The organism is Candidatus Pelagibacter sp. HIMB1636, assembly GCF_052047675.1.
GTDB lineage: Bacteria > Pseudomonadota > Alphaproteobacteria > Pelagibacterales > Pelagibacteraceae > Pelagibacter.
Map to the genome: position 1 here is coordinate 519,044 of NZ_JBNAJP010000001.1, position 115,343 is coordinate 634,386.

Genomic DNA, 115,343 nt, shown 5'->3' on the forward strand with positions numbered 1-115,343 from the left:
ACTGCATGTGCAAAAGAAATACCATCATTACCTACTACAATTTCAATAATTTCAGATACACCATTTTTTTCACATAATGCTTTTTCTTTTGGTTTAATCGCTCTTGATGCATTAGTTACATCTGGGTGATTAACACCCACACCAGCGCAAAACAATTTCATTCCACCACCAGTACCTGTACTTTCGATTACAGGGGTTTTAAACTTCCCACTTTTACCGAATTTTTCTGCAACTACTGTTGCGTAAGGATATACAGTCGAAGATCCTACAATTTTGATTTGATCTCTTGAGTAACTAGTTGTTGTAAAACTAAGTACTAAAAGAAATCCAAATATTACACCTATTACTTTTTTCATAATTCTCCTTTTTAGATTCATAATGCGAACTAAATAGATTTGATTCTTAAATATTTTATTAAAGAAAGGTTAAACTTTTGTTACAACCACTAACTTTTTAGTTGTATTATAGTGAGTTAAATTTGATATCTATAGTTGTCCCTTGATTTTCTACACTATTAATATCCATTTCAGCTCTATGTTGCGAAACTAAATGTTTAACAATAGCTAAACCAAGACCAGTTCCTCCAACACTACGACTTTTGCTAGGATCAACTGTAAAAAATCTCTCTGTGATTCTATGCAAAGATTCTTTTGGTATACCTATTCCCTGATCTGCTATTGAAACAATATTAAGTTCACCATCTTTTTTTGCTGAAATTGTAATTTCTTTATTTTTGTTACTATATTTAATTGAGTTATCAATAAGGTTTGTAAAAATTTCAATTAATTTATCTCTGTCACCAATTATTTTAAAATTTTCAATTTTATTAAATTTAATTTTAATATTATTTTTACTAATTATTTTTTCGTATGTTTTAATTACATAATCTAACAATTCTATTAAATCTATCTCATGAGTTGGCCTTATGTGCTCTTGCAGTTCTATTTTTGATAATGACAATAAATCTCTAATCAAATTTTCCATTCTTTCTGATTGAGATATCATTACTGGTAGGAAATTGTTTATTTCTGAATTTTTTTTTAATTCTGAATTGTCATCAAAGGTCTCAAGGCCCATTTTAATTGACTGTAATGGTGTTCTAAGTTCATGAGAAACATTAGCTACAAAATCTGATTTTAGCTGCTGAAATTTATGGAATTCAGTTAAATCTCTCATTAGCAGCACGCATGATTGTTCATCAAAAAAAATGTTATTGTGATCTAAATAAGCAGTTATATTTAATCTTTGAGTTGCTTGATTTCTGATTTCAATTTCTAAATCTGTAACATTTGTGCCTTGAAAAGCTTTATCAATAGAATTTAGAAGATCTGGATTACGTAAAAAGCCACTAATATTTTCATTTAGCTTTATTTGAAAAAGTTTATTTGAGGAATTGTTGCTAAAAATAATTTTTTTACTTTTATCTAATATGATTACTGCTTCTGGAATATAATTTAGTAAATCATACAAATTATTTCTGTAATCTTTGCTTTCAACAATTTTGACTGTTTCTTTTTCAGAGTTTTCTTCAGTATTAATTCCAAACACTCTTTCTTTTTTTAAGAGTAAGAAAGTTAATAATCCAATTATTATTAATAAAATTATTGTTAACAAGTCCACTACTTTACTCTGCCGTAAACGTCTTGAAATCTTACAATGTCAGTTTCTTTTAATATTGAGCCAACTTGAGCTTCAACAATCTTAACTGGTTTTTTTCCAGGATTTTGAACTCTGTGAATGGCTTCTAATGGAATAAATATATGCTCTCCAGGTTTTTTAGTAATTATATCTTTATTAAGCGTTATTTTGGCATTTCCTTGAGTAACCAACCAATGTTCAGCACGGTGATGATGTTTTTGTAAACTTAAAATGCCTTTTGGTTTTACATAAAGTTCTTTAATTAAAAACTCTTTACCTTCAAATAGGTTCGTGTATCTACCCCATGGTCTGTAATAAACATTTTTCTTCTTAATGTATTTGTTTTTATTTTTGTCATACATTTTTAAAATCTCTTTCCAACTTCCAAGATCTGACCAAGGTATGTCTAGTTTGATCGCATTAATTTCTTTTGTTTTTTCAAGAATTGCAAAATCAAAAGATTTAGCGGTTGCTTTTATAAATGAAGCTTTATTTAAATGATAAGTGTTTGATTTATATTTTGCCTTATTAACTGCTGCTACACAATTTCTATATATAGTTGGGTTATATTTTCTAAAGTTATTGATGATTGAATCTTTTCGAAGATAAAACATTCCTGAATTCCAATATCCATTTTTTCGAATGATTTCTTTTGCTTTTGCTTCTTTAGGTTTTTCAATAAATCTTGTTACTTTATTAATATTTCCTTTAATTTTTTTGGTTAAGAAATAACCATAATCACTTGTTGGAGATTTTGGTTTAATACCAAATACAAAAATATTATTTTCATTAAGATTGGACTTATTTTTATTGATAGCTTTGTTAAAAATGCTCATTTTCTCAATCAAATGATCTGCTGTAAAAAACATTAGTGGCTGATTATCAGGAATATCTTTTATTAAAGCTGTACTTAAAATAGCAGGAGCTGTATTTCTTTTAGCTGGCTCAACAACAATTTTATATTTATTAATTTTTTTTTTTCTTAAATGTTGTTTAACTTTACTTAGATATTTTTTGTTTGTGCTTATAATGGGTGCATCATAAATAGATGCTTTTGTTCTCTCTAAAGTTTTTCCAAGTAAAGTCCAATTACCAAAATCAATGAACTGTTTTGCTTGATGATTTTTAGAATTAGGCCAAAGTCGAGTACCAGCACCACCACATAAAATAACTGGTCTTATTTTCATTAAATCTCTGAGTAATCTTTAACTTCTTTTTTCTTACCTGGATGAGTTGGAGCACCTAAATATGCTGGTCCAACCGTTTGCGCATATTTCCACAAAGTTCCAGATCCAAAGTCAGATTTTTTAGCTTTCCATTTTCTTCTTCTTGAAGCTAATTCTTTTTTAGAAAGTCTTACATTGATAGTTCCTTTTTTAGCGTCAATATCAATGATATCTCCATTCTTTAAAAGGCCTATGGGACCCCCTAGAGCAGCCTCAGGGCCTACGTGACCCACACAAAAGCCTCTTGTAGCACCAGAGAACCTTCCATCAGTTATAAGGGCTACTTTCTCCCCTTTTCCCTGACCATAAATTGCACCAGTTGTAGACAACATTTCTCTCATACCTGGACCTCCAACTGGTCCTTCGTATCTAATAATAATTACGTCACCATCATTATACTTTCTGCTTTGAACAGCTTTCATAGCGCTTTCTTCATTATCAAAGCATCTTGCTTTTCCAGTAAATTGTAATTTTTTAAGTCCTGCAACTTTAACAATTGCTCCTTCTGGAGCTAAGTTTCCTTTTAATCCAACAACACCTCCTGTTGGAGATAATGGATCTTTATAAGATCTCATTACTTTTTGTTTAGGATTAAATTTAATATTTTTTAAATTTTCTTTCATGGTTTTACCTGTAACTGTCATACAATCACCATGGATATATCCACCTTCGTATAAAGTTTTTAAAAGCATTGGTACACCACCTGCTAACCACATATCTTTTGCAACATATTTTCCACCAGGTTTTAAATCTGCAAGATAAGGTGTTCTTTTAAATATTTTTGCAACATCCATTAAATCAAATTTAATTCCTGCTTCATTAGCAATAGCTGGTAAATGAAGGCCAGCATTAGTAGATCCTCCTGTTGCAGCAACAATTGTTGCAGCATTTTCTAAAGCTTTTCTTGTAACAATATCTCTTGGTTTAATTTTTTTCTGCAAAAGGTTCATAACCATTTTACCACTTTCTTTTGCGTACTTATCTCTTTCCTCATAAGGAGCAGGTGTTCCTGCTGAATAAGGTAAAGCTAAACCAATTGCTTCTGATACACATGCCATTGTATTAGCTGTAAACTGACCTCCACAAGCACCTGCACTTGGACAAGCTACTAATTCTAATTTTCTAAGTTCTGCTGCAGACATTTGGCCTGATGAATGTTTTCCAACTGCTTCAAATACATCAACAACTGTTACATTTTTTCCTTTGTACGTACCTGGAAGAATTGATCCTCCATAAATAAATACACTTGGTACATTAAGTCTAACCATTGACATCATTAAACCTGGTAACGATTTATCACAGCCAGCAATACCGACTAATGCATCATAACAATGTCCTCTAACAGTAAGTTCAGCAGAGTCTGCAATAACTTCTCTTGAAATTAAGGAAGATTTCATTCCTTCATGACCCATTGCAATTCCATCCGTAACAGTAATTGTACAAAATTCTCTTGGTGTTCCACCATTTGTTCTGACACCTTTTTTTACAGATTGTGCTTGTCTCATCAAAGCAATGTTGCAAGGTGCTGCTTCATTCCAAGTTGAAACTACTCCAACAAAAGGCTTTGCTACATCTTTTTCAGTTTCACCCATTGCATAGTAAAAAGATCTATGTGGAGCTCTATCTGGTCCTAATGATGTATGTCTACTTGGAAGTTTCTTTTTATTAAATTTTGCCATTATATACCCTTTATTGTTACTGATATTTTTTCAATATCATTCTTTAAATTATTATAATTAGTTTTTTCTTGTTCAACAATCTCTTTTGGTGCAAGATCTATAAAACTTTTATTCTCTAATCTTTGAGAAATTTTATTCATTTCCTGTTCTAATCTACTTTGTTTAGTTGTTAAGTTTTCTTTGATTAGTTTTAAATCCACATCTTTATCAAAATAAATTTTAAATAAGTCACCTGAGACAACCATTGTTGCAGCAGGTTTTTTTAAATCATCGTCAAATATATTATTTATTCTTCCAAGTTTTTTTAAAATTACTTCATTCTTATTAATAAATTCTTTTTGATTGTCATTAATACCTTTAACTGAAACATCAATAAATGATCCTGGGCTAACATTTAGCTCATTTTTAAAGGATCTAAGCTCTGAAATTATATTGATGATATTTTCTACCTGCTCAGTGCTATTATCTTTATTAACTTCTCCTGTTACCCAATTTTTATGCATCAAATAATCAGTACCATTCTTATCAAATTGGTCTTTGAGCCATATTTCCTCTGTTACAAAAGGAATAAATGGATGAAGTAAGATTAAAATTTGTTTGAATACGTAAGATGATACTTTTTTAACCTCAGCTTTTGCATCATTATCATCTGAAAATAAGATAGTTTTAGATAGCTCCAGATACCAATCACAATATGAGTGCCAAGCAAACTGATAAGCATTTTTTGCGGCTTCATCAAATCTATAATCTTCAAGATTTTTTTGAATTTTATTTTTTGCATCAATTAACTCTGAATATATCCATTTATTAATGTTTAAGTTTAAACTAGGTAGATCGTCAATTTCTTTAAAATCACATTCATTTGTTATTAAAAAGTTATTGGCATTCCACAATTTATTTAAAAAATTTCTATAACCTTTAACTCTATCTTCTGATAATTTTACATCTGTTCCAGGTGAAGCCATTGAAAGTAAAGTAAATCTCAAAGCATCAGCACTGTATTTTTCTATTAAATCTAAAGGGTCAATTACGTTTCCTTTTGATTTAGACATTTTCTGTCCTTTTTCGTCTCTTACAAGTGCGTGAACATATATATCTTTAAACGGTTCTTTATCTAGAAATTCTGTTCCAAACATAATCATTCTAGCAACCCAGAAAAAGATAATATCAAAACCAGTTACCAATACTGAAGTTGGATAAAATTTCTTTAAATAATCATCATCCTCTGGCCACCCTAAAGTAGCAAAAGGCCATAAACCAGATGAAAACCAAGTATCCAAAACATCAGGATCTCTAATTAGTTCTACTTCTTTTTTGTAAAACTCTTTTGCTTGAGACTTTGCTTCTTCTTCATTTATAGCTACAAAGATTTTATTGTCGGGTCCGTACCATGCAGGTATTTGATGTCCCCACCACAATTGTCTTGAAATACACCAAGGTTCAATATTGTTCATCCATTGAAAATATGTCTTTGACCAATTTTCAGGAAAGAAATTTGTTTTTTTTGAATTAACAACTTCTTTTGCTTTAACAGATAATTTACCAGCATCAGCAAACCATTGCTCTGTAAGAAAAGGTTCAATTATAGAATTAGATCTATCACCATATGGAACTTTATTTTTAATATTTTCTTCTTTTACAAAAAATTCTTTTTCTTTAAGTTCTTTTAAAATTCTTTTTCTAGCTTCAAATCTATCTAGACCTTTATAATGTTCAGGTGCATTTTCATTTATTTTACCTTCTTCAGTAAAAATATTTATTATTTCTAGATTGTTTCTTTGACCGACATCATAATCATTAAAATCATGAGCAGGAGTTATTTTTAATGCTCCAGTGCCTTGTTCAGGATCAGCATAATCATCTTCTATAATTTTTATTTTTCTACCAACAATTGGAATAGTTACTGTTTTGCCGACAAATGATTTAAACCGATCATCTTTTGGATTAACAGCTATAGCAGTATCACCCAACATTGTTTCAGGTCTTGTGGTTGCTATAGTTATAAATTCACTAGTTCCATCTATAGGATACTTAATATAGTAAATTTTTGAATTTACCTCTCTTTGATCTACCTCTAAATCTGAAATAGCTGTTTTAAGTACCGTGTCCCAGTTTACTAATTTCTTATCTTTGTAAATTAAACCTTTATTGTAAAGTTCTACAAAAACTTTAATAACTGATTTAGATAAGTTTTCATCCATTGTGAAAGCATTTCTTGACCAGTCACAAGAACAACCAAGTTTTTTTAATTGATTAATTATTATATCACCATATTGCTCTTTCCATTCCCAAACCTTTTCAATAAACTTAACTCTACCAATCTCATTCTTATCTATCTTTTCAGAAGTGAGTTTTTTCTCTACTAAGGCTTGCGTTGCAATACCAGCGTGGTCAGTTCCTGGTTGCCATAAAGTTTCATAATTGTTCATCCGATGATAACGAATTAATAAATCTTGAATAGAATTATTTAATGCGTGGCCCATATGAAGACTACCAGTTACATTTGGTGGAGGAATTACTATTGAAAATTTTTTAGAATTTTCTTTTGGTTTAAATAATTCGTTTTTTTCCCAATATGAATAAATCTTATTTTCAACTTCAGAATGGATATATTTATCGTTACTCATTGATTTTAAAGTTTATAATTTAATAATCTTATTTAACAATAATCAATTTGGATCGTTATTTAATAGACTAATATAAAAAATTTAATATAAAAAGGCCTGAAGCTATTCGTCTAAAACAAGAAGGCAACGTGGCGGAATGGTTACGCAGAGGATTGCAAATCCTTGTATCCCGGTTCGATTCCGGGCGTTGCCTCCAAAAAAAATCTTGTTTTAGTTTTAAAAAAAAGTAAGTTGTGATTTTTACATTCCTCGGTAGCTCAGTTGGTAGAGCAGTTGACTGTTAATCAATTGGTCGCAGGTTCGAGTCCTGCCCGAGGAGCCAAAAAAAAAATTAATCTTAAATATTTAAGAATAAACAAACAACCAAACGGGTTCCATTTTGGTTATGATTAAACTGCTTTAGAAATGTTAGATCCTGAAATTTGTAGTGTTTTGTTAAATTTTAATTTTTGATCAGCATTAAGTTCTGAATAAACTTTCGCTAAAAAATTATAATTAACATTCATATGTCCTTCTTGCGATTTTTCTAAGTTAACTAAATATTCTGAAAAATCTTCAAAGAAATAATTTATTGGTACTTTTAAATAATTTGAAAGCTGAAGTAATCTTATTGAACTTACTCCATTAGTCCCTTTTTCATATTTTTGAATTTGTTGAAATGTTACGTTTATCGCTTTTGCTACCTTTGTTTGGGTTAAACCTAAAGCCAATCTTCTTAACTTAAGTTTGTTCCCTAAGTGTTTGTTGAAATTATCTTCCATTAAGACCCCTCTTAATTAAATTTTAAAAGTCTATTGAACAAATTTATTTCAACTACTGCAATAGAAAAATTTATTTATTTTTTTAAAAAAACCTTAAAAACTAAAAACCTGTCAAGCAATTGTTAAGATCAAAATGTATATATATTTTACAAGATTTGGCTTAAGAAAAGCTTAGTACGATCACTCTTTGGATTAGCAAAAAACTCTTTTGTATCAGCTTTTTCTACTATCATACCCTCATCCATAAAGATCATTTTATCTGCAACTTCTTTAGCAAAACCCATTTCGTGTGTAACAACGATCATCGTCATACCTTGGTTAGCCAAATCGACCATTACATCAAGAACTTCCTTAATCATTTCAGGGTCAAGTGCAGATGTTGGTTCATCAAACAACATAATCTTCGGTTCCATGCATAGAGCTCTAGCGATTGCGACCCTTTGTTGCTGACCACCAGATAATTGACCTGGAAATTTCTGAGCTTGGTCAAGAATTTGAACTCTTTCTAAATGCTTTAGTGCTAATTCTTCAGCTTCTTTTTTAGGCATTTTCTTCACCCAAATAGGGGCCAGTGTGCAATTATCTACAATAGATAAGTGAGGAAATAGATTAAACTGTTGAAACACCATTCCAACTTCAGCTCTAATTTGTTCAATATTTTTTGTATCTTCTGTTAGAGTATTTCCATCAACAATGATATCTCCTTGTTGATGTTCTTCTAATCTGTTTATACATCTAATTAACGTTGATTTACCAGAACCTGACGGTCCACAAACTACAATTTTTTCTTTTGGTTTAACTTCTAAATTTATGTCTTTTAATACTTGAAAATCACCAAACCATTTATTCACATTTTTAATTTGAATAATACTATCAGACATAATTTTATCGCTCTGTTTTATATTTTTGTTCTAGATTATAGCTATACTTACTCATTGCATAACAAATAATCCAGAAAATTATTGCTGCAAATACGTAGCCTTCCATTGCAAATCCTAGCCATTCTGGATTAGTTTTTGCTAAATTTAACATTCCAACTATCTCTAATAATCCAACGACAAATATTAAAGGTGTATCTTTTACTAAAGCTAAGAAGGTATTAGCAATACCTGGAATTACTAATTTAAGTGCTTGAGGTAAAATTACAAATATATGCATCTTCCAATATCCCATACCTAGTGATTTTGCTGCCTCGTATTGGCCTCTTGGTAGAGCTTGTAATCCCCCTCTTATTACTTCTGCAACATATGCAGCTTCGAATAATGAAATTGCAATAATTGCTCTAACTAATTTATCTATGAAAAAATCTTCCGGTAAAAACATTGGAAACATTACAGCAGACATAAATAAGACTGTAATTAACGGCACTCCTCTCCAAAACTCAATAAATCCTACAGATATATATCTAATTAAAGGTAACTCAGATCTTCTTCCCAAAGCAAAAGCCATACCTATGGGAAAACAGAAAATTAAACAAAAGAACGAAATAATGAATGTTAGAGACAATCCACCCCAAGCTCCCGTTTCAACCCAGTTTAACCCATCAAGTTTACCAAGTTCAATTAACTCTTCATAAAAAACAAAGTATTTAAGAACTATATAAAGGGTTAACGGAACAATTAAAAAATAATAAAATTTAAATCTACTTGGAATAAAAAATCCAAGAATAATCGAAATAACTGCAGCAATTATACCATAAGAGAAATCAAAAAATACTGGTCCACCTGATATAAAAAAGAATATAAACAAAAACGCAATAAAGGGATAAATAACTACATAGTATAAAGTTAAATACTTTTTAAATCTTTCAGTTGCAAAATAACCAACAGAACCAAGTAACGTCAAAGAAATAAAAGATAAATTTATTCTCCATTGTTCAGCATTTGGATACATTCCATACATAAATCTGTTAAACCAAACTTTGATATATGTCCAACAAGCACCTGTTCCAGAACAAACATCTTTACTATCTCCTGCAAAACTAGCATCAACAAAAAACCAACTTAGAATTGGTGGTGTTGCTTTAATGATTACAAAAATAATTAATAAAGAAAGAACAGCATTAAAGCCATTGGTATTAATATTTTTGTTTAGACTGTCTAAAAATTTATACCCACTATGCTCTATTCTAATAAAGTGAAGACCTATAAATCCAATCACTAAAGGGATAACAAAACTTAACAACGTTGGTAGGAAACCTGTAATGTTAACATTAAAAAATGAATTCAAAAATACATCTAAAACACTAACAAAAAATAATAAAGAACCTAAATATAAAAAGGTATTCAAATTTTCTTTATCTGGTCTTAAAAAATTAATTTTTGACATTTATTTTTCCTTAATAGCAATTTTTTTATTATACCAATTCATCAATATAGAAATTGATATACTCAAACTTAAGTAAGTAAGCATTGTAATAGAAACGATCTCAATTGCCTTCCCTGTTTGCATTAACGCAGTACCTGCAAATACTAAAACTAAATCTGGATAAGCAATTGCAGCAGCTAATGATGAATTTTTAGTTAAATTTAAATATTGGTTAGTAGTTGGCGGTATAATAATTCTTAAAGCTTGAGGCATTACCACTAATTTTAAGACTTGATTTGGATTTAAACCGATAGATGCAGCAGCTTCTTTTTGTCCTTTTCCAACACCTTGAATTCCAGCTCTTACACACTCAGCAATAAAAGTTGCTGTATATAATGCTAAAGATAAAGTTAATGCAATTAATTCAGGTGGTAAATTTAATCCACCTTCATATTTATAAGAAGTTGCTGCTAATTGTTTTAATTTAGGTATTTCAAAAGAAAGATTAACACCTCCGATTAAAAAACTTAACAAAGGCAATATAAAAATTAATCCTAAAGATATCCATAAAACTGGCAATTGCTTACCATGAGTTTCTTGAACTTTTCTAGCATGAATTCTGATAACAACTATTGCAATTATTGCTGCAACTATTGAATAAAAGAAAACATTAAAATTTTCCCAAACAAAAGCTGGAACATACAGTCCTTTAATTGTTAAAAAGAAAACGCCAAACATTGCATCAGCATCTTGAGGTAAAGGTAAAGCTCTTAAAGCTGCAAAATACCAAAAAAATATTTGTAAAAGTAATGGAATATTTCTAAAAAATTCTACGTAAAAAGCTGCAAATTTATTAATTAAATAATTTGGCGAAAGTCTTGCAACACCAGCTATTATTCCAAGTATAGTTGCAATGATAATTCCAATTACAGAAACTAAAATAGTATTTAACAAACCGACAAGATAAGCTCTAAAATAAGAATGTGATCCGTCGTATTCAATTAAAGAAAATTGGACATCAAATGAAGATTCTTGAGATAAAAAACCATATCCAAAATCAATACCTCTATTTTCCATATTGACTTGGGCGTTATAACTAAAGAAACCAAAAACTAGAACTACTGCTAAAACTGTAATTAATTGAGGAACTATTTTTTGTAATTTGAAGTTCATTTAAGAGCTTATAAAAAAAAGGGCTAGAAAAATCTAGCCCTTTTTAATTAGTTAAATATGCAATTATCTTGCAGGTGGTACGTAAAGAATTCCACCTTTAGTCCATAATTCATTTGGACCTCTGTCTGGTAAAATTCCAGTGTCAGCTATATTTCTCTTATAGCTTTCACCATAGTTACCAACTTGCTTGATAATTCTTAAGCTCCACTCATTGTCTAGACCAAAAGCAGCACCTAATTCACCTTCAGCACCAACTAATCTTTTGACAGCTGGGTTGTCTGAAGTTTTCATAGAATCTGCATTAGCTGAAGTAATTCCATACTCCTCAGCTTCGATCATAGCATTTAAAGACCATCTAACGATATCTTCCCATACTGAGTCACCTTGTCTAACAACTGGTCCTAAAGGTTCTTTAGAAACAGTTTCAGGTAATACAATGTGATCATCTGGGTTAGTCATTTTAGTTCTTTGTGCAGCAAGACCTGATTTATCAGTAGTGTAAGTATCACATCTACCAGCATCATAAGCAGCTACGACTTCGTCAGCTTTTTCAAAAGCAACTGGCTCATAAGAAATTCCTTTAGAGTTAAAGAAGTCTCTCATGTTTAACTCAGTTGTTGTACCAATGTTTGTACAAGCTGAGATACCATCTTTGAATTGGCTTGTTGAAGTAATACCAGAACTTTTTCTAACCATGAAACCTTGACCATCGTAGAAGTTTACTCCAACGAAAGTTAGTCCGATATCAGCATCTCTAGAAAGAGTCCAAGTTGTGTTTCTTGATAAGATATCAATCTCACCAGAAGTTAAAGCTGTAAATCTTTCTTTAGCACTTAATGGTGTAAACTTAACTTTGTTTGCATCACCTAGTACTGCAGCAGCTACCGCTCTACATACATCAACATCGATACCAGTCCAATTTCCTGCTGCATCAGCATTAGAAAATCCTGGAAGACCTTGAGATACTCCACATCTTACAAAACCCTTCTTTTGAGTGTTTTTAAGTGTTTTAGATTTTTTAGCAGCCATAGTTTCTGTTGTAAAAGTGAACAACACTGCAACCATTGCTACTAAAGAAGTTAATTGTTTTAAGTATTTAAACATTATTCTTCCTTTTTAGTTATTTTTATTTGTTAACAAATAATTCAAAACTTAGTTTTGAATTCGCAGGATTAAAACATTTTAGAAAAACTACTTCAAGAAGAAATTATGCTCAAAAGACAAAGGAATGGCGCGCCCTGAAGGATTCGAACCTACGACCCTCGGTTTAGAAAACCGATGCTCTATCCAGCTGAGCTAAGGGCGCAATATTTGAAATACATATATATTACAAATTTAATATTTAAACAGAAATTTTTTAGCTATCAATAATAAAGATAATAATTCAATACGGCCGATAATCATAAAGAAAACAAGAAAAAATTTAGTAATAAAATGTAAATTTTGAAAATCAAAATCACCCATTCCATAAGCTGAAGAATTAACAGTATTCATTAATGTTAGAACTGCCAGTTTAAATGAATATTCAAAATTGATTTCACTCAAAGATAAAAAAATTGTTAATGAAAAAAGTGAGATTATAAAAATAACAATTGTAAGAAAATATTTATTTATATCTTGAGTTGCAAAGTTAATTTTAGAAAACACTAGCTTATTCATAAATACGTTTTTTGGTCTACTAAACGAAAGTATTTGGTTTAAAGAATATTTTGTTAAAGAGTAAACTTTTAAAAATCTTAATCCAGAACTTGTAGAAATAAATGACCCTCCAATTATCACTAAAAGTAAGTACAAGAATTGAAGGTTAGTTTGCTCAACATTCAATGAAATTCCAATGTTAGAAATACTACTCACTAAAGATAAAAAGCTATAAGAAAAAGTATTATCGTAACTAAAAAATATAAAAAATATTCCGACAGTTATCACAAAGTATAAAATTAAGTGAATATCCTCGTGAAAAAAATTAATATTTTTTCTTAAAAAAAATAAATTGTAAGCAAAGAAAATACTAAAGAAAGAAACTAACATTAATAATGAAAAAATTATTATCTGTGAATTTTGGACAAGTATAGTTGAAAGATCATTCACAGGTAAAAAACCACCAGATGAAATTATGGTCATTGCTAGATTTAAGGAATTAAATGATCTAATTCCAAGTATATTAAGAATTATAAAGATAGCTAATGTTAAGCATGAATATAAAATAAATATTTTAATTGTTTGTTTTAAAACTTCAGTTGTATTAAATGATAAAAAGTTTGTAAGGGATTTTTTTAAGTTTTCATCATAAATATCAATCAAAAAAATTATTGAAAATAAAAAGTATAATCCACCCATCCATTGAATTGATGATCTCCATATTATTAATCCTTGATCAATATGTTTTATGTTTTCAAAGATTGTGAAACCAGTTGAGGTAAAACCAGAAACTGCTTCAAATAAAGAATTTAAAAAAGTTAAGTTATAAATACTGAAATAAAATGGAATGCATAATACTAATGGCATAATAAAATATCCCAAAAGCACAGTTAGTATTTTTTCAAATATTGTAGGTTTTTTATCCGAAGTATCAATTTTATAAAATAATAAACCGACTAAAGCAGAAATTACTAAACTGAAGTAGTATGTATTTAAGTTTAAGTATAAATTGAAATAATAAGAGTAGATAATATTTAAAAATGAAAAAACTGAAATCAATATAAAGAAAAAACTTAAATATTTTACCCGAAGTTTTGGCATTTAATTAAATTGAGCTAATTCTAAAAATATTTTCAACGACTGAGATTGAGTCTTTTTTGGCTAAAAAAACAACTTTATCATCTTTTTGAAATACAAAATCTGATCTAGGTATAATTACTTTATCGTCTCTAAGAATAGCACCTATTCGAATTTCTTCTGGTAAGTTTGAATTTTTTAATTCTTTATTGATTAATTCAGATGTCTCAATGATTTCGGCTTCTATAACTTCATATTCACCATTCATAATTGTATAAGCTGTTTCTATAGTGCCTTTATGGATATGTTTTAAAATACTCGATACAGTATTCATTCTAGGATCAATCAAATCATCAATTTTAAGTGAATTTTGTAATAATGAATAGTTTGGTTTATTAATTAATGCCATTGTTCTTTTGTCGTCAATTTCTTTTTCATCTTTTGCAAATTTTTCGACTAAAACACTTACCATTAAGTTATCTTCATCATCGTTTGTAAGAGCTAGAACAGTCTCTGCTTCTTCTAAGTTTGCTTCAGCTAAAACTTCCTCATCTAACGCATCTCCATTGATAACTATTGTATTGTTTAGCTCACTTGCAAGAAATTCAGCCCTATCTTTATTTTTTTCAATAATTTTTACTCTTGCAGCATCTAAATTTTCTTCAATATTTTTGGCTAAATTAAAACCAATATTACCTCCACCAACTATAAGAATTTTTTTAGAAACTTTTTCGTTATGTCCAAATGCTTCCAGTGTTTCTGACATTTGAGTTGAATTTATAATTACATAAATTTTATCATTGGCTATTATTTCATCGGTTTTTTTTGGAATAAAAAACTTATCCTCTCTTATTACACCTATTACATTTGCTTTGAGATTAGGGTATTTTTTTGTAAGATCACTTAATTTAATATTGATCAAATTACAATTTTCATTAATTAATATTTCTAATAGCCTGATTTTATTGTCTGCAAAAGGAACACTGTCTAAAGCTCCAGGAGCTTCGAGTTTTCTTTGGATTGATTTTGCAATTTCAATTTCTGGTGAAATAATAACATCTATAGGTAAGTTTTCTTTGTTATAAACAGTTGTAAACTTGGGATTTAAATAATCCTGAGATCTTATTCTGGCAATCTTTTTTGGTATTTTAAAAATAGAAAATGCAATTTGGCATATAACCATATTAATTTCATCATTTCGAGTTACTGCTATAATCATATCAGCCTCTTGCGCATTAGCCTTTTCAAGAATTGATGGGTAACTTCCTTTTCCCACAATAGCTTTAACATCAAGTGCATCATCAATTTTTTGAATATCTTCACTCGACGGATCTATAACTGTAATAGAATGGCCTTGTTCACTAAGCTGTTTGGCAATAGTGAAGCCTACTCTTCCCGCACCACAAATGATTATGTTCATTTAATTAAATTCTTTAATTCCTAAGCCTTTTAACTTTCTATGTAAGGCACTTCTTTCCATTCCAACAAAATTAGCTGTTTTTGAAATATTTCCATTAAATTTTTTCAGTTGAATAGTTAAATACTCTTTTTCAAATTTTTCTCTAGCTTCTTTTAATGGCACAGATAGGCTGTTTTCAGCCAATTGTTCTTTGAAATTAATATTTTTTAAGGATTCTTTTATTATATTTGAAATTTTTTCCTTTGTGTCAGGCTGTAAAATCGCAATTCTTTCTATCAGATTTCTTAACTCTCTAACATTACCGTGCCAATCATGATTTAGGATATAAGTATTGTCTTCTTCTATTTCTAATTCATTAATATTGTAGTTTTCAGATATTTTTTTTGAAAAATATTTAATCAAAAGTGGAATATCTGAAATACGTTGACTCAATGGTTCAACATTTATTTCAAAAACATTAAGTCTATGAAATAAATCTTCTCTAAAATTTCCTATTTCAATTTCTTTCTTCAAATCCTTACTTGAGGAGCATATTAATCTAACATTTACACTTATGTCATTTGAACCATTAACTCTCTTAAATTTTTGATCAGTTAAAACTCTTAAAATTTTTGATTGTATATCTAAAGGTATTTCAGAAACTTGATCTATTAATAAGGTTCCTTTGTTAGCTTTTTCTAAAGCTCCATAAGATATAGAGCCATTATCCTTTTCTTCTCCGAACAATTCAAGTTCATATTTATTTGAGTCTAATAAAGCTCCATTCAAAACTACAAAGGGATTTTTATTTCTTATTGATAATTTATGAATTTTTCTTGCAATTAATTCTTTTCCAGATCCTGAAGGACCATTAATAAATACTCTACTTTCTGTAATAGAAATTTTGTTAATTTGATCATTTATATTTAGAATATTTTTGCTATTTCCAATTAATTCATATGATGAAAATAATTTTGTTTCATATTCTTTATTTTGTTTTTTAAGATTGTAGTTTTCAACTGCTCTTCTAACAAAATTAAGCAATCTCTCTTGATCAAAAGGTTTTTCAATAAATTCAAAAGCACCTTCATGAAGGGATTTTACTGCCATTTCAATGTTAGCGTGACCTGAAATTATAATAACAGGCACATCTTTATCTTTTGATTTAATATGTGACAACAATTCTATTCCATCATTATCACCTTTATCCAATTTAACATCAAGTATCGCAACATCTGGAAGTTTTTTATCTATTTCGGATAATGCTTGATTGTAATTAGCAGCAAGTCTTGTTTTGTAACCAGCATCCAAAATTAACTCATTAATGATATTCCTTATATCAGCGTTATCATCTACAATTAAAATTTCAGAACTCATTCTATTTAATAAAATCTATTTTAATTTTTGCACCTTCGTCTAAAGGTATAAATTCAATTTTTCCATTATGGTCATTTATAATTTTACTCACTATTGAAAGACCAAGTCCAGTTCCATTTTTTTTAGTAGTAAAGTATGGATTTAAAATATCTTTAATATTTGCTGCAAATATTCCAAAACCGATACCATTATCAATTAAGTTGATTGTTATATGGTTATTTTCTTCATTAACTTCAATCGTGATTATTTTCTCTAAATTACTGTCATTTTCTGCTCTTTGTTGGATACTTTCGATAGAATTTTTAATCAAATTAAAGAAAACTCTCGCAAGCTGTTCTTTATCACTATTTAAAAAAATTTCTTTTTGATTGCTGTTAACAGAAATACTAATCGAATTATCTAGCTCATTTAATAATTTAATGTTTTCCTGAATAATTTGAATTAAATTGTTTTCTTTTAAAATAGGCTTCGGCATACGTGCAAAATCTGAAAATTCATTAACTAAATTTCCAATTTGTTTAATTTGATTATTTATGATCTTAAGATTTTCATTAAAATTTTCTTTTTCATTTTCATTTACCTGATTGGAATATTTTATTTTCATTCTATCTATCGTTAATTGAATTGGAGTTAATGGGTTTTTAATTTCATGTGCAAGTTTTCTAGCTAAATTGCTCCATGCTTCATGTCTTTCATTAATAATTAATTTTTCTTGTTGATTTCTAAGTCTATCTATCATCAAGTTAAAATTTTTATTTAATACTTCCAAATCTTTGTCAGTTTTTACTTCTGGAACTTTTGTATCAAATTTTCCTTCACCAATAGATACAGAAGCGTTGATTAAATTATTAATAGACCTGAAAAATCTAGAAGAAAATCTAATAGCAATTGATATAGAGACAAATAATAATACACTTACAACTATTACATAAATAATTGCAAAAGAAATTTTAATACCTGTGCTCTTTTCTTCAACAGTGTAATAAAAATTAATAGCTTCTTGTGACTCGTTTAAGTATCTTGAAATATCTTTATCAAGATATTTTACAACGTACAAAAATCTATTATCAAAATTTTGCAATCTCATAATTGCTGCAGACATATTTTCTGGAGCATTAATAATTTTTAAAGGTCTATCATCGTCAAGAACTAATGCTAAAGCTCTATCAACAGGTGGTATGTATGGCTGATTGTCTTTAAGAGATGTAAACAATAGTTCTTTATTTACGTTGATAATATGGATCTCATCAACATCTCTGATTAATTTCTGTGTATCTAAAAATCTTTTATATTCTTTAGGATTATCGTTTAAAAAATTTTTACTTTTATTGGTATCAAAAGCAATCAGTACAATATCTGATTGAATTTTGTTTCTAATCTCTTCAACATAGTTTCTTGCAAGCTCATAAGAATTATTAACAACAGTGGTGACCTTTTTGTCAAAATATTTTTCTAAAGCAAAAGAAAATAAAAATAATGAAAAAATAGAAATTAAAACTGAAGGTATTAAAGTGAATAGAGCAAAAACAGTAATATATTTTTTATTAGATTTTAAACCATCTTTATCAACATCTGTTCTTATTGCACTTCTAATTTCAAAAAAAATAAAAACAAAAAGAGCGGCTAGTAAAAAAATATTTAGTATCAGCAGATATTGTAAATTTTTATCTGTTAGTTGAATAAAACCTTTATCAATAAAAGTTAAAAACGTTAAAAAACCTATCGATAATGTGATAATAAATAATATTATCAAATAAATATTTTTTTTAATAAAATCTGACATTTGGGTATAAAATTTCTATAAATATGAATAACTATTTTATAATACTAGCTTCAGGACAAAGCAAAAGGTTTAATTCAAAAAAACCCAAACAATACAACATTTATGAAGGCAAACCTTTATTCAAACACTCTGTTGATAAGGCTTTAAAGTCAAAACTTTTTAAAAAAATAATAATTGTAGTTAACAAAAAAAATGAAATTAAAGAAAAATTTCCAAAAAATGTCTCCATTATAATTGGTGGGAAAGAAAGATCTGATTCTTCGTTAATTGCTTTAAAGTTTATTAGGAAATACAAACCTAGCAATGTTCTTATACATGATGCTGCAAGACCAAATTTTACCATAAATCTGTTAAAAAAATTAATAACTTCACTAAAAAAAAATAAAGCAGCGATACCAGTAATTAAATCAAAAGACTCGATTAAATATAAAATAAAAAATCAAATATATAATTTAAATCGAGATAATTCTATTCTTACACAAACACCTCAAGCTTTTAAATTTCAAGATTTGTACAAATTATCAATTAAACACAAAAAAGTGATTACAGATGAAGCAACATTATTTATTGAAAACAATATTAAAGTAAAATTTATTCAAGGTGAAAATTTAAATAGTAAAATTACTTTCAAAGAAGATATTAAAGAAAAATTAACATACTTTGGTATTGGATTTGATATCCATAGATTAATCAAAGGTAAAAAACTATATTTAGGAGGTGTTAAAATACCTTATCATTCAGGTTTGAAAGGACATTCTGATGGGGATGTAATTATTCATTCTATAATTGACTCTATATTGGGAGCTATGAGAAAAAAGGATATTGGAACTTTTTTTCCAGATAACAGCAACAAGTTTAAAAATATTAGATCTCCAAAAATGCTAAAACCAATAATCAAATTATTAAATTCAAATACTTATCATATCAATAATTTAGATATTAATCTGATATGTGAAAAACCAAAAATATCAAAATATAGAGATAAAATATTAAATTCACTTTCAAATCTGTTAGATTTAAATAAAGATTTAATTAATTTAAAAGGTAAAACTGCGGAAAAACTTGGATTAATAGGAAAAGAAAAAGCAATTGCCTGTGAAGTAATTTGCTCGATATCAAAATGAAAAAAATTAATGTTTTAATCTCAACATTCTTTGGGTACGGATACTTAACAAAAATGCCTGGCACCGTTGCATCGCTTGTCACAACAGTCTTTATTTATATAGCTTATGAAATTCTTGATTATACGAGTTTAAAATTCTCAATAGTCTTTTTTATTATTTTGTTTTTTTACTCTTTTTATGCGGTTAAAGACACAGAGAGTGAATTTGAAAATAAAGATCCTAGACAAATTGTAATTGATGAAGTTTTGGGTCAATCAATGCCTTTGATACTTTTGCTATATTTAAATCAAACCAATCAAATTAATATTGCCATTGAATTTTATTATATTATTTCTTTATTATCTTTTAGATTTTTTGATATTTTAAAGCCATTTCCGGTAAGCTATTTCGATAAAAATCATAAGAATTATTTTGGTATAATTATGGATGATATAATGGCTGGTCTTTACTCAATGGTTGTAGTCTATTTAGTCAGTTTCATATTTTGATGAATTTAAAAAAACTACATAAAAAATTGATAGATAAAAAATTAACAATTTCTGTAGCTGAATCTTGCACGGGAGGTTTGTTGGCTAGCAATCTTACTAAATTAGCAAATTCATCCAAGTACTTTCAAATGGGTTTAATTACTTACTCTAATGAGGCTAAAACTAAAATCTTAAAAGTAGATAGAAATATCATTAAAAAATATGGCGCTGTAAGCAAAGAATGCTGTAAAGAAATGGTAAAGAATTTATCTAAAATTTCTAAAAGCAAAATTAATGTATCAATTACTGGTATAGCTGGGCCCGGAGGAGGATCAAAATTAAAACCAGTTGGTCTTGTCTATATTGGGATTAAAATAGGAAAATATTTATTAATTTTAGAAAATAAATTTAAATCTAGAAACAGATCAAGTATTCAAAAAAATACAGTAAGAGAAGTATTAAATAAAATTACAAAGATTATTTCTTAAAGATTTTCAGCTCTTTTTTGAAAAGCATCAGCTATTTTGTTTAAACCAAATTGAAATGATTTTTCCATTATTAAATTCAAAAACTTATTTTTAATTTCAAAATCAACATCAAATTGAACTTCTGTTAAATTATCTTTTTCTAAAAATTTCCAATTATTTTCAAGATGTTTTAAGGGACCATCAATATTGGTTACATGAATAGAGTCGTTTTTTTTATCATATCTAACATCGCTTTTATAAGTATCTATAAAGGGTCTTTTTCCAATGGTCAGATCAGCAATTATTTTTTTAACATCCCCCTCGTCATTTGTTTCATAAACTTTTGAATCTATGCAAAATGGAATGAATTCAGGATACTTTTCAATATCTAAAACAAAATCAATTAATGTTTTTTTATCACGTGCGATGTGACGTGTAACTGATGCTTTAGGCATTAATTACTTTTTATTCTGTTTTGTTGTAACTTAGCAAAATCTTCATCGGCATGATAAGAAGATCTTGTTAAGGGTGATGAGGAAACCAATATAAATCCCTTAGCTTTTGCTATAGTTCCTAAATCATCAAATTCTTTTGGGGTATAATATCTATCTAATGGAAAATGTTTTGTTGATGGCTGCAAGTACTGGCCGATAGTCATAAAATCTACATCAGCTGCTCTTAAATCATCCATAACTTGCAATATTTCATCTCTTGTTTCTCCTAACCCAACCATAATTCCAGATTTAGTAAAAATATTTTTATCAATTTTCTTTGCATTTTTTAAAAGTTCTAAGGATGCAAAATATCTGGATCCTGGTCTTACTTTTAAATAAAGGCTAGGGACAGTTTCAATATTATGATTAAAAACATCTGGTTTAGCCTCAATAACTTTTTTATATGCTTCCCCTTTTCTTAAAAAATCTGGTGTTAAAACTTCTATGGTTGTATTTGGATTTGATTTTCTTGTTTGGTTAATCACATTATAAAAATGTTCAGAACCTCCGTCGTCTAAATCATCTCTATCAACTGAAGTTATTACAACATGTTTTAAATTTAACTTCTTTACAGCTTCTGCAATTTTGACTGGTTCTAATAAATCTAAATTTCCTGGAACGCCAGTTTTAACATCACAAAAAGCACATGCTCTTGTACAAGTATCACCCATTATCATAAAAGTTGCGTGTCTCTTACTCCAGCACTCAGTGATATTTGGACAGTTTGCTTCCTGACAAACAGTTACAAGATTGTTGTTGTTAACTATTGTTTTTGTTAAAAAAAATTCTTTACTGTTTGTAAGCTTTGATCTGATCCAATCTGGTTTTTTTTTAATTGGATTTATCGGCTTATTTTCTTTTTCAGGATGTCTACTTTTCATCTTTTTTAATTAAATAAATTGTTTCACCTTTTTTACCAAATAAAAATCTTTCTCTGATTAATATTTCCACATAATCTAAATCTAGATTTGTACTTAATAGAGAATTTTTATGATCAATATCCTCTATTTTGTTAACTAATAATACCTCTTCTTTTTTCAAGTCAGACAAAAGTTCTTTTTTTTCAAAATATGAAAAAAGCCCTCTTTCTCCAGAAACTAAATTAAAAATAAAATAAAATATTAAAAAAATTGATATTAATAAAAAATAATTTTTTTTTATTAATCTCAACATTAATTGATTTTATTCATTCTTGCCTTATTTCCAAGTTCTTCTTCAATTCGAATTAATTGATTGTATTTAGCAACTCTTTCTGAACGTGCTAAAGATCCTGTTTTAATTTGGTTAGAATTTGTTCCAACTGCTAAATCAGCGATGAATGTGTCCTCACTATCTCCAGATCTATGAGAAATTATTGTTTTATAACCGATAGTTTGAGCAAATTTAATTACATCTAGAGTTTCAGAAACAGTGCCTATCTGATTAAGTTTAATTAATATCGAATTAGATGAGATATTTAAAAATCCTTTTTTTAATCTCTCAAGATTTGTAACATAAAGATCATCTCCCACAATCTGAACCTTTTTGACAGAACGCATTAATTTATTCCAAGCTAACCAATCATTTTCTGCAAAAGGATCTTCTATAGATTTAATTTTATATTTCTTAATAATTTTTTGGTATTCTTTTATTGATTTTTCAACAGAAACAAAACTTTTAGAATGGATTGAATATTTGTTTTTTTTTAATAGTTCATTTGCAGCTACATCCAAACAAATTGAAACATCTTTACCATTAACAAATCCAGATTTCTTAATTGCTGAAACAATCAAATCTAAAGCCTGGTTATTGCTACTAATCATAGGTGCAAAACCTCCCTCGTCACCAACTGATGTAGAATAACCTTTGTTTTTTATTAAATTACTTAGGTTTTTAATTACAACAAAACAAATCCTCATTGCTTCTGAGAAACTTTTTGCTCTATCTGGTCTTATCATAAATTCTTGAATTCTAAGTCCATTGTTAGCATGAGCTCCACCATTAATAATATTCATTAATGGATAAGGTAATTGAAAATTATTTTTTAAAAAAAATGTCTTATACAAAGGTAGTTTTTTTACTTTTGCAGAAAGTTTTTTTACAGCCATTGATACTGCAAGCATAGCATTTGCACCTAGATTAGTTTTTTGTCTGGTACCGTCTAAATTAATTAATAAGGTATCAATTCTCTCTTGATTATGAACGCTTTGACCTGTTAATTTTTTTGAAATTTTTGAATTTACTAATTCAACAGCTTTTAAAACACTTTTACCTAGATACTTCTTATTATTTTTATCTCGTTTTTCAAAAGCTTCATAAGTTCCAGTTGATGCACCTGATGGGCATATAGCAGATGCACTTAAATTATTTGTATAAACCTCTGCCTCTACAGTTGGATTTCCCCGACTATCAAAAACTTGCCGTGCTTTTACTTTTGTTATTTTACTCACTTAATAAGCTTATCAATTTCAGTTAACTGTTTTAGTAAATTTTCTAGTTTATCTAGAGGAACCATGTTAGGTCCATCAGATGGTGCATTATCAGGATCTTGATGAGTTTCTATAAATACACCAGCAACCCCAACAGCAACAGCAGCTCTTGCAAGATACTCAACAAATTCCCTTTGACCTCCAGAAGAATCTCCTTGTCCTCCAGGTTGTTGAACTGAATGCGTTGCATCAAAAATAACTGGATAACCATTCTTAGCCATAATAGGTAAAGATCTCATGTCAGAGACCAATGTGTTGTAACCAAAACTTGCACCTCTTTCAGTAACAAGAATATTAGTATTTCCTGAGTCTGAAATTTTTTTTGTAACATTTACCATGTCCCAAGGAGCTAAAAATTGACCCTTTTTAACATTTATAATTTTGTTTGTTTTTGCAGCAGCAATTAAAAGATCAGTTTGTCTGCAAAGAAAAGCTGGAATTTGCAAAACATCAACATGATTAGCAACTACTGAACATTGCTCTGAATTATGAATATCAGTTAAAATTGGAATATTTAATTCTTGTTTAATTTTGTCAAACACAGGTAATGAAGCTTCCAAACCAGCACCTCTTTTACCTTTTAAACTTGTTCGATTAGCTTTATCAAAAGAGGTTTTATAAATAAAACCTAAACCATATTTGGAAGTTATTTCTTTTATTTTTCCAGCCATGTCCATTGCATGCTGTTCTGTTTCAAGCTGACATGGACCAGCAATAATACAAATTTTTTTATCGTTTGAAATTTCTATGTTCCCACAATTGACTCTAATACTACTCATTTATGATTTTTTGCTGCTTTGATAAATGAAGAGAATAAAGGATGAGGAGATAAAGGTCTAGATTTAAATTCAGGATGGAACTGAACTCCAATAAACCAAGGATGATTTTTAAGTTCAATTATCTCAGGAAGTTTATTATCTGGTGATAAACCAGAAAATATTAGTCCATTTTTCTCAAATTTTTCCTTAAATGAAATATCCACTTCATATCTATGTCTGTGTCTTTCTTTGATTAATCTTGATTTATAGATATCTCTAATTTTAGACTTATCTTTTAAAATTGCATCATAAGAACCAAGTCTCATTGTACCACCTAAATTTTTATCAGTACCTTTAACTTTTTTTCCACTTTTTTCCCACTCATTCATTAAACCAATTATATGAACACCACCTCTATCAAACTCTGAAGAAGTTGCTTTTTTAATTTTTAATTTATTTCTAGCAAATTCTATTATTGCCATTTGCATACCGTAACAAATACCTAGAAATGGTATTTTATTAATTCTGGCATATTTAATTGCTTCGATTTTTCCCTCAGTCCCTCTTTTTCCAAAACCTCCTGGTATTAGAATACCTGAAACATTTTTAAGTTTACTTTTAATTTCATAAACTTTTAATTTTTCTGAATCAATTCTAACTAAATTTACCTTTAGATTATTTGTAATTCCTCCGTGAGTTAAAGCTTCATCTAATGATTTATATGCATCTTTTAATTCTACATATTTACCTATTATCGCAATATTAACTTGTTTTTTTGTATTAAGTGTAATTTTAGTAATTTTCTTCCAAGGATTTAGGTTATTTGATTTTTTTGATTTTATTTTAAAATAATCTAAAACTTGAACATCCAACTTTTCTTTAGCAAAACTAATTGGAGCTTCATAAATTGTTTTTACATCAACTGTTTCAATTACATTTTTAATATCAACATTGCAAAATAGAGATATTTTTTTTCTATGCTCCAAAGGTATTGGTCTTTCTGACCTGCAAATAATTATATCAGGTTGAATACCAATACTTCTCAATTCTTTAACAGAATGTTGTGTTGGTTTAGTTTTTATTTCATCTGAAGCTTTTAAATATGGAACTAAAGTTAAATGAATAAATAAAGAATTTTTTTTCCCAATATCATTTGAAAATTGTCTTATAGCTTCAACAAATGGCAAACTTTCAATATCTCCTACAATTCCACCTATTTCGCAAATTACAAAATCTTCTTTTGACGTATCGTATTTAATAAATTCTTTAATTCTATCAGTTATATGTGGAATAACTTGAACTGTCTTTCCAAGATATTCTCCTTTTCGTTCTTTCCTCAGAACATCACTATAAATTTTTCCTGAAGTAATATTATCTGTTTTCTTTGCGGTAACTCCTGAAAATCTCTCGTAATGACCTAAGTCTAAATCTGTTTCAGCACCATCATCTGTTACAAAAACTTCTCCATGTTGGAATGGACTCATTGTACCAGGGTCAACATTTAGATAAGGATCTAATTTTCTAAGTCTAACTTTGTAACCTCGAGATTGTAGAAGATAAGCTAGTGATGCTGATGATAGACCTTTTCCAAGGGATGAAACCACGCCGCCAGTGACAAATATATATCGCGCCATGGAATTATCTTATAGCTAATTAAAATAGAAATAGAAAGTATAAATTAATTATTCTCAGGTATTGATGGAGTATCTTCAGTTTTTTCCTCAATTGTGTCTAAAACTGATCTTGTAGGTGTTAACTCTGCTCTAGAAATTATTGTAAGGGCCAAACTACAAATAATAAATAAAGTTGCAACTATTGCGGTCGCTTTAGTAATAAAACTACCAGCCGATCTTGATAGCATGAAATTTTCTTGTGAAACACCGATACCTAGCGCACCACCCTCTGATTTTTGAAGTAGCACTAAAACAACCAAAATAAATGCAAGTATGATGTTAATTACAAGTAACAATGTTTCCATGTGGGTCTAATTAATGGTTTTTTTAATTATATCAATAAATTTCTTTGGATTTTGTGATGCTCCACCTATTAAAAAACCATCTATCTCTGGAATTATTTTTAATTGATCAATATTTTTACTGTTAACAGAGCCTCCATATAAAACTTTTGGAGATTTTTTTCCAAATTTACTTTTTATATATTTAATAGATTTAGATAATTCATCTGATGCAGGGATTAAACCAGTTCCAATTGACCATACTGGTTCGTATGCAATAATTATATCATTAATTTTTTTGATAGATTTTAATCCTTTCTTTAATTGACTATTTAAAACTTGATTAGTCTTTTTATCTCTTTTTTGTTTTAGAGTTTCGCCAATACAAAAAATAATTTTTAAACCAGATTTAATTGAATTTTTTATTTTAAGATTAATTAGTTTGTCATTTTCTCCAGCAATTCTGTTTTCAGAATGACCCAAGATCACATATTTTGCTCCAACACTTTTGAGCATTCTTGCATTAACCTGACCTGTAAAAGCTCCATAATCTAAACTTTCATGAGAATTTTGTGCGCCAATTTCAATATTAGTTTTACTAAGTCTCTTTGAAATTGGACGTATTAGAGTATTTGGAGGACAATAAATTAGTTTGAAATTATTTTTTTTATAACTTTTCGAGAATTTAATAACTTTATCTAATGAATTTATAGTTTTTAAATCACCAAACATTTTCCAATTAGCTATAAAATACATATATTTATTTGTCATATTTGAATTTTTAATCTATAGATTTGTTTTTTACAGATCAAATAATTTATGAAATCATGATAAGTAACCTAAGAAAATTTTCTTCATCCAAAATTGCAGCTGTATTTGTTTTTTTAATTGCAGCACCACTTGTTTTTGCAGGTTTTTTTGGTGGTTTTGGTTCAAGTAACCAAAACAATATTGCCAAAATAAATAAAACTAACATTACCACTCAAGATTTCATGGACTATGTTAATCAAAGTGGAATTTCACAAGAGGCAATAAGAAATAATTTAGACAATAATATTATAGAAGAATTATTATCAGGACTTATTTCAACAACTTTAATTGATCTAGAGATAGAGGATTTTAAACTTTCTATTAACGAAAAGACAATATTAAAATATTTAAAAGACAATAAAAATTTTAAAGGTGAAAATGGTGCATTTGAAAGAATTAAATATGAAAAATTTTTACTTTCAAACAATATGTCCGCTCCTTTGTTTGAATTAAAATTAAAAAATCAAGGTTTACAAAAACACCTATTTGATTTTATTGGTGCAGGTACTGTTACGCCTGAATTTCTAATAGAAAGTAAATTTGAGGAAAACAATAAATCATTAGCTATTGAATACTTTGATATGGAAAATCTATATAAGATTAAAGAAAATTATACATCAGAAGAAATCAATACTTTTGTTGAAGAGAATAAAGATCAATTAAAAAGAGAATATATTGATTTCAAATATGTGGTTTTAAATCCAAAAAATTTAATTGGAATTGATGAATTTAATCAAGATTTTTTTAATGAAATTGATGAAATAGAAAATAAAATTTCTCAAAGTGAAAGTTTTAATTCGATCATTGAGAACATAAATGTAGATGTGATTGATATCAGAGAATTTATTCCAGATTCAGAAGCTAGTTCAGATGAGGAGTTAATTTACTCTAAGAAATCAAACAAATTAGATATATTTGAAAATGGCGATAATTTTATTCTTTATAATATAGATAATGAATATGACCGTTCACCAGACCTCAATGATGAAATAGTAAAAAGTGAAATTGCCGAACTTGTTTATCAAAAAGGTAAATTTGATTACAATAGAAAAATAATTGAAGAAATACAGAGTGATGTGTTTAATGAAAGTAAATTTTTAGAGTTAAGTTCGGGTAAAATCCAATCTGGATCAATTAATTCAATTAATGATGATGAGCTGTTTGAAGTAAATTCAATTAAAATGCTTTACTCATTACCTCAAAATTCTTTTGCTTTAGTAAACAACACTAATAATCAAATATTTTTAGTCAAAATAAAAGATATCAATAAAAATACTATAAATAAACAAGCTGAAGAATATAAAGGATTTGTAAATTCACAAAATACAAATAATAGAAAAAGTATTTTACAATCGTACGATACCCTGCTGAATAATAAATATCAGGTTCAATTGAATCAAAAAACTATTGATAGAATTAAAAACTATTTCAAATGATAATTAATCGAAGCTTCAAGGATTTTAAGTTTCGACATAGAAGCAAAAAAAATCAGATTATATACACTTCTAAAAAAGTAAATTCTGATGATGAAGTAATAAATTTAATTGATAATTTTTTAGAGGAAAAAAATAGTTTTATATTTGAGTCTGTTGAAAAAGGAAAAATTAAAGGTAGATACACAATTTTTGGTAAAGATCCTGATAAGATATGGGAGTTCAACAATCAAAAGTCATATTTAATCACTGAAAATAAAAAAATCATTCTTAAAGATAAACCTGAAGAGTTAATAGAAAAAATTATTGAAAATTTTAAATTTGATACACCTAAGAATTTACCTAAAATTTGTTCGCTAATTTCAGGTTATTTTTCATACGACTCTATTAGGTACATAGAAAAAATTCCTAACTCATGTAAAAATGATCTTAATTTACCTGATGTAAGATTGATGAGACCAAGAACCTTGGTTATTCATGATAATTTAAAAAAAGAAATATTTTATATAAGAAATGTTTTTAATGATGAAAAAATTAAAAATTATCAAAAAAAATATGACACTATAAAAACTGATCTATTTAAACTATTAATTCAATCATCGATCAAAAATATTGATACAAAAAGAGTGTTTAAAGAAAAAAAAATTAAAGTTAAATCAAACACATCTAAAAATAAATTTCTTGCGATGGTTAATAAAGCTAAGAAATACATTAAACTTGGTGATATTTTTCAAGTTGTTTTAAGTCAAAGATTTGAAGCAAAATTAACAAAAAAACCTTTGGAAATTTATAAAAAACTTAGAGTAACTAACCCCTCTCCTTTTATGTTTTACTTCAAATTTAATGACTTCCAAATTATTGGGGCAAGTCCAGAAATTTTAGTAAGACTAAGAGATAATAAAATTACAGTTAGACCAATAGCAGGTACTAGACCAAGAGGAAAAAATAGAAAAGAAGATCTTTTTTATGAAAAAGACCTTCTTAAAGATAAAAAAGAACTTTCTGAACATTTAATGCTTTTAGATCTAGGAAGAAATGATGCTGGTAAAGTATCAAAAATAAATACTGTAAAGGTAACTGAGAGTTTCATAATTGAGAGGTACTCTCATGTAATGCATATAGTTTCCAATGTAGTTGGAGAGTATAATAAAAAGTTTTCAAAATTTAAATCACTGTTGTCAGGATTTCCTGCTGGTACTGTTTCTGGTGCTCCTAAAATAAGAGCAATGGAAATTATTGATGAATTAGAAACATCGAAAAGAAAAGTTTACGCTGGTGGAATTGGATACTTTTCTGCTAATGGTGAATTTGATACTTGTATTGCATTAAGAACGGCTGTTGCAAAAAATAAAAAATTCTATGTACAAGCTGGAGCAGGTATCGTGGCTGATAGTAAACCTACAAACGAATATGATGAAACAGTGAACAAGGCGAAAGCTTTGATTAATGCTTTAAGATAATGAAAATATTATTAATAGATAATTATGATAGTTTTACATTTAATCTTTATCATTACATTTCTTCATTAGATGTAAAAGTTGATGTGATAAGAAATGATAAAATTAACTCTAAAGAAATATTAAGAAAAAAATATGATAAAATTGTTATTTCACCTGGACCTGGAAATCCAAATCAATCTGGAAATTGCATAAGCATTTTAAAATCATTACATAAAAAATTGCCCTTTTTAGGTGTTTGTCTTGGACATCAAATTATAGGTCAAGTTTTTGGATCTAAAATTATTCAAGCAAAAAAGTTAATGCACGGAAAAACCAGCAAAATTAAATCACAAAAAATTGGGATTTTAAAAAATCTACCTCGTACCTTTGAAGCTACAAGATATCATAGCTTAATTATTGATAAAAAAACCCTTTCGAAAGATTTAGAAATTACAGCTGAAACTGATGATGGGGTAATTATGGCCATCCAACATAAGCAATTTAATATTCATGGTGTACAATTCCATCCAGAAAGTATTAAAACTAAAATGGGAATAAAAATTTTAAAAAATTTTATAAATTATTGATTAATGGAAAAGATTTTAGAAAAACTTAAAAATAAAGAAAATTTAACCTTAGAAGAAAGTAAATCGGCATTTGAAATTTTGATGACTGGTAAAGCTGATGAGGATCAAATCTATAATTTTTTAACACTTCTGTCTGAAAAAGGAGAAGTTGCAGATGAAATTGCTGGAGGTGTTTATGTGCTTAGAGAAAAATCTAAAAGAGTAAACGTTCAAGATTGTATAGATACATGTGGTACAGGTGGTGATGGTATGAACACTGTTAATATATCAACTGCATCAGCCTTACTTTTAGCTAGCATGGGTATAAAAGTTGCAAAGCACGGCAATAAAGCGGTATCTTCAAAATGTGGCTCTGGAGACGTTTTGGAAGCTCTTAATATTAAAATTGATTTAGAGCCGAGAGAAATAGAGGAAGAAATTAGCAATAACAATTTTGGTTTCATGTTCGCTCCAAATTATCATAGCGCCATGAGATTTGTAGGTCCTGTAAGAAAGAAAATTGGTAAAAGAACTATTTTCAACATGATTGGTCCTTTAAGCAATCCCGCTCTAGTAGAAAGACAGGTTGTTGGTGTATTTGATAAAAAATTATTAACAATTTTTGCAGAGGGATTAAAAAATTTAAATATAAAATTTGCATGGATAGTAAATAGCGAAGATGGATTGGATGAAATATCTCCTTATGCAAAAACAAATATAATGCAATTGAAGAATGGAAAAATATCTGAAATCCAGGTTGATCCTAATTCAATTGGTGTGAATGCAGAAAAATTTGAGAATTTAATTGGTAATGATGCAAAATTTAATGCAGATAAAATGATTGAAATATTTAAAGGTAAAGATAATGATTTTTCAAAAGCAGTTTGTTTAAATGCTGCAGCTGGTTTAATTGTTGCAGAAAAGTTTGTTGATTTTAAAGAGGCCTATAATCACGCAAGACAATTTATTCTTTCTGGTAAAACTTTTTCACATTTGGAACAAATACAAAATGTCTAAAAACGTTTTAGAAAATATAATTAAAAAGAAAATCGAAAAAATTGATAAACTAAAAAAATCAATAGATCTTAAAAAGCTAGATGAATTAATTCAAAAAAATAAATCATATATAAATTTTAAAGATAAAATTGAAAACAACTTAAAAGAAAATAAAACTTCAATTATTGCTGAAATAAAAAAAGCAAGTCCTTCAGCAGGTGTCATAATTGAAGACTACAATCCAGTAGAAATTGCTAATATTTATTTAAAAAACAATGTTACTTGTTTATCAGTTTTAACTGAAGAAGATTATTTTTTGGGAAATTTAATCCATATAAGTAAAATAAAAGATAAAGTTAATTTACCGATATTATGTAAAGATTTTTTTATTGATACTTTTCAAGTTCCACTTGCCAAAAGCTATGGTGCAGATGCAATTCTAATTATTTTAGCAGGTGTATCAGATGATCTTGCAAACAATTTATATCAAGAAGCATTGAAATTAGATATGTCAGTAATAGTAGAAGTACATACAGTTGAGGAGGCTCAAAAAGCATTAAATTTTAAAGATGCGCTAATTGGTATTAACAACAGAAACTTAAAAACACTTAAAACTGATATAAATACAACCTATGATATTTATAATGTTGTTAAAAACCATAAAGGACCTTTAATCTCTGAGAGTGGTATTAAATTTAAAGAAGAATTATTAGAATTAAACAGCAAGACTTCAATTAATACTTTTTTAATTGGTGAATCACTTTTGAAAAAATTGGATGAAAATTCAATTTTTTCAGTTTTGTAGTCAATTTATGCCCTATTTTTCTCACTTTTTTTAGTATTGTTAAATCAAAAGAACTTTTATAGAACATTCTTTGTACGATATTTGTTCTTATGCTAACAAAAAAACAAAAAAACCTGCTTTTATTTATCAACAAGAAGTTGAGAAGTTCAGGCGTATCTCCTTCTTACGAAGAGATGAAACAATCTTTAAACTTAAAATCAAAGTCAGGTATTCATAGATTGATTAGCGCCTTAGAAGAAAGAGGTTTTATTAAAAGATTGGCTCATAAAGCAAGAGCTTTAGAAGTTGTAAAATTACCTGAAACGGCTTCAGCAAATGATATTTATAATAGTTTTTCACCAAGTGTTATCAAAGGTGGTTTAGATGAAGAGGTTAATAATACAGATGAAATGGAAGTGCCAGTATTAGGAAAAATTGCAGCAGGTACTCCTGTAGAAGCAATACAAAATGAAGTTTCAAGAATACCATTACCAAATAATTTAGAAAAAAATGGAGATTATTTTGGATTGAAAGTTCAAGGTGACTCAATGATTGAGGCTGGAATCCACGAAGGAGATACAGTTATTATTAAAAGAACAGATACAGCAGATAATGGAAAAATTGTAGTCGCATTAATTGACGAACACGAAGCAATGTTAAAAAGAATTCGTAAAAAAGGTAAAGTTGTTGCATTGGAAAGTGCAAATAGAAATTATGAAACCAAAATATTTGGTCCCGATAGAGTAAAAGTTCAGGGTGTTTTGGTATCTTTATATAGAAACTTCTAAAAAAATAGTCTAAACATCTCGAATGTCAAAAGTAGCAACTCGTTTTGCTCCCTCTCCTACTGGGGCTCTTCATATTGGTGGTGTTAGAACTGCCTTGTTTAATTGGTTATATTCAAAAAATCAAAAAGGCACTTTTCATTTAAGAATTGAAGATACTGACAAAGAAAGATCGAAAGAAGAACACAAAATACAAATAATTAAATCCTTAAACTGGTTAGGGATAAAACATGATGGTGAAGAATATATTCAGTCAACAAAAATGGATGATCATGTGAAAATTGCAAATGAATTATTAAAAAATGGGTATGCCTATAAATGTTACTGTTCAACTGAAGAGATAGAAGAGCAAAAAAAAAGAGCTAGACAAAAGAAAATACCTTATATTTACAACAGAAAATGGAGGGATGCAGAAGAAAAAGATGCTCCTAAAGAAATTAAACCTGTAATTAGATTTAAAAGTAAAATTGAAGGAAGTTCAATTCTCAAAGATTTGGTTCAAGGTGATGTTGAAATAGAAAACAGCACAATAGAAGATTTTGTAATATTAAGAAATGATGGAACTCCAACTTATAATTTGTCAGCAACTGTAGATGATCATGAAATGGGAATGACGCATATAATTAGGGGTGATGACCATAAAATAAATACTTTTAAACAGATTCAAATTTATGAAGCAATGAAATGGGATGTGCCACTTTTTGCCCATATACCTTTAATTCATACAATAGAAGGTAAAAAATTATCCAAGAGAGATAATGCTTCAACATTGGATGACTATTCAAAAATTGGGATTATGCCTGACGCGTTAAGAAATTATTTGCTAAGACTAGGATGGTCATATCAAGACAAAGAAATATTTACTTTAGAGGAAAGTATAAAATTTTTTAACTTAGAAGGTATTGGAAAATCACCGTCAAAATTAGATATGAGCCGTATTTTTTCAATGAATGAGCACTATATTAAAAACATTGATGAAAATGATTTGTATGATCATCTTTTAAGATATTGTGAAGAATATAAAGATAAAATTAATACAGAAAAAGCATCAAAAATAAAACCATCTTTAGTATTTTTAAAAAACAAAGCAAAAACGCTGGAAGAAATATTTAATAATGCAAAATATATTATTAATGATGAAGTTGATTTTAATGAAAATGATTTAAAACTAATTGACGATAAATCCAAAAAAATAATTAATGAATTTCAAGATGAAATTAAAAACCTAGAAAGTTTAACTAGAGATAATTTAGAACCAATAGTTAACAACTTGATAAAAAAACATGAAACAAATTTCAAAGGTATAGGTCAACCGTTAAGAGTAGCGCTAACAGGATCCAAGTTTGGACCAGGCCTATATGATATTATTATATCCTTAGGTAAGGCAGATGTTGAGAAAAGATTAAATAAGATACTTAATTAAAATAGAACTTGCCTCACCAGCAGATGAAGTTTTAGACCTAATACCCTCTAAAGTTTTAGAGCATTCACTTACTTGTTTTTTCATCAATTTTGGGTTTTTAAGAAAATAAATAACAGACCTATATATTTCATCTGCATTACATTCTTTTTGAAGTAATTCAGGAATAACTTCACGATTATTAATTATATTTATAATATTTGCAAATTTTACATTAACTAACATTTTAAAAATCATAAAATTAATAAAACTAAGTTTATAAATAATAATTGATGGAACATTAAAATTACAAATTTGTAACGAAACAGTACCAGATTTTGAAACAGCAAAAATAGATTTTGACAAGATTTCAAATTTAATATTTTCTTCAGACACAATATCTATATTTTCAAAGTTACACTTTTTTACATGATCTAAAATTAAACTTTTATTTTCTTCAGTTGCATGAATATAAAAAAAATATTCATCATACTTTTTGTTCATTAATTTAATAAAATCCAATAAAATAGGCAACAAAACATTAATTTCAGAATTTCTGCTACCAGGAAATATAGATATTATTTTTTTATTTTCAGGTAAAATATTGTCAATAATAGTTTTGTTATTTGGATTTCTTTCTATCAGGGGATGGCCAACAAAAGTATTATTAATATTTTCTTCATCAAAGTATTTTTTTTCAAATTCAAACAACAAAAGAATGTGATCTATAAATTTTTTAATTTTTTTAACTCTATTCTTCCGCCATACCCATACTTGTGGCGCTACATAATGAATTGTTTTAATGTTGCTATTTATTTTTTTAACCTTTTCTGCTACTCGCAAAGTAAAATCAGGACTATCAACACTTAATAATACATCTGGATTAAATTTAAGTATTTCTTCTACAGTTTTATTTATTTTTGATTTAATTTTAAAAATATTAAATAATACACTTGTAAAACCTAGGTATGTAATTTCCTTCAAATCATAAATAGATTTAATTCCTAGTTTCTTTAAGTGACTGCCCCCAACAGATAAATATTCAATTTCAGAATTTTTTAGTTTTAATCTTGAAATTAAAGTTGAAGCAAGTTTGTCTCCTGATGGTTCGCCGGTTAATACAAAAATTTTTTTCATATAACTTTAACAAAAATTTTGTTTTTATTTGCAAAATTTAATACTTCTTTCTTATCAAGAAAAATATTCTTTTTAGATTTTAAAACGAGACCCTTTAATCCATATTTTTTAATATCTTTTAAAGTTTGTAAACCGACAGTTGGTAAATCCATTCTTAAATCTTGTTTATTTTTAGGTAATTTTATCAATATACCTTGTGAATTTTTCTTTACTTTTGAAAGCATTTTTTTTGTCCCTTGTCTTCCCTCTTTTGCAATAATATTTTCATCTTTGACAACTAAAGCCTGTATATGGTCTAAACTATTGATTTTATTAAAATAATTTTTAGCTTTTTCAATTGAGTTGTTATCATTCATATTAGGCTTATTTTTTGTATAGTTTCCTTTTTTAAGAGCTAGTTCTGGATTAAAATATATAGAACTAATTACTTTGATACCCTCATTTGCAAGAATATTAATTATCGATTTGATAATAGCAGCATCACCAATTTTAGAAGCTCTAATTACACTTGGCATATAGTATATACCTTTAAAATCTAATCTAAGGGATGAAAAATTAGGTTTTGTTATTTTGCCTGCAAATAAAACTTTTTTACAATTTTTTTTTTTAATTAAATTTATTATTTTTCCAAATTTTCCAATACTAATTCTGTGACAGTTTTTATCTTTTTTAAATTTATTATTTTTAGAAAAATCAATAATAAAATATTCTTTTTTTAATTTTTTAATTTTCTTTAAAACTATTTCAGGAAAATCTGTATCACCTAAAAACAAACCAATCATTTTATTTTGAAAAAGGAGTGCAAATTGGTCTTTTTTTATCTTTTTCTATAAAATTAACTACTTCTGCTACCAATTGATTTTTTCTTAAATCATTTGTTAAATTACTTAAATTCTCTGTTAAATTATCATTATTAAATATTATTTTATAAGCTTCACCAAGGGATAATATTTCTTTATTTGGAATATTTTTTCTTCTCAAACCAATTAGATTTAGTCCTTGCAATACACTTCTGTTTCCATGGGCTATACCATATGGTATCACATCTCTTACTACGCCACACATACCACCTATCATTGCAAATTTTCCAACTCTAGTAAATTGTTGTACAGCTGAATTACCACCGATTATAGCATTGTTATCCACATGGGCATGACCTCCCAATGGAACATTGTTTGCTAAAATAACGTTATCACCAACTATACAATCATGTGCAATGTGTGAAGAAACCATAAATAGACAATTATTACCAACTTTAGTTTTACCTCCACCACCTTCAGTGCCTGGATTAATGGTTACATACTCTCTTATTTTGTTGTTATCACCTATCTCTAATAAAGTTTTTTCACCTTTGTATTTTAAATCTTGTGGATCGTTCCCTATTGATGCAAATGGATAAATTTTATTATTACTACCTATAATCGTATTACCAGTTATGTTAACATGAGATTGCACAATTGTACCCTCTCCTATTTCTACATCTGGGCCAATTACAGAATAAGCTCCTATTGTTACATTTTTAGAGATTTTGGCATTTGAATCAATAATTGCAGTTTTATGTATCATTTGTTATCTCTTAAAAACTCTCTGATATTTTTCGCTGGATAACCCATTACTTTTGTATTATCTGGAATATTTCTTATTACTCCAGAGCCACCTCCAATTTCTACATTATTGCCAATTTTAATATGTCCTGAAATTCCTGCTTGACCACCTATTCTTACATTTGAACCAATAATTGAGCTACCAGCAATTCCTACTTGACCTGCTATGATTGAATTTTCTCCTATTCTAACATTGTGAGCTATGTGTATTTGATTGTCTAAATAGGTATTTTTTCCTATGACAGTATTTGACATTGAGCCTCTATCTATAGTATTTCCACATCCTATTTCACAATTTTCCTCAATAATTACAAGGCCAATGTGTGGATATCTTAAATTCTTCTTATTATTTGGAAAAAAACCAAAACCATGCTTTCCAATGACACAATTATCTAAAACTTTTACATTATCATTTATTAGAGAATTTCTTATTATTGTATTTGAACCGATTGAACAATTGTCTCCAATGAAAACATTTTTTTCAATTATTGAATTATGACCTATTTTGCAATTTGTACCTATTGATACATTTTCTCCAATCAAAACATTTTTACCATAATTTACTTTATGCTTAAAATTGGTTTTATTAATATCAATAGAAGTATCGTCAAAATCATCATTTAATGCATCTGGATAAAACATTGATGTTATTTTTGAAACTGATACCAAGACATTTTCAACAACCAAGGGTACGCATGAAGTTGGAAGTTCTTTTCTTAAAGACTCTGTAGTTATACAAAAAGATGCTTTAGTACTTTTTGCAATTTCGACATATTTTTTGGAATGTAAAAAAGTAATATCTGAAACGTTTGAACTGTGAAGATCTTTTATATCATTCAATTCAATATCTTTTTTTAAATTATCTATTTTAATGCCTATCAATTTTAAGATATCTGAAACCAAAAAAGGTCCATTGCATTTAAAAAATGGATTTGACATAATTGCTTTTAACAGAGCAATTTAACTTAAGTTATCAATAATTATTGCTGTTTATTTCTTATCTACAATAGTCGCAGACCATATTGCATCTGCCATTTTTATTTCATCTACAAAAGCCTCACCCTTATATTTCCACACTCTACCGTGAGATCTTATTGCTTCAATCTTTAATATTAATTTACAATCAGGTATTACTGGATTTCTAAAACGTGCCTTCTCAACACCCATTAGAAAGACTAATTTATTTTCATATGTAGATTTATCTAAACCATGTGCTGTGAGGGCAGCAGCAGCTTGACCAAAAGACTCAACAATTAATACCCCTGGCATCACAGGTTGATCGGGGAAATGTCCTTGAACAAAAAAACTATCTTTTTTAACATTAACTATACCAGTTGCAGATTGAAGTTTTTTTATATCACACAATTCATCAATCAATAACATTGGATCTCTGTGTGGCAATAAATCAATAATTTGTTTTTTATCAAGTCTTGTCATTATCTATAGGATTTTATTCAATTGTTCTATAATATCATCAGTAATATCTAAATTATTTATACCAATATATACATTTTTTTGCTCAAATAAAATATCTATTGAATTTTCGCTCATAAAATTTTCTATTATTGGATTAATTTCTAAAAAAAAATTATTTAAAATTTTATCTCTTCTTTTCTCAATATCTTCAACCATGTCGTTTTTTAATTTAGCGTAAGATTCTAATTTATTTTTAAATTTTATTAGTTCTAATTGAAACTCAGTTTCAGAATAAATATTTTTCTTGCCCTGAAGTTCTTTATCTTCATTGCTAATTTCAATTTCTTTTTCTTGCAAAATTTTGATATTTTTTTCATTAACTAGTTTAATTTCTTTAAGTAGAGATTTACCATAATTTGAATCGTTTAAAACTTTGTCTATATTAATAAAAGCTAAATTCTCCTGAGTATAAGCGTTGCCTGTTATTAATATTAAAAAAAGAATATAAAAAAATCTTTTTAAAATCATTAAAATGTAGTTCCTAAATTAAATCTAAAACTTTCTGCTATATCAGTGTCTGCTTTGGAAATTGTTTCTGCAAAAGTAAAATTCATAGGTCCAACTGGAGTTAGCCAATCAATACCTATTCCAACTGAGCTTCTAATTTTGCTGTTATCATCAATTGATGAATCATAATCTACGCCCCATACATTTGCGGCATCTAGGAAAAATAAAAAATCAATTGTTTGTGAATTTTCTAAAATTTGTGGAATACTTGATGAAAAGTTAAATGCTGTGGCATAATTACCTCCTATAAAATCTTTACCATCTTTAGGGCCAACCTTGCCGTTTTCAAAACCTCTAAGTCTACTTGAAGGTAAAAAAATTCTTTCAGATAATTTTACATCATCATTAGATAAAGACTCTACAGTCTTAATATAAAAAGAAAAACTTGTAATATTTGCATCATATAATTCAGTAAAATATTGATAATTATAGGTGTTTCCTAAGGTATTTTTTTCACTTAAAATTGGTAAATCTAAAAAATACCTATTTCTATAGCCATCATTAGTTTGAAATTTTTGGTTTCTTTTATCAAGATCAAAATTTAAATTGAGAAACGTATCCCAATAATCTCCCTGCTGTTTTTTCTGTCTTGCTGAAGCTGTTGTATTCGTATCAATTTTTTCATAGAAATTTGATGTGCCGATACCTAAATTAAGATCATCAAGATATTCAAAATATGTTCCAACTGAAAAACCGTATTTATTGGTTTTATAACCAAAAGATTTCAACTTATCAGTTTCAGATGTTTCGGCAGAAAAATAAATAGATTTATCAGAATCATTAAAGTTAGGATTTGTAACTTGAAATTTTCCTTTTACACTATCTTCTTTAAGGAAAATGTTTGAGTCCAAACTTATTCCTCTACCAAGATAATTATTTTCCCTTACAGCAAACAAAATACTTGCGCCATCCGTTCCAAAACCTGCTCCAGCAGAAACTTCTCCTGTGGCTTGCTCTTCCACTGAAATATTTATTATTTTTGAATTTTCTTTACTTCCATCTAATACCTCTGAATTTACAGATTTAAAAAATCTTAAACTTTTAATGTTGTTTAAAGATTTATTAGCTAAAATTTGATTATAAGGGTCACCTTCATCGATTATGAGCTGATTTCTTATAACATTTTCTCTTGTAACATTGTTTCCAAAAATGTTTATTCTTTCAACAAAAAATTGTTCAGTTTTTTCAATATTAAACTCTATATTAATCTTATTCTCAACTATACTTTCGTTTACATTGGCTTTAATTGACTCAAACTGTTCTTCAAGTGTAATGTTGTCGATTTTTTCCAACATTTCCTCCACCAAGTTTATCGAGTATTTTTTACCTTTTAATTCATTAAAATATTTTTTTAGATCAACGAAATTTTCATCATCAAAATCAAATGGCAAATTGATACTAATATCATTAAAATAAAATTTTTTATTAGCATTTATATTAAATAAAAGCTCAAATCCATCAGTACCAACAAGCTTTGCAAATGAAGTATTTATTGCAACATCATAGTAACCTTGGTTACGGTAATAATTTAATAATAGTTTTTCATCAAAAGCAATTAAATTTTCATTCAAATATTTTTTTCCTGATATGAATTTCCAATATTTATATTCCTCACTAGCAATGACTCTTTTAAGTTTTCTATCTTTAAAAACTTTATTTCCAATAAATGATATTTTTTTTATTTTCGCTTTTTTACCTAGATCAACCTTGTAGGTAAGGTTTACTTTGTTGTCATTTAATTCTGTTAATAAAATATCTACATTTGAAAAATAATAACCTAAATTCTTTAAGGAATTTTGGACTTTGATTTTATCATTTTTAAGAATTATTTCATTATATGAAGATCGTGATTTTAATTGCAAGTCTTTGTAGACTACATCTTTTGTTTTGTTTGCCTTGATACCCTCATAATAAATATTTTCAATAATAGGAAATTCTTCAACTTTGATACTTATAATATTATTTGAAAACTCTACTTCAACGTTGTTAAAAAAATTACTTTCATAAACATTTTTTAAAATTTCATTTAGATAGTTCTGATCAATTTTTTTTTGTTCCTCGATGTTAGCAAACATTAAGATTGTATCATTTGATATTCTATCATTTCCACTTATTTCAATACTTTCAAAATTATTTGCATAAACATTTTTTATGTTTAAGGATAGAATTATTAAACATAAAAAAAGATATCTTGAAATTCTTGAAATCATCACTTTCTATACACTTTTTGTATTTAATTTTAAACGTACATATTTGTTTATTTTAGCAATATCTTCAATTTTTTGAGGAATTTTTTTTTTTAGATTTGCAAACTCTTTTAAATTTAAAAATTTTAAAATTTTTCTTGAAATATCATTATAACTTATTTTGCTATTTAGATATAAATTAACTAATTCATCATTTGATGCCACTAAAACTGTATCAAACAATGATATTTTGCTCGGTATTAAATTTAATATATCGATAGTCGGAAATTGTTTTTTTTTAACTTTAGACAAATTCAATTGATTAATCTTATTGATGTCTAACTTATTAGATTGATAGAAATTTTTTTTAGTCCTATAAATTGAATTAAATATTGGTATTTGCATTGTTGTTTCATGGGCAACAAATTTAATCATACCATCATTAAATTCAATTATTGCATGAACATAAGATTTTGGATGAATTAATATAGATAATTTATCTAAACTTAAATTAAATATATTTCTTGCTTCTATAATTTCAAAAATTTTATTCATCATAGTAGACGAATCTACAGAAATTTTATTACCCATTTTCCAGGTTGGATGTTTTAAAATATCTTTAACTTTTAAAGTTAATATTTTTCTTTTAGGCATATTTAATAAAGGTCCACCAGAGGCAGTAAGGTAAATTTTTTTTATATTTTTAATATTATGGTTTTTAATTGCATACCAAATAGAAAAATGTTCGGAATCAATGGGTATCATTTGTGTTGAATTTTTTTTCAATTCTTTTTTTATTAAATTCCAACCACAAATAAGTGACTCTTTATTAGCAATAGCGATTGTTTTAGTTAACTTAATCATATTCAATGTTGGCTGAAGTCCAGAGATACCTACTATCGAGCTCATAGTATAATCAACTTTAGTTTTTATAATTTTCTTTAAATAATCAAGATTATTAAAAATATTCAAATTATGATTTTTATTTAGTATTTTAAATTTTTTATATGATGCTTGATCAGTAATTATAACGTTTCTAACATCATATTTTCTGGTCTGACTTAACAATTCCTTATAGTTTTTATTTGCCGTTAAAAGCATGATTTGAAAGTCTTTTTTATCTTTCTCTATAACTTTCAAAGTAGATTTTCCTATAGAGCCTGTTGATCCTAAAATTACAATTTTTTTTTTTCTATAACTCATAATAAAATTTTCTGAATTAATAAAAAAATATATAAAAAGAAAAAAACAAAAATCATACCATCAATTCTATCTAAAATTCCACCATGGCCTGGAATAACTTTTCCTGTATCTTTAATTTTAGCTAATCTTTTAAAATACGAAATTGTTAAATCACCTATTTGACTTATTGTTGATATTAAAAAAATTAATAAAGTTAAAAGATAAATTGATGCATCAAAATTATTTAATTCAAAAAAATAAATAAAGCTAAACGCAGCACTAAGAGAAAATAAATAACTTCCTATTACACCAGAAAAAGTTTTATTTGGGCTAATCTTAGATAATTTGGGTCCTTTAAAAAGTTTGCCAAAGATAAAACCACCTATATCAGTTGAAACACAAATAATTAAAATAAGTAGTAAATATTTTGGATCATCATTGAAATCATTTCTAATTCTATAAACAGCATAAAAAGAAAATAAAATTAAAATAGATCCAAAAATACTTACTAAATTATATTTAGTCATTTTACACCATTCAATTATAGAAAGAATTAAGCATGCTGATAAAAAAAAATTAAAATAAATAGATCCTTTTATTACAACAAATAATGACAAAGGTATTAAAATAAACGAGCTAATAGTTCTTTTTATAAATTCATTCGGCACTAAATAGCTCCAAAGTTACGTTTTATTTTTTTGAACTTATTTAAAACTCTAATATAGTCTTTTTTGTTAAAAGATGGCCATAATTTTTTTTCAAAAAAAATTTCTGAATAAGCTATTTGCCATAACAAAAAATTACTTAACCTACAAGTATTACCTGTTCTTATTAGTAAATCAGGATTTGGTATATTCTCTGTAAAAAAAAATTTTTCTAAATTTTTTTCATTTATTGAAATTTTTTCTTTAATGATTTTTTTTATTGCTAAAATTATTTCATTTTTAGATCCATAATTAATTGCAAGATTTACTTGAATTTTTTTATTATTTGATGTTTTTTTTTCAGCTTTAGTTAAAAGAAGGTTAATTTTTTTTGTAAAATTTTTACTTCCAAAAAACTTAAGTTTAATTTGTAAATTATTTAAATCATCTAATTTTTTTACTAGGAAATATTCTAGTAGCTTAAATAAATAATTTATTTCTTTTTTAGGTCTTTTCCAATTTTCAGTAGAGAATGCATATAAAGTTAAATATTTTATGTTTTGTTTTATTGATTCCTTGATAATTTTTTCAATAGTTATTAATCCTTCTTTATGACCAGCGTTTCTTGATTGTTTGTATTTTAATCCCCATCTCCCATTGCCATCCATGATAATGGCTACATGTTTTATAGGGTTCATATTGTCATTATTTCTTTTTCTTTTGAAGAAACTTTTTCATCTACTGATTTAATATGGTTATCAGTAATTGTTTGGATGATTTTTTCTTTTGATTTCTCATCATCTTCACCAATTTCCTTAGATTTTAACATTTTCTTTAAATCTTCATTAGCTTCTCTTCTTATGTTTCTTATTGAAACCTTACATTTTTCACCAATTGATTTGATTAATTTTTTTAATTCAGATCTTCTCTCTTCATTAAGCTCTGGGACAGGAAGTCTTATTAATTGTCCATCAATTTGAGGATTAAGACCTAAATCTGATTTTTTTATTGCAGCATCTAGTAAAGGTACATTGTTAGCATCCCATACTTGAATATTTATCATTCTAGGTTCGGGAGTTGTTATGCTTCCAATTTGATTGATTGGCATTTGTTGACCGTAAACATCAACTTTGACTAGATCTAACATTGCAGCATTAGCTCTACCTGTTCTTAGAGATGATAATTCTTTAGAAAATACATCTATGGCTTTATCCATTTTTACACCATAAGATTTCTCGTCAAACATCTACTCTCCTATTTTTATTCTGAAAAATTCCTTAATTTTTAAATCAGCTATTGAAAGTTCTTTTACAATATCTTGAACTTTTTTCTTAGGTTCCATTACCCAAGCTTGAGTTAAAAGCGCATTTTCTTCTTTAAATTTGTTCATTTTTCCTAAACTTATTTTTTTAGCTATTTCATCAGGTTTGCCTGAATTCTTTAGTTCCTCAGCAACAAGTTCTTGTTCTTTATCAATTACTGTTTGGTCGATTAAATTTGACTCAAGTGCTAAAGGATTTGAAGCTGCAATATGCATAGATAATTGTTTACCAAAAGATTTAACTGTATCTGATTTATCATTCGTATCAAGAGATACTAATACAGCTAATTTTGCTACATTATCTTTTACAACTGTGTGTAGGTAATAGTTGTTTACTCCACTTTTATTTTCAATAGTTTTTGATTTTCCAATTGTAATTTTTTCACCGATTTTTGCAATTAGCGCTACCAAATTATCATCTACACTCTGGCCATTTTTCATTACAGCTTTTTTTAATTCATCTTGATTAGAGCTGTGATGGTTGTTTAATTCACTTAATTCTTTAACAAAGCTTATAAAGTCATCATTTTTTGCAACAAAGTCAGTTTCACAATTTACTTCTATTACAGAAGTTTTGTTTTCATCACCTGATACTACAACAACACCCTCTTTAGCATCTCTGGACATTTTTTTTGACGCTTTTGATATTCCTTTAACCCTAAGAATTTCGATTGCTTTATCTAGATCTCCACTAGACTCTTTGATTGCTAAATTACAATCTTTAAATCCAGCACCTGTTGCTTCTCTTAATTTTTTAACTTTTTCTATATCACTCATTTTAGTTTAACTTTCCTTTATCTTCGTTAGAGAATTTTTTTTCTAACTTTTCTCTATCAATTTCTTGAATAGTTTTATTTTTATCATCACCATTATCTATTTTTACTGTTTCTTGCTTAGGTTCAGACGATTGAATTGAACTTTTTGCATTATTGATCGTTTCTTTAATTAGGTTGCAGTATAGATCTATAGCTCTTCTTGCATCATCATTACCTGGTATTGGATAGTCAATATGATCTGGGTTAGAATTACTATCTAGAATAGCAATTATAGGAATACCTAATTTTGATGACTCAGCAATAGCTAATGATTCATAATTAGTATCAATTACAAAAACTAATTCTGGAACTTTTTTCATTTCTGCAATTCCACCCAATGATCTTTGAAGTTTGTCTTTTTTTACACTCATCTTAAGAAGTTCTTTTTTAGTAAAACCTCTATTTTCAGCAGCTAAATCAATTTCTAACTTTTTTAATTTTTTAATTGAATTAGATATTGTTCCCCAATTAGTTAGCATTCCACCTAACCATCTATAGTTTACAAAATACTGATCTGTATCTTTAGCAACTTCAGCTATAGCCTCTGATGCTTGTTTTTTAGTTGAAACAAATAAAATTTTTCCATTATTTGCTATTGTATTATATACTTTTTCTAAAGCTACTTTAGTTAATTCAAGTGTCTGAGTTAAGTCTATAATATGAATTGAGTCTCTTTTTCCAAAAATGTATTTCTTCATTTTTGGATTCCATCTCAAAGTTTTGTGTCCAAGATGAACACCAGCTTCTAATAATTGTTGAATTGTAACGTTAGGTATTTTCATATTTATTCCCGGTTAAGCCACCACAGTAATTTCCAATTAAGGACCGGAGGTATAAAACCAACAACTGTGTGCGTGTTAATTTAATTTAATGGTTATTTACAAATATTTGTTAAAATTGACAAGTTTTATTTAACTAATTTCTGCTTGAATTTGCTGTTTTCTTAAAAGATTTAAAGATTTTCTATCAAGATTCATTGGTTTTTTTAGTTGAAAATTTAAAATTTGATCCTCTGTTGAGAGATTAAATTTTACTTGGGTTTTACCGTCTTGATTTAAGAATTTTGAAATCTCTTGGATTTGTTCAATAGATTTCACATTAAAGGATATTTCATTAATTGGACTATTAAATAAATCTTTTAAAGAAGCAATTTTTTGAACATTAATTCTTTTAAAACGGTTTTCATCATTAGAAATATTCTTAACTAAGGTCAAAATTAATGAGCTGCCTTCTTTTAGGATTTCTCTATTTAATTCTAACAAATCTGAAAAAATAAATATTTCAAATACACTATTTAAATCTGTTAACTTTAAAACAGCATACGCATTTCCTTTGGCAGTTTTTCTCTCTTGAACTTTAAGTAATGTTGCAGCTACATTAACATTTTCTGAATTATCATCTGATATAAATTTTTCATAATCATTAATTTTATAGTCTTCAAAAATTTCTGTAAATTGATTTAATGGGTGATCAGATATAAAAAATCCTACTGCTTCAAATTCTTTTGATAATCGCTCTTCAAATTTCCAATCTTCTATTTTAACGATAATGTCTTCCTCCGTTTCAATGTTATCAGAAAATAAATCTATTTGATTAGCTAGTTTATTTTCAGAAATATTTTTATTTTTTAAAATTAAATTAGGTATTGAGTTAAAGATTGCTTGTCTATTTGAGTTTAAATTATCAAATGCTCCTGCTTTTACTAATCCCTCTAATTGTAATTTATTTATATCTTTGGGATTAACTCTATTTATAAAGTCATTAATAGATATAAATTTTCCATTTAACTCTCTTTCTTCAACAATATTAGAAATTGCCTCATAACCTACAGCTTTAATTCCACCTAAGGCATAATAAAATTTTCCATCAATAGTTCTAAAATCAGCAAAACATTCATTAATATCAGGTCTAATTGTTTCAACATTAAGTCTTTTTAATTCTTCATAAAACTCACTTAATTTATTTTGATTAGAAATATCCATAGTCATTGATGCAGCAATAAATTCTTTAGGATAATAAGTTTTTAAATATGCAGTTTGATAAGAAATTATTGCATAAGCTGCAGCATGACTCTTGTTAAAACCATATTCTGCAAAAGGTTCAATTTTTAAAAATATTCCAGCTGCAACATCTTTAGCAATACCGTTTTTAACTGCTCCAGCAATAAAACCTTGTTTTTGTTTCTCTAGTTCTGCTCTCTTCTTTTTACCCATTGCTCTTCTCAAAAGATCGGCTTGACCAGCAGTAAATCCTGAGAGTTTTTGAGCAATCTGCATTACTTGCTCTTGATAAATAATTACCCCATATGTGGGTTTTAAAATATCTTCCAACAATGGGTGTAAGTAATCAGGTTTTTGCTTTCCATGTTTGCAATCATTGTAAGTTGGTATATTGCTCATTGGGCCTGGTCTATATAATGCTACTAATGCAATAATATCTTCAATATGATTTGGCTTCATATGAAGCAAAGCTTCTCTCATTCCAGCACTTTCAATTTGAAATAAGCCCACTGTTTTACCAGATGATAATAGATCAAAAACTTTCTGATCATCAAAATCTATTTCTTCAATATTAAATTTTTTATCTTTTTTTCTAACTAATTTTTGAGTGTTATTTATTACAGTTAGAGTCTTTAACCCTAAAAAATCAAATTTAATTAAACCAGCATTTTCAGCTGAATACATATCAAATTGTGTTGAAGGTAAAAGTAAATCTGCAGAAGTATCTTTATATAAAGGAACTACTTCTGTTAATTTTTTATCTGCAATAACAACTCCTGCTGCATGAGTAGCGACGTTTCTATTAAGACCTTCTAATTTTAATGATAACTCTGTTAATTTTTTTACTCTAGAATCTTCATTAATTAGCTTTTGTAATCTTGGCTCTCCAGCTATGCATTGGGTTAGATTTTGAGGTCTGGAAGGATCAAAAGGTATCATTTTTGATATGCTGTCAATAAACCCATAAGGTAATCCCATAACTCTACCAACGTCTCTGATCACCATCCTTGCTTTAAGTTTACCAAAAGTAATTATGTGAGCTACACTATCTTTGTATTTTTTTGTTAAGTATTCAAAAACAAGGTCTCTTTTATCCTCACAAAAATCTATATCAAAATCAGGCATAGAAATTCGATCTGGATTTAAAAATCTCTCAAAAATTAAATTAAACTTAATTGGGTCAACATCAGTAATTGATATACACCAAGCAACCAATGATCCAGCACCTGAACCTCTACCAGGACCAACTGGTATATCATTTTCTTTAGCCCATTTTATATAATCAGATACAATTAAAAAATAACTCGAATATTGCATTTTAATAATTATTGAAAGTTCATGATCTAGTCTTTCTTTATAAAGAAGAAAATTTTTATCATTTTCAAGTTCGCTATCTTTAACATTAAAAACTTTTAAAAATTTATCTCGCAGTCCTTCTAAAGAATATTTAGTTAAAAGATCATCTGCATTACCATCTTTATCAGTACTAATGTTTGGCAATATAGGATTAGAGAATAATGGTCTAAAATTACATCTTAAAGGAAAGTTATAATTGTTTTCTAATGCCTCTGGTATATCAGCAAATAACTCTGTCATTTCAGAGTTAGTTTTTAAATAATGTTGATCGCTTAATTTTAATCTATTTTTTTCATTAATATATGTTTTGTTACCAATACAAATCAAAGCATCATGCGCTTCGTGCATATCTTTTGATAAATAAAAAACCTCATTAGTAGCAATTATTGGTATTTCTAGTTCTAAAGAGTTTTTTAGATTAAATTTTTCAAACCCATTTTCATTAGTGTCGTTGTGTCGTTGAATTTCTAAATAAAACCTATCTCCAAAAACTTCTTTAATTTTTGAATAAATTTCGTTTATTTCTGTAAATTTTCCTTTATCAAATAATTTTCCAAAAAGACCTGAAACTGTACCTGAAAAAACTGAAACACCATGAGAACTTTTTAATAATTCATCAAAATTTACATGAGGGTCACTTAATTCATCATTTTCTAAATATGAATTCGAGGACAATTCAATAATGTTTTTATAACCTGTTTCGTTCAAGGCAAATAATGGTAACAATCCAGTTGTATCATTTAATTTAAAATTAATTTGAGTACCAATAATTGGCTGTGTTCCTGATTTAGAAATTTTTTCTGCAAATTCTAAAGCTCCACATAAATTAGAAGTGTCACTTATTCCTAAGGATTTAACTTTGTTTGATTTGCAATATTCTTGTAAATCATCAATCTTGGCCGCACCTTCACATATAGAATATTGTGTATGGACTTTTAGATGATTAAAGTTTTGATTTAATGACTCAGACATTAGATGATTTTATAATACCATCTCTCATCTCCAATAGGCAATCTGCCTTATTAGCAAAAAATCTATTGTGAGTTGCAAATATTATTAATCTATCTGATTTTTTTTGATTATATAAAAGTTTAAAAACTTCTTTTGCTGTATTCATATCCAAACTACCTGTTGGCTCATCAGCTAAGATTATTTCAGGATCATTTACTATAGCTCTTGCTATAGCCACTCTTTGAGCTTCACCACCTGAAAGTTGAGAAGGAAAATGATTTGATCTGTTAGAAAGACCAATTTTTTTTAATAATATTTTAGCCTTAGTATTTGCTAGCTCTTTATCATTACCATTAGCAAGTGATGCTAGATAAATATTTTCTAGAGCGGTAAAATCAGGAAGAAGATTGTTTTGTTGATAAACAATACCAATTTTTTTTGACCTAAAAATATCATTTTCTTCTGTATCATTAAAATTAACTTGATTTTGATTAAACATAATTTGACCCAAAGAAGGTCTGTCTATTAAAGAAATTAAATTTAACAAAGTTGATTTACCTGAACCTGATGGGCCCATGAGTGAATAAATTTTACCTTTTTCAAAATTTTGTGACAATCCTTTTAAAACTTTAATCTTTTTTTCAGTTTCAAAACTTTTAGATATATTTTTTAATTCTAAATACTTACTCATATTTTAAAGATTTAATTGGATCTAATCTAGCCGCTTTAAATGCTGGAAAAATTGATACTAAAATAGTTATAATTATTGAGCAAACTGAAATTAGAATAATTGATGTCGGATTAATTTCAGAAGGCATCTTGCTTAAAAAATATATTTCTTCAGGAAATAAACTTATATTAAAAACTGAGCTTAGAAATTGTCTAAAATTTTCAATATAAATAGAAAAAGTTACACCTAAAAAAATACCGAAAATTGTTGCAGAAGTACCTATTATTACTCCAACTAAAAAAAATATTTTAATTATTGATTTATTTAGTACTCCAATTGATTTTAAGATGGCAATATCCCTTGTTTTATTTTTTACTAAAATAGTTAATCCTGAAATAATATTAAATGCAGCGACAATTATTATTAATGACAAAATAATAAACATGACATTCCGTTCTACTTTAAGAGCTAAAAATAATGAACTATTCATATCTGCCCAACTAAAGACAAACTCATCATCAAAAACTTGTTTAACAATTAATTTTTTGGACTCAATATTATTTGGATTTTTCAAATAAATTTCTAAATTTCTTTCGTTGGGATCAAATCCAAAGAACTCTTCTAAAACATTAAGTTCTATAAATGCAATATTGTTATCAAATTCTGCTAAACCACTATTAAAAATTGAATTAACAATAAAAGTTTTTTGTTTCGGCATACTGCCAATTATTGTTTGAACACCGGATGGTGACATTAGAGTCAATTCATCTCCTATTTCAAGATTTAGAGAAAAACTTAGTTCGCTTCCAATTGATATAAAATTTTTATCAAATTGATTTAATTCACCTTTAAATTTTTCGTTTGTTAATACATTTAAATTTAAAAGATCATTGAGTTTATAGCCTCGTAACACTATTCCTTTAGTACTATTGTTTTTTAGAATAATTGCCTCTCCTGAATTACTAAAAATAATATTCTTAGAGATTAACTTTAGTGTATTATTTATTTTATCTTCATCTATTGAATTTGAATAAGGTTTAACAGTAATATGTGAATTAAATCCTACAATTTTATTGATTAATTCTGTTCTAAAGCCGTTCATTACTGACATAACAATAATAAGAACAGCAACACCTAGACTTATTCCGATGAAGGAAAATATTGAAATAACATTTAAAAAGCCATCCTTTTTTCTAGCTTTTAAAAATCTTAAAGTAATTTCTTTTTCTAAAGTAGAAATCAAATTGAATTTTTTTGTTTATTTATAATTTCTATAATTTTGCTTAAAGGTAAGTTTTGAGTTTCACCACCTGTTTCTTTAAACTCTAATAAATCACCTTCACTCTTCTTTCCGATGATAATTTGATACGGAGCCCCAATTAAATTCATTTTTTTAATTTTGGATGAAAAATTTTCATCAGTGTCATCAATAAGAGCATCAATATTATTTTTTAATAACTCACTGTTAATATTATTGGCCTTAACAAGTGCTGAATTATCGTTTTTATTTATCATCGGTATCAATGCAATATCATATGGAGCAACAGACAATGGCCATTTCATGATTTCATTTTTTTCATCATATTTTGCCTCTATTATTGCCCCAACTAGCCTTGATACACCAATTCCATAAGAACCCATTTTAACAAAATCTTTTTTTCCACCTGGTAAATCTACTGATGCATTCATAGGTTTTGAATATTTGTCGCCAAAATAAAATATGTGGCCTACCTCAATGCCTTTTGTGATTAATTGATTTTCCTTAGAAACTATTTTTTCAAACTCATCTTTGTTAAACTTTTCGTCAGTCACAGCATAATATTGCTCATATTTTTTTCTCATTTCTTCTAACGAAGATTTTTCTAATTGAGTATCATCACTGTTTAAGTCAAAAATTCTTTTATCAGTAAAAATTTTACTTTCTCCTGTGTCTGCTAGGATAATAAATTCATGAGATAAATTTCCTCCAATTGGACCTGTGTCAGCAGCCATAGGTATTGCAGTTAGATCTAATCTTTTAAAAGTTTTTAAATATGAAAGAAAAAATTTATTGTAAGAAAAAAAAGCTTCTTCGTCTGATACATCGAATGAGTAGGCATCTTTCATATAAAACTCTCTCCCCCTCATTATTCCAAATCTAGGTCTTATTTCGTCTCTAAATTTCCATTGTATGTGGTACATAAGTTGGGGTAATGATTTATAAGATTTAATTGAAGATCTAAAAATTTCTGTAACTTGCTCTTCATTGGTAGGTCCATAAAGCATTTCTCTATTTTGACGATCAGTTATTCTAAGCATCTCCTCACCATAATCATCATATCGACCACTTTCTTTCCATATCTCACTAGATTGAATTGTTGGCATTAATATTTCTTGAGCTCCAATCTTAATTTGCTCTTCTCTAACAATTTGTTCTATTTTTTTCATTACCTTAAAGCCTAAAGGTAACCATGAGTATATTCCTGCAGAAGCTTGCTTTATCATACCAACTCTCAACATTAATTGATGAGATTTAATTTTTGCTTCAGAAGGATTATTTTTTAATATCGGAATAAATGAATTTGATAAAAGCATCTTAACTAATCATATTTCTTAAATTTAAATATTCAAATTTTATTAGTAAATAAATAATGATAAAAATTACAGTAGTTATAGCAGTGCAATACAAGAATTTTTTCAACATTTTTGGATTTTCAGGTGACCCTGTATCTTCACCGTCAATTTTTACTGTTTTTGCTCTGTTTACATCAATAGGAAGTATAGCAAAAAAGACTATCCACCATATAATTACATAGATAATTGCTAAACCAGTTACACTCATTAAATTCTAACTAAGTTAATATTAGTGAAAGGTTTTTTTCCCGTTCTTTCCTTGGAAAATTTCCTACAGGCAATTTTCAATGCATCGATTAAATTATGCTCTTGCTGCTTGCTTCCAATTTTAAAAGTCCTAGAAGTTTTTTCTATTTCTTCTTCTAGTCCATAAACAAATTCTTCTCTATCGTCTACTGGCAAACCACGAAAAGAAAGCACAGGATTGTTGTGAATATTTCCTTTAGGTGTTATCATTAAAGTTACTTCAAGATATCCATTAGCACTCAAATTTTTTCTATCTTTTATTGACTGTGAATCTGGATCAACACTTACATTGCCATCTAAATATAATCGACCACTTGGAGCTTTGTCGTAAACTTCAGGAGGATTACCAGGATATAACCTAACTATATCACCATTTTCTACTTGTACAGGATATGGAACTTGCATTTCTTTTGCAAAATTTATGTGTTCTATCATGTGCCTATGTTCACCATGTACAGGTATTACACATTTAGGTTTAACCCATTGATACATTTCTTTTAAATCTTCTCTATTTGGATGACCAGAAACATGAACAAATTCAGTTTCTTCAGATATAACTTCTATACCATCTTTAACAAGTTGGTTGTGCAATTTATAAAGTTTTTTTTCATTTCCAGGTATAATTTTTGATGAAAATATCACAGCATCACCTTTTTCAATAAAAACATCAGGGTGTACATAGCTAGAAATTCTCATCATAGCTCCCATTGGTTCTCCTTGGCTACCTGTACAAAGATAAACTATTTTTTCTCTTGAGAAATTTTTAGCTTCACGGGGGTCAATTGGTTCAATTGTATTTTTTAAATATCCACATTGACGTGCAGCTTTATAAATACGATGCATCGATCTCCCAACTAGTGAAATTTGTCTTCCTGTTTGTTCAGCACAATAAAATGCTGTCTCCATCCTTGCTACATTAGATGCAAATGAAGTAATTATAATTCTCTTTTTCAATCTCGACATTACATTTAACATATTTTTTCTTACATCAAGTTCAGATCCAGACTTGCCGGCACTAAAAACATTAGTAGAGTCACAGATCATTGCTAATACTCCTTCATCACCAATTTCTTTTAATCTCTTCTCATTTATATTGTCACCAATAATTGGATTGGGATCTACTTTCCAATCTCCTGTGTGTAAAATTACACCAGCGGGAGTTTTTATTCTCAAGCCATTGGGTTCTAAAATTGAATGAGTTAAAGTTATATATTCAATTTCAAATGGATCTAATGAAACAGTTCCATTTAATTCAACAATTTGTAAATCATTAGTAATATCTATTTGTTTTTCTCGAAACTTCTCTCTAATCAAAACTGCTGTAAATGGAGTAGCAAATATTTTACATCTTAATTTTGGCCATAAATGTGCGATTGCTCCAATGTGATCCTCATGAGCATGAGTTAAAACTATACCCAACAAGTTATCTTTTCTTTCAACAATAAATCCAGGATCAGGATAAATTAAATCAACACCTGGTATAGTATCATCAGCAAAAGTTACACCAATGTCTACCATTATCCATTTATGATCACTTGGTTGACCGTAACCAAACAAATTCATGTTCATACCAATCTCACCAGATCCACCTAGTGGACAAAATAACAATTCATCTTTCATATTATTTTATTTGCTCAGAAATCTTTATTAGACCTTTAATTGTAATATCTTGGTTATGTTTAACTTTCGATTTTATTGAACTTGTAAATAAATCAGAAAATCCACCTGTCAATACAACTTTAAAGGATTTTCTTGTCTCTTTCTTAATTAAATTAATCATATTGTCAATTAAACCAGCATAACCCCAAAAAAAACCTGATCTAACAGCAGAAAGTGTGTTGTTGCCTATTACTTTTTTCATACGTTTAAGCTCAATTTTTGGGATTAAAGTAGCTTTGTCTGACAAAGTATTAAGAGACAACTTAATTCCAGGAGCTATTATTCCTCCCATATACGTATTTTTTATTAAAACATCAAATGTTGTAGCGGTACCAAAATCTAAAATTATATAATTATTTTTGTTATCCAATAAGCTTATGGCATTTGTAATTCTATCAGAGCCTACCTGCTTGTAATCAACTTTAATTTTAATCATTGATTTTAAATTCAAATTTTTTACTTCGTTGCATTTAACTTTGGTAATTTTAGAAAAGTAGTTTTTTATAATTTTAAAAGTGTTTGGGACAACACTACAGAACAATATTTTTTCAATTTTATTTATTTGAATTTTATTTTTTTTAAATAAGATTTTTAATTGGTTATTACTTATGTTTTTTGAAATAAAAGTAATTCTTTTTAAAATTTTATTTCTTTTGGAAACTAAATAAATTTTAGTGTCAGTATTTCCTATATCACCTAAAATATACATATTAATTAATTTATTTTATACATTTTTGATATTCTACTTTCAAAAACTAGTTTCAAATTTTTTTCTAATTCAGATTTATTAATTTTTTTTCCTGTTATTCCATATAAATTTGTAGATGGATAATTTTTAACATTTGGATTTTTTATTACATTAATTCCTATTCCTGTAATTAAAAATTTTTTATCCGATTTCGTTATAATTTCTTGTAAAATCCCACTAATCTTTTTTTTATTAATTAATAAATCGTTTGGTTTTTTAAAGTTAATTTTATTTTTAATATATTTAGAGAGTGTTTGTTTAACTAAATTACAATTTAACTTTGTAACTCTTTCTATTGAGAATTTATTTTCATCAAATGGATGAAAAAAAGAGGCAAATAAATTACCTTTATATGAAATCCATTTTCTTCCATACTGACCTCGACCACTAAATTGTTTTTCAGCAACAACCATACCAAATTTATAGTTAGTTTTTTTTATTATTCTTGCAGCTGTGTCGTTAGTACTTTTTATTGTTTTAAAATTAAATTTCTTAAATTTCATTAAATAATATTAATTCTTGATACTACCTCAATTAATTGGCTTGGAAATATGAAGTATAAAAGAATTAATATTGTAGAAAAAGTTAATGAAAATTTTAACCATAAACTATGATCTGTATCATATTTATCTTTTTCTTTATCAAAGTACATAATCTTGATTATTCTTAAGTAATAGAAAGCTGCAACAACAGTAGATAACAATCCAACAATAGCTAAAAAATACATTGATTGTTCTAAAACTGCTTTGAAAACATAAAACTTTGCAAAAAATCCAGCTAATGGTGGTATCCCTGCCAATGAAAATAATATTACAAGAAAAGAAAGTGATAATAATGGATGATTTTTTGATAAACCAGATAAGTCATCAATATCCTCGTAATATTGATTATTCCTTCTAAGCATTAACAAACAAGAAAAAAGGGCCAAATTCATTACAACATAAATTGAAATATAAATTATTGAACTTTGAATTCCTTCATTTGAAGCAGTGGCAAGACCAGCCAATGTATAGCCTATGTGTCCAATAGAGCTATAAGCAACTAGTCTTTTGATGTTTGTTTGTCCAATTGCTGCAATTGCACCAAATAGCATTGAGGCAATAGATAAAAATACAATTATCATTTGCCATTGATCGATTAGATGTAAAAATGGAACATATAAAAATCTAATAAATACAGTTAACGCAGCAATTTTTGGTACCATTGTGAAAAATAAAGTTACTGTAGTTGGGGATCCTTCGTATACGTCTGGTGCCCACATATGGAATGGTACTGCTGAAATTTTGAATGCTAAACCTACTAAAATAAAAACTATCCCAAAAGTAAGTACATACTCATTTGAATTAAGTTGTGTGGAAATCACATCAAAGTTCGTAGATCCTGAAAAACCATAAATTAGTGAACATCCATAAAGTAATAATCCTGATGATAATGCACTTAATACAAAATATTTTAAACCTGCTTCAGATGATTTTAGTTGATCTCTGTTATAAGTTGCTAAAACATATAAGGCTAATGATTGTAACTCTAGACCCATATAAAATACAATTAGATCATTAGAACTAATCATGACCATCATTCCTAGTACAGAACTCAAAATTAAAACTGGATATTCAATATTAAAAATTTTAAAAATTTTTAAATAACTAGAAGAAATAACTAATACTAGAAAACCACCTAACAATGTTATTATCTTCATAAATGAAGACATCTTATCTATTACAACACTACCGTTAAACAAAGTTTCTCTGTGTACAGAGAAAGTTTCGTTAATAGCTATTATAGCAGCAATTAAAAATACAAATAAAGACAAGTTAAAAGTAATTCCTGAACTATTTTTTTTAAACACTCCCAATACAAGTAAAAACATTATTGATAATGAGATAAAAATTTCAGGTAAAATTAAATTTAAATTCTCCATATTATTTGCTCGCTAAATTAATGTTATGCATATTTATTAAATCTGAAACTGAAACCTCAATTGTATTAATCAAAGGATCTGGATAAAAACCAAAAAATAAAGTTGGAATAGCTAAACAAGTTAAGATTAAATATTCTGATTTATTTAAATCTAACATTTTCTTTAAATCCTCATTAACTAATTTTCCAAATACAACTCTTTTATATAACCAAAGCATATAAGCAGCCCCTAATATAACTCCTAGGCTTGCTAAGACAGCTACTAAAAAATTATCCTTAAAGGCACCCATTAAAATTAAAAATTCACCAATAAAACCACTTGTTCCGGGTAATCCTAAAGCGGCTAATGTAAACAACATAAATAAAATCGAATACTTTGGTATTATGGCAACTATACCACCATAAGAATTTATCATCCTTGAATGCATACGGTCATAAACAATACCAACACATAAAAATAGAGCTGCAGATACTAATCCATGGCTAATCATCTGAATTATACTTCCCTCGATACCTTGTTGTTGAAGAGTAAAAATACCTAAAGTTACAAAACCCATATGTGCAACAGAAGAATATGCAATTAGCTTTTTCATATCTTCCTGCATTAAGGCGATAAAAGAAGTAACAATTATTGCTATAACACTTAAAGTATAAATAAGTGGCGTAAATACTTCCGAAGCTATTGGAAATAATCCAAGTGAAAACCTAATAAAACCATATCCTGCCATTTTTAACAAAATAGCAGCTAATAAAACTGAACCGGCCGTAGGAGCTTCAACATGAGCATCTGGTAACCAAGTGTGAACAGGCCACATAGGTGTTTTTACTGCAAAAGAACTAAAAAAAGCTAACCATAATAAATTTTGGTATTTAGCGTCAATTCCAATTTCATAAAGTTTAACTACATCTGTTGTACCTGATATCCAGTATATTGAAATGATCGCAACCAGCATTAAGACCGATCCAAGCAAAGTATATAGAAAAAATTTAAATGCTGAATAAACACGTTTTGGACCACCCCAAATACCAATAATTAAAAACATTGGGATCAATCCAGCCTCAAAAAATAAATAAAAAATAACTAAATCAAGTGCACAAAACACACCAATCATGAAACTTTCCATGATTAAAATTGCAATTAAAAAGTCTCGTAATCTATTTTTTACTGAATTGTTAACTGAAATGATACAAAGTGGAGTTATAAAGGTTGTTAAGATTATAAATAATATCGAAATTCCATCAACACCAACTTTATAATTAATAAATCCTTCAATCCATGTTCTATCTTCAACAAATTGAAAATCAGATATACTTTGGTCAAAAGATATCCACAAATAAATAGAAATTAAAAAATTAACTATACTTGTAAATAAAGCTACATATTTAGCCGTTGAATTATTTCCATCTTTATCTTTTGTAAAAAATAAAAAAAGAGCTCCTATAGTAGGTAACAAGATTAAAGATGATAAAATTGGAAAACTCATTATTTAACTATCAAAAAGGTTAATAAAGCAGAAAAACCTAACAACATTACAAAAGCATATTGATAGATAAAACCACTTTGAAATTTATTTGCTTTAATTGAACATTTTTTTATAAAAGAAGAAATTCCATCTGGACCAAATCCATCTATTATAGTTCCATCACAGACTTTCCATAAAAATGTTCCAAGTTTTTTCGATGATTTAATAAAGATAACCTCATACAACTCATCGAAGTACCATTTGTTAACAAGGAAATTGTATAAAGGTTTATTCATTGACGCTATTTCATTTGGCAATTCTTTGTTCTTAACAAATAAATAATAAGCAATAGGTATTGATAGGATAACTAAACTAGGTGTTAAAAGTAAAAACCATGTCGGTGGATGTTCTGTGCTCAGTGGTTCTAAAAATTTGATTGATTCTGACCAAAAGTAATTGTCACCACCATGTCCAATGAACAAATCTTTAAACAAAACGCCTGCAAAAATTGCACCAATAGAAAGCACAAATAACGGAACAAGCATTACCAAAGGTGACTCGTGCGTTTCCTCAATTTTAATCTCTTTATTATTATATTTGCCATGAAATGTTTTGAATATTAGTCTCCAAGAATAAACTGACGTTAAAAATGCAGTAACTATTCCAATACCAGCTGCATAGTAACCTGTAGTATTTCCTTTCAAATATGCAAATTCAATAATTGCATCTTTTGAATAAAAGCCTGATAAGAAAGGAAAACCTGTCAAAGCAAGGGTACCTATAATCATTAAAGCATAAGTGTAAGGTAATTTTCTCCATACACCTCCCATGTTATTAATGTTTTGCTCATCTTTAAAAGCATGGATTACTGATCCTGATCCTAAAAATAATAAAGCTTTAAAAAAGGCATGTGTAAATAAATGAAACATAGCTACATTGTAAGCGCCAACCCCAGCTGCAAAAAACATATAACCAAGTTGGCTACATGTTGAGTAAGCAATTATTTTTTTAATATCTGTTTGAACTAAAGCTACCGTTGCAGCAAAAAAAGCTGTTGTCATTCCGACTACAGTAATCAAATTTAAAATTACTGGAGAAAATTCATAAATAGGTGAGCATCTAACAACTAAAAATACGCCTGCAGTAACCATTGTTGCAGCATGAATTAGAGCAGAAACTGGTGTTGGTCCTTCCATTGCATCTGGCAACCAAGTATGAAGTAAAATTTGAGCTGATTTACCCATAGCTCCGATAAATAACAATAAACAAACCAAATCTATCGCTTTAACTTCAAAACTTAAGAAGGATAAATTTTTATCTACCACAGTTGGAATTTGCTGGAAAACTTCATCATAATTTACAGTTCCAAACAAATAAAAGACTAAAAAAATACCTAATGCAAAACCAAAGTCACCTACTCTATTAACAACAAAAGCTTTGATTGCAGCTGCATTAGCACTCTCTTTTTTAAACCAAAAACCAATTAAAAAATATGAGCAAAGTCCAACTCCCTCCCAACCAAAAAATAGTTGAATAAAATTATCTGATGTTACAAGCATTAACATTGCAAATGTAAATAATGATAGATAAGCCATAAATCTTGGTTTATGTGGATCGTGAGACATGTAACCAATGGAATAAATATGAACTAATGCCGATACAGAAGTAACTACAACCAACATTACAGCTGATAGAGGATCAATTAACATTGACCAATTAACATCGAGTGAACCTGAATTAATCCAAGTTGCTATAACAATATTTTCTTCATATTGATTAATGATTACCTGATATAAAACAATTATTGATAAAATCGCAGATATAGAGACTAATGCACTAGTTACTATTTCAGAATTTCTATCACCAATGTAACGCCCAAAAAAACCTGAAATAATTGATGCTATTAGTGGAAGAAATAAAATTGAAAGTTCCATTATTATCCTTTTAACTCATCTATTTCTTCAACTCTGATAGTTCCAGAGTTTCTATAGTAAACAACGATTATAGCTAAACCAATCGCAGCTTCTGCAGCTGCTACAGTTAAAATAAATAAAGTAAATACTTGACCAGCTAAATCTCCGAGAAAAATTGAAAAAGCAACTAAATTGATATTTACAGCTAGTAATATCAACTCAATACTCATCAATATAACAATAATATTTTTTCTGTTAAGAAAAATTCCAATAACTCCAATTGAAAATATAACAGCCCCTAAAGTTAAATAGTGTCCTAAACCTATCTCAGTCATCTATTTTAACTCCTTTGTTAGAAGCAACTTCTACAACACTTACTCCTTCAGCTCTTTCACGAGAAATTTGTTTTATATAACTTTGTCTTTTGACGTTTGACCTTTGTCTAAAAGTCAGAACGATTGCTCCAACCATCGCAACTAACAAAATCATACCGCTAATTTGAAATATATGTATGTAATCAGTGTATAATACCTGACCTAACGAGTGTGTATTACTTAAGTCTGAAACTTTTGATGAGTTGTTAATATCAAAAATCTCTGGTTTATATTTCCATCCGCCAATTACAATAATTAGTTCAAAGAAAATGATTGTACTAATAATTAATCCAACAGGAATATGTTTTGAGCTAGCAGCAGAAGCAAACCATTGATTTTTTTGTTGGGCAACATTTAGCATCATTACAACAAAAAGAAATAAAACTGCTACGGCTCCAACGTAAACAATTAACATTATCATACCCAAGAACTCGGCACCAATCATAATAAATAGACAAGAAATACTAATAAAATCTAATATTAAAAAAAATACTGAGTGGACAGTATTTTTAGATACAGTAACCATTATTGCAGAAACAACTGCAATTATAGAAAAAGTGTAGAAGAAAACAGCGTGAGCAATCATTTATCTATGTGAACTATCCGCTTTAATATTAGCGTCTAGAATATTCTCCCATCTGTCACCGTTATCTAATAATTTCTCTTTTGTGTAATATAATTCTTCTCTTGTCTCTGTCGAAAATTCAAAATTTGGACCTTGGACTATAGCATCAACAGGACAAGCTTCTTCACATAAACCACAATAAATACATTTCATCATGTCGATATCATACCGAGTTGTTTTTCTACTGCCGTCTTCTCTTTGAGCAGACTCAATTGTTATTGCTTGAGCAGGACATACAGCTTCGCAAAGTTTACATGCAATACATCTTTCTTCTCCATTTGGATATCTTCTTAAAGCGTGCTCACCTCTAAATCTTGGACTAATTTTTCCTTTTTCAAAAGGATAATTGATTGTTTTCTTTGGTTTAAACAATTCTTTTATTGCAATGAACAAACCGCCTACAAAATCAACCATGAAAATAGTTTTAAAAAATCTGGATAAATTCATAATTAGTTTGTTGGTAAAAGGTTAAAGTAAAATAAATAACTTGCAGTTAAAACAACCCAAGTTAATGACAAAGGAAGAAATACTTTCCAACCTAATCTCATTAATTGGTCATATCTATATCTTGGTACAATTGCTTTTACTAAAGCAAATAAGAAAAATAAAAGTAAAATTTTTAAAATTAACCAAATTGCACCTGGAACTAAAGTAAATGGATAAATATCTATTGGAGATAACCAACCACCTAAGAATAATATAGCTCCCATAGCACACATCAATAAAATGTTTGCATATTCACCTAGCCAAAACATTGCATACATCATTCCTGAATATTCTGTCTGGTATCCAGCAACTAATTCTGCTTCAGCTTCAGGTAAATCAAAAGGTGGTCTATTAGTTTCAGCTAAAGCAGAGATAAAAAATATTACAAACATTGGAAATAACGGAATTACAAACCATAGATTTTGTTGAGCAATTACGATGTCATTTAAATTCAATGAGCCTACGCACAACAATACATTGATAATAATAACCCCAATTGAAACTTCATATGATACCATTTGAGCCGCAGATCTAATTGCACCTAAGAAAGGATATTTAGAGTTTGAAGCCCATCCTCCCATAATTATTCCATAAACACCTAGGGATGAAACAGCAAATAGATAAAGTATACCAACATTAATATCCGCTAAAACCTGGGTTGCGCTAAATGGTATAACAGCCCACGCAATCAAAGCTAATGTCATTGTAACGATAGGTGCTAATATAAAGATTACTTTGTTAGAGCTTGATGGAATGATTATTTCTTTAAAAATATATTTCAAAGCATCAGCCAATGATTGAAGTAATCCAAATGGTCCCACTACATTTGGTCCTTGTCTTTTTTGAACAAAAGCCCAAACTCTTCTATCTAGCCAAACAATCATAGCTACAGAAACCAAAACTGGAACCAACAAAAATAGAATTTTGTATATTTCTTGAAAAACTATATTCAAATATTCCATCTTAACCTTCTGTGCCTGTTGATTTTAAATTCATTTTTGCATTATTGCACTCAATCATTGTTTTTGATGATTTAGCAACAACATTAGAAAAATAATAATCTTTAATTTCAATTTTTAAATTTTCATTATTAAAATCAAAATTCGAGTTGTTATAATTTTGTTCAGTTTGTTTTTCACTTTGCAATTTTAAATAATTTAACATGCTGCTATCTAGTTCTTCTTTATCATTAAATAATTTTCTATTATTCATGAATTCAGCTAGTTCATTTATTATCTGCCAATCTTCTTTTGCATCTCCAGGAGGATAAGAGGCCTTAAATGCTTTTTGAATTTTTCCCTCTAAATTTGTATAATAACCGTCTTGTTCTGTGTAAGCTGAGCCAGGCAAAATTATATCTGCACACTCTGCCCCTTTGTCACCATGGCTTCCTTGATAAATAACAAATTCATTTTTTTTAGCAAAATTTAAATTATCCTGACCTATTAAAAACACTATTTCAAATTTATTTGATTTTAAATCTTCAATTAAATTTGTTTTATTGTTTAAAACTCCTAAATCAAAATTTCCTACAGTTGCTGCATCACATGATAAAATATTCAAAGGATTCCAATCTTCTGAGAATTTGTTTTTTTTATTCAAAAAATCTTTTAAATTATTAAACAGATATTGTGCATTTTCTAATCTTAGTAAGGACTCACCAATTATGATCATTGGTTTTTTTGCACTTTCTATTTCTTTTGAAAGTTTATGTGTGTCATCTATAATTTCTTTAATTGTTTTAGTTTGCCCATCTAAACTTTCATAAGGATAAGTTAGATCTCCACAATCATTTAATGATACAATTCTTGTACTATTATTTAGATAAGATTTTCTAATTCTTGCATTTAAAATTGTAGCTTCGTATCTAGGATTGGCACCCAATAATAAAATTAAATCAGCATCTTCAATTCCATTAATTGAGGAATTAAACAAATAATTTTCTCTTTTTGAAATATTAATATATCTATTATCTGATCTTGACTCATAATTATCAGTTTCAACTGTTCGCTCAAAAAATTCTTTAAAAATGTAAGCAGTTTCCATGTTTGTTAAATCTCCAACAAAACCAGATACTTTTTCTTTAGATGTATTTTCTAATTTAGATTTTATTATTTTATAAACTTCTTGCCACGAAGCTTTCTCAAATTTACCGTTGTATTTAATATATGGAGTATCTAATCTTTGATGAAGTAAACCATCACACGCATATCTAGTTTTATCTGAAATCCATTCTTCATTAATATCTTCATTTATTATTGGGAGAACTCTTTTTACTTCCCAATCGTATGTATCAACTCTAATGTTTGAACCTATTGCATCCATAACATCAATTGTTTCAGTCTTTTTTAATTCCCATGGTCTTGCTTCAAAAACATAAGGTTTTGATGTTAAAGCTCCAACAGGACATAAATCAACTACATTGGCAGATAATTCTGATTGCATTGATTGCTCAAGATATGTTGTAATTTGCATATCCTCACCCCTTCCTATTGCACCAAGTTCTGGGACTCCTGCAACTTCAGTGGCAAATCGCACACATCTTGTACAATGTATGCATCTTGTCATTTGAGTTTTGATTAACGGTCCCATATTTTTTTCAGGAACTGCTCTTTTGTTTTCTTTAAATCTAGATTTATCTACTCCATAAAACATTGATTGATCTTGAAGATCACACTCACCACCTTGGTCACATACAGGACAATCTAGAGGATGATTTGCTAGTAAAAATTCCATTACACCTTTTCTAGCCTTTTCAACTAAACTTGTGTTTGTTTTAATATTCATTCCTTCGGCAGCAGGCATTGCGCATGATGCAATGGGTTTCGGTGATTTCTCCATTTCCACCAAACACATTCTACAATTTCCAGCTATAGATAATTTTTCATGATAACAAAATCTAGGTATCTCAACTCCTGCTTTTTCACAGGCTTGAAGAACTGTTAGTCCTTCTTCAACTTCTACATCAATGTCATTTACTTTTAGTTTAAGCATTTTTTTTATCTAATAAATGTTGATCAACCAAATAAGGTATATTATTTTTTTTCTGAACAATTGGGTCCAAATTGTTTCTTTCTTGAATTTCTTTTTTAAAATGTCTTAACAAACCTTGAACTGGCCATGAAGAACCTTCTCCAAACGCACAAATTGTATGACCAGCGATTTGGGTTGTTACATCTCCTAACATGTCAACTTCATCTTTAGTTGCATCGCCTTTTGCCATACGCTCAAGCATTCGCCACATCCATCCAGAACCTTCTCTGCAAGGTGTACATTGTCCACAACTTTCATGTTTGTAAAATCTAGCAATTCTTGCCATACATTTAATAATGTCTTGATCTTTATTGATAACCACTATTCCTGCTGTTCCTAATCCACTTTTTTCTTCGACACACGCATCAAAATCCATCTTTAATGTTTCGCATCTATCTTTTGGAATTAGAGGCATAGAAGATCCACCAGGTATTACAGCTTGTAAATTATCCCATCCACCAATCACTCCACCAGCGTGAACTTCTATTAATTCTTTTAGAGGAATACTCATTTCCTCTTCTACATTACACGGATTATTAACATTTCCAGAAATACAAAATATTTTAGTACCTGTATTTTTTTCTCTTCCTAAAGAAGCAAACCATTTCGCTCCTCTTCTTAGAATGGTTGGCACCACAGCAATCGTTTCAACATTATTAATTATAGTTGGGCATCCATATAAACCAATCAAAGCTGGGAAAGGTGGTTTTAATCTTGGTTGACCTTTTTTACCTTCTAAACTTTCAAGTAATGCTGTTTCTTCACCACAAATATACGCTCCTGCTCCATAGTGGATATAAATATCTAAATCCCACCCAGTTCCAGCTGCATTTTTTCCTAATAATTTTTTCTCATAAGCCTCATCAATTGCAGCTTGGAGTTTTTGACCATCAACAAAATATTCTCCTCTAATATATATGTAGCAGACGTGTGCTTGAACTGCGTATGATGCTATCAGGCAACCCTCTATTAATTTATGAGGTTCAAATCTTAAAATATCTCTATCTTTACAAGTGCCTGGTTCGGACTCATCACCATTAATAACCAAATAATGTGGTCTTGATCCAACTTCTTTTGGTGCAAATGACCACTTTAAACCTGTAGGAAATCCTGCACCACCTCGACCTCTAAGCTGAGATTCTTTAATTTCATTAATAATCCAATCTCTTCCTTTTTCAGTAATTTCTTTAGTGTTTACCCAATCACCTCTTGATTGTGACGCTGCTACATCAGAGCCTTTATCATTATATAAATTTTGAAAAATTCTATCTTGATCTTTAAGCATTTTTTAAATCCGTTAGTGTTTTTCTATTGTTCTCTGGCTCATTATTAATTCTTCCTCTGTATGAACCTGGTTTTGGAGTTTCTCCATTTAAAATTTTATCCAAAATCTCAGATGTTTTTTCTTTATCAAGATCTTCATAATAATCATCATTTATTTGCATCATAGGAGCAGTCACGCAAGCACCTAGGCATTCAACTTCCATCCATGAACAACTCTTATCGCTTGATAATTCACATTCATTTTCAGAAATTTTCTCCTTACAAGCTTCAACCAATTTGTTTGCACCTCTTATCATGCATGGTGTTGTGGTACATACTTGAACAAAATATTTTCCAACTGGTGATAGATTGTACATAGTATAGAAAGTAGCTACCTCATAAACTTTTATATAAGGCATGTCTAAAAACTTAGCGATATACTTCATTGCAGCTAATGGTATCCAATTATTATTTTGTCTTTGAGCAATATAAAGTAAGGCCATCACAGCACTTTGTTGTTTTCCTTCTGGATATTTTGCAACAATATTATTTGCTGCCTCTAAAGAGGAAGCATTAAATTCAAAACTTTCTGGTTGATCTTTTGCTGGTTTTCTTAAACTCATCTATCCACCTCACCAAAAACAATATCTAACGAACCTAGAACAGCTGGTACATCTGCTAACATGTGTCCTTTAATTAAATAATCCATTGATTGCAAATGTGAAAATCCTGGTGCTCTAATCTTACATTTGTAGGGTTTGCTCGAACCATCAGAAATTAAATAAACTCCAAATTCTCCCTTTGGTGCCTCAACAGCTGTATAAATTTCGTCCTTAGGTACTCTATAACCCTCTGTGAATAATTTAAAATGATGAATTAACGCTTCCATTGATTGTTTAATATCTTTTTTTGATGGTGGACTAATTTTACCATCTAATGATTTAATTGGACCTTTTTCCATTTTAGATAAACACTGTTTAATAATAGAAACACTCTCTTTCATTTCTTCAATTCTGCATAAATATCTATCGTAGCAATCACCATTTTTTCCAACTGGTATTTTAAAATCTAAATCCTCATAACAATCATAAGGTTGAGATTTTCTTAAATCCCAAGGCACCCCTGATCCTCTAATCATGACTCCTGAAAAAGAATAATCTAAAGCATCCTCTTTACTTACAATTCCAATATCAACATTTCTTTGTTTAAAAATTCTATTGTCTGTTAAGAGACTTTCTAAATCATTAATCACTTTTGGAAATGTATCGCAAAAGTTTGAGATATCTTCCTCTAAACCTTTGGGTAAGTCTTGATGAACACCACCGGCTCTAAAGTAGTTGGCGTGTAATCTTGACCCAGATGCTCTTTCGTAAAAAGTCATTAAAGTTTCTCGTTCTTCAAAACCCCAAAGTGATGGGGTTAAGGCACCAACATCAAGCGCTTGAGTAGTAACGTTAAGAATATGACTTAATATTCTTCCAATTTCACAAAATATAACCCTTATATACTGAGCTCTAATCGGTACATCTATTTTAAGAATTTTTTCTACAGCAAGGGCAAAGGCATGTTCTTGATTCATTGGAGCCACATAATCCAAACGGTCAAAATAAGGAACAGCTTGCATGTATGTCTTGTTTTCAATTAATTTTTCTGTACCTCTATGTAGTAAACCTATATGTGGGTCTGCTTTTTCAACAACCTCACCGTCTAATTCTAATATTAATCTTAATACACCGTGAGCTGCTGGATGTTGAGGACCAAAGTTTAGATTTAAATTTTTAATTTTTTTTGTCATTATTTTCTATTTCTTCTTTAATATATTTTGTTCCTTCCCAAGGGCTCTCGTAATCAAAATTTCGATAATTTTGCTCTAGTTTAACCGGTTCGCTGATTACTTTTTTTTGATCTTCGCTATATCTAACTTCAGAGTGACCAGTTAAAGGAAAATCTTTTCTTAAAGGATGTCCTTCAAAACCATAATCTGTGAGTATTCTTCTTAAGTCAGGATGATCTTTGAAATTTACACCATACATATCAAAAACTTCTCTTTCCATCCAATTTGCAGCGGGAAAAACACTCGTCAAAGAAGGTATAACTTCATTTTCAGAAATAGAGTATTTTAGAACTAGTCTTTGATTAAATTCATGACTTAAAAATAAGTAAACTACTTGAAATCTTTGATTATTTTCAGGATAATCTACAACTGTAATATCTATTAGCTGTCGAAATTTTGTATCTAAATTAGTTTTTAAGAATAAAATTACATCTAAAAAATCATCTTTATCTGTTTCTAGATAAATTTGATTATGTTTTATTTCTGAATTGTTAATTTTGGTGGTTAATTCAGAATTAATTTTTTTTTCTAGATCCTCTAAACTATTCATAACTATCTTATAAAAGATCCTTTTTTTCTAATTTTTTTTTGTAATTGCAAAATTCCGTATAATAATGCTTCTGCAGAAGGAGGGCATCCTGGAACGTATACATCAACTGGAACTATACGATCACACCCTCTTACAACTGAATAAGAATAATGATAATAACCTCCACCATTAGCACAGCTACCCATAGAAATTACATATCTAGGTTCTGGCATTTGATCATAAACTTTTCTTAAAGCTGGCGCCATTTTATTTGTCAACGTTCCGGCTACAATCATTACATCTGATTGTCTTGGTGATCCACGGGGAGCAGCTCCAAATCTTTCCAAGTCATATCTAGGCATTGCTGTTTGCATCATTTCGACTGCACAGCACGCAAGACCAAAAGTCATCCAATGCAAAGAGCCAGATCTAGACCAATTAATTAAATTATCTAGCGATGTAGTTATAAAACCATTTTTACTAAAATCTTTAGCAAGTTGTTTAAACTCTTCAGGAACTTGTTCTATTTTTTCGTTCATTAAACTAATTTTATTCCCAATCTAGAGCACCTTTTTTCCATTCATAAATAAAACCAACTGTTAGTATGAATAGAAAAATCATCATTGATGAAAAGCCTAATAGACCAATGTTTCCTAATGATATTGCCCATGGAAATAGAAAGGCAATTTCAAGATCAAATATGATAAATAGAATTGCAACTAAGTAAAATCTTACATCGAACTCCATTCTAGAGTCTTGAAATGGTTCGAAACCACATTCGTATGCAGATAACTTTTCTGGATCAGGTTTTTTTGGTGAAAGCAAAAAATTTAACACTACAAAAGCAACACTTAAACCAAGAGCGATAACTAAAAATAGAATAATTGGTAGGTAATCTTTTAAAAATTCAGATAACATGAAAATCTATATATCAGTTTTTATCTGATGTTGAAGGGAAGATAAGTCACATTTTATTAATATTAACAGACAGTTTATTGGGAAAAAGTGGCGGGAGTGAAGGGACTCGAACCCTCGACCTATCGCGTGACAGGCGATCGCTCTAACCAACTGAGCTACACCCCCACTTAATTTGTTTGGTGGGCAGTAAAGGACTCGAACCTTTGACCCCCTCGGTGTAAACGAGATGCTCTACCAACTGAGCTAACCGCCCCAAAACAGAGCTACTTATTACATCAACACTTAAATAAAGTAAATTAATTATTATTGAATACTAGCTTGAGATTTATCGTCTTTTTTAGCCAAATCTACCTCAACCCATTCCGTTGGTTTTAGTTCTTTGGTTAAAGCAATTTTAATTACTTGGTCAGCATATTCGACTGGTGTAATTTTAATATCATCTATAATTTTCTTAGGCATATCGACTAAATCTTTTTCATTTTCTTTAGGAATTAAAACTTCATTAATTCCAGCTCTATGAGCAGCTAGTAATTTTTCTTTAAGGCCACCTATTGGCAATACTTGGCCTGTTAATGTTACCTCACCAGTCATCGCAACATCTCTTCTCACAGGTATATTTGTAATTGATGAAACAATTGAAGTAACCATTCCTATGCCGGCAGATGGACCGTCTTTTGGTGTTGCTCCTTCTGGCACATGAATGTGAAAATCTTTTTTCTCAAATAAAGGTGGAATAATTCCATACTCTAAACATTTTGATCTAACAAAAGATTTTGCAGCTTTTACAGATTCTTGCATTACATCACCTAGCTTACCAGTAATCTGCATTCTTCCTTTTCCAGGCATAGTTACTGTTTCAATTTTTAAAATTTCCCCACCATACTCAGTCCAAGCAAGTCCAGTTACAATACCCACTCTATTTTCAGATTCTAATTCTCCAAACTTAAATTTAGCTACACCAAGAAAATCAGATAAGTTTTTATTATTAATTTGAACTTCTTTTTCCTCACCCGCTACAATTTTCTTAACAACTTTTCTAGCAAGTTTAGAAATTTCTCTTTCTAAGTTTCGAACTCCTGATTCTTTTGTGTATCCTCTAATTACTTCTTTTATAATGTCTTCTTCCAATTTCATTTCTTTTTCTTTAACACCATTATCTTTGATCTGTTTAGGAAGTAGATATTTGTTAGCTATACTAATTTTTTCATCCTCTGTATAACCAGCTAATCTTATCACTTCCATTCTGTCTAATAACGGAGGTAATATATTTAAAGTATTTGCTGTTGTTACAAACATTACATCAGATAAATCATAATCAACTTCTAAATAGTGATCGTTAAAAGTTGTATTTTGTTCTGGATCTAATGCTTCTAATAACGCTGATGATGGATCACCTCTATAATCATTTCCAATTTTATCTATCTCATCTAATAAAATTAAAGGATTTTTTGTTCCAGCCTTTTTCATCATTTGAATTATTTTACCTGGTAATGATCCGATGTAAGTTCTTCTATGCCCTCTTATTTCTGCTTCGTCTCTCATCCCACCAACAGACATTCTAACAAATTCTCTGTTAGTTGCTTTTGCGATAGATTTACCTAAAGATGTTTTACCAACACCAGGGGGACCAACTAAACATAATATTGGGCCTTTAATTTTTTCCATTCTTTTTTGAACAGCTAAAAATTCTATTATTCTTTCTTTAACTTTCTCTAGTCCAAAATGATCTTTATCAAGAACATTTAATGCCTTAGTTAAATCGATATCAACTTCACTTTTCTTGTGCCAAGGAAGTTCCGTCATCCAATCTAAGTAATTTCTAACCACTGTGGCTTCAGCTGACATTGGGCTCATGTTCTTCAATTTTTTAAGCTCTTGTAGACATTTCTTTTCAACTTCTTTTGGCATTTTTGCTTTTGTTATAGCTTTATTTAAACTAGTAGTTTCATCTTTACCGTCTTCAATCTCACCAAGTTCTTTTTGAATAGCTTTAAGTTGCTCATTTAAGTAATATTCTCTCTGAGTTTTCTCCATTTGAGTTTTAACTCGTCCTCGAATTCTTTTCTCTACTCCGATTATACTTGTTTCATTTTCCATAATTTTAATTATGGCATTTAATCTCTTCTTCACATCAACGGTTTCAAAAATTTGTTGTTTTTCTGAAATTGTAGCTGTGATATGTGAAGCAATATTGTCAGCTATTTGAGAAGGATCTTTTAACTGCTTAATTGTGTTTATTGTCTCGTTCGAAATTTTCTTGTTTATTGAAGTTAACTTTTCTAATCTTCTTAAAGCAGTAGCTGCTAAAGGAAATAAATCTTCGTCTTTTGGCAAAATATCATTGAAATATGTATAGTCACACGTAATAAACTTCTCGTTATCTTTAAAATCTAAAATTTTAACCCTTTTAATACCTTCAACTAAAACTTTTACAGTTCCATCAGGTAACTTTAATAATTGTAGGATGCTTCCTTCACAGCCATACATAAATACATCTGTTTTTTTAGGATCATCGATCTCTGAATTTTTTTGAGTTACAAGAATAATCTTCTTATCTTTTTTCATCACCTCATTAAGTGCAGAAATCGATTTATCTCTTCCTACAAACAGAGGTATTACCATGCTTGGGAAGACTACAATGTCTCTTAAAGGTAATAACGGCAATGATATTTTAACGTCCATAGGAATAATATGGATATTATATATTATATTGCAATAGGTTTTTGTTACTTATTAAGGATATTAAGCCGCTGATGTTTTGCCAGACTTAGATTTATTTTCGCCTTTAGAATGAACTAAAATTGGTTGTGATTGACCTTTTGCAGCTCCTGCATCAACAATTACTTCTTCAATGTTATCTTGGCTTGGGAGATCATACATAGTTTTTAATAATATATTTTCTAAAATTGATCTCAATCCTCTTGCTCCTGTTTTTTTGCTAATTGCTTTTTGAGCTATTTCTTTAAGAGCATTTTCTTTAAATGTTAATTTCGCTCCATCTAACTTAAATAGTTCTTGATACTGTTTAGTTAAAGAATTTTTAGGTTCTTGTAAAATTTTGATCAATGATTTTTCATCTAAATCCTCAAGAGTTGCTATCATTGGTAATCTTCCGATAAACTCTGGTATTAATCCAAATTTCAATAAATCCTCAGGCTCTAGTCCCTTCATCCACTCTCCTGTTTTTTTATCCTGAGTATTTTTTACATCCGCTCCAAAACCAATTGAAGTACCTTTGTCTCTTTGAGAGATAATCTTGTCTAATCCAGCAAATGCACCTCCGCAAATAAAAAGAATATTTGTTGTGTCTACTTGTAAAAATTCTTGTTGAGGATGTTTTCTACCTCCTTGAGGCGGAACACTTGCAACAGTTCCTTCCATTATCTTTAATAAAGCTTGCTGAACTCCTTCTCCAGATACATCTCTTGTAATGGATGGGTTCTCAGATTTTCTACTAATCTTATCAACTTCGTCGATGTACACTATTCCACGTTGTGCTTTTTCAACATTATAATCTGAAGCTTGAAGTAATTTTAAAATAATATTTTCAACATCCTCACCAACGTATCCTGCTTCTGTCAATGTTGTTGCATCTGCCATTGTAAATGGAACATCTAAAATTCTCGCAAGAGTTTGAGCTAATAAAGTTTTACCACAACCAGTAGGACCAACTAATAATATATTGGATTTAGATAATTCTACATTCTTACTAGTTTTGTTTTCATAATTAAGTCTTTTATAGTGATTGTGTACTGCTACTGACAAAACTTTCTTGGCATGTGCTTGACCAATTACATAATCATCCAGCACTGTGCAAATTTCTTTTGGTGAAGGAAGACCGTCTTGGTGTTTAACAAAAGTATCTTTGCTTTCCTCTTTTATAATATCCATACAAAGCTCAACACATTCGTCACAAATAAATACAGTTGGGCCTGCAATTAATTTTCTAACCTCGTGTTGGCTCTTTCCACAAAAAGAACAGTAAAGAATATTTTTATTATTTGTACTCATAATTTTTTAAACGAATCAATTTCATTACTTTATTATAGATGACTCATACTAATCAAGTTTGGATTAGTAAGTTATCAATATATTGTGTATTATGATCTTTTTTCTACTACTTCGTCAATAAGACCAAATGATTTTGCGACATCAGCGGTCATGAAATTATCTCTCTCTAAAGCAGATTTTATTTCATCAACAGTTTTACCTGTATGTTTTGAATAAATTTCATTTAATCTTTTCTTTAATGACAAGACTTCATTAGCATGAATTTCTATATCTGTAGCTTGTCCTTGAAAACCTGCAGAAGGTTGGTGAACCATTATTCTTGAGTTGGGTAAAGAAAACCTCTTACCTTTAGTTCCTGCAGCCAACAAAAATGATCCCATTGATGCAGCTTGTCCAATACATAAAGTTGAAATATCGGGTTTTACATATTGCATGGTATCATAAATTCCAAGACCAGCTGTAACCAGTCCACCAGGACTATTGATATATAAATAAATTTCTTTTTTAGGATCTTCAGCCTCTAAAAATAATAACTGGGCTGTTACTAAGGATGCAATGTTGTCATTAATCTGACCTGTTAAAAAAATAATTCTTTCCTTTAGAAGTCTTGAATAGATATCATAAGCTCTCTCACCTTTGCTTGATTGCTCTACAACCATCGGCACTAGATTGCTCATATGTTCTGATAATTTTGTTGTCATAAGTTGATTCTTTCTACTTATACAACTTGTGATTACTTTTTGCTAACTTTTTTTGTTTTTTTAGCAGCTGGTTTTGCTTTTGCTGTTTTTGGAGAAGGTTTTTTTTTCTCTGAAGCTTTTGCTGTTTTTGGAGAAGGTTTTTTTTTCTCTGAAGCTTTTGCTGCGGGTTTCTTTTTTGTTTCTTTTTTTGGCTCGTGATCATGTGAATGATCATGGTCATGATTATGATCGTGATCGTGTTTATGAGCTTCTTTTAAGATTTTTTCTGCCTCATCTTTAGAAATTTCTTTTTTATTTGGTTTACCTTTTTCTTTTATAAGATTTAAAATTTTCTCTTCATAAACTGTCCCTCTTAGACTGGCTAAAGCAGATGGATTTTTTTGATAAAAATCCATAACCATTTTCTCTTGTCCTGGCATCATTCTTAATTGTTTTTGAACTTCAGCTTGAATTTCTTGTTCACTAACTTTGATTTGATTTTTTTCACCAAATTCATTTAAGATTAATCCAGTCTTAATTCTTGTTTTTGCTTTTTCTTCAAAAGATTTCTTATTCTTTTTAGCCTCATCTTCAGACATACCTTGTGAAAGAATTTTAACTTCTTCCTCGACTAAGTTTCCTGGAACTTCTTCAACTTTAATTTTTTCAATTTCTTTTAAAATTTGATTTTTTGAAAGTTGATCTAAAGAATTTTTATATTCATCATTTATTTGCTTTGAAATTAAAGCTTTAAGATCTTTCAAATCTTTAGCTCCTAAATTTTTTGCAAAATCATCATCTATTTTCACCTCTTGTGGTTGTTTAACTGATAAAATTTTACAACTAAATTTAGCTTTTTTATTAACTAATTCTTTTTCAGGATAATTTTCTGGAAGTGTTGCTTCAACAACTTTCTCATCATCTTTTTTAACACCAATTAGCTGCTTATCGAAACCTTTCAAAAATAAATCTTTACCTAATGTAAGCTGTGTATTTTTTCCTTCACTTCCTTTAAATTCTTTTCCATCAATTGTTGCTTTGTAATCTAGTGCTAAGAGATCACCCTCTTTTGCTTTTGTATCTACAGCACCTTCCTTGAAATTAGGTTGGTTCTTAGCAATTTCTTTTATTCTTTTATCTGTCTCACTATCATCAATTTTAACAGTGTATTCATCAAATTTAATGTTTTCTAATGATTTAATCTCTACTTTAGGTAATTCTGTAACTGACAAGACATATTCCAATTCTTTATCTTCACCATATGTCTTTAGATCTAATTTTGGCTGACCTGCTGGTTTAATTTTGTTTTCTTCTAACGCTTTTGTAGATGTATCTTTTAAAACTTTGTCTAATACTTCACCAAATACAGCTTTGCCAAATTGTCTTTTTAAAATTTCTTTTGGTACTTTTCCTGGTCGAAAACCTTTTAAATTTACTGTTCCTTTAATCTCTTCATATTTTTCATCCATATAAGAGTTCATAGTCTCTTTATCGATAAAAATTTTTAGATCTTTATTTAAACCTTTTTTATTTTCTACAGTAACTTTCATAATTATTTAATGGTAGGGCGAAAAGGACTCGAACCTTCACCGATTGCTCGACTGGTTCCTAAGACCAGCGCGTCTACCAATTCCGCCATCGCCCCAGTTAAATTAGGTGCTTTATATATTATTGAACTCATTTGTCCAATCCGAATAATAGTGTAAAAGGATATAAAAATATAAATAATATGATTATTTCACCTTGTATTAGTATTTGTAAAACAGATCCTTCAACAGGTTATTGTTATGGTTGTGGAAGAAATAATGATGAAAAAAAACAGTGGAAACTAGAAGAAACTACAGATGAATGGAAACAAAATAATTTAGAAAGTATCAGAAAAAGATTAAGTGGTTGGCAGCTAGATAGTTTTAACGAGTCTTATGAGCATAAAATAAATAAGGGAATATCTCTATTCAAAAAAAATCTTAAAAATGAGTAAATCAACAATTGTAGTAATAATTTACATTATAGGACTAATCTTTGGTGCTTTAGTTCTAGATATGTGGAGCGCTGAAACTAGCCCTAAAGCATTACTAGGAATTGGGTGGACGGCACTTTTTTTAATTGGATTGTTTTTTGCTGAAAAAAATGAAAAAAGATAATTTATTTTTTTTTTCTCTCATTTTATTCATTCTGTCATTTATAAATCATTCATTTTCAGAAATTATAATTTTAAGTAAATGTGATCATAAAGAAGATAAATATTTAAAAAATGAATACATATTTAATCTTAATGAATTAATTATGACTAGAAATTATGTTTATGCTGAAAAAACTTATCAAAAATATAGAATTACTGATTTAAGTGTAAAAAAATCAAACTCATATGTAAGAAATATTTATGAGGAAGATGGTAAAATTTTTACTTTAAAACATGGTTATCCTCAGTTTTATACTCAAATATTAATTGAAAAGAACAAGCCTGAGATATTTATTAAAAGTGTTATGAACGATATCGAAGGGATTTCAAAAATTTCTACATGTAAAAAAATAGAAAAATTTGCAAACCAAAGTTAGGTTTTCTTTTTTTTATTTTCCTTAAGTTTATCTAAATTTTTTTTTTTAAAATCAAATCTACTATTTGAAATATTAGATCTATGTTTAGCGAATGCTTGTTTTTGTGCTTGTCGCATAGCTCTTTTTGAAGACATAAAATTTAATTTAATATTCTATTTCTAAAGTATCAATTACTTTTAAATTTTTATCTGAAATAACAATCTCACCTGATGATGGTGCGTAGTTTAAAAGCTCAGATATTACCACGTAATGTGTTACAAAAATTATATTTTGCTTTTGATCCCACGTGTTTAAGAATTTATTAAAATCATTAACTTGTTGTTTTCTATTTTTAGCAAATTTTGCACTAAAAAATGAATTCAAAAAATTTTTTGTTTCATAATTTTTAAAGGCTATTTCTGCAGTTTCTTTGCATCTGCACCATTCACTAGAGTAAATTTTGTTTATTAAAATATCATTTTGTTTAAAAAAATTTCCAATTTTTTTTGATTGTACTCTTCCCTCTTCATTTAAGTTTCTTTGGGTTTCACAATTATTGACATCAAAATTAGAAGGATCCCCTCCTCCCGGTGCATAAGCATGACGAATAAATATTAATTTACCACCTTTTTGAAGCTCACCAATTATGGCTTTATTTGAATCTGCTTTAATTGGAGAATTTAAAAATGTAAATATAATTAAAAAATATTTTAAAATTTTCATTGATGGATAATAAATTAAAACAACTTAATAAGAAAATTATTAAATGTAGAAAATGTCCTAGATTAATTAATTTTATTAAAAAAATATCTACTGTAAAACGAAAACAAAATATTAACGAAACTTATTGGGGTAAACCAGTTCCTGGATTTGGTAAGATAAATTCGAAATTATTAATTTTAGGTTTGGCGCCAGCAGCACATGGGGGAACCAGAACAGGAAGACCCTTCACTGGAGACAAATCAAGCGATTTCTTGTTTTCTTGTCTAAAAAAAGCAAATATTTCTAATCTACCTTATTCAGAAAATTTAAATGATGGATTGGAATTAAAATCAACTTTTATAACCAATATACTGAAATGTGTTCCTCCTGGTGACAAACCAACAAATGAGGAATTATCAAATTGCTCCAATCATTTTGAAACTGAGATTGAAACTTTAAGCAAAATCCAAACAATTGTTGCTTTAGGTAAAGTGGCTTTTGATAATTGTATTAAATATTACAAAAGTAAAAATAAATTAAATGGAAAGTATACTTTTAAGCATGGTAAATATTATGATTTATCAAATAAAATCAGATTATACGCGTGTTATCACCCAAGTCCTAGAAATGTAAATACAAAATTAATATCTGAAAAAATTATAGTTAATTTTTTCAAAAAAATAAAAAGAGAAACAGCTATTTAGTTTTTTAAAATATAAGGCTCAAAGCTATTTAAAACTATCTCAGGAATTTTTGTAGGTTTTCCGATTGTATTTACAAATACCAAATGTATTTTTGAATCCACAATTAACAAATCATCTCTGTAGATTGACTGATCCATTACAAAAGAGGTTTTTGATAAAGAGGAAATAAAAGATTTTATTATTAAATTATCTTCTAAATATGCTGATTTTTTATATTCAATATTGCATGACTTAACGATTATTAAAGAATTAAACTTATCTTTAATTTTCAAATTACTTAAACCAATAGTTAATAGTGCTTCTGTTCTTGCTCTTTCAAAGTATTTTAAATAATTTGCGTAATAAACTACTCCTCCAGAGTCTGTATCTTCATAGTAAATTTTAACATTATGGCTAAAAGTTTTATGCATTGTTCATTAATATCAAATAATGAGAAATTTTTATACAAACTAAGATATAATGACTACAATGAAAATTTATATAATTTGGTTAATTGGAGTAATTTTATGGAACTTTGGTGTTCCTAATGCTACTCCAATAGAGGACGTAATTGTAGCAATCATACTGTCAATCCTGAGTATGGGGCTAAAAAAATATACTAAACTTTAATTAATTTGCTGAAAAATAAATGTTTTGGAAATAAGCCACAGATTTCATTTTAGAATTATCTGTATCCGCCATAACTGCTAAACCATCTAATTCATCTAAATCTAAATCGTGAAATTTCTTAAAATCTTCTTTTACATTTGATTTAACTGTTACCCATTCATTTATATTAGTTTTGGTTGTGGCCATTACATTGTCTATAGATTTTTTTGTGTACGGACTTGGTGAACTAACTCCAATATCCCTGTTGCTTGAATACACATAGTTAACTGCTCTGTTTGATAATGGTGTTGCACCTGTTTTTTTAACAGCAAAAACTCTGGCTGCAAAATCATGTCCTTTTTTAGTGTCTTCTTTAATTCCTGATAAATCTTTCTCAACTTTCCACGTAATATTTATAAAAGGTGTCTTGTTTAGATCAATTTTAACTTCTTTACCAAGACCAGACGCTGCATTATCGGCAACAGCCTTAAGGAAATTTCCATTTTCATTCTTACCAACAGTATATTTTGTCTCGTTCTTTGCTCCTCTTACTTTTCTGACAGTTAATTCTGAAAGTTCTGCTTCTGTAAACTCAAACACTAAAACTTCATTTGCAACAACTGAGCTGATTGAAATCAAAAAAATTGAAATGAGTTTAAAAAAAATTTTCATAATTTAAGTTCTTAATACATTATTTAGACAAGATTTAAACATGCAAAAATCAGAATTAATTTTTAAATAAATAATATGAAAACAATTTCAATTTTTTTACTTTTAATTTATTGGTCAATAATGATATCTGCACCAATTATGTCTAATGACCTCAAAATGGGTAGTTCTAGAGCTATAAAATTAAATTCTAATTCTAAGGTATCAATATAATTTTAGGTGCAACACAGGTGCCATCATGAATTTGTTTAAAGGCATCACCACCATTTTTTAAATCCCTAAATTCAATCCAATCTAGAGAACCTATCTCTTTGTTAGCTAATATTGCTAAAGTTTGCTCAAAATCCTTGTTTGTATAACAATAAGTTCCTATAACGGTCACCTCTTGAAGTGTCATTTTTCTAAAATTAAAGGTTCCAGCTGGCTGAGTTAAGCCAATGTGAATAATTGAACCACCTGGCTTAACCACTTCAATAGCCTGTTGTCTTGAAATTTCTAAACCTACTGTATCAAATACAATATCAAATTTATTACTTTCTATTTCGTTATGGCCTGGTGCAACATATTTTGCGTCTAAATATTTTGAACACTCATTTAATCTCAATTTATTAGGATCAGAGAGAATTATATTTTTACTATTTTTAATTTTAGATAAAATTAAACCACATAATAATCCTATTGCACCACCACCTTGGATCAAAATTTTACATTCAGATAAAGGTTTTTTTAAAGATTGTTCACCAATAAATACTGCGTGCAAAGAAACTGCGGTTGGCTCTGCTACTGGCGCTTCATTTTTATCCAATCCATCTGGGATTTCATAAATATTTGTGTCTGGTGTTGAGACAAATTCTGCAAAAACCCCTTGTCTTTCAATTGGCTTATTCATGCCTAAAATAATTCTATGAGGACAAAGATGTTCTCTTCCACTTGTGCAGTATTCACATTTACCACAAGTTATCAGAGGATTTAAAACAACGTCTTTACCTTTAAATTTACCATTTTGGACTTCACCACTAACTTCATGGCCTAAGATTAACGGAGGAATTCTTCTCTCATCATGTCCATGATATGCGTGCATATCGGAACCACATATTCCTGAAGCATGGATTTTTAAAATACTTTCTCCCGAAACTTCAATTGGATTAGGTTCTTCTCTGTAAACTAATTCTTGTGTTCCAGTATATACTAAAGCTTTCATATTATTTTTTTGCCAACAAGTAATACGTTATCCAGGCTACAAATGCACCAATTAACCACGCATAAGATTGTAAAAACATTAAATTTGTGTTCCAAATTGTTGATGCTGAAAAAATAAAACCTAGAAATACTGAGTAAACACCTTTGATATGCCAACCTCTTGAATAATAGTAACTACTTTCTTTTTCTACTGAATACAAATCTTTGTTACTCAAGCTTTGTTTGTTGATCAGATAATAGTCAGCAACTATTACTCCAAATAACGGTCCAAAAAATGCACCAAATGTATCTATAAAAGATAAAATGCCAATTTGACTCAAAATTGTAAGCCAAAAAATAGCTACCAACAAACCGAGGAAAGAAATTATATAACTTGCACTCCTTAAAGATAATTTATTTGGAACAAAATTTATTAGTGAATATTGAGAAGGAATATAATTGGCTACTAAATTCGTGGATGCTGAAGCAATTACGATAAAAAATAATACCAATGTAGTTATTTGAATATTGTCATATTTGCCAATTATATCAGTGGGATTTGTAAAAATTCTGTCTATGTCTGAAAATTTTTGATTTAAAAGTGCATCTGATCCGGCAACAATAAATATAGAGAAAAAAGAGAAAATAATTAAATTAATAAGCAAACTTAAATTCCCTTTACCCAACTCTTTAGTATTTTTAACATTCCTAGAAATGTCCCCAAAACTAATTATTAATATTGAAAAATAAGCAAAGACAGTTCCTGCTACAGTTAAAAGTGGTAATAAATTATTAAGATCAAAAAAGTTTTTGGTATTAAAAATATTTACAAATGCTTTTGATGTTAATTTGACATCACTTAAAAAAACAAGGAAGAAAAAAAGAATAATTCCTACATAAACACTGATTGCTGAAAAATTTATTATTTTTTTATTATATTGAGCACCAATACTAAACAAAAATGTTTGAAAAATAATTACAATTAAAATTGATGACCAATCTATAATATTTAAACCAAAAAAATAAAAAATAAATATATCTTGTACTAACAATGACTCATCGATAGTGAAAAGTAATATTCTAATAAGATAAGTTAAAATTTTTGATAAAAAATAAGTTTGAATTCCAAATAAAAAAATTCCAACCAAGCTTCTGATTAATCCAAAAAATTTCGCTCCATTAAATCCTAAAGAAGATCTCATCAAAACTACAAAAGGTAATCCAAATTTTTGTGAAGGTTTTCCAATAAAATTAGCAAATAAATAAACAAAAAAAGAACCTAATAAAGTTCCTATTAAAACCACAAAGGTGTTTAGATTGTACATTATATAAAGTGAGGCAATTAGAGAAAAACCAATTACACTTTGTACATTAACTCCCCAGTAACAAAAAAGGTCTTTCCAATTCCAAGTTTTATAATTTGGATTTACCGAAACTAAATCCCAATTTGATAGGGAGTATTTAACTTTAGGTTGATTCACTAAAAATTATTTTAAACTAATAATTTCTACTGTCCATATAGGAGAGTTGGTAACCAAAGTGCAATTTTAGGAAATATTATAATTAAAACTAAACCAATTATTTGAAGCACCATAAATTGCATCATTCCATAATAAATATCTTTTAAATCCCATTCAGGGACCACCCCTTTTAAGAAATACGCAGACAATGCCACTGGTGGGGACAGCCAGGCGGTCTGGAGATTGACGGCAACTAATATTGCAAACCAAGTAAGATTAAAGCCAAGAGCTTCAATCAATGGTAAAATAATTGGCACAATAATCATTACGATTGGTACCCACTCTAAAGGCCAACCCAATAAAAATATTGCAACCATTACAATCGCTAAAATTAAATATTTGTTCATTTCTAAACCTAACAAGAATTCAGTTAATAGAGTTGGGGTACCTAGTCTTGCAAAAACAGCACCAAAAAAGTTTGATGCAGCAACTAAAACCATAATTAAAGCTGTGATCTCTAAAGTTTTAACAAGAGCTTCTTGAAGTTTTGAAAAAGTTAATTTTTTGTATGCTAAAGAAAGTAGTAAAGCTCCCATTGCACCACAACCAGCTGCTTCTGTTGGAGTTGCAAAACCAAAAAGTATGCTTCCTAGTGCTGCAAACACTAACGCTGCTGGTGGAACTAAACCTAAAAAGAATTCAATCCAAACTTCTTTCATACTAGCGGCTCTCATCTCTTCAGGAATTACAGGCCCCAATTTAGGATTTATCATACATCTTATTGTTGTGTATCCAGCGTATAGACTTGCTAAAAGAATTCCTGGAATTATAGCAGCCGCAAATAAATCAATAACTGGAATTTCCATAATTGGGCCCATAACAACAAGCATGATACTTGGAGGTATTAAAATTCCTAAAGTACCACCAGCTGTTATCGTACCAGCAGCAAGTCTAACATCATAGCCAGATCTATTCATTGATTTTGCCGCCATGATACCGAGTATAGTTACTGAAGCGCCAACAATCCCTGTTGCTGCAGCAAAAATAACTGAAACAAAAAGAACAGCGTAATATAATGCTCCTCTAACTCTTGCGAGCATCATTTGAAATGATGAGAATAATCTTTCCATCAAACCTGCCTGCTCCATCATAATACCCATAAAGACAAAGAGTGGGACGGCGGCGAGAGTTTGTTCGGTCATAACCATCGAAAATTGGAGCGTCATTAAATAAAAGACCAATTTTCCAAACCCTAAATATCCAAATACAAAACCTAAAAATATAAGTGTAAATGAAATAGGAAATCCTACGAAAATTGCAAAAAGCATTACTCCTACCAGAATAAAACCTAAATATGCTGGATCTATAAATTCAGCTAACATTATTCATCTTCTCCTGGCCATTTGCCTCTAGTAGCAGCCCAATAACTTTTTAATAATTCTGAAATACCTTGGATTAATAAAAATACTATACCAACCAATAAACAAGTTTTAATTGGCCACATATATGGCATCCATGTAGTATCCATTCCTCTTTCACCTCTTTGAATAGATTCACCTACATAACCAATTGTCATATAAAGAAAGACTATTAGTCCTGGAAAATAAAATAAAATATATAACCAAAAATCAATCGTCCCTTGGTTTTTTGTTTTGAAATTTCTATATAAAAAATCTGCTCTTATATGAACACCTTTTGAAAGTGCATAACCTGCGCCTAACATGAATAGAGCACCATACAAAAATCTACTTATGTCATAAGCCCATATTGTAGGTGCATGAAAAAGTTTTCTTGCTAAAACTTCATAAGTCATAGCAAAAATAAGTGGCATCAGTATCCAGCAAACAACGTTACCTATCCATTTGCTAAATTTGTCAATATTTACAATAGAACTTGCCATCCATGATGGCATGTCATTTGGCATCTTCCCTGAACCACCTCGCCTTTCGGCTATCATTTCATCTGATATATCTAGTTTAGTTGGTTCTTCAGCCATAAAAAATTTTGTTAGAAAAATTAGAGCGGACAATTAAGTCCGCTCTAATTGAATTATAGATTAATTATTGGATTACTTTAATGTTGCTGCGTGAGCCATTCCTAGCTTCGCATTAGACATTTGAGCACCACTCCAGAAAGGAACTGCTATATCAGCAAATTCTTTCATAGAGTCCCAAACTTCTGCAAAGAATGCATTGTTTGCAGCGTTTGTTTCCAAACTTTTCTTAGCTGCAGCCATGTATTCTGTGAAGTAATCTGAAGGTGTGTCCTCTAATTTAACTCCATGAACTTCAGTAAGCTCTCTTAAAGCTTTACCATTTTCATAGATTCTGTAACTTAAAGATTTAGCTAATGATGCATTAGCTGCAACTTCAAGAGACTTCTTCTCATGATCGCTCATAGCGTTGTATGTTTTTCCAGTAATATAAAAGTCAGCATTTACGACTACTTGGTGTAAACCTTGTAGGTAGTAGTGCTTTAATACTTTTTGGAAACCAAACGTTAAGTCTGGTTTTGGACAACACCATTCAGCAGCATCAATTGTTCCTGCTTCTAAAGCTGGTAGAATATCTCCACCACCCATAGCTACAGATGCGATACCGATGTCTTTATATGTTTGTCCTGGAATTCCTGGAGGAGTTCTGAACTTATATTTTCTAAAGTCAGCCATATCTTTAATTGGTTTTGGAAACCAACCTAAAGCTTCTGGTCCAACTGGTTGAATCATAAATCCTTTGATGTCTCTTCCCATTTCTTTCCATAGTCTGTCGTATAACTCTTTTCCACCGCCATACTGAAACCATGATAAGAATGCAATGTTGTCAATACCAACACCACCACCAGCTACTGGAGAACCGAATAGCATAGCTGCAGGATGGTCACCTGACCAATAGTGAGTCCATGCGAAACCACAATCGATTAGGCCTTTGTCAACTGCATCTAAAGTTTCTTTTACACCAACAACAGCTCCAGCTGGCATAATTTCAAACTTAAGAGATCCACCAGTTAACGCTGTTACTGTGTCAGTAAAATCCTTTAACATCTTAACTTCATCAGCTTTTGTGTTAAGAACTGTCTGACATTTTAGTGTTTTTGCAGCATTAGCATTTGAAATAAATCCAAACACCATTGCAACTGCAAATAACATTGAAATGATTTTTTTCATTTGTTTCCCTCTCTTTATTTTTAAAGTCGAAACTGTGTCAAAGAATGAAAACTAAAACAAGTGTTAATATTGGTATATTTTAAAATTTTTAACAGATTTGTTAGAAATATAATTTTTTTAATTTATAAGAGTTCTAATTTATGAATAATTTTGATTTCATTATACTAGGAGCTGGATCTGCAGGCTGTGTTTTAGCAAATAGGCTATCAGAAAATCCTTCACACAAAGTTCTTTTGATTGAGGCTGGAGGTAAAGATAATTATCCATGGATCCATATTCCAGTTGGTTATTTTAAAACAATGCACAACCCTAATACTGACTGGTGCTACAAGACAGAACCAGATGAAAGCATGAATAATATTTCAATACGTTATCCCCGTGGAAAAACTTTAGGAGGAAGCTCTTCTATCAATGGACTTTTATATATACGAGGACAACACAGAGATTATGATATTTGGAGACAGCTTGGAAATACTGGCTGGGGTTGGGATGATGTTCTGCCCTATTTTATAAAAGCAGAGAATCAAGAAAGAGGCAAAAGTGAATATCATGGGGTTGGTGGACCTCTCTCTGTCTCAGATCAAAGAATACATCTTCCTCTTTTAGATGAGTTTCAAAACGCTGCTGAGGAATTTGGTGTACCAAAAACAAAAGATTTTAATACAGGAGACAATCATGGCTGTGGTTATTTTCAAGTAACAGAAAAAGATGGATTTAGATGCAGTACTGCTGTTGGTTATCTAAACCCTGTTAAGCATAGAAAAAATTTAACAATTATTACTCACGCTCATGTTAAAAAAATAAACTTTGAAAATAAAAAGGCAAAATCAGTTGAGTATTGGCAAGATAATGAATTGAAAACAGCTGAAGCAAATAGAGAAATTATAGTTTCTTCAGGTGCAATTGGTTCTCCTCAAATATTGCAAGTATCAGGAATTGGAAATCCAGAAAAACTAAAAAAATTGGGAATTGATATGGTTCATAATTTAAATGGTGTTGGTGAAAATTTACACGATCACTTAATGTTAAGACCTATTTATAAAATTAATGGTTTAAAATCTCTTAACAAAAAAATTAATAGTTTGTTTGGAAATTTGCTTATCGGATTAGAGTATGTTTTTAAAAGAAGTGGTCCAATGACTATGGGAGCAAGTCAGCTTTGTATGTTTGCAAAAAGTGATCCTTCTTTAGAATTACCAGATTTACAATGGCACGTTCAACCAATGAGTATGGATACATTGGGAGCTACAAAAAATCACGATTTTCACGCGTTTACTCCAACTGTTTCTAATATAAGACCCACAAGTAGAGGTCACGTAAGTATTGTTGATAAAGACTCGCGTGTTTACGCAAAAATAAAACAAAACTACCTATCAACTGATCACGATAGAATGATTGCTGCTAAAGGATTAAAATTGACAAGAAAAATTATAATGGAATCTGAAACTTTTAAGAAATATACACCTGAGGAATATAGACCTGGTATTCATATTGATGATGACGAGGAATTAGTAAAAGAAGCATCAAATTTTGCACAAACCATCTTTCATCCTGTCGGTACATGTAAGATGGGACAAGATGAGATGTCAGTAGTTGATGAAAAATTAAAAGTAAGAGGAATAGAAAATCTTAGAGTTATTGATGCATCAATAATGCCTAACATTACTTCAGGAAATACTAATGCACCTACGATTATGATTGCAGAAAAAGGTGCTGACATGATACTACAACAATAATGTTTGCAGAATTTTTTACTCCCGAACAAATTGCTATTTTAACACAAATAATTTTTATTGATTTAGTGTTAGCTGGTGACAATGCCATTATAATTGGAATGGTAGCCTCAAAATTTCCAGTTGAACAAAGGAAGAAAGTTATATTTTGGGGAATTGGTGGTGCAGTAATATTGCGGATAATATTAACGTTACTAACAGCTTATTTGTTACAAATTACAGGACTAAGGCTTATTGGGGGAATTTTACTCCTTTATATTGTTTACAAACTTTATGTTGATGTAATCAAAGGCTCAGATTCAGAGGAAGATATAAAAGTAGACAACTCAAGTTTTTTAAAAGCAATTTGGACTGTTTTACTTGCTGATTTTACAATGAGTTTAGATAATGTTTTAGGTGTTGCTGGTGCTGCAGGTGATCATTATGGATTACTTGTATTTGGATTGGTTCTATCGATTGTTTTAATGGCAACTGCTGCAACATTAATTTCTGGATGGATAAAAAAATACAAATGGATTGCATGGGTTGGGTTATTGGCAATATTAATAGTAGCTGTTGAGTTGATTTATACAGATATTAAAATAATATTCTTTTAATGTATCTTCAAAAAATTAATCTTAAAAATAAGTACGCACTAGTTACTGGTGCTGGTAAAGGACTTGGGAGAGCTTGTTCTATTGCACTAGCTGAAGCTGGAGCAACAGTAATAGCATTAAGCAGAACTCCATCTGATTTAAATAAATTAGAAAAAGATATTAAAAAAATTAAAGGTAAAGTAATCAAAGTTCCTTGCGATGTGATGAATTATGAAGATCTAAAAGCAAAATTAGAAAAAATCAAAATTATTGATGTTTTAGTAAACAATGCTGGAACTAATATTCCTGAACCTTTTGAAAAAATTAAACAAAAAAGTATGAACTACTTGGTAGATTTAAATCTAAAAGCTGCATTTAATGTTGCACAACTAGTAGTTAAAAAAATGCTTAAAAATAAAAAGAGACCTGGCTCTATTATTAATATGTCTTCTCAATTAGGTCATGTAGGTATGGGTGGGAGAAATGTTTACAATATGACTAAATTTGGAATTGAAGGTTTGACAAAAGGTATGGGTGTAGAGTTAGCTAAAAGAAATATAAGAGTTAATACAGTAGCTCCTACGTTTGTAGAAACTCCAATGGTTAAAAATTTTTTTAAAAATAAAAAATTTAAAAAACTAGCACTTGGAAATATTCCAATGGGAAAAGCAGCAACTGAAAGTGATGTCGCAACAACAGTTTGTTTCTTAGCCTCACCTGCTTCCTCAATGATAACTGGAACATCAATTATAATAGATGGTGGATGGACAGCTCAGTAATAAATAGATTTTTTCTAATATTTTTCTTTTTTTTTTCAACTGCAAACGCGATAGAATTTCAAGGTAAATTCTTACAAGGTCATTTTATTTTAGGAAAGACAAATCCTGGTGCTAAGATAATTGTTGGAAAAAAAGAGGTAAGAGTATCAAAGGATGGTTTTTTTGTTTTTGGTATTGATAGAGATCAAAAATATGATCTTACTTTTACAAAAATCTTTGATGGAAAGAAATCTACAATAACCAAAAAAGTTTTAAAAAGAAAATACAATATTCAAAGAATAGATGGCTTAGAAGAAAGCAAAGTAACCCCACCCGAGTCAGTCTATAAAAGAATTAAAAAAGAAAATAATGCAATTGGTGAAGCAAGAGCAATTAATTCTGAATTACAATTTTTTAAGCAAAAATTTATAATGCCTGTTGAAGGAATAATTAGTGGTGTTTATGGGAGTCAAAGAATTTTAAACGGTAAACCTAGATGGCCACATTATGGAATTGATATAGCAGCAAAACAAGGGACAATGATTAAATCATCTGGCTCAGGAAAAGTTACAATGGCTGAAGATGATTTATATTATACTGGCGGTACAGTAATTATGGATCACGGTCATGGCATATCAACAATATATTCACATTTAGAAAATGTTTTAGTTTCTGTTGGAGATTTAATTAATCAAGGAGATATTATTGGAACAGTCGGATCGACAGGAAGATCAACTGGACCTCATCTTGATTTTAGAATTAATTGGTTTCAAATTAGATTGGACCCAATGTCTGTTTTGGAAAATTAATAAAAAAACATCCAAATACCAACAAGAATTAATATAAATCCACCAATTTTATTTAAAACTTTTAAATATTGTGATGCTATGAATTCTCTAAACTTGCCAAATACAAATGCATATGAGCTATCAAATATTGTAGCTACAATTATAAAGATAATTCCAAAATAAATTATCTGATAGCTAACAGGTTCATTTATATTAATAAATTGAGGAATAAATGCACCAAGGAACAAAAATATTTTTGGATTAGTTAAAATCACTATTAATCCTTGGAGAAAATATTTTTTTTCAAATTTAGTTACTTGAGTTTTGTTTAAATCAATATCTGACTTAATTGTAATTACTCCAAGTGAAATTAAATAAATTGAACCTAGAATTCTTACATAATTAATGATCACTTCTAGAAAAGGAGAAACTATCTCAAATCCAAGTGCTAATAAAAATAACAAAATTAAAACGCCAACTTGGGTACCAAAAACGTTTAATAATCCTGCTTTTACACCAGATCTTAAAGAATTAGCAATTATCAGACTAACAGTGGGGCCCGGCACTATCACTATTAAAAAACTTGCTATAACAAAATATAGTAATACAAAATCCATGACAGTCTGGATTAATCAATAACAACTTGAAATAAAATTTAAACAAAAAAAAATGAAATTTAAATCAAGAGAAACACTGGGAATTATTTTTGCAATAATTGCTTACTTTTCATTTTCAATCCTTGATGCAATTCAAAAAACTGCAGTTATTCATTACTCTATATTTCAATTATTATTTATCAAATATACTTTTGTACTTTTGTTAGGCTTGATAGAAGCAAAAAGAGCTAACAATAATAATTTTTATAGATCTAATAATTTAAAACTTCAAATTATAAGAAGTCTACTATCTATTTTAGAATCTGGTTTTTTTGTTTTATCTTTTAAACACCTGTCTTTAGCAAACGCTCATAGCATAGGTGCACTAGCGCCTATAATTATAGTTGCATTATCTGTATTTATTTTAAATGAGAGAGTATCAATCAAAACTTGGATAGCAATCTTTATAGGTTTTATTGGAGTTTTGATAATTATTAGACCTGCATCTGATGTATTTAGTGTAAATTCTTTTATTCCATTGCTAGCAGCTTTTTTTCTGGGTCTTTATCAAATTGCAACAAAAAAAATAAGTGAATATGATGCTCCTGAAGTATCCTTGTTCTACTCTTCTTTAGTTGGGATTGTTATAACCTCAATAATGGCGTTTAATTTTTGGCAACCTGTTAATTTTAATTCTTTATACTTCTTTGTGCCAATTGGTTTATTTTTTTCATTAGGTATATACTTCCAAATATTGGCACTTAAAAATGCAAGAGCTAGCATAATACAACCATTTCATTATACTTTAATTTTTTGGGCAATAATTTTTGGATTTTTCTTCTATGATGATGTTCCAGATTTATTTACTATTATAGGTGCAATAATAATTACAACTTCAGGAATATTTGTTATTAATCAAACATCAAAAAAATAAATTAAAAATTCTTATGACAAAAACACTTAAAGATAAAATTTCAGATAAATTAGTTAATGCTTTTCTTAATAATAAAATTATCTCTCCTATACCTAGTAGATTTACAAAAAAACTTGCTGAGGCGGATAAATTTAGAAAATTATGTGAAAGTAAAATAAAAGATCCAACAATAGGTTTTAAAGCCGGTGGAACTGGCATTCCGTTAATGAAAAAATTAAAAGAAAAAGAGCCTTTTATTGCATCTGTTTTCAAAAAAAACTTAATAAAAAGTGGAAAGAAAGTAAAAATAAATAAATATGCTTTAGGTATTGAACTTGAAGTTTGTTATTTAATCAAAAAAACTTTTTTCACTTCAAAAGGTAAGCTCACGAATAGTAACGTAACTAAATATATTTCACACATGGCACCATGTATCGAAGTAGTTGGATATAGGCAAAAAAGAAAAGGTATTACTTCTTTTGGAGATTTAAGTAGTGACTTTGGAGGTAATATTAAATTTTTGATTGGTCAAAAGAAAAAATTTAAAAAAATTAACATAGGTAATTTAAAAACAAATATTTCAAATATAAAAGCTAAGCAAAGTGTAGATGGAAACACAAATGCTGTTTATGTAAATCCAATAAATTCATTAAGATTTGTTTTAAATAAAGTTAAAAAAGATAAAATTAATTTAGACAAAGATTTTTATGTTTTTACAGGATCCACAGTTGGGGTTGTGCCTATTATAAAAAAAGGAACATATACAGCCAAAATTGATAAACTTGGATCTGTAAGAGCAGTTATTTCATAATATTATAATCATAAGGATAATTTTATTCATAGAATACGTGTGTAAAAATTAGCTAATCATGAATAATATTATTCTTTTTATAATAACTCTTTTTTGTTGGTCACCCACCTGGTATCTAATTAAATTTCAATTAGGCTATGTTGATCCACTGGTATCTGTATTTTATAGATTTTTAATAGCTTCATTTATAATTTTTATTTTTTTAATAATTAAAAAAGAAAAATTACAATTTTCAATTAATCAGCATTTTTGGTTTTTGTTTTTTGGAATTTGCTTGTATTCGGTAAATTATGTTTTCTTCTATTTGTCTAACACTTATTTAATTAGTGCTTTTCCAGCAATTGTATTTTCAACTGTGGTAATAATGAATATAGTTGGTGAAACTTTCTATTTTAAAAAGAAGCCTTCTATAAAAACTTTAATTGGAGCATCAATTGGTATGGTGGGTATTTTGATAATTTTTAATGATGAAATTTTTAATTTTAGTTTTAGCGAAGGAACTCATATAGGATTGTTTCTAGCTTTGATTGGAACATTTAGTGCATCAACAGGTAATATGGTTCACCAAAGAAACTTAAATAATAATTTTCCTCCAATACAAACAATAGCATATGCTATGTTTTATGGTTCAATTGTTACACTGATAATTACAAAATTTAGAGGAGCTGAATTATTATTTGAAACTAGTTTTAGCTACATCTCTTCACTGCTTTATCTTTCAATTTTTGGTTCAATATTTGCTTTTGTATCTTATTTAAAGTTACTTGAAAAAGTTGGACCTGGAAGAGCTGGTTATGTTGGTGTTGTAATGCCCGTTTTAGCATTAATTATTTCAACAATATTTGAAAATTTAGAATGGCAATATGATCTAATAATGGGTCTTCCGATTTTAATCATTGGCGCTGTTCTTGTGATAAATCAAAAAATTAGAATTAATTAGATTTCTGATTTAGCTCTCAAACGTTCATAAACTAATCTAGTTTTTATTCCTAAATTTAAAAATGGTTGCGGTGGCAACCAAGTAGGTTTATTCCTCGCTTCTATTGTTTTTATTTCACTAGTACTTTCATTAATCGCTTTAAGAGCAATTTGTTCACCAAATAAAGTTCCTACACCAATACCTGAACCGTTATAACAACCAGCGGCAAAAATATTACTATCAATTTTTTCAAATATTTGAGAACTATTCCTTGTTCTTGATACTATTCCAGACCAAGATGATTTAATTATATCATTGGGTAATTGTGGAAATCTTTTTTGTATTCCAAGTTTCTGATTGAAAGATCTTTTTTTAAGAGTGGAATTTGACATACCAAATGGATTGTGGACTTCTGCTGTGTTTCTTATCAAAATTCTTCTATCTTTTGTCATTCTAATTGTTGCGCCCATTGGCCTTACAGGTAGTACACCCCATTCTTTTGGTTCACCAATAGATTTAAATTCTTCATCAGATAATCTTCTTGTCATGCTCGCAGTTAATGTAATAGGAAAATTATAATTTGATTTTATCCCTAGTGATTTTAAGAAACCATTCGTAGCAAAAATAATATTTTTTGATTTAATTATTCCATTTTTGAAATTACAAAAAATGAAATCTTTATTTTTATTCCAATTTAATAAACAAGAATTTTCATACAAAAAAACATTAGTAGGAAGAGCATCAATCATTGCTCTAACTAATTTTCCTGGATGTATTAGAATACCACCGTTTGTGTAAAGTCCGATATTATAAAAACTAGTACCTAATTTTTCAGACAATTCTTTGTTTCCTAATAAACTGTGTTCAAAGCCTAACTTAGATAATGTATTTGAAAAATTTTCTAAAATTTTTTTATCTTCAATTTTTGATGAAGCAAAATATTTACCACATTCATTCCAATCACAATCTACTTGATATTCTTTAATAAATTTTTTTACTACATCTACTCCTAATGAATAAATATCAGCTTTCTTTTTGTAATTTTGTAGTTCTTTATTTGATGTAAAACCATCGTTCAAAGTTGTATCAACCAAATAACCAGAATTTCTTCCACTAGCACCCTCACCTGCTAGTTGGGCATCTGCTAGTATAATTTTTAAATTTGAATTTATTTGAGCTAATTTTCTTGCAGCAGACAGACCTGTGTAACCAGCACCTATTATTAACCAATCACACTCATCGTTTGATATAAGAGACTTGATGTTTGTTCTTGGATTAAGGTCATTAATCCAACTACAGCTATTATCGTTAGTCACTTCCATGAAGTGACTTTACGATAATTGATAAATTTTTAAAAGATTTTAAGAGTTTAATGAAGGTTGTTTCTTCATATCTGCTTTGTTGATACCAGCAACTCTTACCGGTTTCTTCATCGCATCTCTTCTAAATGGTTCTCCAAGTTCTTGGTTTAGAATTACTTCTATAAATGTTGTAATTCCTTTCTTTTGATCTTCACAAGATTGCTTGATTGCATTTGTTGTTTCTTCCATTGTTCTAACAGTTACACCTTTTAAACCACATGCATCAGCGACTTTAGCATAACTTAATTCAGGGTCTAACTCAGTTCCAACAAAATTGTTATCAAACCATAGAGTAGTATTTCTTTTTTCTGCACCCCATTGATAATTTCTGAAAATTACCATTGTAATTGCAGGCCATTCTTCTCTTGCACATGAGCTCATTTCGTTCATGCTAATTCCAAAAGCGCCATCTCCCGCAAAACCAATTACTGGAGTATCAGGGCAACCAATTTTTGCACCTAGTATAGATGGAAATCCATAACCACAAGGTCCAAATAAACCTGGTGCTAAATATTTTCTTGGTTTTTCAAAAGTTGGGTAAGCATTACCAATGGCGCAGTTATTACCAATATCACTTGAAATAATTACATCATCAGGCATACCAGATTGAATTGCTCTCCAAGCTTGTCTTGGTGACATTCTGTCTGCATCTCTTTCTCTAGCCTCTTTATTCCAAACTGTTCCCTCATCATCATCTTCATGATCTAAACTTGAAAGTTTTTGCAACCATGCAGATTTTGTTTGGTGAATTAAATCTTTTCTAGCTTGTCTATCACTATCTCCAGCGTTTGAAGATAGTTTTGCTAAAATTTGCTCCGCAACTAATTTTGCATCACCACTAATTCCAACTGTTACTTTTTTAGTTAAACCAATTCTATCAGGATTAATATCTACCTGAATGATGTTTGCATTTTTTGGCCAATAATCAATTCCATATCCTGGTAAAGTTGAAAATGGATTTAATCTTGTACCTAGTGCTAAAACAACATCAGCTTTTGAAATTAATTCCATTGCAGCTTTAGAACCATTATAACCTAAAGGTCCTACTGCTAGGGGGTGACTTCCTGGAAAACTATCATTATGTTGATAACCAGAACATACTGGTGCATCTAATTTTTCAGCAAGATTTTTAGTAGCATCAATAGCTCCACCAATAACAACACCAGCACCTGAGAGTATTACTGGAAATTTTGCATTAGATAATAAATCAGCAGCTTTAGAAACAGCGTCGTTACCTCCACCTTGTCTTTCTAATCTTACAATTGGTGGTAAATCAATATCAATAACCTGGCACCAATAATCTCTTGGAACGTTTATTTGTGCAGGGGCTGAGCCTCTTATAGCTTTTTCAATTACTCTGTTTAGAACTTCTGCCATTCTTGATGGGTCTCTAACTTCTTCTTGATAACAAACCATGTCTTTAAACAGGTTCATTTGTTCTACTTCTTGAAAACCACCTTGGCCCATAGTTTTATTTGCAGCTTGTGGTGTTACTAATAATAGAGGTGTGTGATTCCAATATGCAGTTTTAATTGGAGTTACTAGTCCTGTTATTCCTGGTCCGTTTTGTGCAATAACCATAGACATTTTACCTGTAGCTCTTGTGTAACCATCAGCAATTAAACCACCATTTGTTTCATGGGCTACATCCCAAAAAGTAATTCCTGCATCAGGAAAAATATCTGATATTGGCATAAAAGCAGAACCGATAATTCCAAAAGCGTGCTCGATACCATGCATTTGTAAAACTTTTACAAAAGCTTCTTCTGTTGTCATTTTTGTCATAAGACTAGAACCCCTCTAAAGTATAATTATTAAGAATTTATAAAATTCGTTTGTCAATTTTCGCGATTAATATATAAGATTTTCTAAATTTCAAACAAACAATTCGACACAACATTATGGCTACAGACATCATTATACACGACGAAAAAGACAACGTAGGAGTAGTTGTTATTGAAAAAATCACTCCAAAACAGGACTGCTCTTGCTGGATTATGGAAAATGACAAGACAGTTAACATTCAATCTGAAGATGAAATCCCTCTAGGACACAAAATTGCAATGAACGATTTAAATGAAGGTGACACTATTATTAAATACGGTCATGATATTGGTAAAGTAGTCAAATCAATAAAAAAAGGTGAACACGTACATGTTCACAACGTTAAAACAAAGAAGTGGTAGTAATATGGAAATCCCAAAAAGTTTTTTAGGTTATAAAAGAGAAAATGGCAGAGCTGGAACAAGAAATCATGTAATCATTTTGCCTGTTGATGATATTTCAAATGCTTGTGCAGAAGCTGTCGCAAACAATATTAAAGGCACAATTGCGTTACCTCACTCGTATGGAAGATTACAGTTTGGTGCTGATTTAGAGTTACATTTTAGAACAATGATAGGTACAGCAAAAAACCCAAATGTTGCTGCTGCTATAATTATTGGCATTGAGCCTAAATGGACTAAAAGAATTGTTGATGAAGTAGCAAAAACTGGAAAACCTGTTGAAGGATTTAGTATTGAGGGTGCTGGTGATATTGAAACAATCATGAAAGCTTCAAAAAAAGCTCAAGAATTTTCAATGTGGGCTTCTGAAAAACAAAGAGAAGAATGTCCAATAAGTGATCTTTGGATTTCAGTAAAATGCGGAGAGTCTGACACTACTTCAGGTCTTGCATCTAATCCAACAGTTGGAAATTTAATGGATAAATTAGAGCCATTAGGAGTTCATTTATGTTTTGGTGAAACTTCAGAACTTACAGGTGCTGAAACTGTTTGTGAAAAAAGAGGTAAAACTCCAGAAGCACAAGAAAAGTTTAAAAAAACATGGAATGAATACAATAATTTCATTTTAAAAGAAGCAACAGATGATTTATCAGAAAGTCAACCCACTGCAGGAAATATTGCTGGAGGACTGACTACAATTGAAGAAAAAGCATTTGGTAATTTCCAAAAAATAGGATCAAGACAATTTGTAGATGTTTTAACACCTGCTGAAGAACCACAAAAAGGTCCAGGTTTATATTTTATGGATACTTCTTCAGCTGCAGCAGAATGTGTTACTTTGCAAGCCGCTGGCGGTTTTAATGTTCACTTATTCCCAACAGGACAAGGAAATATTATTGGAAACCCAATTGAACCAGTTGTAAAATTAACAGCCAATCCATTAACAGCAATCAGCATGAAAGAACATATCGACTGCGATGTTTCTAAAATACTTTCTAGAGAAATGAATTTGGATCAAGCTGGTGATGAACTAATTAAAGCAACTATTAGAACAGCTAATGGAAGGTTAACTTGTGCTGAAGCTTTAGGTCATAGAGAATTTGTAATGACTAAGCTTTACAGAAGTGCTTAATTAAAAATACTTCTTTATGGCTAAAAATAAGTACCTGGTACTTTTGCCTGGTATTATACTTGCGTTTGTTCTCTACACATTATCTCAAGGCTTTAATAATATTATTGGTATTGAATTATTAGGATACGAAAAAAGTCCTATATCCACTGCAATGATAGCTATCCTATTAGGAATGTTCTTTGGAAATGTTTTTAAAATAAGAGAAAGTTTCATAAGAGGTTTGGATTTTACTCAAAAAAATATTTTAAAACTTGGAATAATTTGCCTAGGTATTCAACTAAAACCTTTTGAGTTTCTAGAATTTGGTGCAATTGCTATTCCTTTAATAGTAATTTGTATCGTAAGTGTATTGGTAGTCATTAAACTTTTAATCAATAAATTAAAGATTCCTAGAAATATGGCTTATCTAATTTCTATCGGAAGCACAGTTTGTGGAACAACAGCAATCATGGCAACTGCACCTGTAATTGGTGCCAAAAAAAATGAGATATCTTACGCAATTGCAAACATCACTTTATTTGGAATTCTTTCAATGTTGATCTACCCATACTTTGCAAATTTATATTTTAATGGTGAACCACTTCTAATCGGTTTGTTTTTAGGAACTTCTATACATGAAACAGCACAAGTAGCAGCCGCTGGATTGATCTATGATCAGCAATTCAATAGTCCAGAGACTTTAAATGTAGCAACAGTTACTAAACTAATCAGAAATACTTTTTTGATTATAATGATACCATTATTTGCTTATCTTTATAACAGAGGACAATCTAAAGAAAAAAAATACTCAATAATTGATATTTTTCCCTATTTTGTTCTTGGGTTTGTTACAATGATTATTATTCGAAATGTTGGTGATCAACTTTTTATTTCAAACAACAGTGAACTTTGGTTTAACACTGTGGATGGCATTAAGTCTTTTTCAAAAATATTCCTAACAATGGCAATGGCAGCAATTGGTATGTCTACCAATTTAAGAGATATAAAAGATATGGGATATAAACCTTTTGTGGTTGGATTTGTGGGAATGGCTACTGTTGGAATTGTTTGTTTAGGGACTATTGAGTTATATCTTTATTTATTCAATTAAGATTTCAACAAAATTTGTTTTTTAAGATTTGAAAAAAATCTTCTAATAAACGCTGCTGCTACACCTAAAAATATTGCAAACATAATTGAAAATAATCCATAAAAGAATGGCATCTCATTAGAAAAATCTAAAATAAATTGTGAGAAAAAATTTAAATCTGAAATTGCAGAAGTGGTTGTTGCATTTGTATCATGATCTGCAAAAAATGAATCATAAGCAATTGCAATACCAACTGCTAAAATCAAAATAGCCATCAATGCTCGTAATCCTGAGCTATCAATTTTCTCTCCTAATTTTTGTCCAATCTGAACACCAATTATTGATCCAATAACAAGTAGAAAAACTAAAAGTAAATCAATCGAACCATAATTAAATGAATGCAGGAAAGTAACAATTACACTGACAAAAATAGTAACAAATAATGAAGTTCCAGGAACAAGTTTAGTTGGCATTTTAATTATATAAATCATTGCTGGCACTAATATAAATGCTCCACCTATTCCCATTATTGCAGCAATAAAACCAACTACTAAGCCAATAACTATTGGAGTAAAAATACTTTCATATAATTTTGATTTTGGAAATCTCATTCTTAAAGGAAGACCATGGATCCAATAATGAACATGTAATTTTTTTTTAACTAAAACATTTCTTTTAGCTTTATCTATTTCACCAAGACTTTCGACTAACATTAAAGATCCAATGATTGCTAAAATATACATGTAAGCTAAAGAGATTACGGTATCAATTTTTCCAATACCTTTGAAATAAGAAAAAGTAAAAATTCCTAATGAGGTACCTATAGCACCACCAATGACAATCATTAAACCCATTTTGTAATCTAAAGTATTTTTTAAATAATGTGTTGTTGAACCAGAAACTGAAGTAGCTAAGATATTGTTTGCTTCATTTGCAACTGCGTATGCAGGAGGAATTCCTAAAAAAATTAAAAAAGGTGTCATTAAAAAACCACCACCCACTCCAAACAATCCAGAAAGGACACCAACGATTGCGCTTAATATAAGAATTTCTATTGGATTAACAAAAACTTGCGCGATGGGTAAAAATACATCCATTTAAATAAATAAATTGTTTAAAAAACAACTTAGTTAAAAGTAATAAAAGTTCCAACTATAATAACTCCCCAATAAGCAGCTAGACTTAAAAATATACCTGTTTTCATTAAAGAAACTTTTAAGCTAGTTAGTTTATTGAAAATTTTTACGTTAGAGATTTGCATTAAGTGCGTCATTACACCCAAAGAACAAATTGTCAAATATTATTTTAAAAATTAGATAAATTTTTTTTAATAGATCGTTGCACCAAAAACTTTAACCATTTCATCCTCAACACCTAAAACTAACCTTCCCAAAAATTCTCCTGGTATTTCTTTATTGGTCTGTTTTATCAGAACGGTTATATGCTCTCCTCTTCTAAGACACCCAAAAGGCTCGAAAGTTTCATGAAGATTAGTGATAAGCTTATTGTTAGCCCATTGTTTTCCAAGCTCTACCTCATTAGCTCCAAAGAGCATCTGAGTTGAAAAATCTCTAGTAAATCCACCGTAATCTTTAAGGTTTGAAGATTTTACAAGGTTGAACCAAATAGGTTTAGCCAACTCATATATTTCATCATCTTTTTTTGATAAAATATCCATAACTTATCTATTTATAATTAAAGTATCTTAAGAAGCTTTTTTCTTCTCGTTCTCATCCACGATGTGGTAGACAGGAACCTTCTCCATACTAAATTTACCAGTTTTTGGATCTCTTCTAGAAACTGTCAGACAATGCCAATTATCATCATCAAGTTTCATATGATCTCCTCTATAATAGTATCCTGGCCATCTAGTCTCTTCTCTAAATAAAGTATGTTCAGTTACACACTGAGAAGTTAAAGCTCTATGTTTCAATTCCCAAGCTCTCATCAATTGGTGATAATCTTCAGCGCCAACATGCTCAAGATCTTCTTGAAGCCATTCAAGCAATTCAAGGCCTCTTTTCAACATATTGCCATTAGTCATATAATTAGATGTAATTCCACCTACATATTCATCCATAATCTTCTGTAGTCTTTGTAGACCTTGAATTGGTGATATATAGCTAGGAGAAACAGTTCCACCAGTGATTTCGTTTTGTGCAACAGTGAAGTTTTCAAGTGGTTTGTAGACCATAGCTTTGAAATCCTCACATTGTTTGTCTGAAACCTTAACCCCTTCAGCTTTTTTATCTTCGATATACTTAACAGCAGCTTTAGCAGCTAATCTACCCTCTGTGAAAGATCCAGATGAAAACTTATGAGCACTTCCACCCACAGTGTCTCCAGCGCCAAATAATCCGTCAATTGTAAGCATTCTGTTATAACCCCAGAAATATTCAGGTGGAGATAAATCTTCAGGACCGCTTACCCAAGCTCCTGAACAAGTAGCGTGTGAACCCATTACATAAGGTTCTGAAGTTGTTAATTCAGGATTAGTGTATTTAGGGTCAATATTTTGAGACGCCCATACCACAGCTTGACCAACAGTCATTCCTAAGAAGTTCTCCCAACCAACTGTTTCTAAGTGTGGATCTTGGAAAGCTTCAGTTGTAACCATATGAATTGGTCCACCACCAGCAGCAACTTCTTGAATGAAAGCATGATTTCTTAAACAAGTAGGTGTTGGGTGATGATCAATATATTCGCCAACTAATTCTTTAGTTTGATCATACCATTTCTTCTCATAATTTTCCCCATTAGCGTTCTGGGTATACGTTTTTAAGTGTAAGAAATAAGCTCCAACTGGCCCATAACCGTCTTTAAATCTACATAACACAATTCTATTTTCCATTTGTGTCATTTTAGCGCCAGCAGCAATAGGAAGAGCATATGCTGAACCGTTACTCCAAGGGGCATACCAAGTTCTACCCATTCCTTCTCCAACTGCTCTTGGTTTGAAGATATGAGAAGCACCACCAGCTGCAACTATTACAGCTTTTGCTCTAAAAACATGAAAATCACCTGTTCTCATGTTGAAACCAACAGCTCCACCAATTCTATTATCTTGTGACTCATCCATAAGTAAATGAGTGATCATTATTCTATTATAAATTTTGTCAGCAGATTTTTTTGCCGCCTCAGCAACAATAGGTTTGTAACTTTCACCATGTATCATGATCTGCCATTTACCTTCTCTTAAATATCTTCCAGTTTTTTCATTTTTCATCATTGGAAGACCCCATTCATCAAACATGTGAACAGTAGAGTCTACGTGTCTAGCCATGTCGTAACCTAAATCTTCTCTAACCATTCCCATTAAGTCATTTCTCGCATATCTAACATGGTCTTCAGGTTGATTTTCTCCCCATTGCATTCCCATGTAACAATTGATTGCATAAAGACCTTGAGCAACAGCTCCACTTCTATCTATGTTTGCTTTTTCTACACAAACAATTTTCATATCTCTTCCCCAGTGTCTAGCTTCGAACGTAGCACCTGTTCCAGCCATACCACCACCAACAACTAATATATCGCAATCTTCGTAATGTGTTTTATGTCTAGCCATTAGTAGTAAACTCCTTTTTTAAACGACCCTTTTGGAACTGATGGTAATTCACCATCAATATTTAAACCTTCTGGCTCAGTATAAAGTCTTTGTGAATTAATCTCACCTTGGTTTGGTTTGTCACCTTCAGCAAGTTTTGGAATAAATTTACCCCATGGCTTTGTAGTAATTGGAGAAACAAAGTTTTTCTCTGTTCCATTTCTAAATTTGATCTTCCATGAAATTGTTCCTTTTTCTTCTTCTCTTCTAACTCTAACGCTATGACCCATAGGAGCAAAATCAGCATAACCTCTTACGTCTATTGCATGATTTGGGCATGCTTTTACACATGAATAACATTCCCAACAAAAGTTAGGTTCAATATTTTTTGCACGTCTGATATTTTCATCTATGTGCATAATATCTGATGGACAAATATCTACACAGTGACCACAGCCATCACATCTTGTCATGTATACAAAAGTTGACATAATTATTTATTCTCCTTTTTTAATTTTATCATATTAATAGTGTTTAGGTTGCTCTCTTTTAATACCTAAACCAAACTGTTCAGGCGCGTCAGCAGGAGGAGGTAAGTTGTCTCGCGAACCATCTGCTTCTGCTAAATTTTTTTGGATTGCTGCACCAGGTTTATAAAACATGTGTGCAAATTTAGACCAGTAAACTCCTCCAAATAAAACTAAATTTGAAAGGACAAATAAAGTCAAAAATAAATAAGATAATCCTGCTTGACCATTAGATTGTGTGTAAGACCACAATAAACCAAAAGTAGAACAAGCTAATAAAGCTAAAACAAATAAATCAGCTTTAATTATTCTGTACCAAGGATGCGCTTCCGCAGATACATCTACTCTTAAAAAAAACCAAAACCAATAACCACCAACACATGTAAGTATTGCGCCTACATGCCAAACCATAGACCAAGTAGCTGAAGTAGATTTATCAGCTCCTGTATAACAGAATACTAAAACTGCTGATGCAACCCAAAATAATATTGTTCCATACATACCAAGAACATGTGCAAGTCTTCTTTTTCCAAATCCAAGTTCTGCAGTTGTGCCGATATCATAAACTGTTGTCTTTGCGATAATTGAAGCTCTTTCTCCTGAACTCAATTCCTTAACAGCATTAGCTTTTGCTTTTTTGGCATTATTAAAAAAATAAGTAACGTTTTTGTGAACAATCATTTGTATAATTGTTCCTGCTGCAATCAAAATTACCATAGCAATTATGAAACTTTGCATTGCAAAAGGTGAAACAGTTTCAGCTAAAATTGAAAAAGGATTTGTAGATAACATAATTTTTAATTATTTATAAAGTTAGTTTGAGATTTTCTAGTCTAGTTAAATAAAGAGTTCAACTAAAACTATTGGTCAATATTGTCATTAATAACAACTTATGGTTTACGTTTGTAATGTTGTTTATTAGGAATTACTGATCTTACCCCACCTTGGGGGTTATCAACGTCACCTTCTCTTCTTGGTATCAAGTGTATATGGCAATGCATTATAGATTGACCTGCAATTTTACCAGCATTTGTACCAATATTAAATCCTTTAACATTAACATCTTTACTTAGAATTTCTTTTTTAACTATTTGGATAAGATCATTGCAAGCAATCAATTCATCATTTGTCATGTCAAAATAATCTTTAATATGACGCTTAGTAATTATTAAACAGTGGTGATCAGAAACAGGATAAGAGTCGTAACTTGCATAAGCAAGATCATTTTCATGAGCAATACCGCTTTTTTTTGAGTCACAGAATAAACAAGGATTGTTAGGATCTCTCATAATTAAATTAGAGTATTATATATTTTTCTAAGTTTATTAAAGGAAACATTATTTCGACTTTTCCATTTTAATTCATCTATTTTTGATACTGATGTAACTCCCTTTCCTGATCCAATAAGAATTATTTCTTCATAATCATTGATTTCTTTAATTGATACATCTTTAAAATTAATTTTAACTTTTTTACTTATAAACTTAAGTGTGTTTCCAAAATAACAATTCTTTTTTGGAGAAAATATTTTTCCATTTTTAACAAAAACTAAATTTGAAGTACCAGTTTCTAATATTTTATTGTTAGCAACTAAAGCAATATCAAATTTAGATGAGTCAACCTTACTAAGTTTTGCTAAAATTTTTTTATAATAAAGATTTTTATAATTTGGTTGAATTCTTTTATATTTAAATAATAAAAGACTAAATTTTTTTGTAAGTTTTGGTCTTTGTCTTATAGATACAGATATTAGTTTTTTATTTAAAGCAATTCGAAATAAATTGTCAGGACCTTTATAGAGTGTATTTTTCTTAATTAGATCTAAAATAATATTCTTTAAGTTTTTTTTTCTAATTCCATATTTTTTTGTAGATTTAATTAAGTTTTCGATATGTGGTTTTAACAATATTAACTTAGAAGGTTTTCCAACCATTCGCATTGTTGTAAATACACCTCTGGACCCCCAAAGATCTTTAAAGGAAACTTCTTTAAGATTACTTAATTGATAAGATTTTTTTAATAAGAGTGTTACCATTGATTGTTAAAAATGATTCTGGGTGAAATTGAAATCCATAAACTTTATCAACATTATTTTCTATAGACATTGCAGAACCTGAGATAGCACATCTCATAGTTATATCAAAATTTTTAGCCTTAAAAGGCTCTCTTAATTTTAATGAATGATATCTTCCTACTTTAAAAATTTGACCTTTTTTAAATAACTTACTCTGTTTATTCACTATGACATTGGATTGAAAACCATGATAAATTTTATTTTGTTCGACTATTTTTCCTCCTTCAGAAAATAAGATTTGTTGAAATCCCAAACAAATTCCTAGTATTTTTTTTTTACCTTTAAATTTTTTATAAATTTTAGTTGTTAAAGGATAATCTTTTGGTGAACCTGGCCCTGGTGATAGTACTATTGTTGAAGCTTTGTGAAGTTTAGAATAATTAATTTCAATAAAATCACTGCACTCAACTTTATCATATATAGAAAGTTGATGCACTACATTGTGAGTAAAAGAATCTTTATGATCAATCACATAAATCATTTAAACAAGTCTATTAATGCTTTTGCCTTTATATAATTTTCATTGAATTCATGTTTGGCATTACTATCCACAACAACTCCAGAGGCTACAGAAATTTCTGATGTATTTTTATAGTTTAAAATTGATCTAATAATAATATTAAATCTCATATCTCCATTAAATTTCATATAACCAAAACTTCCTGTGTAAATGTTTCTATTTTCTTTTTCTTGATTATTTAAAAGATTTAGAGTGCTTATTTTAGGACAACCTATTACTGAACCTCCGGGCATCATGGCTTTAATTATATCAATATTTTTAACACTCTTCTTTAATATTCCTTTAATTAAAGTAACATAGTGATAAAGATCCTTATACTCTTCGACAGTTTTCTCTTTAATAATTTTTACACTTCCTGGATTACAAATTTTTGAAAGATCACTTCTTTCCATATCTACAATCATATTATGTTCTTTGGTTTCTTTAATATTTCTTCTAAAAAAACTTAACGCTTTAGTTTTATTAAGATTTTTATTTTTTCTAAGTGTTCCAGCAATAGGTTTTGTTAAAATATTTAGTCCTTTTTTATCTATTAATGTTTCAGGTGAGCAACTTACTATAGAGTAATTTTTATCTCTAATCATAAAGGCTTCTGGAGAAGCATTAACTTTCATTAATTTCCAAAAAAAATTGATAGGATCTATATCAGATTTATTTTTATATTTTGTACAAATTTTAATTTGGTAGGTTTCACCTTGCCTAATTTTTTTTGAAAAAACATTAAAAATTTTTTCATATTTTTTGAAATCAATATTTAATTTAAAAGGTGATAATATTTTTGTAGGTTTAAAGCTGCTGTTAAACTTTTGTTTCTTAATTTTAGAAAATATTGAAATTTTTTTTCTTATTTTTATTACTGTTTCAGGTTTGTAAAATATGCCTTTATAAAAATTTAACTTTTTTTGTTTTTTAATTTTTAATCCAAGCAAATTGCATAAAATTTCGTAGCCAAAAAAACCTATAAACATATCTGTTTTTGATTTTTTTTTTGATTTATTAAAATTATTTAAAAAATTATTAATATTTTTATTTGTTAAAATAATCTTTTTAGAAAAATCTGTATAAATATTATATCCTCCACTTACCTTGTAGATAATCATAGGTTTATCTGATTGATAAAGGTCCTCTAAATAAGGATTAAATTTATGACGGTTGAGTTCTTTCAATTGCTTTTTCATTAATAGGCAAATGTATCAAACCTGCAAAAATTGATAATGCGATAGATCCGTACCATGCATAATCAAAGTTTCCTGTTAATTCATAAAAAACTCCACTTAAATATGCACCCAAGAATGATCCAACTTGATGACTTACAAATACTATTCCATAAAGCATCCCCACATACTTCGTTCCAAAAATGTGAGCAACTATCCCATTGGTTGGCGGAACAGTAGAAAGCCACAAGAAACCAAACGTAATACCAAATATTATTGAATTAATTACACTCGGAGGAAAAGAAATAAAAACAATTATAGAGACACCCCTTAATAAATAAATTGCACTCAATAAATATTTTTTACTATATTTTGTTGCCAAATATCCACTCACAATAGTTCCTGCCATATTAAAAAGTCCTATCAATGAAAGGACAGTTGTTGCGCACCAGTCGGGTAAACCTTTATCAGACATATATGTGGGTATATGTGTTGCTACTAACGCAATGTGCCATCCACATACAAAAAAACCTAAAGTTAAATAAATGAAACTTTTATTATTAAATGCTTCTTTCAAAGCCTCTCTTGCTGTTTGATTATTGTCGTCTTTAACTCCAACTGGAATTTTTGGTGTACTGACAAATAAAGAAACAATTAAACCTATCCCTATCAGAAAACAGAAGTAAAGAATTGTACTCTCCCAACCATTCTCAACAAGAGAATAGCTTACAATTAGAGGAGAAACAAAATAACCAAATGATCCAGCACAAGTAACTATTCCAGTAGCAATTGTTCTTTTTGATGCTGGATAATGTTTGGCAACAACAGAAACAGGTATACTTATTGCTGTAGATCCTAGGCCTACTCCAATCAAAATACCAATTGTATAAATGAAATAAACACCAGTATTGAAACCTATATAAAAAAGAAAGACTCCTAATAAATAAAAAAAGAAACCAATGAAAATAGCAATATTCCCTCCATACTTATCTGTAATAATTCCAAACAAAGGATTGAAAGCACCCCATAAAAATAATTGCAAACCCATTGCAAAACCAAATTGAGAAATAGTGATGTCGAGATCTGTAGAAAAATCAAAATAAAACAAACCAAATGTTTGTCTAATTCCAAGAGATATAATTACAACTAAACAACATGTAATGAGTGTAACCATTGCTGTTTTGGTTGGAAAAAAATTATTCACGATTTATTTTAAATGTTTCATTGACTGCTTAATGTCAGCAATAAGGTCGCTTGGATCCTCTAAACCAATGTGCAGTCTAACTATGTACTCGTTTTTTGCTAATTTAAGATAGCTTCTATTTCCTTGTTCTCTAACATTTTGATGTAAAGCTAAACTTTCAAACCCTCCCCAACTGTAACCGTGTCCAAATAATTTTAAATTATTTACAAATTTAACAACTGCCTTTTCACTTTTGGCTTTAATTCTTAAACCCATTAAACCTGAAGCACCTGAATAATATTTCTTCCACATTCTAAAATTGTAAGAGTCCTTTTTGTATGGATACAATAATTTTATGTTTTTAAATTTAGATAAAAATTCTGCTACTTTTTTTGCATTTTCTCTGTGCCTATCCAATCTTACATCTAAAGTTCTTAATCCTCTTGTAATCAAATAAGCATCATCAGGTCCTAATCTTAAACCTGTAACTCTTTCAGTTGCTTTTACTTTTGGAAATACCTTTTTATTAACCGCTAAACTTCCACCCATTACATCAGAATGACCTGAGTAATATTTTGTTGCTGAAACAATTGCCATATCAAAACCGAGTTTAATAGGTTTTAAAAAATATGGAGTTCCCCACGTATTATCAATTGCTGTTAAAATTTTATGTTTTTTTGCTATGGAGACAATCTTCCCTAAATCTTGAAAATCAAAAGTGTTACTTCCTGGGTTTTCTACAAAAATTAATTTAGTTTTTTTAGTAATTGCTTTTTCTAATGTCTTAAGATCGTGTGGATCATAAAAAGTTGTTTTGATATTAAATTCTTTTAAAAAATCTTGTGTCAAAAGTCTTGTTGGACTGTAAACTGGGTCAGCTGCAATAATTTCATCACCAGGTCTTGTAACACTGAAGATTGCAAGGAATACTGCTCCAAATCCAGTAGGTGTTAAAAAAGTAAAATAACTTTCTTCAAGTTTAGACAAAATTTGTTGTAAAATGTGAGTCGTTGAAGTTCCTTGTCTTCCGTAATCAAAATGTCCACCTGTTGGGTTTTTTTTTGCCTTGTCTTGTGTTTTCCTTATATCTTGCATCGATTTGAATATAATCGTTGATGCACGTACAATTGGTGGATTAACTGACTGATTATGAAAATCTTTCGCTGTATGTTTTAAAAATGTTTTAAAAGAATTACTCATAATAAAATTTGATATGTTTAAAAGACAATGCTATATCCCGTAAAAAACGTCAATAAATTAATAAATAGGACTAAATGAGTTATCCGAAGAAACATAGGGGTCGAAGAAAACAAGGCTCCAAAAAGAGAAGAGCAAAAAGAAAAAATAAGAAGAAATAATTCTTTTATTCTTTAATCCAACCACCACCAAGAACTCTATGACCAAATTGGTCTTTGCTATAGAATACGCATGCCTGTCCTGGAGATATTCCATCCTCTGGATTTAATAGATGAACATTTGCAGTATTATTATCTTTTAAATCTACTTTTGCCTCAAGAAGGCTACCTGTTGATCTAACCTTTACAAATATATTTTGATCAAGATCTTTTTTATCAGTTAATAAATTTAAATCTTTTAAAGATATTTCTTTTTTTCCAAGGTATTCTTTAGATCCTACTACAATTTCATTTTTATCTGAATTTATTTTTAAAACATATAAAGCTTCTTTATCTGAAACCTTAATTCCTTTTCTTTGTCCAATTGTAAAATTAATAATACCATCATGAACACCAATTACTTTTCCATCTAAATTTTTAATATTCCCTTTTTGAAAAGAGTCTGGTCTAAATTTTCTAATTACTGATGCATAATCTCCATTTGGCACAAAACAAATATCCTGACTATCTGGCTTATCAGCTACATTTAAATCTAACTCTTTAGCAATTTCTCTTGTTTTATCTTTTAACATTCCACCTAATGGAAATCTCAAATAATCTAATTGCTCTCTAGTTGTGTTGAATAGAAAATAACTTTGATCTCTATTTTCATCAATTGCTCTATACATATTATTGGTGTTGTTTGATGTGATATTTTTTACATAATGACCTGTAACTAATGCATCTGCTTTAAGATCTTTTGAAACTTCAAATAAATCTTTAAACTTTACTGTCTGATTACATTGAACACATGGAATTGGAGTTTCACCTTTTAAATAACTATCAACAAAATTATCTATTACTCCTTGCTTGAATTTATCTTGATAGTATAAAATTTTATGCTCAATACCTAATTTGTGAGCAACACGTTTTGCATCCATTATATCTTGACCTGAACAACACTGTTTAGATTGTGCTACTTCTTTTCCATCATCATAAAGTTTAAGAGTTATTCCAATAACTTTGTAACCCTCATTTTTCATAATCCCAGCTACAGTTGACGAGTCTACCCCACCAGACATTGCAACTACGACTGTTGTATCTTCAGGTTTTTTGTCAATTCCGATAGAGTTTAATTCTTTATTCATTAGGTGGTATTTATACTGATTTACAATATAAGTTAAATTAAATGATTTTAGATTATGAACCAGGCGACAAAGTCACTAATCCTGAGAATAAAGACTGGGGCATTGGACAAGTACAATCAATCATAAAAGATAAGGTTACTGTCAATTTTGAAAATGCAGGTAAAAAAGTAATAAATGCAAAAAATATAGAATTAAAAAAAATTGGTAAATAAAAGATGGACTTACAAAAAATTATTGAGGATTTAGTTGATACTTTTTTATCAGCAGGAAACTTATCTCTTCAGCTTAGAGAAAAAGGATTAAGTAAAGAAATTAAATCTGACAATACACCGGTAAGTAATGGTGATATTGAAGTAAATAATTTCATATCTTCTGAAATATCAAAAGTAACACCTGATATTCCAATTATTTCAGAAGAAACTTCTGAAAACAAAGATAATTCTAAATTAAAAGATTTTTGGTTGGTGGATCCTATTGATGGAACCTATGATTACATAAACAATTTAGAGGAATTTACTATTAATGCAGGTTTAATTATCAACAATAAACCTGTTGCAGGATTAATAAATGCACCTGCTAAAAAAAGAATGTTTTATTCATATGGGAAAGGCAGATCTTTTGAGTTTACTAAAGAAAAAACAATAAACCTTTCTGAGTTACCATCTAAAAGAACTGAGCCACTTAATTTCATTTCTTACAGCAATAAAATTAAACCTGAGATACAAAAAATTTATGATGAGTTAGGTGTTAAGGAGCATACTAGAATGAAAAGTTCTTTAAAATTTTGTGTTGTTGCTGCATGTGAGTTTGATGGTTATGTTGCGGAACCTAGAGCTTACGAGTGGGATATTGCGGCAGGACATGCAATTTTAGAAAATGCAGGAGGGTCTGTTAGAGACTTTAATGGGAATGAGATTTTATATGGTAAGAAAGATTTAAAAAATCCTAGTTTAATTTTAAAAAGTAAAAATATAATTTAATGGATGAGCAATTAAGAATTATTTTAATTATAATAGTATCTGTCTCAATTTTTGGATTACTAGTTTTTGTTTTTGTTAAAAATTATATTAGAAACAAAATAAATCATCTTGTTGATGAAGAGAAAAAAAGAAAATCAAAGTAATTTAATTATCTTTTCATATTCATTTTTATCAATATCCATTACTTTTTTTGATGTTTCAAAATCAAATCCGTTTCTTGCTAGTAAAGAAATATCTTTTTTATAAAACAAAGTTCTATTATCCTCTGCTCTTGCTGGACCTATTCTCTTTTTCTTGCATAATTTTATTGCTGAAAAGAAATCCTGATCAGAATTATCTTGTTTTATTTTCTCAACTGTATCCTTGATAAAACCATCATCTATTCCCTTTCCCATTAAATAATTTCTAATTTTATTTATCGAATTTCCTCTTTGGATCATACTCTTTGCTTTACTTTCTGAATAAAATTGATCATTGATAAATTTATTTTTTTCTAGATCAGATAGAACAATATCGATTAATTTATTTACATCTTTTTTTCGAGAGTCTGTTGCAGAGAGTTTCATATATTTTTTTAATAAATATGTTTTAAGTTGTTGTTTTGAAGGTGCATATTTTTCAACATAAGCAAATGCAAAATTCCTCATTTCATCAACAGTAATTTGAAGTGTTTTTCTTTTATTTCTTATAGGAATCATCGTTAGATTTTATATAATATAAATATGATCGAACAAATTTATAACTATTTCACAATTGATGTGCTGTATATGTGGATCAATTTAGGAGTTATACCTTTTTGGTTTATCTTAATAGTTTTTCCCCAGTCACACTTAAGTAGGTATGTAGTAACTACTATATTTCCATTTCTATTATTAAGTGGGGTTTATATTTACATTTTATACAGATCTTTCATCGTTGGTTATGACTTCGATGCTAATTTTAGTTTGTACCTTGGTTTGGTTGAGTTATCTCGACTGTTTGAGGATAATCTATATCTAACTCTTTTCTGGACTCATTTTATATCTATAAATTTATTTGTTGGTGGATGGATGGTTAAAGACTCTCAAAAATACTACGTAAATAAAGTGTTAATGTCAGTTCCTTTAATAATTACATATTTAATTGGTCCTATTGGTTTGTTTATTTATTGGATAATTAGAATTTTTTACTCCAAAAAATTAAATCTATATGAGTAATCATATAGATTTTTACTTCGATATTATTAGTCCTTACGCTTACATCGCGTATAAAAAAATTTTAAAAATTAATAATGTAAATTATAAATTGAAACCAATATTATTAGGTGGTCTTCATAACCTAGCAGGTATTACTGCTCCTGCATTTAACAAATATAAAATGAAAAATATGCAAAATGATTGTGAGCTTGTTTCAAAAAAAAATAACATAAGTTTCAAATGGAATTCTAAATTTCCAATTAACTCTTTAGGTATAATGAGAGGTTACCTCAGTATTGATGATAGTAAAAAGGAAGAGTACTTAAATAACTTTTTTGATGCTTATTGGAAAGAAGATCAAGATTTATCTAATGAAGAAAATATCAAAATACTATTAAAAAAATTAAAAATTGAAGACAATGAATTTTTTAACTCTATTAATAAACAAGACATTAAAGATAAATTAAAAGAATTAACGCAAGAAGCGTTTGACAAAGAAGTATTTGGTGCTCCAACTTTTATAGTTAATAATAAAATTTTTTGGGGACAGGACCGTCTGGAATACGCTTTAGATGAATTTAAAAATATTTAAATTATTTTAAAACTACTATTACTGATAGATCCAAAACCACCTTCAATGTGGGAGATGTTTTTGAAACCTTTTTTAGTTAAAGATTTTACTGACATTTCAGATCTAATTCCTCCAGCACAAAACAAAACTACCTCTTTGTCTATGTCAATTTGGCCATCCTTAAAAACATCACTATGAGGATCAAGAAGAGTTTCTAAATTACCCATAGGTATATGGTTGGCTCCTTCCACTCTTCCAGTGAGTTCTAATTCATTTAATTCTCTAATATCAATTAGATTACATTTGTTTTCTTGAACCAATTGATAAGCTTCATCGGCATTTATAGTTTTTATATCACTCATAATATTAAATTAAATATTGTAATTTTTAATTTTATAACAATTATTATAATTATCATGTAAACAAGAAAAAAAATACTTTTTGTTATATGAAAAAAATAAATTTAAAAAAATTAAATTTCTTCAAAAAATTACTCATCAAATTAAACAGAAAATTAGGATATGAGCTAATTGATCAAAACAAGCTAATTCTTCCAACAAATGATAAACAAATTAACGATAATTTAAATATCTTAAATAAAAAAAGTATATCTCTACCACTGGGTGAAGTTAAGATTAAAAGAAAAGTTAATAGTTTATTAATAATTTTTAGATCTTTTACTAATGAGGATAAGCTTCTAAGTCAAAATAAAAAAAGACTATTTGAAAAGGAAAAAAAAGAGTACACATTTAGATCTTTAAACTCAATCTGTAAAAACATCATAAATCTTAAAAATGAATTTAGTAATTTTAAAATTTTTCTTAAAATTATTGATGACAATTCTACCTTAGAAGTAAAAAAACAAATAAACCAAATTTGTTCTAACAATAAAATTGATTTTGAGTTTACAAATTTAAATAAAGAAAAATACTTTCATAAAATGAAATTTAAAAATAATCCAAGAATGCTTGCTCATAATTCACATATTTTTGAGTCTAAAAATTTTGCTATTAATTCTGACTATGACTTATTGTACTTTGTGGAAGATGACTATATTCATGATCATGATGCACTAACAGAAATGATTTATAGTTATGAAAAAATATCAACTCAATTAAATGAAGAGATAATAATGTGTCCTGTTGATTATCCTTACCTTTATATTAATGTTGATTATACAGTAAATTTAATTGGTTTTAAAAAACATTGGAGACAAGTTAATCAATCTTTGTGCACTTATTTAATCTCTAAAAAAACATTAAAAAAATATTGGAATTATTATGAAGATATGTTTTTAAACAATTATGATCCCTATGAAAAACCTCTTCATCATTTGTATGAAAAAATAAAATGTTTTACACCAATGCCTTCCCTAGGTCTTCATGTTACAAATACAAATTCAATATATGGTTTGTCACCAGTAAAAGATTGGATTAGAATGTGGGAAAAAAATAAAATATGACATTAAAAATTAACTCAAAAGCTCCGGCATTTGTAATACCGTCAACTTCAAAAGACAAATATTCTTTAAAAGACTCACTTGGGAAATATGTGGTTCTATATTTCTACCCAAAAGATGATACACCTGGATGCACAATTGAAACTAATGATTTTAATAAATTATTAGCTAAATTTAAAAAGCTGGGTTGTGAAGTATATGGGATTTCAAAAGATAGCTTAAAAAGCCATGATAAATTCAGAGATAAATACAAAATTAAATTTGATCTACTTGCAGATGAAGAAATCAAGGTATTAAAAAAATACAAAGTCTGGGGTAAGAAAAAATTTATGGGCCGTGAATTTATGGGGATAAATAGAACAACTTTTTTAATTGATAAAAAAGGTAAAATCCTAAAAATCTGGGAAAACGTTAAAGTAAAAGATCATGCCAAAGAAGTCCTAGAAACATTAAAAGATATTTAAAAATAAAAAAAGGCCCCTTATTTCTAAGGAGCCTTTAATTGTTATATATTGAGAGATATTTTAGTCTCTTATTGCGTAAGCTTTCACACCAACTTCCGCAACATCAGTTCCAAGTTTTTCAGCTTGAGAACTAATTCTAAGACCAATTGTTTGTTTTAGAACTTTAAATGTGATGTAAGAAAGTATGAAACTAAATGCACATACTGCTATTACACCTGTTAACTGAGTTCCAAAGTTTGTATCTGGATTACTTAAAGGCACAACCAAAGTTCCAAAGATACCAGCAAATAAATGAACAGGAATTGCACCTACAACATCATCAATTTTTTTGCTTTCTAAAAACTTTGTACCAAAGTACATGATGATTGATCCAACAGCTCCAATAGCAATTGCAAGCACTGGACTTGGAGTTAAAGGTTCTGCTGTAATTGCAACCAAACCTGCTAATGCTCCATTAAGCATCATTACGATATCTGTTTTACCACCTAATAATCTTGTAACGACTGCAGCAGTAACAGTACCAGCAGCTCCCGC

The 115,343-nt window shown here is 29.0% G+C and carries 121 protein-coding genes and 6 tRNA genes (2 of these 127 running past the window's edge); 34 read left to right on the forward strand and 93 right to left on the reverse strand.

The window, feature by feature from the left end:
• The 5 genes from ACTTA6_RS02760 to ACTTA6_RS02780 form a co-directional block, all read right to left on the reverse strand.
• Positions 1-356, reverse strand: partial view of a substrate-binding domain-containing protein gene (locus ACTTA6_RS02760; RefSeq protein ID WP_440614408.1) — the beginning only. The gene continues 664 nt to the left of window position 1, outside the view; the window shows 356 of its 1,020 coding nt (coding positions 1-356); it begins with the start codon at positions 354-356; the stop codon falls past the left edge of the window.
• A gap of 106 nt (positions 357-462) precedes the next feature.
• A complete protein-coding gene (locus tag ACTTA6_RS02765) occupies positions 463-1,620 on the reverse strand; it encodes an ATP-binding protein (RefSeq protein ID WP_440614409.1) in 1,158 nt (385 codons plus the stop codon).
• Positions 1,620-2,825 carry a sugar phosphate nucleotidyltransferase gene (locus ACTTA6_RS02770; protein WP_440614410.1) on the reverse strand — a complete coding sequence of 402 codons (1,206 nt, stop codon included), beginning with the start codon at positions 2,823-2,825 and terminating at the stop codon, positions 1,620-1,622. Before ACTTA6_RS02770 ends, ACTTA6_RS02765 begins: the two co-directional genes overlap by 1 nt.
• On the reverse strand, positions 2,825-4,543 hold the full coding sequence (ilvD, locus tag ACTTA6_RS02775) for a dihydroxy-acid dehydratase (protein WP_440614411.1): 1,719 nt from the start codon (positions 4,541-4,543) through the stop codon (positions 2,825-2,827). The genes ACTTA6_RS02770 and ilvD overlap by 1 nt, the downstream gene beginning before the upstream one ends.
• Entirely contained in the window at positions 4,543-7,170 is a 2,628-nt protein-coding gene (locus tag ACTTA6_RS02780) for a valine--tRNA ligase (RefSeq protein WP_440614412.1), read from the reverse strand. The genes ilvD and ACTTA6_RS02780 overlap by 1 nt, the downstream gene beginning before the upstream one ends.
• A 122-nt stretch (positions 7,171-7,292) precedes the next feature.
• Between ACTTA6_RS02780 and ACTTA6_RS02785 the strand changes: the two genes are divergently transcribed.
• Together ACTTA6_RS02785 and ACTTA6_RS02790 are read left to right on the forward strand one after the other, a co-directional pair.
• Positions 7,293-7,366 (forward strand) — tRNA-Cys (locus ACTTA6_RS02785).
• A gap of 50 nt (positions 7,367-7,416) precedes the next feature.
• Positions 7,417-7,492 (forward strand) — tRNA-Asn (locus ACTTA6_RS02790).
• A gap of 67 nt (positions 7,493-7,559) precedes the next feature.
• Here ACTTA6_RS02790 and ACTTA6_RS02795 read toward each other — a convergent pair.
• The 10 genes from ACTTA6_RS02795 to ACTTA6_RS02840 form a co-directional block, all read right to left on the reverse strand.
• Positions 7,560-7,931: a helix-turn-helix domain-containing protein gene (locus ACTTA6_RS02795; RefSeq protein ID WP_262589252.1), complete on the reverse strand. Its 372-nt coding sequence runs from the start codon at positions 7,929-7,931 to the stop codon at positions 7,560-7,562.
• A gap of 146 nt (positions 7,932-8,077) precedes the next feature.
• The gene (locus ACTTA6_RS02800) at positions 8,078-8,812 is read right to left on the reverse strand and encodes an amino acid ABC transporter ATP-binding protein (protein ID WP_316963573.1); all 735 of its coding nucleotides are present in this window, start codon (positions 8,810-8,812) and stop codon (positions 8,078-8,080) included.
• Positions 8,813-8,816: 4 nt separating this feature from the next.
• A complete protein-coding gene (locus ACTTA6_RS02805) occupies positions 8,817-10,259 on the reverse strand; it encodes an amino acid ABC transporter permease (protein ID WP_440614413.1) in 1,443 nt (480 codons plus the stop codon).
• Complete coding sequence (locus ACTTA6_RS02810; protein WP_440614414.1) at positions 10,260-11,411, reverse strand: amino acid ABC transporter permease; 1,152 nt, start codon at positions 11,409-11,411, stop codon at positions 10,260-10,262.
• Between the two features lie 63 nt (positions 11,412-11,474).
• Positions 11,475-12,515: an amino acid ABC transporter substrate-binding protein gene (locus ACTTA6_RS02815; RefSeq protein WP_075506690.1), complete on the reverse strand. Its 1,041-nt coding sequence runs from the start codon at positions 12,513-12,515 to the stop codon at positions 11,475-11,477.
• Positions 12,516-12,640: 125 nt separating this feature from the next.
• Positions 12,641-12,717: transfer RNA gene (locus tag ACTTA6_RS02820), tRNA-Arg, on the reverse strand.
• Between the two features lie 29 nt (positions 12,718-12,746).
• Positions 12,747-14,150, reverse strand: a complete 1,404-nt coding sequence (locus tag ACTTA6_RS02825) for a TrkH family potassium uptake protein (RefSeq protein ID WP_440614415.1) — start codon at positions 14,148-14,150, stop codon at positions 12,747-12,749.
• 4 nt (positions 14,151-14,154) lie between these two features.
• Positions 14,155-15,546, reverse strand: coding sequence for a Trk system potassium transporter TrkA (trkA, locus tag ACTTA6_RS02830; RefSeq protein WP_440614416.1), 1,392 nt, complete (start codon positions 15,544-15,546; stop codon positions 14,155-14,157).
• The gene (locus ACTTA6_RS02835; protein WP_440614417.1) at positions 15,547-16,902 is read right to left on the reverse strand and encodes a sigma-54-dependent transcriptional regulator; all 1,356 of its coding nucleotides are present in this window, start codon (positions 16,900-16,902) and stop codon (positions 15,547-15,549) included.
• 1 nt (position 16,903) lies between these two features.
• Entirely contained in the window at positions 16,904-18,685 is a 1,782-nt protein-coding gene (locus tag ACTTA6_RS02840) for an ATP-binding protein (RefSeq protein WP_440614418.1), read from the reverse strand.
• 23 nt (positions 18,686-18,708) lie between these two features.
• Between ACTTA6_RS02840 and ispF the strand changes: the two genes are divergently transcribed.
• From ispF to ACTTA6_RS02855, 3 genes are read left to right on the forward strand one after another with little or no spacing between them, the layout of a single operon-like run.
• The gene (gene ispF, locus ACTTA6_RS02845) at positions 18,709-19,809 is read left to right on the forward strand and encodes a 2-C-methyl-D-erythritol 2,4-cyclodiphosphate synthase (protein ID WP_440614419.1); all 1,101 of its coding nucleotides are present in this window, start codon (positions 18,709-18,711) and stop codon (positions 19,807-19,809) included.
• Positions 19,806-20,297, forward strand: a complete 492-nt coding sequence (locus tag ACTTA6_RS02850) for a phosphatidylglycerophosphatase A family protein (protein ID WP_440614420.1) — start codon at positions 19,806-19,808, stop codon at positions 20,295-20,297. Before ispF ends, ACTTA6_RS02850 begins: the two co-directional genes overlap by 4 nt.
• The gene (locus ACTTA6_RS02855; RefSeq protein WP_440614421.1) at positions 20,297-20,764 is read left to right on the forward strand and encodes a CinA family protein; all 468 of its coding nucleotides are present in this window, start codon (positions 20,297-20,299) and stop codon (positions 20,762-20,764) included. The genes ACTTA6_RS02850 and ACTTA6_RS02855 overlap by 1 nt, the downstream gene beginning before the upstream one ends.
• On the opposite strand, the gene ACTTA6_RS02860 is transcribed toward ACTTA6_RS02855, so the two are convergent.
• The 8 genes from ACTTA6_RS02860 to tpiA are packed head-to-tail and all read right to left on the reverse strand — an operon-like array spanning position 20,761 to position 27,188.
• Positions 20,761-21,198 (reverse strand): type II toxin-antitoxin system RatA family toxin, encoded by a 438-nt coding sequence (locus ACTTA6_RS02860; RefSeq protein ID WP_440614422.1) that lies wholly within the window; start codon positions 21,196-21,198, stop codon positions 20,761-20,763. The genes ACTTA6_RS02855 and ACTTA6_RS02860 overlap by 4 nt on opposite strands.
• The gene (gene lipA / locus ACTTA6_RS02865; RefSeq protein ID WP_440614423.1) at positions 21,198-22,118 is read right to left on the reverse strand and encodes a lipoyl synthase; all 921 of its coding nucleotides are present in this window, start codon (positions 22,116-22,118) and stop codon (positions 21,198-21,200) included. Before lipA ends, ACTTA6_RS02860 begins: the two co-directional genes overlap by 1 nt.
• Complete coding sequence (locus ACTTA6_RS02870) at positions 22,108-22,410, reverse strand: FtsB family cell division protein (RefSeq protein WP_440614424.1); 303 nt, start codon at positions 22,408-22,410, stop codon at positions 22,108-22,110. The genes lipA and ACTTA6_RS02870 overlap by 11 nt, the downstream gene beginning before the upstream one ends.
• Complete coding sequence (gene eno / locus ACTTA6_RS02875; RefSeq protein WP_440614425.1) at positions 22,410-23,666, reverse strand: phosphopyruvate hydratase; 1,257 nt, start codon at positions 23,664-23,666, stop codon at positions 22,410-22,412. Before eno ends, ACTTA6_RS02870 begins: the two co-directional genes overlap by 1 nt.
• Positions 23,663-24,484 carry a 3-deoxy-8-phosphooctulonate synthase gene (kdsA, locus tag ACTTA6_RS02880; protein WP_440614426.1) on the reverse strand — a complete coding sequence of 274 codons (822 nt, stop codon included), beginning with the start codon at positions 24,482-24,484 and terminating at the stop codon, positions 23,663-23,665. Before kdsA ends, eno begins: the two co-directional genes overlap by 4 nt.
• Complete coding sequence (locus tag ACTTA6_RS02885) at positions 24,481-26,097, reverse strand: CTP synthase (RefSeq protein ID WP_440614427.1); 1,617 nt, start codon at positions 26,095-26,097, stop codon at positions 24,481-24,483. The genes kdsA and ACTTA6_RS02885 overlap by 4 nt, the downstream gene beginning before the upstream one ends.
• A gap of 44 nt (positions 26,098-26,141) precedes the next feature.
• On the reverse strand, positions 26,142-26,441 hold the full coding sequence (gene secG / locus ACTTA6_RS02890) for a preprotein translocase subunit SecG (protein WP_440614428.1): 300 nt from the start codon (positions 26,439-26,441) through the stop codon (positions 26,142-26,144).
• 6 nt (positions 26,442-26,447) lie between these two features.
• On the reverse strand, positions 26,448-27,188 hold the full coding sequence (gene tpiA / locus ACTTA6_RS02895) for a triose-phosphate isomerase (RefSeq protein ID WP_440614429.1): 741 nt from the start codon (positions 27,186-27,188) through the stop codon (positions 26,448-26,450).
• 23 nt (positions 27,189-27,211) lie between these two features.
• Between tpiA and ACTTA6_RS02900 the strand changes: the two genes are divergently transcribed.
• The 7 genes from ACTTA6_RS02900 (at position 27,212) to gltX (ending at position 34,653) form a co-directional block, all read left to right on the forward strand.
• Complete coding sequence (locus ACTTA6_RS02900; RefSeq protein WP_440614430.1) at positions 27,212-28,663, forward strand: SurA N-terminal domain-containing protein; 1,452 nt, start codon at positions 27,212-27,214, stop codon at positions 28,661-28,663.
• Positions 28,663-30,120 carry an anthranilate synthase component I gene (gene trpE / locus ACTTA6_RS02905; protein WP_440614681.1) on the forward strand — a complete coding sequence of 486 codons (1,458 nt, stop codon included), beginning with the start codon at positions 28,663-28,665 and terminating at the stop codon, positions 30,118-30,120. The genes ACTTA6_RS02900 and trpE overlap by 1 nt, the downstream gene beginning before the upstream one ends.
• Entirely contained in the window at positions 30,120-30,686 is a 567-nt protein-coding gene (locus ACTTA6_RS02910) for an anthranilate synthase component II (protein WP_440614431.1), read from the forward strand. The genes trpE and ACTTA6_RS02910 overlap by 1 nt, the downstream gene beginning before the upstream one ends.
• A 3-nt stretch (positions 30,687-30,689) precedes the next feature.
• On the forward strand, positions 30,690-31,682 hold the full coding sequence (trpD, locus tag ACTTA6_RS02915; RefSeq protein WP_440614432.1) for an anthranilate phosphoribosyltransferase: 993 nt from the start codon (positions 30,690-30,692) through the stop codon (positions 31,680-31,682).
• Complete coding sequence (locus ACTTA6_RS02920) at positions 31,675-32,466, forward strand: indole-3-glycerol-phosphate synthase (protein ID WP_440614433.1); 792 nt, start codon at positions 31,675-31,677, stop codon at positions 32,464-32,466. The genes trpD and ACTTA6_RS02920 overlap by 8 nt, the downstream gene beginning before the upstream one ends.
• An 89-nt stretch (positions 32,467-32,555) precedes the next feature.
• On the forward strand, positions 32,556-33,233 hold the full coding sequence (gene lexA / locus ACTTA6_RS02925; protein WP_075506669.1) for a transcriptional repressor LexA: 678 nt from the start codon (positions 32,556-32,558) through the stop codon (positions 33,231-33,233).
• Between the two features lie 22 nt (positions 33,234-33,255).
• A complete protein-coding gene (gltX, locus tag ACTTA6_RS02930) occupies positions 33,256-34,653 on the forward strand; it encodes a glutamate--tRNA ligase (protein ID WP_440614434.1) in 1,398 nt (465 codons plus the stop codon).
• On the opposite strand, the gene lpxB is transcribed toward gltX, so the two are convergent.
• The 42 genes from lpxB to ACTTA6_RS03140 form a co-directional block, all read right to left on the reverse strand.
• Positions 34,633-35,766 carry a lipid-A-disaccharide synthase gene (gene lpxB / locus ACTTA6_RS02935; RefSeq protein ID WP_440614435.1) on the reverse strand — a complete coding sequence of 378 codons (1,134 nt, stop codon included), beginning with the start codon at positions 35,764-35,766 and terminating at the stop codon, positions 34,633-34,635. The genes gltX and lpxB overlap by 21 nt on opposite strands.
• A complete protein-coding gene (locus ACTTA6_RS02940) occupies positions 35,763-36,548 on the reverse strand; it encodes an LpxI family protein (protein ID WP_440614436.1) in 786 nt (261 codons plus the stop codon). Before ACTTA6_RS02940 ends, lpxB begins: the two co-directional genes overlap by 4 nt.
• A 1-nt stretch (position 36,549) precedes the next feature.
• Entirely contained in the window at positions 36,550-37,332 is a 783-nt protein-coding gene (gene lpxA, locus ACTTA6_RS02945) for an acyl-ACP--UDP-N-acetylglucosamine O-acyltransferase (RefSeq protein ID WP_440614437.1), read from the reverse strand.
• Complete coding sequence (gene lpxD, locus ACTTA6_RS02950) at positions 37,329-38,309, reverse strand: UDP-3-O-(3-hydroxymyristoyl)glucosamine N-acyltransferase (RefSeq protein ID WP_440614438.1); 981 nt, start codon at positions 38,307-38,309, stop codon at positions 37,329-37,331. Before lpxD ends, lpxA begins: the two co-directional genes overlap by 4 nt.
• Before the next feature lie 51 nt (positions 38,310-38,360).
• Positions 38,361-38,807, reverse strand: coding sequence for a 3-hydroxyacyl-ACP dehydratase FabZ (fabZ, locus tag ACTTA6_RS02955; RefSeq protein WP_440614439.1), 447 nt, complete (start codon positions 38,805-38,807; stop codon positions 38,361-38,363).
• A gap of 3 nt (positions 38,808-38,810) precedes the next feature.
• Positions 38,811-39,314 carry an OmpH family outer membrane protein gene (locus tag ACTTA6_RS02960; RefSeq protein WP_440614440.1) on the reverse strand — a complete coding sequence of 168 codons (504 nt, stop codon included), beginning with the start codon at positions 39,312-39,314 and terminating at the stop codon, positions 38,811-38,813.
• Complete coding sequence (gene bamA / locus ACTTA6_RS02965; protein WP_440614441.1) at positions 39,314-41,563, reverse strand: outer membrane protein assembly factor BamA; 2,250 nt, start codon at positions 41,561-41,563, stop codon at positions 39,314-39,316. The genes ACTTA6_RS02960 and bamA overlap by 1 nt, the downstream gene beginning before the upstream one ends.
• Positions 41,564-41,569: 6 nt before the next feature.
• Complete coding sequence (locus ACTTA6_RS02970; protein WP_440614442.1) at positions 41,570-42,742, reverse strand: 1-deoxy-D-xylulose-5-phosphate reductoisomerase; 1,173 nt, start codon at positions 42,740-42,742, stop codon at positions 41,570-41,572.
• Positions 42,739-43,389: a phosphatidate cytidylyltransferase gene (locus ACTTA6_RS02975; RefSeq protein WP_440614443.1), complete on the reverse strand. Its 651-nt coding sequence runs from the start codon at positions 43,387-43,389 to the stop codon at positions 42,739-42,741. Before ACTTA6_RS02975 ends, ACTTA6_RS02970 begins: the two co-directional genes overlap by 4 nt.
• Positions 43,389-44,063 (reverse strand): polyprenyl diphosphate synthase, encoded by a 675-nt coding sequence (gene uppS / locus ACTTA6_RS02980; protein ID WP_440614444.1) that lies wholly within the window; start codon positions 44,061-44,063, stop codon positions 43,389-43,391. The genes ACTTA6_RS02975 and uppS overlap by 1 nt, the downstream gene beginning before the upstream one ends.
• Positions 44,060-44,611 (reverse strand): ribosome recycling factor, encoded by a 552-nt coding sequence (gene frr, locus ACTTA6_RS02985; protein WP_440614445.1) that lies wholly within the window; start codon positions 44,609-44,611, stop codon positions 44,060-44,062. The genes uppS and frr overlap by 4 nt, the downstream gene beginning before the upstream one ends.
• On the reverse strand, positions 44,612-45,463 hold the full coding sequence (gene tsf, locus ACTTA6_RS02990) for a translation elongation factor Ts (protein WP_440614446.1): 852 nt from the start codon (positions 45,461-45,463) through the stop codon (positions 44,612-44,614).
• Position 45,464: 1 nt separating this feature from the next.
• Positions 45,465-46,283: a 30S ribosomal protein S2 gene (gene rpsB, locus ACTTA6_RS02995; RefSeq protein WP_440614447.1), complete on the reverse strand. Its 819-nt coding sequence runs from the start codon at positions 46,281-46,283 to the stop codon at positions 45,465-45,467.
• 129 nt (positions 46,284-46,412) lie between these two features.
• Positions 46,413-49,829, reverse strand: coding sequence for a DNA polymerase III subunit alpha (gene dnaE / locus ACTTA6_RS03000; protein ID WP_440614448.1), 3,417 nt, complete (start codon positions 49,827-49,829; stop codon positions 46,413-46,415).
• The gene (locus ACTTA6_RS03005) at positions 49,822-50,499 is read right to left on the reverse strand and encodes an ABC transporter ATP-binding protein (protein WP_440614449.1); all 678 of its coding nucleotides are present in this window, start codon (positions 50,497-50,499) and stop codon (positions 49,822-49,824) included. The genes dnaE and ACTTA6_RS03005 overlap by 8 nt, the downstream gene beginning before the upstream one ends.
• The gene (locus ACTTA6_RS03010; protein WP_440614450.1) at positions 50,492-51,721 is read right to left on the reverse strand and encodes a lipoprotein-releasing ABC transporter permease subunit; all 1,230 of its coding nucleotides are present in this window, start codon (positions 51,719-51,721) and stop codon (positions 50,492-50,494) included. The genes ACTTA6_RS03005 and ACTTA6_RS03010 overlap by 8 nt, the downstream gene beginning before the upstream one ends.
• Positions 51,718-53,052 (reverse strand): proline--tRNA ligase, encoded by a 1,335-nt coding sequence (gene proS, locus ACTTA6_RS03015; RefSeq protein ID WP_440614451.1) that lies wholly within the window; start codon positions 53,050-53,052, stop codon positions 51,718-51,720. Before proS ends, ACTTA6_RS03010 begins: the two co-directional genes overlap by 4 nt.
• Before the next feature lies 1 nt (position 53,053).
• Positions 53,054-53,299 (reverse strand): DUF1467 family protein, encoded by a 246-nt coding sequence (locus ACTTA6_RS03020; RefSeq protein WP_440614452.1) that lies wholly within the window; start codon positions 53,297-53,299, stop codon positions 53,054-53,056.
• Positions 53,299-54,957, reverse strand: a complete 1,659-nt coding sequence (locus ACTTA6_RS03025; protein ID WP_440614453.1) for a ribonuclease J — start codon at positions 54,955-54,957, stop codon at positions 53,299-53,301. Before ACTTA6_RS03025 ends, ACTTA6_RS03020 begins: the two co-directional genes overlap by 1 nt.
• A gap of 1 nt (position 54,958) precedes the next feature.
• Complete coding sequence (locus ACTTA6_RS03030) at positions 54,959-55,705, reverse strand: type III pantothenate kinase (RefSeq protein ID WP_440614454.1); 747 nt, start codon at positions 55,703-55,705, stop codon at positions 54,959-54,961.
• A gap of 5 nt (positions 55,706-55,710) precedes the next feature.
• Complete coding sequence (locus ACTTA6_RS03035; RefSeq protein ID WP_440614455.1) at positions 55,711-56,247, reverse strand: biotin--[acetyl-CoA-carboxylase] ligase; 537 nt, start codon at positions 56,245-56,247, stop codon at positions 55,711-55,713.
• A complete protein-coding gene (gene nuoN, locus ACTTA6_RS03040; protein ID WP_440614456.1) occupies positions 56,247-57,665 on the reverse strand; it encodes an NADH-quinone oxidoreductase subunit NuoN in 1,419 nt (472 codons plus the stop codon). The genes ACTTA6_RS03035 and nuoN overlap by 1 nt, the downstream gene beginning before the upstream one ends.
• Position 57,666: 1 nt before the next feature.
• On the reverse strand, positions 57,667-59,148 hold the full coding sequence (locus ACTTA6_RS03045; RefSeq protein ID WP_440614457.1) for an NADH-quinone oxidoreductase subunit M: 1,482 nt from the start codon (positions 59,146-59,148) through the stop codon (positions 57,667-57,669).
• Positions 59,148-61,061, reverse strand: coding sequence for an NADH-quinone oxidoreductase subunit L (gene nuoL / locus ACTTA6_RS03050; protein WP_440614458.1), 1,914 nt, complete (start codon positions 61,059-61,061; stop codon positions 59,148-59,150). The genes ACTTA6_RS03045 and nuoL overlap by 1 nt, the downstream gene beginning before the upstream one ends.
• A 2-nt stretch (positions 61,062-61,063) precedes the next feature.
• Positions 61,064-61,375 (reverse strand): NADH-quinone oxidoreductase subunit NuoK, encoded by a 312-nt coding sequence (nuoK, locus tag ACTTA6_RS03055; RefSeq protein ID WP_075506644.1) that lies wholly within the window; start codon positions 61,373-61,375, stop codon positions 61,064-61,066.
• Positions 61,368-62,000, reverse strand: coding sequence for an NADH-quinone oxidoreductase subunit J (locus ACTTA6_RS03060; RefSeq protein WP_440614459.1), 633 nt, complete (start codon positions 61,998-62,000; stop codon positions 61,368-61,370). Before ACTTA6_RS03060 ends, nuoK begins: the two co-directional genes overlap by 8 nt.
• Positions 62,001-62,486, reverse strand: coding sequence for an NADH-quinone oxidoreductase subunit NuoI (gene nuoI, locus ACTTA6_RS03065; protein ID WP_075506642.1), 486 nt, complete (start codon positions 62,484-62,486; stop codon positions 62,001-62,003).
• A gap of 2 nt (positions 62,487-62,488) precedes the next feature.
• On the reverse strand, positions 62,489-63,487 hold the full coding sequence (gene nuoH / locus ACTTA6_RS03070) for an NADH-quinone oxidoreductase subunit NuoH (protein WP_440614460.1): 999 nt from the start codon (positions 63,485-63,487) through the stop codon (positions 62,489-62,491).
• 1 nt (position 63,488) lies between these two features.
• Positions 63,489-65,519, reverse strand: a complete 2,031-nt coding sequence (gene nuoG / locus ACTTA6_RS03075; RefSeq protein ID WP_440614461.1) for an NADH-quinone oxidoreductase subunit NuoG — start codon at positions 65,517-65,519, stop codon at positions 63,489-63,491.
• Positions 65,512-66,843, reverse strand: coding sequence for an NADH-quinone oxidoreductase subunit NuoF (gene nuoF, locus ACTTA6_RS03080; protein WP_075506639.1), 1,332 nt, complete (start codon positions 66,841-66,843; stop codon positions 65,512-65,514). The genes nuoG and nuoF overlap by 8 nt, the downstream gene beginning before the upstream one ends.
• Entirely contained in the window at positions 66,836-67,444 is a 609-nt protein-coding gene (gene nuoE / locus ACTTA6_RS03085) for an NADH-quinone oxidoreductase subunit NuoE (protein ID WP_440614462.1), read from the reverse strand. Before nuoE ends, nuoF begins: the two co-directional genes overlap by 8 nt.
• A complete protein-coding gene (locus ACTTA6_RS03090) occupies positions 67,441-68,616 on the reverse strand; it encodes an NADH-quinone oxidoreductase subunit D (RefSeq protein WP_218836792.1) in 1,176 nt (391 codons plus the stop codon). Before ACTTA6_RS03090 ends, nuoE begins: the two co-directional genes overlap by 4 nt.
• The gene (locus tag ACTTA6_RS03095; RefSeq protein ID WP_075506636.1) at positions 68,600-69,205 is read right to left on the reverse strand and encodes an NADH-quinone oxidoreductase subunit C; all 606 of its coding nucleotides are present in this window, start codon (positions 69,203-69,205) and stop codon (positions 68,600-68,602) included. Before ACTTA6_RS03095 ends, ACTTA6_RS03090 begins: the two co-directional genes overlap by 17 nt.
• A 2-nt stretch (positions 69,206-69,207) precedes the next feature.
• Positions 69,208-69,723: a NuoB/complex I 20 kDa subunit family protein gene (locus ACTTA6_RS03100; protein ID WP_440614463.1), complete on the reverse strand. Its 516-nt coding sequence runs from the start codon at positions 69,721-69,723 to the stop codon at positions 69,208-69,210.
• Positions 69,724-69,733: 10 nt separating this feature from the next.
• On the reverse strand, positions 69,734-70,102 hold the full coding sequence (locus ACTTA6_RS03105) for an NADH-quinone oxidoreductase subunit A (protein WP_075506634.1): 369 nt from the start codon (positions 70,100-70,102) through the stop codon (positions 69,734-69,736).
• An 88-nt stretch (positions 70,103-70,190) separates the two neighbouring features.
• Positions 70,191-70,267, reverse strand: a tRNA-Asp gene (locus ACTTA6_RS03110).
• 12 nt (positions 70,268-70,279) lie between these two features.
• Positions 70,280-70,355: transfer RNA gene (locus ACTTA6_RS03115), tRNA-Val, on the reverse strand.
• 50 nt (positions 70,356-70,405) lie between these two features.
• Positions 70,406-72,784, reverse strand: a complete 2,379-nt coding sequence (lon, locus tag ACTTA6_RS03120; RefSeq protein WP_440614464.1) for an endopeptidase La — start codon at positions 72,782-72,784, stop codon at positions 70,406-70,408.
• Positions 72,785-72,844: 60 nt separating this feature from the next.
• On the reverse strand, positions 72,845-74,113 hold the full coding sequence (gene clpX / locus ACTTA6_RS03125) for an ATP-dependent Clp protease ATP-binding subunit ClpX (protein ID WP_075506632.1): 1,269 nt from the start codon (positions 74,111-74,113) through the stop codon (positions 72,845-72,847).
• Between the two features lie 89 nt (positions 74,114-74,202).
• The gene (gene clpP, locus ACTTA6_RS03130) at positions 74,203-74,814 is read right to left on the reverse strand and encodes an ATP-dependent Clp endopeptidase proteolytic subunit ClpP (RefSeq protein WP_262589313.1); all 612 of its coding nucleotides are present in this window, start codon (positions 74,812-74,814) and stop codon (positions 74,203-74,205) included.
• 32 nt (positions 74,815-74,846) lie between these two features.
• The gene (tig, locus tag ACTTA6_RS03135) at positions 74,847-76,343 is read right to left on the reverse strand and encodes a trigger factor (RefSeq protein ID WP_440614465.1); all 1,497 of its coding nucleotides are present in this window, start codon (positions 76,341-76,343) and stop codon (positions 74,847-74,849) included.
• Positions 76,344-76,353: 10 nt separating this feature from the next.
• Positions 76,354-76,438, reverse strand: a tRNA-Leu gene (locus tag ACTTA6_RS03140).
• 84 nt (positions 76,439-76,522) lie between these two features.
• Between ACTTA6_RS03140 and ACTTA6_RS03145 the strand changes: the two genes are divergently transcribed.
• The 3 genes from ACTTA6_RS03145 to ACTTA6_RS03155 are packed head-to-tail and all read left to right on the forward strand — an operon-like array spanning position 76,523 to position 77,352.
• Positions 76,523-76,774 (forward strand): DUF1289 domain-containing protein, encoded by a 252-nt coding sequence (locus ACTTA6_RS03145; RefSeq protein WP_440614466.1) that lies wholly within the window; start codon positions 76,523-76,525, stop codon positions 76,772-76,774.
• Entirely contained in the window at positions 76,767-76,937 is a 171-nt protein-coding gene (locus ACTTA6_RS03150) for a hypothetical protein (protein WP_440614467.1), read from the forward strand. The genes ACTTA6_RS03145 and ACTTA6_RS03150 overlap by 8 nt, the downstream gene beginning before the upstream one ends.
• Complete coding sequence (locus tag ACTTA6_RS03155; RefSeq protein WP_440614468.1) at positions 76,924-77,352, forward strand: hypothetical protein; 429 nt, start codon at positions 76,924-76,926, stop codon at positions 77,350-77,352. The genes ACTTA6_RS03150 and ACTTA6_RS03155 overlap by 14 nt, the downstream gene beginning before the upstream one ends.
• Here the strand turns inward: ACTTA6_RS03155 and ACTTA6_RS03160 are convergent.
• Together ACTTA6_RS03160 and ACTTA6_RS03165 are read right to left on the reverse strand one after the other, a co-directional pair.
• Positions 77,349-77,486, reverse strand: coding sequence for a hypothetical protein (locus tag ACTTA6_RS03160; RefSeq protein WP_179850441.1), 138 nt, complete (start codon positions 77,484-77,486; stop codon positions 77,349-77,351). The genes ACTTA6_RS03155 and ACTTA6_RS03160 overlap by 4 nt on opposite strands.
• 10 nt (positions 77,487-77,496) lie before the next feature.
• Entirely contained in the window at positions 77,497-78,054 is a 558-nt protein-coding gene (locus tag ACTTA6_RS03165; protein ID WP_440614469.1) for a histidine phosphatase family protein, read from the reverse strand.
• A gap of 2 nt (positions 78,055-78,056) precedes the next feature.
• Here ACTTA6_RS03165 and ACTTA6_RS03170 point away from each other — a divergent pair, with 2 nt between their 5' ends.
• On the forward strand, positions 78,057-78,737 hold the full coding sequence (locus ACTTA6_RS03170) for a uracil-DNA glycosylase (RefSeq protein ID WP_440614470.1): 681 nt from the start codon (positions 78,057-78,059) through the stop codon (positions 78,735-78,737).
• On the opposite strand, the gene ACTTA6_RS03175 is transcribed toward ACTTA6_RS03170, so the two are convergent.
• The gene (locus ACTTA6_RS03175; RefSeq protein ID WP_440614471.1) at positions 78,734-79,147 is read right to left on the reverse strand and encodes a YbgC/FadM family acyl-CoA thioesterase; all 414 of its coding nucleotides are present in this window, start codon (positions 79,145-79,147) and stop codon (positions 78,734-78,736) included. The genes ACTTA6_RS03170 and ACTTA6_RS03175 overlap by 4 nt on opposite strands.
• Before the next feature lie 58 nt (positions 79,148-79,205).
• Here ACTTA6_RS03175 and ACTTA6_RS03180 point away from each other — a divergent pair, with 58 nt between their 5' ends.
• On the forward strand, positions 79,206-79,346 hold the full coding sequence (locus ACTTA6_RS03180) for a hypothetical protein (RefSeq protein ID WP_440614472.1): 141 nt from the start codon (positions 79,206-79,208) through the stop codon (positions 79,344-79,346).
• Here ACTTA6_RS03180 and ACTTA6_RS03185 read toward each other — a convergent pair whose 3' ends face one another.
• From ACTTA6_RS03185 to ACTTA6_RS03210, 6 genes are all read right to left on the reverse strand, one after another.
• On the reverse strand, positions 79,347-79,997 hold the full coding sequence (locus ACTTA6_RS03185; protein ID WP_440614473.1) for a DUF3047 domain-containing protein: 651 nt from the start codon (positions 79,995-79,997) through the stop codon (positions 79,347-79,349). It abuts the gene before it with no gap.
• Positions 79,998-80,190: 193 nt separating this feature from the next.
• Positions 80,191-81,195: an alcohol dehydrogenase catalytic domain-containing protein gene (locus ACTTA6_RS03190; RefSeq protein WP_440614474.1), complete on the reverse strand. Its 1,005-nt coding sequence runs from the start codon at positions 81,193-81,195 to the stop codon at positions 80,191-80,193.
• A gap of 1 nt (position 81,196) precedes the next feature.
• On the reverse strand, positions 81,197-82,654 hold the full coding sequence (locus tag ACTTA6_RS03195) for a cytosine permease (RefSeq protein WP_440614475.1): 1,458 nt from the start codon (positions 82,652-82,654) through the stop codon (positions 81,197-81,199).
• A gap of 26 nt (positions 82,655-82,680) precedes the next feature.
• The gene (locus tag ACTTA6_RS03200; RefSeq protein WP_262589325.1) at positions 82,681-84,015 is read right to left on the reverse strand and encodes a TRAP transporter large permease; all 1,335 of its coding nucleotides are present in this window, start codon (positions 84,013-84,015) and stop codon (positions 82,681-82,683) included.
• Complete coding sequence (locus ACTTA6_RS03205) at positions 84,015-84,629, reverse strand: TRAP transporter small permease subunit (protein ID WP_440614476.1); 615 nt, start codon at positions 84,627-84,629, stop codon at positions 84,015-84,017. Before ACTTA6_RS03205 ends, ACTTA6_RS03200 begins: the two co-directional genes overlap by 1 nt.
• 72 nt (positions 84,630-84,701) lie before the next feature.
• Positions 84,702-85,796, reverse strand: coding sequence for a TRAP transporter substrate-binding protein (locus ACTTA6_RS03210; RefSeq protein ID WP_262589327.1), 1,095 nt, complete (start codon positions 85,794-85,796; stop codon positions 84,702-84,704).
• Between the two features lie 140 nt (positions 85,797-85,936).
• On the opposite strand from ACTTA6_RS03210, the gene ACTTA6_RS03215 reads away from it, so the two are divergent.
• Genes ACTTA6_RS03215 through ACTTA6_RS03230 form a run of 4 tightly spaced genes read left to right on the forward strand, consistent with a single transcriptional unit; the run spans position 85,937 to position 89,671 of the window.
• Entirely contained in the window at positions 85,937-87,532 is a 1,596-nt protein-coding gene (locus ACTTA6_RS03215; protein ID WP_440614477.1) for a GMC family oxidoreductase, read from the forward strand.
• Positions 87,532-88,125, forward strand: coding sequence for a TerC family protein (locus tag ACTTA6_RS03220; RefSeq protein ID WP_075506621.1), 594 nt, complete (start codon positions 87,532-87,534; stop codon positions 88,123-88,125). Before ACTTA6_RS03215 ends, ACTTA6_RS03220 begins: the two co-directional genes overlap by 1 nt.
• On the forward strand, positions 88,125-88,883 hold the full coding sequence (locus tag ACTTA6_RS03225; protein ID WP_440614478.1) for an SDR family NAD(P)-dependent oxidoreductase: 759 nt from the start codon (positions 88,125-88,127) through the stop codon (positions 88,881-88,883). Before ACTTA6_RS03220 ends, ACTTA6_RS03225 begins: the two co-directional genes overlap by 1 nt.
• Positions 88,868-89,671 carry a M23 family metallopeptidase gene (locus ACTTA6_RS03230; protein ID WP_440614479.1) on the forward strand — a complete coding sequence of 268 codons (804 nt, stop codon included), beginning with the start codon at positions 88,868-88,870 and terminating at the stop codon, positions 89,669-89,671. The genes ACTTA6_RS03225 and ACTTA6_RS03230 overlap by 16 nt, the downstream gene beginning before the upstream one ends.
• On the opposite strand, the gene ACTTA6_RS03235 is transcribed toward ACTTA6_RS03230, so the two are convergent.
• On the reverse strand, positions 89,668-90,267 hold the full coding sequence (locus ACTTA6_RS03235) for a LysE family translocator (protein WP_440614480.1): 600 nt from the start codon (positions 90,265-90,267) through the stop codon (positions 89,668-89,670). The two genes, ACTTA6_RS03230 and ACTTA6_RS03235, sit on opposite strands and share 4 nt — an antisense overlap.
• A gap of 52 nt (positions 90,268-90,319) precedes the next feature.
• On the opposite strand from ACTTA6_RS03235, the gene ACTTA6_RS03240 reads away from it, so the two are divergent.
• The 3 genes from ACTTA6_RS03240 to ACTTA6_RS03250 are packed head-to-tail and all read left to right on the forward strand — an operon-like array spanning position 90,320 to position 92,910.
• On the forward strand, positions 90,320-91,180 hold the full coding sequence (locus tag ACTTA6_RS03240) for a DMT family transporter (RefSeq protein ID WP_440614481.1): 861 nt from the start codon (positions 90,320-90,322) through the stop codon (positions 91,178-91,180).
• Between the two features lie 13 nt (positions 91,181-91,193).
• Positions 91,194-91,970: a fumarylacetoacetate hydrolase gene (locus ACTTA6_RS03245; protein ID WP_440614482.1), complete on the forward strand. Its 777-nt coding sequence runs from the start codon at positions 91,194-91,196 to the stop codon at positions 91,968-91,970.
• 58 nt (positions 91,971-92,028) lie between these two features.
• On the forward strand, positions 92,029-92,910 hold the full coding sequence (locus tag ACTTA6_RS03250) for a DMT family transporter (RefSeq protein ID WP_440614483.1): 882 nt from the start codon (positions 92,029-92,031) through the stop codon (positions 92,908-92,910).
• Here the strand turns inward: ACTTA6_RS03250 and ACTTA6_RS03255 are convergent.
• Together ACTTA6_RS03255 and xsc are read right to left on the reverse strand one after the other, a co-directional pair.
• Positions 92,907-94,211, reverse strand: a complete 1,305-nt coding sequence (locus ACTTA6_RS03255; RefSeq protein ID WP_440614484.1) for an NAD(P)/FAD-dependent oxidoreductase — start codon at positions 94,209-94,211, stop codon at positions 92,907-92,909. The genes ACTTA6_RS03250 and ACTTA6_RS03255 overlap by 4 nt on opposite strands.
• A 39-nt stretch (positions 94,212-94,250) precedes the next feature.
• Entirely contained in the window at positions 94,251-96,035 is a 1,785-nt protein-coding gene (gene xsc, locus ACTTA6_RS03260) for a sulfoacetaldehyde acetyltransferase (protein ID WP_440614485.1), read from the reverse strand.
• A gap of 116 nt (positions 96,036-96,151) precedes the next feature.
• Between xsc and ACTTA6_RS03265 the strand changes: the two genes are divergently transcribed.
• Genes ACTTA6_RS03265 through ACTTA6_RS03275 form a run of 3 tightly spaced genes read left to right on the forward strand, consistent with a single transcriptional unit; the run spans position 96,152 to position 98,697 of the window.
• Positions 96,152-96,436 carry a UxaA family hydrolase gene (locus ACTTA6_RS03265; protein WP_440614486.1) on the forward strand — a complete coding sequence of 95 codons (285 nt, stop codon included), beginning with the start codon at positions 96,152-96,154 and terminating at the stop codon, positions 96,434-96,436.
• 4 nt (positions 96,437-96,440) lie between these two features.
• Positions 96,441-97,607, forward strand: a complete 1,167-nt coding sequence (locus ACTTA6_RS03270; RefSeq protein WP_440614487.1) for a UxaA family hydrolase — start codon at positions 96,441-96,443, stop codon at positions 97,605-97,607.
• Between the two features lie 16 nt (positions 97,608-97,623).
• Positions 97,624-98,697, forward strand: coding sequence for a YeiH family protein (locus ACTTA6_RS03275; protein WP_440614488.1), 1,074 nt, complete (start codon positions 97,624-97,626; stop codon positions 98,695-98,697).
• Here ACTTA6_RS03275 and ACTTA6_RS03280 read toward each other — a convergent pair.
• From ACTTA6_RS03280 to mnmA, 13 genes are all read right to left on the reverse strand, one after another.
• Positions 98,694-99,773 (reverse strand): TSUP family transporter, encoded by a 1,080-nt coding sequence (locus ACTTA6_RS03280; protein WP_440614489.1) that lies wholly within the window; start codon positions 99,771-99,773, stop codon positions 98,694-98,696. The two genes, ACTTA6_RS03275 and ACTTA6_RS03280, sit on opposite strands and share 4 nt — an antisense overlap.
• Before the next feature lie 29 nt (positions 99,774-99,802).
• Entirely contained in the window at positions 99,803-99,937 is a 135-nt protein-coding gene (locus ACTTA6_RS03285) for a hypothetical protein (RefSeq protein ID WP_440614490.1), read from the reverse strand.
• Between the two features lie 66 nt (positions 99,938-100,003).
• On the reverse strand, positions 100,004-100,354 hold the full coding sequence (locus tag ACTTA6_RS03290) for a hypothetical protein (RefSeq protein ID WP_075506610.1): 351 nt from the start codon (positions 100,352-100,354) through the stop codon (positions 100,004-100,006).
• Between the two features lie 27 nt (positions 100,355-100,381).
• Positions 100,382-102,241 (reverse strand): adenylyl-sulfate reductase subunit alpha, encoded by a 1,860-nt coding sequence (gene aprA / locus ACTTA6_RS03295; RefSeq protein WP_440614491.1) that lies wholly within the window; start codon positions 102,239-102,241, stop codon positions 100,382-100,384.
• On the reverse strand, positions 102,241-102,711 hold the full coding sequence (gene aprB, locus ACTTA6_RS03300) for an adenylyl-sulfate reductase subunit beta (RefSeq protein ID WP_440614492.1): 471 nt from the start codon (positions 102,709-102,711) through the stop codon (positions 102,241-102,243). The genes aprA and aprB overlap by 1 nt, the downstream gene beginning before the upstream one ends.
• 33 nt (positions 102,712-102,744) lie before the next feature.
• Positions 102,745-103,539, reverse strand: a complete 795-nt coding sequence (locus ACTTA6_RS03305) for an adenylyl-sulfate reductase (protein ID WP_440614493.1) — start codon at positions 103,537-103,539, stop codon at positions 102,745-102,747.
• A 98-nt stretch (positions 103,540-103,637) separates the two neighbouring features.
• Positions 103,638-104,036, reverse strand: coding sequence for an HIT family protein (locus ACTTA6_RS03310; protein WP_440614494.1), 399 nt, complete (start codon positions 104,034-104,036; stop codon positions 103,638-103,640).
• Positions 104,037-104,038: 2 nt separating this feature from the next.
• The gene (locus ACTTA6_RS03315) at positions 104,039-104,782 is read right to left on the reverse strand and encodes an aminotransferase class IV (protein WP_440614495.1); all 744 of its coding nucleotides are present in this window, start codon (positions 104,780-104,782) and stop codon (positions 104,039-104,041) included.
• Positions 104,742-105,302, reverse strand: coding sequence for an aminodeoxychorismate/anthranilate synthase component II (locus ACTTA6_RS03320; RefSeq protein WP_440614496.1), 561 nt, complete (start codon positions 105,300-105,302; stop codon positions 104,742-104,744). The genes ACTTA6_RS03315 and ACTTA6_RS03320 overlap by 41 nt, the downstream gene beginning before the upstream one ends.
• On the reverse strand, positions 105,299-106,519 hold the full coding sequence (locus ACTTA6_RS03325) for a chorismate-binding protein (protein ID WP_440614497.1): 1,221 nt from the start codon (positions 106,517-106,519) through the stop codon (positions 105,299-105,301). The genes ACTTA6_RS03320 and ACTTA6_RS03325 overlap by 4 nt, the downstream gene beginning before the upstream one ends.
• Complete coding sequence (locus ACTTA6_RS03330; protein WP_440614498.1) at positions 106,485-107,699, reverse strand: MFS transporter; 1,215 nt, start codon at positions 107,697-107,699, stop codon at positions 106,485-106,487. The genes ACTTA6_RS03325 and ACTTA6_RS03330 overlap by 35 nt, the downstream gene beginning before the upstream one ends.
• Before the next feature lie 3 nt (positions 107,700-107,702).
• Positions 107,703-108,878, reverse strand: coding sequence for a trans-sulfuration enzyme family protein (locus tag ACTTA6_RS03335; RefSeq protein ID WP_440614499.1), 1,176 nt, complete (start codon positions 108,876-108,878; stop codon positions 107,703-107,705).
• Between the two features lie 163 nt (positions 108,879-109,041).
• Entirely contained in the window at positions 109,042-110,160 is a 1,119-nt protein-coding gene (gene mnmA, locus ACTTA6_RS03340; RefSeq protein WP_440614500.1) for a tRNA 2-thiouridine(34) synthase MnmA, read from the reverse strand.
• Between the two features lie 41 nt (positions 110,161-110,201).
• Here mnmA and ACTTA6_RS03345 point away from each other — a divergent pair, with 41 nt between their 5' ends.
• The 3 genes from ACTTA6_RS03345 to ACTTA6_RS03355 are packed head-to-tail and all read left to right on the forward strand — an operon-like array spanning position 110,202 to position 111,283.
• Positions 110,202-110,372: a DUF3553 domain-containing protein gene (locus ACTTA6_RS03345; protein WP_075506600.1), complete on the forward strand. Its 171-nt coding sequence runs from the start codon at positions 110,202-110,204 to the stop codon at positions 110,370-110,372.
• 3 nt (positions 110,373-110,375) lie between these two features.
• Complete coding sequence (locus ACTTA6_RS03350) at positions 110,376-111,140, forward strand: 3'(2'),5'-bisphosphate nucleotidase CysQ family protein (protein WP_440614501.1); 765 nt, start codon at positions 110,376-110,378, stop codon at positions 111,138-111,140.
• Positions 111,140-111,283, forward strand: a complete 144-nt coding sequence (locus tag ACTTA6_RS03355; protein ID WP_440614502.1) for a hypothetical protein — start codon at positions 111,140-111,142, stop codon at positions 111,281-111,283. The genes ACTTA6_RS03350 and ACTTA6_RS03355 overlap by 1 nt, the downstream gene beginning before the upstream one ends.
• Here ACTTA6_RS03355 and ACTTA6_RS03360 read toward each other — a convergent pair.
• Entirely contained in the window at positions 111,275-111,838 is a 564-nt protein-coding gene (locus tag ACTTA6_RS03360; protein ID WP_440614503.1) for a regulatory protein RecX, read from the reverse strand. The two genes, ACTTA6_RS03355 and ACTTA6_RS03360, sit on opposite strands and share 9 nt — an antisense overlap.
• A gap of 24 nt (positions 111,839-111,862) precedes the next feature.
• Here ACTTA6_RS03360 and ACTTA6_RS03365 point away from each other — a divergent pair, with 24 nt between their 5' ends.
• Together ACTTA6_RS03365 and ACTTA6_RS03370 are read left to right on the forward strand one after the other, a co-directional pair.
• On the forward strand, positions 111,863-112,336 hold the full coding sequence (locus ACTTA6_RS03365) for an ABA4-like family protein (protein WP_440614504.1): 474 nt from the start codon (positions 111,863-111,865) through the stop codon (positions 112,334-112,336).
• Positions 112,329-112,907, forward strand: coding sequence for a 2-hydroxychromene-2-carboxylate isomerase (locus ACTTA6_RS03370; protein ID WP_440614505.1), 579 nt, complete (start codon positions 112,329-112,331; stop codon positions 112,905-112,907). The genes ACTTA6_RS03365 and ACTTA6_RS03370 overlap by 8 nt, the downstream gene beginning before the upstream one ends.
• On the opposite strand, the gene ACTTA6_RS03375 is transcribed toward ACTTA6_RS03370, so the two are convergent.
• The gene (locus tag ACTTA6_RS03375) at positions 112,904-113,248 is read right to left on the reverse strand and encodes a rhodanese-like domain-containing protein (protein ID WP_440614506.1); all 345 of its coding nucleotides are present in this window, start codon (positions 113,246-113,248) and stop codon (positions 112,904-112,906) included. The two genes, ACTTA6_RS03370 and ACTTA6_RS03375, sit on opposite strands and share 4 nt — an antisense overlap.
• An 86-nt stretch (positions 113,249-113,334) precedes the next feature.
• On the opposite strand from ACTTA6_RS03375, the gene ACTTA6_RS03380 reads away from it, so the two are divergent.
• Entirely contained in the window at positions 113,335-114,348 is a 1,014-nt protein-coding gene (locus tag ACTTA6_RS03380; protein ID WP_440614507.1) for a rhamnosyl transferase, read from the forward strand.
• A complete protein-coding gene (gene bcp, locus ACTTA6_RS03385) occupies positions 114,345-114,809 on the forward strand; it encodes a thioredoxin-dependent thiol peroxidase (protein WP_440614508.1) in 465 nt (154 codons plus the stop codon). The genes ACTTA6_RS03380 and bcp overlap by 4 nt, the downstream gene beginning before the upstream one ends.
• Positions 114,810-114,869: 60 nt before the next feature.
• On the opposite strand, the gene ACTTA6_RS03390 is transcribed toward bcp, so the two are convergent.
• Positions 114,870-115,343 carry the 3' portion of an ammonium transporter gene (locus tag ACTTA6_RS03390; RefSeq protein ID WP_440614682.1) on the reverse strand. The gene runs 819 nt beyond the window's last position, so only the last 474 of its 1,293 coding nucleotides appear in the window; its start codon lies beyond the right edge, outside the window; the stop codon is at positions 114,870-114,872.

Coding starts and splice junctions, on each gene's coding strand:
- ACTTA6_RS02770 (WP_440614410.1), bottom strand. CDS start 2,825: ATGAAAATAAGACCAGTTATTTTATGTGGTGGTGCTGGTACTCGACTT.
- ilvD (WP_440614411.1), bottom strand. CDS start 4,543: ATGGCAAAATTTAATAAAAAGAAACTTCCAAGTAGACATACATCATTA.
- ACTTA6_RS02780 (WP_440614412.1), bottom strand. CDS start 7,170: ATGAGTAACGATAAATATATCCATTCTGAAGTTGAAAATAAGATTTAT.
- ACTTA6_RS02795 (WP_262589252.1), bottom strand. CDS start 7,931: ATGGAAGATAATTTCAACAAACACTTAGGGAACAAACTTAAGTTAAGA.
- ACTTA6_RS02800 (WP_316963573.1), bottom strand. CDS start 8,812: ATGTCTGATAGTATTATTCAAATTAAAAATGTGAATAAATGGTTTGGT.
- ACTTA6_RS02805 (WP_440614413.1), bottom strand. CDS start 10,259: ATGTCAAAAATTAATTTTTTAAGACCAGATAAAGAAAATTTGAATACC.
- ACTTA6_RS02810 (WP_440614414.1), bottom strand. CDS start 11,411: ATGAACTTCAAATTACAAAAAATAGTTCCTCAATTAATTACAGTTTTA.
- ACTTA6_RS02815 (WP_075506690.1), bottom strand. CDS start 12,515: ATGTTTAAATACTTAAAACAATTAACTTCTTTAGTAGCAATGGTTGCA.
- ACTTA6_RS02825 (WP_440614415.1), bottom strand. CDS start 14,150: ATGCCAAAACTTCGGGTAAAATATTTAAGTTTTTTCTTTATATTGATT.
- trkA (WP_440614416.1), bottom strand. CDS start 15,546: ATGAACATAATCATTTGTGGTGCGGGAAGAGTAGGCTTCACTATTGCC.
- ACTTA6_RS02835 (WP_440614417.1), bottom strand. CDS start 16,902: ATGAGTTCTGAAATTTTAATTGTAGATGATAACGCTGATATAAGGAAT.
- ACTTA6_RS02840 (WP_440614418.1), bottom strand. CDS start 18,685: ATGTCAGATTTTATTAAAAAAAATATTTATTTGATAATATTATTTATT.
- ispF (WP_440614419.1), top strand. CDS start 18,709: ATGAATAACTATTTTATAATACTAGCTTCAGGACAAAGCAAAAGGTTT.
- ACTTA6_RS02850 (WP_440614420.1), top strand. CDS start 19,806: ATGAAAAAAATTAATGTTTTAATCTCAACATTCTTTGGGTACGGATAC.
- ACTTA6_RS02855 (WP_440614421.1), top strand. CDS start 20,297: ATGAATTTAAAAAAACTACATAAAAAATTGATAGATAAAAAATTAACA.
- ACTTA6_RS02860 (WP_440614422.1), bottom strand. CDS start 21,198: ATGCCTAAAGCATCAGTTACACGTCACATCGCACGTGATAAAAAAACA.
- lipA (WP_440614423.1), bottom strand. CDS start 22,118: ATGAAAAGTAGACATCCTGAAAAAGAAAATAAGCCGATAAATCCAATT.
- ACTTA6_RS02870 (WP_440614424.1), bottom strand. CDS start 22,410: ATGTTGAGATTAATAAAAAAAAATTATTTTTTATTAATATCAATTTTT.
- kdsA (WP_440614426.1), bottom strand. CDS start 24,484: ATGAGTAGTATTAGAGTCAATTGTGGGAACATAGAAATTTCAAACGAT.
- ACTTA6_RS02885 (WP_440614427.1), bottom strand. CDS start 26,097: ATGGCGCGATATATATTTGTCACTGGCGGCGTGGTTTCATCCCTTGGA.
- secG (WP_440614428.1), bottom strand. CDS start 26,441: ATGGAAACATTGTTACTTGTAATTAACATCATACTTGCATTTATTTTG.
- tpiA (WP_440614429.1), bottom strand. CDS start 27,188: ATGACAAATAAATATATGTATTTTATAGCTAATTGGAAAATGTTTGGT.
- ACTTA6_RS02910 (WP_440614431.1), top strand. CDS start 30,120: ATGAAAATATTATTAATAGATAATTATGATAGTTTTACATTTAATCTT.
- trpD (WP_440614432.1), top strand. CDS start 30,690: ATGGAAAAGATTTTAGAAAAACTTAAAAATAAAGAAAATTTAACCTTA.
- ACTTA6_RS02920 (WP_440614433.1), top strand. CDS start 31,675: ATGTCTAAAAACGTTTTAGAAAATATAATTAAAAAGAAAATCGAAAAA.
- lexA (WP_075506669.1), top strand. CDS start 32,556: ATGCTAACAAAAAAACAAAAAAACCTGCTTTTATTTATCAACAAGAAG.
- gltX (WP_440614434.1), top strand. CDS start 33,256: ATGTCAAAAGTAGCAACTCGTTTTGCTCCCTCTCCTACTGGGGCTCTT.
- lpxB (WP_440614435.1), bottom strand. CDS start 35,766: ATGAAAAAAATTTTTGTATTAACCGGCGAACCATCAGGAGACAAACTT.
- ACTTA6_RS02940 (WP_440614436.1), bottom strand. CDS start 36,548: ATGATTGGTTTGTTTTTAGGTGATACAGATTTTCCTGAAATAGTTTTA.
- lpxA (WP_440614437.1), bottom strand. CDS start 37,332: ATGATACATAAAACTGCAATTATTGATTCAAATGCCAAAATCTCTAAA.
- lpxD (WP_440614438.1), bottom strand. CDS start 38,309: ATGTCAAATCCATTTTTTAAATGCAATGGACCTTTTTTGGTTTCAGAT.
- fabZ (WP_440614439.1), bottom strand. CDS start 38,807: ATGACAAGACTTGATAAAAAACAAATTATTGATTTATTGCCACACAGA.
- ACTTA6_RS02960 (WP_440614440.1), bottom strand. CDS start 39,314: ATGATTTTAAAAAGATTTTTTTATATTCTTTTTTTAATATTAATAACA.
- bamA (WP_440614441.1), bottom strand. CDS start 41,563: ATGATTTCAAGAATTTCAAGATATCTTTTTTTATGTTTAATAATTCTA.
- ACTTA6_RS02970 (WP_440614442.1), bottom strand. CDS start 42,742: ATGAGTTATAGAAAAAAAAAAATTGTAATTTTAGGATCAACAGGCTCT.
- uppS (WP_440614444.1), bottom strand. CDS start 44,063: ATGAACCCTATAAAACATGTAGCCATTATCATGGATGGCAATGGGAGA.
- frr (WP_440614445.1), bottom strand. CDS start 44,611: ATGTTTGACGAGAAATCTTATGGTGTAAAAATGGATAAAGCCATAGAT.
- tsf (WP_440614446.1), bottom strand. CDS start 45,463: ATGAGTGATATAGAAAAAGTTAAAAAATTAAGAGAAGCAACAGGTGCT.
- rpsB (WP_440614447.1), bottom strand. CDS start 46,283: ATGAAAATACCTAACGTTACAATTCAACAATTATTAGAAGCTGGTGTT.
- dnaE (WP_440614448.1), bottom strand. CDS start 49,829: ATGTCTGAGTCATTAAATCAAAACTTTAATCATCTAAAAGTCCATACA.
- ACTTA6_RS03005 (WP_440614449.1), bottom strand. CDS start 50,499: ATGAGTAAGTATTTAGAATTAAAAAATATATCTAAAAGTTTTGAAACT.
- proS (WP_440614451.1), bottom strand. CDS start 53,052: ATGCTTTTATCAAATTCATTTATTCCGATATTAAAAAATAATCCTTCT.
- ACTTA6_RS03020 (WP_440614452.1), bottom strand. CDS start 53,299: ATGAGTGTAACTGGTTTAGCAATTATCTATGTAATTATATGGTGGATA.
- ACTTA6_RS03025 (WP_440614453.1), bottom strand. CDS start 54,957: ATGAAAGATGAATTGTTATTTTGTCCACTAGGTGGATCTGGTGAGATT.
- ACTTA6_RS03030 (WP_440614454.1), bottom strand. CDS start 55,705: ATGTATATTTTAGGTGATATAGGAAATACTGACACTAAAATTTATTTA.
- ACTTA6_RS03035 (WP_440614455.1), bottom strand. CDS start 56,247: ATGAAATTTAAGAAATTTAATTTTAAAACAATAAAAAGTACTAACGAC.
- nuoN (WP_440614456.1), bottom strand. CDS start 57,665: ATGGAGAATTTAAATTTAATTTTACCTGAAATTTTTATCTCATTATCA.
- ACTTA6_RS03045 (WP_440614457.1), bottom strand. CDS start 59,148: ATGAGTTTTCCAATTTTATCATCTTTAATCTTGTTACCTACTATAGGA.
- nuoL (WP_440614458.1), bottom strand. CDS start 61,061: ATGGAACTTTCAATTTTATTTCTTCCACTAATAGCATCAATTATTTCA.
- nuoK (WP_075506644.1), bottom strand. CDS start 61,375: ATGACTGAGATAGGTTTAGGACACTATTTAACTTTAGGGGCTGTTATA.
- ACTTA6_RS03060 (WP_440614459.1), bottom strand. CDS start 62,000: ATGATTGCTCACGCTGTTTTCTTCTACACTTTTTCTATAATTGCAGTT.
- nuoI (WP_075506642.1), bottom strand. CDS start 62,486: ATGAATTTATCCAGATTTTTTAAAACTATTTTCATGGTTGATTTTGTA.
- nuoH (WP_440614460.1), bottom strand. CDS start 63,487: ATGGAATATTTGAATATAGTTTTTCAAGAAATATACAAAATTCTATTT.
- nuoG (WP_440614461.1), bottom strand. CDS start 65,519: ATGCTTAAACTAAAAGTAAATGACATTGATGTAGAAGTTGAAGAAGGA.
- nuoF (WP_075506639.1), bottom strand. CDS start 66,843: ATGCTTAAAGATCAAGATAGAATTTTTCAAAATTTATATAATGATAAA.
- nuoE (WP_440614462.1), bottom strand. CDS start 67,444: ATGAGTTTAAGAAAACCAGCAAAAGATCAACCAGAAAGTTTTGAATTT.
- ACTTA6_RS03090 (WP_218836792.1), bottom strand. CDS start 68,616: ATGACAAAAAAAATTAAAAATTTAAATCTAAACTTTGGTCCTCAACAT.
- ACTTA6_RS03095 (WP_075506636.1), bottom strand. CDS start 69,205: ATGAATAGTTTAGAGGATCTAGAAAAAAAAATTAATTCTGAATTAACC.
- ACTTA6_RS03100 (WP_440614463.1), bottom strand. CDS start 69,723: ATGAACGAAAAAATAGAACAAGTTCCTGAAGAGTTTAAACAACTTGCT.
- ACTTA6_RS03105 (WP_075506634.1), bottom strand. CDS start 70,102: ATGTTATCTGAATTTTTAAAAGATTACCTACCAATTATTCTATTTTTA.
- lon (WP_440614464.1), bottom strand. CDS start 72,784: ATGGACGTTAAAATATCATTGCCGTTATTACCTTTAAGAGACATTGTA.
- clpX (WP_075506632.1), bottom strand. CDS start 74,113: ATGAGTACAAATAATAAAAATATTCTTTACTGTTCTTTTTGTGGAAAG.
- clpP (WP_262589313.1), bottom strand. CDS start 74,814: ATGACAACAAAATTATCAGAACATATGAGCAATCTAGTGCCGATGGTT.
- tig (WP_440614465.1), bottom strand. CDS start 76,343: ATGAAAGTTACTGTAGAAAATAAAAAAGGTTTAAATAAAGATCTAAAA.
- ACTTA6_RS03145 (WP_440614466.1), top strand. CDS start 76,523: ATGATTATTTCACCTTGTATTAGTATTTGTAAAACAGATCCTTCAACA.
- ACTTA6_RS03150 (WP_440614467.1), top strand. CDS start 76,767: ATGAGTAAATCAACAATTGTAGTAATAATTTACATTATAGGACTAATC.
- ACTTA6_RS03155 (WP_440614468.1), top strand. CDS start 76,924: ATGAAAAAAGATAATTTATTTTTTTTTTCTCTCATTTTATTCATTCTG.
- ACTTA6_RS03160 (WP_179850441.1), bottom strand. CDS start 77,486: ATGTCTTCAAAAAGAGCTATGCGACAAGCACAAAAACAAGCATTCGCT.
- ACTTA6_RS03165 (WP_440614469.1), bottom strand. CDS start 78,054: ATGAAAATTTTAAAATATTTTTTAATTATATTTACATTTTTAAATTCT.
- ACTTA6_RS03170 (WP_440614470.1), top strand. CDS start 78,057: ATGGATAATAAATTAAAACAACTTAATAAGAAAATTATTAAATGTAGA.
- ACTTA6_RS03175 (WP_440614471.1), bottom strand. CDS start 79,147: ATGCATAAAACTTTTAGCCATAATGTTAAAATTTACTATGAAGATACA.
- ACTTA6_RS03180 (WP_440614472.1), top strand. CDS start 79,206: ATGAAAATTTATATAATTTGGTTAATTGGAGTAATTTTATGGAACTTT.
- ACTTA6_RS03185 (WP_440614473.1), bottom strand. CDS start 79,997: ATGAAAATTTTTTTTAAACTCATTTCAATTTTTTTGATTTCAATCAGC.
- ACTTA6_RS03190 (WP_440614474.1), bottom strand. CDS start 81,195: ATGAAAGCTTTAGTATATACTGGAACACAAGAATTAGTTTACAGAGAA.
- ACTTA6_RS03200 (WP_262589325.1), bottom strand. CDS start 84,015: ATGTTAGCTGAATTTATAGATCCAGCATATTTAGGTTTTATTCTGGTA.
- ACTTA6_RS03205 (WP_440614476.1), bottom strand. CDS start 84,629: ATGGCTGAAGAACCAACTAAACTAGATATATCAGATGAAATGATAGCC.
- ACTTA6_RS03210 (WP_262589327.1), bottom strand. CDS start 85,796: ATGAAAAAAATCATTTCAATGTTATTTGCAGTTGCAATGGTGTTTGGA.
- ACTTA6_RS03215 (WP_440614477.1), top strand. CDS start 85,937: ATGAATAATTTTGATTTCATTATACTAGGAGCTGGATCTGCAGGCTGT.
- ACTTA6_RS03220 (WP_075506621.1), top strand. CDS start 87,532: ATGTTTGCAGAATTTTTTACTCCCGAACAAATTGCTATTTTAACACAA.
- ACTTA6_RS03225 (WP_440614478.1), top strand. CDS start 88,125: ATGTATCTTCAAAAAATTAATCTTAAAAATAAGTACGCACTAGTTACT.
- ACTTA6_RS03230 (WP_440614479.1), top strand. CDS start 88,868: ATGGACAGCTCAGTAATAAATAGATTTTTTCTAATATTTTTCTTTTTT.
- ACTTA6_RS03235 (WP_440614480.1), bottom strand. CDS start 90,267: ATGGATTTTGTATTACTATATTTTGTTATAGCAAGTTTTTTAATAGTG.
- ACTTA6_RS03240 (WP_440614481.1), top strand. CDS start 90,320: ATGAAATTTAAATCAAGAGAAACACTGGGAATTATTTTTGCAATAATT.
- ACTTA6_RS03245 (WP_440614482.1), top strand. CDS start 91,194: ATGACAAAAACACTTAAAGATAAAATTTCAGATAAATTAGTTAATGCT.
- ACTTA6_RS03250 (WP_440614483.1), top strand. CDS start 92,029: ATGAATAATATTATTCTTTTTATAATAACTCTTTTTTGTTGGTCACCC.
- ACTTA6_RS03255 (WP_440614484.1), bottom strand. CDS start 94,211: ATGGAAGTGACTAACGATAATAGCTGTAGTTGGATTAATGACCTTAAT.
- xsc (WP_440614485.1), bottom strand. CDS start 96,035: ATGACAAAAATGACAACAGAAGAAGCTTTTGTAAAAGTTTTACAAATG.
- ACTTA6_RS03265 (WP_440614486.1), top strand. CDS start 96,152: ATGGCTACAGACATCATTATACACGACGAAAAAGACAACGTAGGAGTA.
- ACTTA6_RS03270 (WP_440614487.1), top strand. CDS start 96,441: ATGGAAATCCCAAAAAGTTTTTTAGGTTATAAAAGAGAAAATGGCAGA.
- ACTTA6_RS03275 (WP_440614488.1), top strand. CDS start 97,624: ATGGCTAAAAATAAGTACCTGGTACTTTTGCCTGGTATTATACTTGCG.
- ACTTA6_RS03280 (WP_440614489.1), bottom strand. CDS start 99,773: ATGGATGTATTTTTACCCATCGCGCAAGTTTTTGTTAATCCAATAGAA.
- ACTTA6_RS03285 (WP_440614490.1), bottom strand. CDS start 99,937: ATGCAAATCTCTAACGTAAAAATTTTCAATAAACTAACTAGCTTAAAA.
- ACTTA6_RS03290 (WP_075506610.1), bottom strand. CDS start 100,354: ATGGATATTTTATCAAAAAAAGATGATGAAATATATGAGTTGGCTAAA.
- aprA (WP_440614491.1), bottom strand. CDS start 102,241: ATGGCTAGACATAAAACACATTACGAAGATTGCGATATATTAGTTGTT.
- aprB (WP_440614492.1), bottom strand. CDS start 102,711: ATGTCAACTTTTGTATACATGACAAGATGTGATGGCTGTGGTCACTGT.
- ACTTA6_RS03305 (WP_440614493.1), bottom strand. CDS start 103,539: ATGTTATCTACAAATCCTTTTTCAATTTTAGCTGAAACTGTTTCACCT.
- ACTTA6_RS03310 (WP_440614494.1), bottom strand. CDS start 104,036: ATGAGAGATCCTAACAATCCTTGTTTATTCTGTGACTCAAAAAAAAGC.
- ACTTA6_RS03315 (WP_440614495.1), bottom strand. CDS start 104,782: ATGGTAACACTCTTATTAAAAAAATCTTATCAATTAAGTAATCTTAAA.
- ACTTA6_RS03320 (WP_440614496.1), bottom strand. CDS start 105,302: ATGATTTATGTGATTGATCATAAAGATTCTTTTACTCACAATGTAGTG.
- ACTTA6_RS03325 (WP_440614497.1), bottom strand. CDS start 106,519: ATGAAAAAGCAATTGAAAGAACTCAACCGTCATAAATTTAATCCTTAT.
- ACTTA6_RS03335 (WP_440614499.1), bottom strand. CDS start 108,878: ATGAGTAATTCTTTTAAAACATTTTTAAAACATACAGCGAAAGATTTT.
- mnmA (WP_440614500.1), bottom strand. CDS start 110,160: ATGAATAAAGAATTAAACTCTATCGGAATTGACAAAAAACCTGAAGAT.
- ACTTA6_RS03345 (WP_075506600.1), top strand. CDS start 110,202: ATGATTTTAGATTATGAACCAGGCGACAAAGTCACTAATCCTGAGAAT.
- ACTTA6_RS03350 (WP_440614501.1), top strand. CDS start 110,376: ATGGACTTACAAAAAATTATTGAGGATTTAGTTGATACTTTTTTATCA.
- ACTTA6_RS03355 (WP_440614502.1), top strand. CDS start 111,140: ATGGATGAGCAATTAAGAATTATTTTAATTATAATAGTATCTGTCTCA.
- ACTTA6_RS03360 (WP_440614503.1), bottom strand. CDS start 111,838: ATGATTCCTATAAGAAATAAAAGAAAAACACTTCAAATTACTGTTGAT.
- ACTTA6_RS03365 (WP_440614504.1), top strand. CDS start 111,863: ATGATCGAACAAATTTATAACTATTTCACAATTGATGTGCTGTATATG.
- ACTTA6_RS03370 (WP_440614505.1), top strand. CDS start 112,329: ATGAGTAATCATATAGATTTTTACTTCGATATTATTAGTCCTTACGCT.
- ACTTA6_RS03375 (WP_440614506.1), bottom strand. CDS start 113,248: ATGAGTGATATAAAAACTATAAATGCCGATGAAGCTTATCAATTGGTT.
- ACTTA6_RS03380 (WP_440614507.1), top strand. CDS start 113,335: ATGAAAAAAATAAATTTAAAAAAATTAAATTTCTTCAAAAAATTACTC.
- bcp (WP_440614508.1), top strand. CDS start 114,345: ATGACATTAAAAATTAACTCAAAAGCTCCGGCATTTGTAATACCGTCA.